The sequence below is a fragment of the Nocardia sp. CDC159 genome (genome assembly GCF_023740735.1).
Classification (GTDB): domain Bacteria; phylum Actinomycetota; class Actinomycetes; order Mycobacteriales; family Mycobacteriaceae; genus Nocardia; species Nocardia pulmonis.
This window is the reverse complement of record NZ_JAMRXH010000005.1, coordinates 344,334-456,594: the sequence shown is the minus strand read 5'-3', so window position 1 is coordinate 456,594 and position 112,261 is coordinate 344,334. Positions and strand designations below refer to the sequence as shown.

Genomic DNA, 112,261 nt, shown 5'->3' with positions numbered 1-112,261 from the left:
CGCCCGCCGTGGGATGTTCAGTTGACGGATTCACTTGTCGAGCGGACTGAAGGAGCTGATTACAGCGCCGGTGCCGACTCCGTGTCGATCACGGCCTCGAGCTCGCGCAGGCGCGCCATGTGCTCATTGGCGTGATGCTGGCAGAAGAGCAACTCGCCACCGCCGGGAAGGGTTGCGCGCACCCGCGCGCCCGCCCCGCAGCGGTCGCAACGGTCGACCGCGGTCAGTGGGGTGCTAGTCAGTGTTCCTGGCATGACTCCTCCGTCCTGGCTCCCGGCGCAGAAAGCCGTTCGCCTGGGTGTGGGGCCCACGGTCCCCCCGTGGGCTCGCTACCGCTACTTCCCAGCAGTGGCAATGACTACTCTGTCAGACGTTCGGGACGGGGGCTTTGTTCCCGGGGATGTTTCTTTGTGTTTTCCCTAACATGACCAGGCGTTTCGCTGTAGGCGAACAGCATGGCCAGCTGGGTGTCAGGTGGTGCCCACCTCCGGGTACAGGCCGATCCAGTTGTCTTGTCGGCAGATTACCCCGGCCCACCGACACTCACACTCCGGTTTCGGCAAACTTCGAGGCCACGGGGCTGTGACCTACGTTATGGTCGGGCCATGATCACACCGGATTCCCGAATTGCCAAGGCGCGCACGCTGGTTCACATGTGCACCCGCGACGAATGGGAAGCCGCACGTCACACGGGTGAACGCCGGGCCCCGTCGATGGAAACCGAGGGTTTCATCCACCTGTCCGCCCCGGGGCAGGTGCACCTGCCCGCAAACCGGTTGTTCGCCGGTAGCGAAGATCTTGTTCTGCTGTGGCTGGACCCCGATCGGCTGGGCGCGCCGGTCGTCTGGGAGCCGGGTGTGCCGACCGATCCGGCGGCCATGCTGTTCCCGCATCTTTACGGCCCGATTCCGCTGGTCGCCGTGGTCGGGGTCACCGACTACCGGCCCGGTCCGGATGGCCGGTTTCCGGAGATTTCGGACGACTGACCTAGGGTGGAGACGTGAACGTCGACGTGACAGCGCTGCCCGGCATAGGGGTACGCAAGGACTTCGAGGCCCGGTCCGGTCGCCGGATCGGCGTCGTCGCCCATCGCGACGGCGGTCTCGAACTGTTCATCTCCAAGCCCGACGACCCGGACGCATGCGCCGCCCAGGTGCCGCTGAGCACCGACGAGGCGGCCGTGCTGGCCAATTTGCTCGGGGCGCCGCAGCTGGTCGAGAAGCTCAATGCCGATCATCGCGATATGCCGGGCATCGTGACCCGGCAGTTGCCGATCGCGGACTCCTCGCCCTATCAGGGCCGGGAGTTGGGCGAGACCCGCATGCGCACCCGGACCAAGGCCTCGATCGTCGCGGTCATGCGGGCGGGGCAGGTCTACCCCTCGCCCGGGCCGGACTTCGTGCTGACGGCGGGTGATCTGCTGGTGGTGGTCGGTACGCCCGACGGGCTCGACGCCGCGCTGGCGATCCTGACCGACGGGTGATGCTGTGCCTGCCACCGCTTTAGCACTTGTCCAACTCGGAGCCATCCTGTTCGCCTTGGGAGTGCTGGGGCGCGTTGCCGGGCGCTTCGGGATGTCTCCGATTCCGCTCTACCTGCTCGGCGGGCTGGCCTTCGGGCGCGGGGGCGTCATCGAACTGGAGACGGCCGTGGAGTTCGGCCACGTCGCCGGGGAGATCGGCGTGGTGCTGCTGCTCCTGCTGCTGGGGCTGGAGTACACCGCGCCCGAGCTCATGACCGGGCTGCGCAGATCGTGGCTGGCGGGCATCGTCGACATCGTCGCCAATGCGACCCCGGGCGTGGCGGTGGCACTGATCCTGGGCTGGGGCCCGACCGGTGCCGTCACCATGGGTGGGGTCACATACATCTCCTCGTCGGGGATCGTGGCGAAGGTGCTCAACGATCTCGGGCGGCTCGGTAACCGGGAGACGCCGGTCATCCTGTCGATCCTGGTGTTCGAGGATCTGGCCATGGCGGTATATCTGCCGATTCTCACCACGATCCTGGCCGGGGTCGGCTATCTGGCCGGGCTGCGCTCGCTGGCGATCGCGCTGCTGGCCATCACCTGCGTGCTGGTGATCGCGCTGCGGTACGGGCGGTACGTGTCGGCGATCGTGGACAGTTCCGATCGCGAGGTGTTCCTGCTCAAGCTGCTGGGCGCGGCATTGCTGGTGGCCGGATTCGCCTCGGCGCTGAACGTGTCGGCGGCGGTGGGCGCCTTCCTGCTCGGCATCGCTATCTCCGGTTCCACCGCCCAGAACGCGGCCAAACTGCTCGAGCCGCTGCGCGATCTGTTCGCGGCCATCTTCTTCGTCGCCTTCGGCCTCAACACCGATCCGCGCTCGATCCCACCGGTACTGGGCTGGGCCCTGCTTCTGGCCGTGGTCACCACCCTCACCAAGGTCGGCACCGGCTGGTGGGCCGCCCACCGCCAGGGCATCCGCCGCCTGGGCTCGGCCCGCGCGGGCGCCGCCCTGGTCGCCCGCGGCGAATTCTCGATCGTCATCGCCGGACTGGCCGTCTCGATAGGCGCCGTCAGCAACGACCTCGCCGCCCTGGCCTCGGCCTACGTCCTCCTCATGGCCGTCCTCGGCCCCATCGCCGCCCGCATGGTCGAGCCCACCGTCCGCCTCCTCCAACGCAAGCCCGCGCCCCCGGCCCCGATGGAATCGAGCCCGGCCGGAATTCGCGCGGAGTCCATCGAGCCGCACGGCCAGGGAGCGGGGGCAGCCGGGCGGGAGGTCTGACGCCGAAACCCCGTGGCGCACCCGGCAACTCGCGCGCCATGGATGTTCGGCTGGTGCTGTGACCGCAGCTTGGGCACCGCGCGCGGGCCGGGTGGCCGCTCGTGTTCGCGCATGGGCCGCTTCCGTTGCCGGTTACGTAGTCGCTTCCCCTCGCGTACGGAGCGGCTTCCTGTGCCCTGGCCCCGGCGCGCAGCGCCGGGGCCAGGGTGGGTCAGCGCTTCTCGGGTGGGTGTGAGTGGTCGCGGAGGTGTTCCAACCAGCGGGCGGAGGTGAGGGCGATGGCGCCTGCGAGCAGGCCGATCAGGGCGGCGGTGAGGTGGCCGTAGTCGGTGAAGGTGCGGCCGTGCCAGGCGGCCAGGGCGTACCAGGTGAGGAGGGTGGTGAGCCAGAGCAGGCGGGTGGGGCCGCGCAGGTGGTAGGTGAGGGCGGCCAGGATGGCCGAGAAGCCGTAGGAGGCGCCGACATCGGCGGCCACGGTGACCTTCAGGGGGATCAGGCCGTGGGCGACGGCGTGGGCGATGCCGGTGACGACGAGCACGGTGGTAGCGACGTGGCCGGCAGCGAAGACCAGGATCCAGCGCAGGGTGCCCAGCCAACGTTCGGCGAAGGCCATGACGGTGACGCAGCCCAGGATGGTGGACCAGGGGAAACCACCCTCGGTCCAGAACGCCGACGCCACCAGCACCTGCACCGGATCGCGGCGCATATTGTGCAGATTCGTCGAGGCCGACAGGATCAGCCGATGCCCGGCGAAATCGCTGATACCGCGTAGCGTCCACCACGTGACGAACAGCGTGAACGCATAGGCGCAGCTGGCCGGTGCGCCCGCGAGATGGTCGTGGGCGGCCCGCAGCGCCCGATACCAGCGCGGCGGCCGATGCCACCAGGCCCGCACCGCGCGCACGCCGTCCCCGAGATCGATCGTGCGCGTCCAGGGGGACCGGTAGTAATGCAGCACGGAAGCACCCACGCCGGTAAGTCTCGCCCGCCGGGCCCGCTCCTGCCCGCCGACCCGCCCTGCCGAGGCGTGTCGCATACCACATCCGCACCCCCGATGTAGCGAAAATCGCTGGTCACAGCCGTATTCGCGGATTCCGCGCGGGCGCATCCTGACAGTGGGAGCGCGCCGCGACATCTTCGCGCAATATTCGCCAACCGGACCGCAACATCGCACCAGCACAATCGGCCTCCGGTAGCCGCGGGTGGAGGAGGACGGGAATGACGGTGTATCGGCAGGTACTCGACGGAGTCACCTACACCTTCCACGGCCTGGTGGAGCTGCTGGCCAAGGCCACCCCGCGACGCAGCGGCGACGAATTGGCCGGGTGCGCGGCCGAATCCGATGCCGAGCGGGCGGCCGCGCAGTGGGCGCTGGCTGATGTGCCGCTGCCGACCTTCCTGAACGAACTCGTGGTGCCCTACGAGTCCGACGAGGTCACCCGGTTGATCATCGATACCCACGACCGCATGGCGTTCGCCGCGATCGCACATCTGACGGTCGGCGGGCTGCGCGACTGGCTGCTGGCGGCCTGCGCCCGCGACGATGCCGCCGAGGCGCTGTCCGCGATCTCGCGCGGGCTCACCCCCGAGATGGTGGCCGCGGTCAGCAAGCTCATGCGCAACCAGGACCTGATCGCCGTCGCCCGGGCCGCCCGCGTCCGATCGGCGTTCCGGACCACGATCGGAGCGCCCGGCACGCTGGCGACCCGGCTGCAGCCCAACCACCCCACCGACGATCCGCGCGGCATTGCCGCGGCCGTCCTGGACGGCCTGCTGCTGGGCTGTGGCGACGCGGTGATCGGCATCAACCCGGCCACCGATTCCCCCCGGGCCACCGCGGATCTGCTGCGGCTGCTGGACGAGGTGCGCACCCGCTTCGACATCCCCACCCAGTCCTGTGTGCTGTCCCACGTCACCACGACCCTGGAACTGATCGAGACCGGGGCGCCGGTGGATCTGGTGTTCCAGTCGATCGCCGGCACCGAGGGCGCCAATTCCGGCTTCGGCGTGAATATTTCGCTGCTGCGCGAGGCCGACGCCGCGGGCCGCGCGCTGCGCCGGGGCACTGTCGGCGACAACGTGATGTATTTCGAGACCGGCCAGGGTTCGGCGCTGAGCGCGGGCGCGCACCTGGGCGTCGACGGCCGACCGGTCGATCAGCAGACCCTGGAGACCCGCGCCTACGCCGTCGCGCGCGAATTCGATCCGCTGCTGGTGAACACCGTGGTCGGCTTCATCGGCCCGGAGTACCTCTACGACGGCAAACAGATCATCCGCGCGGGCCTGGAGGATCACTTCTGCGGCAAACTGCTCGGACTGCCGATGGGCGTGGACGTCTGCTACACCAATCACGCCGAGGCCGACTCCGACGATATGGACACCCTGCTCACCCTGCTGGGCGCGGCGGGCGCGGCCTTCGTCATCGCCGTGCCCGGCGCCGACGATGTGATGCTCGGCTATCAGAGCCTGAGCTTCCACGACGCGCTCTACGCGCGAAAGACCTTGGGGCTGGGGCCCGCACCGGAATTCGCCGCCTGGCTGGATCGGCTGGGCATGCTGGACCCGGCGGGCCGCATCCGAGAGGTCGAGCCGCTGTCCTCGCCGCTGCGCGCGCTGGCGGGTGCGCCATGACCGATTTCTGGGACGAACTGCGCCACACCACCCAGGCGCGCATCGGACTCGGGCGGGCCGGTGACGCGCTGCCCACGCGGCGGGTGCTGGAGTTCCGGGCGGCGCACGCGGCCGCGCGCGATGCGGTGCACAAGCCGCTGGACGTGGACGAATTCGCCGCACGGATCGCGGCCGCCGGACTGGGAGCGCCGGTGTGGGTGCGCAGCCGGGCCGCGGACCGGTCGGAGTATCTGCGGCGGCCGGATCTGGGCCGGTTACCGGAAATCTCTGCGGGAGAGGGGTTTTCGGAGCTGGCCGATACCGGAGCCGACATCGGCTTCGTCCTGGCCGACGGCCTGTCGCCCCGCGCCCTGTTCGATCACGGCGCCCCGATGCTCACGGCCCTGAAAGACGAACTGGGACAGGAGTTCCGCCTCGCGCCGCCGGTGATCGCCACCCAGGCCCGCGTGGCGCTCGGCGACCACATCGGCGAAGCCCTCGGCGTCACAACCGTTCTGGTGCTCATCGGCGAGCGCCCCGGCCTGTCGGTGGCCGACAGCCTCGGCATCTATCTGACCCATCGCCCGCGCCCCGGCCGCGCCGACTCCGAACGCAACTGCGTCTCCAACATCCACCCACCCGAGGGCCTCGGCTACCCGGCGGCCGCCAAGGTCGCGGCGGGCCTGATCGCCGGTGCCCGCCGCCTCGGCCGCTCCGGCGTCGACCTGAAGGACACCTCCGACCGCCTCGAGCTGTCGCAGGCGCGCGTCCTGGAACAGGACGGTTGAACTACTCCTACGGTTGACCACGTCTGGTCCTTGCTGCCGAGGCGGTTTCACCGAAAGCCACCCACACTGGAGCTGAAACCCGCCCGAGTGGAGGAGGACCCGCATGATCCGCCGAATTCTCACCTCGAGCATCGTGATCCTCGCGATGGGTGCGATAGCGCTGCCGATGGCGAACGCTCAGCCCCAATTCCGTCCGTGCAGTCAGGTGTTCCGGGTGCCGACGAGCGTGGAGGGCTGGACCAACCCCGCGCTCGCAGTCGTCTTCAGTCCCTACGGCACCGACCGCATCTACTGCAGCGCGTGGCACGGGTTCGGCTGGGTGTATCAGCTCGATCCGGCGGGCGGGCAGCACGAACTGCGTCCGATCGAAAGCCTTTCGGGGCAGAACAATCCGATCCTCGGCAAGGTCTACTTCTACACCGGCTAGTGCGGGTGGTTCACCTCGCGACTGGGCCAGTAGCGGCTGGCGTACTGGCCCTGGACGCGACGCGGATCCGGTTCGTCGGCGTCGGTGATCCCGACCTGCAGGAGCAGCAGCATGGTGACCAGGGCGACGCCGACGATGAGCGGGGTGAGCAGCTGTTCGGCCGGTGCGCCGGTGGGCATGTGCACGTGCGGGGCCGCGTGCGCCCGCATGGCGAACATGCCGGTGTAGTGCATGCCGCACACCGCGATACCCATGATCATGGCCGACAGGATCGTGGCGAGGATGCCGCGCACGTGCAGTGCGAACCACAGCGCCGCGGTCGCGGCCAGCACCGCGATCACCAGTGACAGCACCACGATCCACGAGTCGTAGCGCACGGCCGCGTCGGTCCGCATGGCGTACATGCCGGAGTAGTGCATCGCGCCCACGCCGAGGCCGGTGACCGCGCCGCCGACCGCCAGCGCGAACACCTCCTCCGGGCGCTGCACCACGATCGACAACCCCACCCACACCACCGCCATCGCGATGAAGGCGCTGAGCAGGGTGATCGGCACGTTGTAGCGGATCGTCGCATCGCGCACCGAAAAGCCGAGCATCGCAATGAAATGCATGACCCAGATGCCGGTGCCGCCCAGTGCGATGGCCGCGGTGGCGATCCACCCGCCGGAGCCGGCCCCGGTGCGGGCGCGCACCATGCAGCGCAGGGCCAGAAACGAACCGGTGACGGACATGAGGTAGGCCAGAGCGGGTGTCAGCCAGCCGTAGGTGAAATGGTCGATCTCCAGCATGCGGACTCCTAGCCCGGAGAGTTCCTGTCGACCCATCGCAGGGGGACAGCGCCGAACATTACTGAGAAATCCACTGGCAGTACATTTCTCGCATGATTCTGCGGTGAATTAGCTGGAGTTTGCTGAGGGCATGAGTCCAGCTCGTGGGCGCGCGCGTCGCGCGCCGGGCGCCGCGATTCGCGGTCGAGCCGGATTGACCGTTTCGGGCCAATCGGGCAAACAATGCGCACCGGTCTTGGTGAAGGCATTGCCGCACAGCGGATTCGCCGCCCGGTCGACGAGAGTGCCCCGGGCGCGCGCGGGAGCGGATCAATCCGCGTCGCCGGGGCCGCGCAGGTCCAGTCGCCGGATGACCCGGTCGACCACCTCGGTCGGCGCATGGGGCTCTCGCCGGGCGGTCAGCGCCTCCCGGCGGCCCACCGCGTGAATATCCGCGGCGATCCGCCGAATTCGTTGCGTGACGCGCAGGGTGCGGCCGGTGCCGATGGCGGCGTGCGGCCCGGTGTCGGCGAAGGTCGGCCGGGCCGTGAAGCCGTCGCGCAGGCCGTCGACAAGGTGCTCGGGCAGCCGCTCCGCGGCTGCCAGCTGTTCGAGGCGGCCCAGCTGTGCCTCGCGAATGCGTTGCCACAGGCGATATTCGAACTCCCGATCGGCCTCCGGATCGGCTCGCACGCCGGTCGCCCGGACCATCGCGGGCAGGGTGGGGCCCTGTAGGAGGAGGGTGAACAGGACCACGGCGAAGGCGATGAACAGGATCTCGCCGCGGCCCGGGAACGGCGCGCCGGAATCGGTGGTGAACGGAATCGCCAGCGCGAGCGCCACCGTCGCGACGCCGCGCTGCCCCGCCCACCAGGTGACGACGGTCTCGCGCCAGGTGTAGGGCTCGTCCGCCGCGCGGCGGCGCCACCGCCCGTGCAGCATCGCCCAGGTCGTCGACAGCCAGCCCAGCCGCAGCGCCACCACCACCGCGATGGTCGCCGCGGCGACACCGAGCATGGTCGGCCATTCGTGACCGACGGCCCGTGCGGCCGAACGCAATTCGAGTCCGATCAGGCCGAAGGCGAGGCCGGTCACCAGCATCTCGGTGATCTCCCAGAACGCGTCGCCCATCGAACGGTATGCGCTGCCGCAGGATCCGAGCGCGGCCTCGCTCAGATACAGCGAGCACAGCAGCGTCGCCAGCACCGCCGAACCGCCCCAAGCGGCGGCCAGGCCGTAGGCGGCGAACGGCAGCAGCAGCCCCAGAGCCACCTGCCAACTCGCCTCCGCCAGTCTCCGGGTGAGCAGGCTCCCGCACCAGCCGAGACCCAATCCGACCGCGACCGCCACCACCGCCGAGACCGCGAAATCCCACAGCGCGCCCCAACCGGAGAAATGCCCGGTCACCACCACCTGTACCGCCACGGTGTACAGCACGGCCGCGGTGACATCGTTGAACAACCCCTCGCCCTCGAGCGCGGACACCAGTCGCCGCGGCAACCCCAGCCGACCCGCCATGGCACTCACCGCGACCGGATCCGGCGGCGCGACCAGCGCACCCAGCACCAGCGCGGCGGCGAACGGCAGCGCCGGATGCCACGCCCAGACCAGCGCCGCCACCGCGACCGCGGTCGCCGCCACCAGTCCCACGGCCGTCGTCGCGAGGGTGCCCCGGTCGGCCGCGAACCGCCGCCACGACGTGCGCCGCGCCGAGGCGTAGAGCAGTGGCGGAAGTACCAGGGGCAGTATGAGATTCGGATCGATGTGGGTGCTCGGAACGAACGGCGCCACCGCCAGCAGGCAGCCGAACAGCGTCATCAGCACCGCGGGGGCGAGTCCGGTGCGCCGGGCCAGCGGTTGGGCGAGGATCGTCGCGAACAGCAGCACGAACACCACGACCAACTTCTCCACGTCCCGACTCTGCGGGCGGCGGCTGAGAGCGCGCCAAGGGGTGGCTGAGGCCGTCGGGTGTAAAAGCGGTCGCGCCCGGGTGAAATCGCTCTCAGAGCAGCGTAGTGGGACGCAGGTCCAGTCGGCGCATGACGCGATCGACCAGATCCGGCGGCATACCCGGCTCGCGGCGGGCGGCCTGGGCCTCGGCGCGGCCCGCCTCGACGACCTCGTCGCTGATGCTGCGGATCTTCTCCCCGACATGCATCCAGCGTTCGAACGCCTTGGCGTCCTCGGCATCCATCTGCTGGGCGGCCTCGGGGTCGGCACGGGCGAGACGGCGTTCGAAGTTGTCACGCAGCCGCTGATAGGTCTCCTCGGGCATCTGCTCGCGAGCGGCGATCCGGTCCAGCTCGTCCAGTTCGGCGCGCAGGATGCGCGTCCACAACCGGCGCTCCAGGACGCGTTCGGCCTCGGTGTCGGCCTGCACATGGGTGGCCCGCACGACGAGCGACAGCGTCGGACCCTGCAGCAGCAGCGTGAACAGCACCACGGCGAAGGCGATGAACAGCACATGGTCGCGCCCCGGGAACGCCGCCCCGGCATCGGTGGTCAGCGGCACGGCCAGGGCCAGCGCCACGGTCACCACGCCGCGCATTCCGGCCCACCAGGTGACCACCGACTCCCGCCAGGTGTGCGGCTCCTCGGTGTCCCGGCGTCGCCACCAGCGTCCGGCCGCGGCCGTGGTGACCAGCAGCCACACCAGGCGCAGCAGCACGACCACCGCGATCACGGCCGCGGTTCCGCCCAGCAGTTGTGGCCATCCCGGCCCGGCGGCGCTCAGCACGGTTGTGAGCTCGAGTCCGATCAGACCGAACGCCACGCCGGTGACGAGCAGATCGATGACCTCCCACACCGAATCGCCGACGAGGCGGTAGGAGCTGTCGCTGAAATCGGTTGCGGCATCGACCAGATACAGCGCGCAGATGAGCACGGCGAGCACCGCGGACCCGTGCCAGAACTCGGCCAGCCCGTAGGCGGCGAACGGCAGCAGCAGCCCCAGCGCCACCTGCCAGGTGGCCTGCCCCAGGCGGCGCATGAGGCGGCTGCCCGCCCAGCCCAGCACGACGCCGACCACAATCGCCACCACCGCCGAGAGGATGAATTCGCCCACGGTCCGCCAGGCCGAGAAGTGCCCGGTCACCACGGCCTGCACGGCTACGTTGTAGAGCACCACGGCGGTCACATCGTTGAACAGCCCCTCACCCTCGAGCATGGCCACCAGGCGCCGCGGCAACCCCAGCCGAGTCGCCATGGCGCTCACCGCAACCGGATCCGGCGGCGCGACCACCGCGCCCAGCGCGAACGCCGCCGCCAGCGGCAGACCCGGGTACCACGCGTGAAACACCGCCGCCACCGCCGCGGCGGTGGCGATCACCAACCCCACCGCCCGCAGCAGAATCGGCCCCGCATTGGCCGCGAACTGCTGCCACGACGTTCGCCGCGCCGAGGCGTACAGCAGCGGCGGCAGCACCAGCGGCAGAATCAGCTCCGGCTCGACAGCAATACTCGGCACCGCCGGAATCACGGCCAGCACCAGCCCGAAGACCGTCATCAACACCGCGGGCGCCAACCCCACCCGCCGCCCCAACGGCTGCGCCAGGATCGACGCGAACGCCAGCAAGAAAATCAATACCAACTGGTCCACAACGCCCCAGTCTGCTGACGGCGCCCCAGGATGTCACCGACCGGCGCGGCGCGGCGCGGTCGTCGATCGTGTCTTCGCCGTCGTCCTGCTGCCGCGGCTCATGATGATGGACAATCCGGACGGCGATCTGCCGCTGGACCGAGCTGCGAACATACCTGGGGTTTTCATGGAATTCAGTGTTCACCTGCCCGTTTTCGATATCGAGGGTGGTGTCGCCGCCATCGCGGGTGAGCTCGCCAGGGTCGGTGCCGCGGCGGAGGCGGCGGGGGCGGCCTGGTTGTCGGTGCAGGATCACTACTTTCAGATCGAGCTGACCGGGTTGCCCGCGGAATCGCCCATGCTCGAGGGGTACACGGTGCTCGGATTTCTGGCGGCGCACACCTCGACGATCGGGCTCGGGATGCTCGTCACCGGGGTGACCTATCGGCATCCGGGACTGCTCGCCAAGATCGTGACGACGCTCGATGTGCTCTCCGGTGGCCGGGCGGTGTTGGGGCTCGGGGCCGCCTGGTTCGAGCGTGAGCATCGCGGGCTCGGCGTGCCCTTTCCCGCGACCGCGGAGCGGTTCGAGCGGTTGGAGGAGACGTTGCGGATCTGTGCGCGGATGTGGGATCCGCAGTGCGACGGGCCCTTTCGGGGCAAGCACTATCAGCTGACCGAGACGCTGTGCTCACCGCAGCCGATCCGCCGCCCCAAGGTGCTCATCGCCGGTGGCGGTGAGCGCAAGACACTGCGGCTGGTCGCGCAATACGGCGATGCCTGCAACTTCGTCGCCGCGTCCCCCGCCGAGGTCGGGCACAAACTCGACGTGCTGCGGCGACACTGCGATCAGGTGGGCCGCGACTACGACGAGATCCGCATCACGATCGTCCCCGTCAGCCCGCGACCGGATACCGGCACCCGCGACGAATTCCTCCGCGCGATGGCCGATTACGCCGAACTCGGCGTGCACGAGGCCGTGGTCATCCCGCGGGGCGGCTCCCCGGCGGCCTGGATCGACACCATGGCCCCGACCATGCGGCGACTCGCCGAACTCGGGTAGGTCCGTCGCGACGAAGAACGGGCCGCCGAGCAGAAGCTCGGCGGCCCGTTCCACGGTGGGGAAACTCAGTCCAGGTAGTCCCGCAAAACCTGCGAGCGGCTCGGATGGCGGAGCTTGCTCATGGTCTTGGACTCGATCTGGCGGATGCGTTCGCGGGTGACGCCGTAGACCTGGCCGATCTCGTCGAGGGTGCGGGGCTGGCCGTCGGTGAGGCCGAAGCGGAGGCGGACGACGCCCGCTTCGCGCTCGGAGAGGGTCTCGAGGACGGACTGGAGCTGGTCCTGCAGCAGGGTGAAGCTCACCGCGTCGACCGCGACGACCGCCTCGGAGTCCTCGATGAAGTCGCCGAGCTGGGAGTCGCCCTCGTCGCCGATGGTCTGGTCCAGGGAGATGGGCTCGCGCGCGTACTGCTGGATCTCCAGCACCTTCTCCGGCGTGATGTCCATTTCCTTGGCGAGCTCCTCGGGCGTGGGTTCGCGGCCCAGGTCCTGCAGGAGTTCGCGCTGGATGCGGCCCAGCTTGTTGATGACCTCGACCATGTGCACCGGAATGCGGATGGTGCGGGCCTGGTCGGCCATCGCGCGGGTGATGGCCTGGCGGATCCACCACGTGGCGTAGGTCGACAACTTGTAACCCTTGGTGTAGTCGAACTTCTCGACCGCGCGGATCAGGCCGAGGTTGCCTTCCTGGATCAGGTCCAGGAACGCCATACCGCGGCCGGTGTACCGCTTGGCCAGCGAGACGACCAGGCGCAGGTTCGCCTCGAGCAGATGGTTCTTGGCGCGATTGCCGTCGCGCATGATCCACTGCAGATCGCGGCGGGTCGCCACGGGCAGCTTCTCGCCCTTCTCGGCGAACTCACGCAGCTTCTCGGTGGCGTAGAGCCCGGCCTCGATGCGCTTGGCGAGCTCGACCTCCTCCTCGGCATTGAGCAGCGCGACCTTACCGATCTGCTTGAGGTAGGCGCGAACCGAGTCGGCGGAGGCGGTGAGCTCGGCATCCTTGCGGGCCTGGCGCAGCGCCTCGGACTCCTCCTCGTCCCAGACGAAGTCGCCGGAGGCCTTGTCCTTCTCGGAAGGTTCGTCGGCCTCCTCGTCCTCGGCCTCCTCGACGGCGACCTCTTCCTCGTCCTCCTCGTCGACCAGATCGGCCTCCTCGGCCAGGTCGTCCTCGGAGACGTCGATATCACCGAGATCGTCGAGATCCAGCGACTCGTCGTCGAGGTTCTCCTCGACCTCGCCCTCGGCACCCGGAGCGGCCTTGGCCGCGGCCTTCTTCGCCGGTGCCTTCTTGGCTGCGGCCTTGGCGCCGGCCTTCTTGGCCGGTGCCTTCTTAGCGGCGGCCTTCTTGGCCGGAGCCTTCTTGGCGGCAGCCTTCTTGACCGGCCGTGCTGCGATGGGGCTTTCTGCGGAGTCGGCGGCTTCGGCCGATTCGGCGGTCTGTCGGGTATTCGTGGCTACCACGTACGCCCTTTCGTGACGGTCTCGTGCGGCGTCACGCCAGAGTGAAACTTCCGGCGGAGCGGTTCTGTCGGGGGGTCATCCGGCTCTCGTGCCGGTGTCGGTTCCGGCCTACCGCCGGTCATGCGTTCCATTGTAACGACCGAAACGGAATGCTCGTGTCTACACCTCGCTGGTGACATGAGCATTCTCGAATGGTAAACGGCATTCAACGGCTCAGGGGGCGACCCCGGCCCGCACCGCCATGGCCGCGCCGACGATCCCGGCGGTGTTCTTCAGATGGGCCGCGACCACCGGAGTCCGGTTGGCCAGCAAGGGGATCCAGTGGTCGGCGTCGCGGCTGATGCCGCCCCCGGCGACGATCACATCGGGCCACAGCAGGTTCTCCAGGGTCACCAGCACCTTGGTGACCTCGGCGGCCCACTGCTTGTAGGACAGGTTCTTTCGCTCCTTCACCGAGGAGGCGGCCCGGTGCTCGGCCTCCTTGCCCTTCACCTCGATATGGCCGAATTCGGTATTGGGCACCAGCGTGCCGTGATACAGCAGCGCCGAGCCGATGCCGGTGCCGAAGGTCAGCAGCATGACCAGGCCCGAGACATCGCGCGCCGCGCCGAAGCGGTCCTCGGCCATCCCGGCCGCGTCGGCGTCGTTGAGCACCACCACATCGCGCCCGCCCAGGGCGAGGGAGAACAACTTGGCCGCGTCGGTGTCGATCCAGCTCTTGTCGATATTGGCGGCGGTGCGGACGATGCCGTTGACCACCACGCTGGGCATGGTGATGCCGACCGGGCCGTCCCAATCGGCCTGGGCGACCAGCTTGGCGACGGTCTCGGCGACGGCATTCGGGGTGGACGGCTGCGGGGTGGCGATCTTGATGCGGTCGTGGGCCAGATTGCCGGTGTCCAGATCCACCACCGCGCCCTTGACGCCGCTGCCCCCGATATCGATTCCGAATGCGTGTCCCCGAGCGGACATTCCAGACTCCTCGTTCCCTGTGCTGCCGAGCGAAACAAGTGCGCGCGGCACGTTACACGGCGTTGTGTGTTGGGCTGCTCGACGAACCGATCTGTGTCGTGCCCGACAAGCCTAATGCGCGCTCGGGGCGATCTGTGCTGCGATGGATGTCGTGCCCGAATCGAACCACTCCGCCCCCGCCGCAGTCCCCGCTTCCGAGTCCGCCGCCGCGCGGCCGTTCGATCCCGCCGAAATCGCCGAATTGCGCCGTGTTGCAATCCATCTCGCACAGACCGCCGCCGCGCACGTGCGCGCCCGCCGCCCCGAGGTGTTCGGCGGCGGGAGCGCGGTGGACGCCGTGCAGGCCAAGAGCACGCCGACCGATCCGGTCACCGTGGTCGACACCGAGACCGAGCAGCTCGTCCGCCGGTTGCTGGCCGACCAACGGCCCGGTGAACAGGTGCTCGGCGAGGAAGGTGGGGGCAGTCTGGACGGCAGCGGCGCGGAGATCGTGTGGGTGGTCGATCCGATCGACGGCACCGTGAACTTCATGTACGGCATCCCGGCCTATTCGGTGTCGGTCGCGGCGATGCGTGCCGGGCGTTCGCTGGCCGGGGCCGTGGTGGATGTCGCGCGCTCGGTCACCTACAGCGCCGGACTGGGTGCGGGGGCCGAGCGCATCGAACCGGACGGTTCGCCGAGTGCGTTGCGCTGCACCGCCGTCGACTCGCTCGGCATGGCCCTGGTCGCCACCGGATTCGGCTACGGTTCGGCCCGGCGCGCCCGGCAGGGGAGCCTCGTCGCCGAGGTGTTGCCACATGTGCGCGACATCCGCCGCATCGGTTCGGCCGCGCTGGATCTGTGCATGGTCGCCTCGGGCCAGGCCGACGCCCACTACGAACACGGGCTCAACACCTGGGACTGGGCCGCGGGCGCGCTGATCGCCGCGGAGGCGGGGGCGCGGCTGGTGCTGCCCCCGCCGGGCTCGGTGAGCAAGACGGGGGAGCTGACGGTGGCGGTCGCGCCCGGCATCGCCGACGAACTGCTCGCGCTGTTCGAGCGCCTCGGGGTGACCGAGGCGATTCCGGAGAACTAGCAGTGCCCCCGGCGGGCGGCGTCGAGGAGGCTGGAGTCGATGCCCGGGCCGTTGGGGGCCGGGTTCTTCAGCGCCTTCAACACCTCCTCGGCGTCGTTGCCGGGGCGCAGGTCGTTGCCGAACAGCGAGCCCAGGGCCAGATCGACCGAATCGTCGGTGCGCTGGTCCTCGATCAACTCCGCGCAGGGCGCGATCAGCTGGACCGAGGCCGCGGCGGGGCGGCCTTTCACCCCGAAGCGGAGCTGACCGGTGCATTCCAGATCGCCGTTGACGTAGACGGGATCGTTGGCGAACACCGGCGGCGGCGGGCTGGCGAACCCGTAGTCGCTGAGCCGGGAGGCGATGTGCTCGGCCAGGCCGCGCTGACCCGACGCGTTGTAGACGCGCACCCGCGACTGGGCCAGCGGCGCGGGCTGGACATCGTGCAGGCGCGAGGAGGACACCCGCTGACCCAGCGGCGCGGGCTGCTGCGGCGCGTTGGGGTCCTGGGCGGGGGCCGGTGAGTTGCAGGCCATCGCCGCCTGGCTCTTACCCTCCGTCGTCAGCGCCTTGATCCACACGATCGCGCAGATCAGAGCCAGAATCGCGACCATGGCGACCCAGGGCTGGTAGCGGCGGCGCAGGAACGGCCGCCCCTTGTCGTCGACTGCGCTGCCTTCGGTGATCAGTGAAACCACACGCACACCTTACGAGTTGATCGGCCTCGATCGCGCATGCGGACGCCTGACGTGCCGATGGTGAGCTGGATATCGCCCTGGTAACGATTCCCCGCGCTGTGGGGCACGGAATGGCGATCACCGGCCGTGCGGGATGACGATTGCCTGTCGGTTTCGGATCGCTTGTGTTTTGATTGCGACTTTTGCCGCCCCGTCCGCTATTGTCTGGCGGCCCGATTCGAATCGACTGGTGTGAATCAGCAGATCGTTTTCGGGAACAACCAGGGCATGCCCTGCGTTGTCCGAGCGCGATCCGGTACGGATCCTCGAGATCTGGCCCGGTCGGCGGCCGGTGTACACGTGACGTACACCACGGCGGGGCGGTACTCGCCGAGCCGATTCCCGCCAGGAATCGGTGCGGAGGGAGCCGGTCCGGGATATACGGAGTAAGGACGAGGGGAAGACGACATGGCAACCGACTATGACGCACCGAGGCGCAGCGAAACCGACGACGTGTCGGAGGACTCGCTGGAGGAGCTGAAGGCTCGTCGCAACGAGGCCGCGTCCGCCGTCGTGGATATCGACGAATCCGATACCGCGGAGTCGTTCGAGCTCCCCGGCGCGGACCTGTCCGAGGAAGTGCTCTCGGTCCGGGTGATCCCGAAGCAGGCCGACGAGTTCACCTGCTCCAGCTGCTTCCTGGTTCACCACCGCAGCCGGCTCGCCAGTGAGGCGGGCGGTCAGTTGATCTGCATGGACTGCGCGGCCTGAGGGGCTCGGAACACCTTTCTACAAACGGGTTATTCGTCAGCCCGCGCTCGGTACGCCGAGCGCGGCCAGGACCCGATCCGGTTTGCGGGTACTGACCAGCCAGTACGGAGCCGGATCATCCGGGTCGTCCAGGACGAGTAGCACCATCGGTCCGATCCAGGGCCGGTGCTGTACATAGGCGGCGGGGTCGAGCTGGCGGCCCAGCGCCGCGCTCTTCGCGCTGGCGGGTACGGCAGTCGCCCGGGCCACATACGTTACCGGCAGATGCGCCCGGTCGGCGCGCAATTCCAGCGTTCCCGTCGCATCGCGGGCGACCTCCACCCGATGGCGGCTCAGCCACAGCAGGGCCCACACCGGAATCGGGAACAGCAGCACATACGGCAGCCAGGCCCGAATGCCCGGCGCGCCCATGTGGATCTCGGCCGCCAGCAGTCCGGTGATGGCCAGGCCGACGGGCCACCACCACAGCGGCACCCACAGGCGCTCGGTGTAGACGGGGGCGGTGGTTTCGGTGGGCTGCATGATCACCTGGGGAGACGGGTCGGACACGACATCAGACTAGGTCAGTACTCGACGACACGAACGCGTAGGCTCGCTGTACGTGACCGGTATTCCACCCATACAACTGCTGCGGCTCGATCCCGGCATCCCCGTGCCCACCCGCGCACACCCGGGCGACGCGGGCGTGGACCTGTGCACCACCGAGGACGTCATCCTGGAGCCGGGCGAGCGGGTGCTCGTGGGCACCGGGATCGCCGTGGCGCTCCCGATCGGCACGGTGGGCCTGATTCATCCGCGCTCGGGCCTGGCGGCCAAGACCGGCCTGTCGATCGTCAACACCCCCGGCACGGTCGATGCCGGATACCGCGGTGAGATCAAGGTGTGCCTGATCAATCACGATCCGCGTACCCCTATCGAGCTGCGGCGGGGCGACCGGATCGCGCAATTGCTGGTACAGCGGGTGGAACTGGTGGATTTCATTGAGGTCGATCGGCTCGACGAAACCTCGCGCGGCGCAGGCGGTTACGGCTCCAGTGGTGGCCACGCCAGTCTGGTCGCGCCGTCGGAGGCGGGTCCGGTCGGCAAGGAGGCATGACGATGTTCGGACGCAAGAAGAAGTCCGGTGACGACGATCGCCGGGGGCGCTACGACGAGTACGCCTATGACGACGAGGCCGACTACGACGAATCCGGCTACGACGAACCCGGATACGTGCGGCGCGGTTATGACGACGCATCCGCCGAGGCGCCGCGCAGCGGACCCTACGACTACGAGGACGTGGCCGATCTGGTCGCCGACGTCGCCGATCAGCGCCTGGATCTGGGTTCGGTGATCCTGCCGGTGCCCCCCGGCGGCCAGCTGCAGGTCGAGATGACCCCCGACGGCACGCCGCAGGCGGTGCACCTGGCCACCCAGCACGGGCGGCTCACCGTGGCCGCCTACGCCGCGCCCAAGTCGCCGGGCCAATGGCGTTCGGTCGCGGCCGATCTCGCCGAATCGCTGCGCGGGGACGGTGCGCAGGTCTCGATCCAGAACGGGCCGTGGGGCCGCGAGCTGCACGCCGTGACCGAGGGCGCGGATCTGCGCTTCATCGGCGTGGACGGCTATCGCTGGATGGTGCGCCTGGTCGCCGCGGGCCCCAGCGGCGCGGCCGACGAGGGCCAGCCGCTGGTGAACGCCGCGCGAGCGATCCTTGCCGAAACCATCGTGCGCCGCGGCGACGAGCCGCTGCCGGTACGCGAGCCGCTGCCGGTGGTCCTCCCCCAGGAACTGGCCGACCAGCTCATCGCGGCCCACCAGCAACAGCTGCAGGCCCAGCAGCAGGCCCTGGCGGCCCAGGCGGCCGCCGCCCAGGCCCACGCCACCGGCCAGTACCCCGCGGTACCCCCGGAGGAGCAGGGCCCGCGCCGAGGCGCCGAGGGCTCGGCAATGCAGCAACTGCGCCGGAACTGAACGGCTGTCCCCGCACCGCCCGCTGGGCGGACGGTGCGGGGAAATCGGAAGCTCGCGGACCGTGCGGGGAAATCGGACGCTTTTCGCCGGGTCAGCGGTGCACGGCGTGGCGGGGGAGGAGGGGGTGGAGGCCGCGGGTGCCGAGGATGGCGGGGTCGGTGCCGAGGTCGTCGAGGGTGATGCGGGTGAGGTCGGCGTGGGGGATGAGGTCGGTCCACTGTTCGGCTATGGGGAGGGGATGGACCGGGTCGTCTATGGCGGCGACGATCGAGGTCGGAACCGTCAGGGCGGCAAGGGTTTCGGGGGTGGGCCAGGGGTAGGCGGCGGCCTCGTCGAGGGCGGTGGGGAGGTGCGGCCACTGGGCGGTCCAGGATTGGGTGAGGGCGTCGCCGAGCCAGCGGGGGCTGCTGGCGCGCATGCGCTCGATCACCGGGGTCAGGCCGTCGGCGCGCAGTTGGGCCGCCGTGGCAGCGGCGCTCAGGGCGGCGGGACAGCGGCCGGTGTCGGTACCGGTCCAGGCGGGCAGTGCCGCGATCACCCCGAACACCGCTTCCGGATGGGCCACCGCCCACTCCACCGCGATGGCCGCGCCCAGCGAGATCCCGGCGGCCAGCACCGCGCCGGTGCGGGCGGCGGTGTCCAGGGCGGCGCGGCAGCTGTCCACCACCGCGCGCGGATCCGGCTCGACCGCCAGGAACGGCAGATCCAGTGCGGCACAGGCGGGTCCGAATGCGCGGCGCGCGAAATCGGCGTCGGACCCGGTGCCGGGCAGCGCGACGACGAGCGCGGGGCGGGGTAGGTCGGGCACGCGCCGAGCCTACGCGGCCGAAGGCGTGGTTCGCGGGAGGCGGGCGTGGGTAATCACAGTTGGTGCTGTTCACCGGACAGCGCGGTCCCGGGCCGCGTGGCGGGTCTCCGGGACCCCATCTACAGTTGGCGGTATACGGCCAATCGGCCGGTCGAGTGGTAACCCGACGACGTGCGACCCACGCCGTCAGCAGTTGCAGGAAGTGTTGGAAAAATGCCTTTCACGGGCAGGAACAAGGCGGGATCCGGCATCGCCGAAAGCAAGGCCGGCCCAGACAGTGGCTATTTCCGTCGACTGGGCCGCAGGCTGACCGCGGATCTGGATCGTCTCGACGCCGAGGAACTGGCCGAGACCTCCGAGGCGTCGGGCGCCTGTCAGGCGTCGGACTGCCGGCGTGGGGAGGAGGTCACCATGCTCGGGCGGCTGCGCAGCGTGGAAACCTGCCCGACCGCGTCCACCGGCGGACTCGAGGCCGAATTCTTCGACGGCACCGACGCGGTCGGCCTGGTCTGGATCGGACGGCGGCGTATACCGGGCATCGAACCCGGACGCCGTATCCTGGTTCGCGGCCGCATCGGGGAACGCGATGGCGCCAAGGTGATGTACAACCCCTACTACGAACTACGCGGGAACCTCTGACACCTATGCCGATACCCAGCAAGGACGACGGCGCCTCGGCCGACGATCAGCCGACGGCCGTGCTACCGGTCGCGGAGTCCGACGAACCCGCCGCCGAGGAGCGCGAGGAGGCGCTGGAACAGACCCTGCTGGAACAGCTGGGCGGCTTCAGCGGCTTGATCTACTCGACCCTGCCCGTGGTGGTGTTCGTCCCCGCCAACGCCCTCTGGGGGCTCACCGTGGCCATCTGGACCGCGCTGGGCGTGGCGGGCGCGATCCTGGTGTGGCGGCTGATCCGCCGCGATCCGATCCAGCCCGCGATCTCCGGCTTCCTGGGCGTGGGCGTCTGCGCCTTCATCGCCTACCGGATGGGCGCGGCCAAGGGCTTCTTCCTGTTCGGTATCTGGGCCAGCCTGGTCTACGGCGGGTTGTTCCTGGCCTCGATCCTGGTGCGCTGGCCGCTGGCCGGGGTGATCTGGGGCGTGCTCAACGGACACGGCAACGACTGGCGCTCCGACCGCCGCGCGCTGCGGCTCTACGATCTGGCCACCGCGGTCTGGGTGGTGGTCTTCGGCGCCCGCTATCTGGTGCAGCACCACTTCTACGACAACGACAGCACGGGCCTGCTGGCCGTGGCCCGGGTGGCCATGGGCTGGCCGTTGACCGCGCTCGCGCTGCTGGTCACGGTGTGGGCGGTCCGCAAGGCCGGACATCTGCCCGCCGCCTCCGCGCGAGCCTGAACCCCTTCGCGCCCTTCGCCGTACAGCTTTGTGTGCCCGCCTCCGCGGCGGCGATCGCTCGTTGGAGTGTGCCGCCGCGGCCGGGAGGTGGGGGTGAACCCACCCCTGGGGTGGCTATTGCGCGGGCCCGGAAAATCGCACGATTTTCGTGAGAACGAGATCGGGCGAAAGGATCCCGCAGTGGGTACCGACAACAACGCGGTGGCGTCGCAGGACCGGACCACGGGCCGCGGCACCCGGCCGGAGCGCCCGGGCGCGGTGAACTCCGAAAGCCGCCGGGCCGCCGCCGAGCTGGACCGGCTGATCGGACCGGCCGCCGCCGGTGACCGCCAGGCCGTCACCGAGATCGTCAAGATCGTGCATCCGCTGGTGCGCCGCTACTGTGCGGCCCGCATCGGCGCCGGTAACCATCTGCACGTCACCGCCGACGACATCGCACAGGAGATCTGCATCGCGACCGTGCAGGCCATCCCGCGCTATCGCGATCAGGGCAAGTCGTTCCTGGCCTTCGTCTACGGCATCTCCGCCAACAAGGTCGCCGACGCCTTCCGTCGCGCCCAGCAGCATCCGGCCTATCCGGTCGCGGAGTTCCCCGAGGAGGCCTCGCCCGCCGCGGGGCCCGAGGAGATGGCGCTGATGTCCGAGCAGCGCCGCGCGGCCCGCGAGCTGATGAAGGTGCTCGCCCCCGCGCATCGCGAGGTGCTGGTCATGCGAATCGTGTTGGGCTGGACCGCCGCTCAGACCGCCGAGGCCATCGGCACCAGCCCGGGCGTGGTGCGGGTCATGCAGCACCGGGCGCTGAACAAGCTGCGCGCCCAGTTGGCCGCCGCATCCTAGGCGACGTTCGAAACGTTGCCGCCCAAAGCCTTTCGCAGCTCGTCCTCGGCCTCGGCCGAAGTCACGAACAGCAGCTCGTCCTCGCCCTCCAGCGGATCGTCGGGCTGCGGGACGATCACCCGGCCGCCGCGCAGGATCGTCACCAGCGCCGCGTCGCGCGGCAGTGCCAGCGAGCGCACCGCCCGCCCGGCCAGCGGGGTGTCGGCGGGCAGCGTGATCTCGACCAGATTCGCCTGACCCTGCCGCAGCGTCATCAGCCGCACCAGATCGCCCACCGACACGGCCTCCTCCACCAGCGAGGCCAGCAGCCGCGGGGTGGACACCGCGACGTCCACGCCCCACGATCCGTCGAACAGCCACTCGTTGCGCGGATCGCTGACCCGCGCCACCACCCGCCGCACCCCGAATTCGGTCTTGGCGAGCAGGCTGAAGACCAGATTCACCTTGTCGTCGCCGGTCGCGGCGATGACCACCTCGTAGTCCTGCAGCCCGGCCTCCTCGAGCAGCTCCAGCTCGCAGGCGTCGCCGTGCACCCAGGTCGCCGCGGGGGCGGCCAGGGGATCGATGTGATCGAGACGACGCTCGAGCAGCATCACCTCGTGTCCGCCGCGCAGCAGTTCCTGGGCGATGGAGCGGCCGACGGCGCCCGCCCCGGCGATCGCTACTTTCACGACTGATCCTCGCTCGAAGGTGCGGTGGCGGCGAGGGCGACGGCCTCGCCGACGGAGCCGGAGGTGGCGGCGACGTAGACGACGTCATCGGCCTGCAGCACCGTCTTGTTGGTGGGCAGCACGCCCTGGCCGAACCGGATGAGGAAGGCCACCCGCGCACCGGTGGCGCCCTCCAGATCTCGCACGGTACGCCCGTACCAGTCCTCGTGCAGGGTGAGTTCGGTGACCGCGACCGTGCCGGTGGGATCGCGCCAGCTGCTGGTGGCCTCGCCGCCGATGATGGTGCGAAGGAACCGGTCGGTCGTCCACGGCACGGTGGCGATGGTCGGAATGCCCAGCCGCTCGTACACCGCGGCCCGCTTGGCGTCGTAGATGCGCGCCACGACCCGTTCCACGCCGAACGTCTCGCGCGCGACCCGGGCGGAGATGATGTTGGAGTTGTCGCCGGAGGAGACCGCCGCGAACGCGCCCGCCCGCTCGATGCCGGCCCGCTGCAGCACATCGCGATCGAAGCCCACCCCGGTCACCCGCTCACCGGCGAATTCCTTGCCCAGGCGCAGGAACGCGCTGGAATCCCGGTCGATCACCGCGACCTCGTGACCGATCCGGACCAGGGCGCGGGCCAGCGACGAGCCGACGCGGCCGCACCCCATGATCACTACGTACACCGTGTCATCCCCAATTTCGAAAACCGTGGTGTGCGGTCTGGTTCGTTATCCGCGCAACCGTACCCGCTGACAATCCTCCCAGCCACGTTCCCCTCCGGCGACCGCTCGAAACACCCTGGCCCCGCCGCTGTGTGGCGGTCGCCACTGAGCTTATGCTGGGCCGAGTGTCCAAGTTGACGACGGCCGTCAAACGCATGGTGGTCGGCCGCCCCTTCCGCAGTGATTCGCTGGGACATACCTTGCTGCCCAAGCGGATCGCACTGCCCGTTTTCGCCTCCGACGCGCTGTCGTCGGTGGCCTACGCGCCCGAGGAGATCTTCCTCGTGCTCTCGGCCGCGGGCCTGTCGGCGTATGTCTATGCCCCGTGGATCGGGCTGGCGGTCGCCGCGGTCATGGCGGTGGTGGTGGCCTCCTATCGGCAGAACGTGCACGCCTATCCGTCCGGCGGCGGCGATTTCGAGGTGGCCACGGTCAACCTCGGGCCCACCGCCGGGCTCACGGTCGGCAGTGCCCTGCTGGTGGACTATGTGCTGACGGTCGCGGTGTCGATCTCCTCGGCGGCGTCCAATATCGGGTCGGCGGTGCCGTTCGTGGCCACCCACAAGGTGTTGTTCGCGGTCGTGGCGATCGCGGTGCTGACCGCGATCAATCTGCGCGGTGTCCGCGAGTCCGGCAAGGCCTTCGCGATTCCCACCTACGCGTTCATGGTCGGCGTATTCGTCATGCTGATCTGGGGGCTGTTCCGGGTCGAGGTGCTGGGCGACCAGGTGCACGCGGAGTCCTACGGCTTCCAGCTCGACGGTGAGGAGTCGCATCTGGTCGGGCTGGCCTTCGTCTTCCTCATCGCCCGTGCGTTCTCCTCCGGCTGTGCCGCGCTGACCGGTGTCGAGGCGATCAGCAACGGTGTGCCCGCGTTCCGCAAGCCCAAGTCCCGCAATGCCGCCACCACGCTGCTCATGCTCGGCGTCATCGCCATCGCGCTGCTGCTGGGCATCATCGCCCTGGCCCGGCGGGTCGGGGTGGTCTACGCCCACAATGTGTCCGATCTGGTGGGCGCCCCGCCCGGATACGAGCAGAAGACGCTGATCGCCCAGCTGGCCAAGGCGGTGTTCGACGGCTTCCCGGCCGGGTTCTACTTCATCACCGTCGTGACCGCGCTGATCCTGGTGCTGGCGGCCAATACCGCGTTCAACGGCTTTCCGGTGCTGGGTTCGATCCTGGCGCAGAACCGGTATCTGCCGCGCCAGTTACACACCCGCGGCGACCGGCTGGCCTTCTCCAACGGCATCCTGTTCCTGTCGGGTGCGGCCATCGCGTTCGTGGTGCTGTTCGGCGCCGAGGTGACCCGGTTGATCCAGCTCTACATCGTCGGCGTGTTCGTCTCGTTCGTGCTGAGCCAGACCGGCATGCTGCGGCACTGGACGCGGCTGCTGCGTACCGAGACCGATCCGGTGGTGCGGCGGCGGATGGTGCGCTCGCGGGTGATCAACGCCATCGGCCTGACCATGACCGGCGCGGTGCTGATCATCGTGCTGATCACGAAGTTCCTGGCCGGTGCCTGGATCGCGATCGTCACCATGGCCGCGATCTTCGTGCTGATGAAGATGATTCGCAAGCACTACGACACGGTGGCCCGCGAACTGGACGAGCAGGAGTGGGACGGCGTCCTGCCCAGCCGCACGCATTCGATCGTGCTGGTGTCCAAGCTGCACCTGCCGACCCGGCGCGCCGTGGCGTACGCCCGCGCGACCCGGCCGGACGTGCTCGAGGCGGTGACGGTCAACGTGGACGAACCCGATACCCGGCAGCTGGTGCGCGATTGGGAGAAGAGCGGAATTCCGGTGCCGCTCAAGGTGATCGAATCGCCGTATCGTGAGATCACCAAGCCGGTGGTGGATTACGTCAAGCGGGTGCGGCGCAGCTCGCCGCGCGATGTGGTGACCGTGTTCATTCCCGAGTACGTGGTCGGGCACTGGTGGGAACAGTTGCTGCACAACCAGAGCGCGCTGCGGCTGAAGGGCAGGCTGCTGTTCGAGCCCGGCGTCATGGTGACCAGCGTGCCGTGGCAGCTCAGCTCCTCGGCCAAGGCGCGCCAGCCGCGCGATGTGAACGCCCCCGGCGCGGTGCGGCGCGGCTACGAGGAGCGCGTCTGATGTCCGAGAACGGCTGGGAGGGAAGACCTCTCGAACTGCGCCTGGGTCCACCCGGGCACGGCGGATTCTGCGTGGCGCGCCACGACGGGCGGGTGGTGTTCGTGCGGCACGGCCTGCCGGGCGAACTGGTGCTGGCCCGGGTGACCGAGGACCGCGGCGGCTCGTTCTGCCGCGCCGAGGCCGTGGAGATCCTGGAGGCCTCGCCCGATCGCGTGGAGCCGACCTGCCCGGTCTCGGGTCCGGGCGGCGCGGGCTGCTGTGATTTCGCCTTCGCCGCACCGGAGGCGCAGCGGGCGCTGAAGGCGGCGGTGGTGACCGAGCAGCTGCGGCGGCTGGCCGACTGGGAGACCGAGGTGGTCGTGGAGCCGATTCCGCCGGAGGGTTGCGGCGACGGGTGGCGGACCCGGGTGCGCCTGGTGGTCGACGCCGACGGTCGCGCCGGGGTGCATCGCTATCGCAGCACCGAGGTCATCACCGATCTGCGCTGCCCGCAACCGGTTTCGGGGGCGCTGGTCGGGATCGCGGAGCGCCGGTGGACGCCGGGCGCGGAGCTGGTGGTGGCCGTCGACGGGGACGGGCTGCGCCATATCGTCGAGCTGGAGCCGCCGCGATCGGGGCGGCGATCCGGCGGTGATCGGCGCACCACCGCCGCGCGCCGGGCCGCGGCGCACGGGCCGCGGCGCGAACGCGTGCTCGAGGGCAGCGGCCGGGCCGTACAGTACGTGGCCGGACGCCGCTGGGAGATCGCGGCGACCGGGTTCTGGCAGCCGCATCGTGGTGCGGCGCAGTGCTATTCGGATATCGTCGCCGACTGGGCCGACGCCGGTCCGGGCGCGCTGGCGTGGGATCTCTACAGCGGCGCGGGGGTTTTCGCCGCCCGGCTGGCCGAGCAGGTCGGGGCGGACGGCCGAGTGCTGGGCGTCGAATCGTCGAAACCCGCGGTGGCCGACGGCATCGCCGCGCTGCGCGACCTGCCCCAGGTCGACCTGCATGCCCAGCGCGTGGAGCGCTGGCTGGACGGCCGGATCGGTGGCGACACACCGCAGGTGATCGTCCTGGATCCGCCGCGTGCCGGTGCGGGCCGAGAGGTCGTCGCGGCCATGACCGCCTGCCTACCCGCCCGCATCATCCACATCGGCTGCGATCCAGCCGCCTTCGCCCGCGACATCGGCCTCTACCGCACCGCGGGCTACCGGGTCACCCGCCTACGCGCCTTCGACGCCTTCCCCGCCACCCACCACGTCGAATGCCTGGCCCTCCTGGAGCCCGCCTGACCGTCGCACCCCTTCCCGCCCTTCGCACCGGCTCTAGGTGCCCGTAAGGGGTGCGAAGCGCGAGAAGGAGTGCGGCGGCGTGGCCTCGCATACGGGTTCCGCTGGTTCGCGGCGCCGTGGCCCCGCCTTCGGTTCGGCGGGTTCGGGGTGGGGCGGTCGCTTCGGTCGCACCCTTTCTCGTGCTTCGCACTCCTTGTGGCTGCCCGCAACGGGTGCGAAGTGCGGGAAAGGGTGCGGCTTGGTTCGTTCGCGGCGGGGGGCGGTCAGGAGAGCTGCCAGGTGGCGCGGACGGTGGCGGAGACCTCGCTCTCGCCGTACTCGATCGGGACGGGGGCGGCGGCCTCGGCCTTGGCGGCCAGGAATCCGGCGTGATGCGGGATGGGGGAGGGGGCGGAGGTGTGCTCGGTGATCTCGAGGACCGGGCCCAACTTGCGGTCGGCGCGCAGGGCGTACTGCTCGGCCTTGGCCCGGGCGTTGTCCCAGGCGGCATCGCGGGCGCGGACCAGCAGCGCCTCCTGATCGGCGAAGGTGAGGTTCAGCCCGCCCAGGCGGACGTCGTCGCCGCCCGCGTCGACGGCGTGGCCGATGATCGCGGCGGGATCCGAATCGTCCTGGTCGGTGCGCAGCGACACCGTCAGCGAGGTGCTCGCCACATAGCCGGTGATGCGCGAGCCGCCGCCCTCGATCCAGGTGGTCTCGGTGTGCACCGACAGGCCGCTGGTGGCGATGTCGGCCGGGCGCACGCCGTCGGCGCGCAGCGCGGCGGTGACCGCGGCGGTGCGCTCACCGGCCCGGTTGTACGCCGAAGCGACTGTGCTGGCGCGGGTTTCGACGGATACGGTGACCTGCATGCGGTCGGGCGTGGCGGAGGCGGTGCCATGCCCGAGGGTGGTCACCGTGGCGGTGGTGGGGTGCTGGTCGGCGGTCACGGAAGTCCCTCCGGAGGCGAGAGTGGCTGCGGCACAGTGCAGCGCCCACCTTAGCGATCGGAGGCTATGTCGAGCCTCACATACCGGACCGATGCCGCAGGTGGGTTCCCATTCCCGTCATCGGCACCCTGTCAGGCTCCGTAGACTGTTCCAAACGACGAGCCATCCAGAGGGAGCGATAGCGGTGGGAGTTCTTTCCCGGGTCGATACGCCCGAGGACCTGCGCCGGCTGGCGGTACCGGAATTGCACGAGCTGGCGGAGGAGATCCGCGAGTTCCTGGTCCGCAAGGTGGCGGTGACGGGCGGTCATCTGGGTCCGAACCTGGGCGTGGTGGAGCTGACCATCGCGCTGCACCGGATCTTCGATTCCCCGGCCGACCCGATCATCTTCGACACCGGCCACCAGGCCTACGTCCACAAGATCCTCACCGGCCGCAAGGACAACTTCGACCGGCTGCGCAAACAGGGCGGTATGTCCGGCTATCCCAGCCGCGCCGAGAGCGCCCACGACTGGGTGGAGTCCTCGCACGCCTCGGCCGCACTGTCCTACGCCGACGGCCTGGCCAAGGCCTTCGCGCTGACCAAGCAGCGCCGCCATGTGGTGGCCGTGGTCGGCGACGGCGCGCTCACCGGCGGCATGTGCTGGGAGGCGCTGAACAATATCGCCGCCGGTCCGGATCGTTCGCTCATCGTGGTGGTCAACGACAACGGCCGCTCGTATTCGCCGACCATCGGCGGCCTGGCCGATCGCCTCACCGCGCTGCGCATGCAACCCGCCTACGAGCAGGCCCTCGACGCCACCAAACGCTTCGTGCAGAGCATTCCGCACGTGGGCGGTTCGGCGTATTCGATGCTGCACGCGCTCAAGACCGGGATAAAGGACGCGGTGGCCCCGCAGGAGCTGTTCAGCGACCTCGGGCTCAAATACGTCGGCCCGGTCGACGGGCACGACATCGTGGCCCTCGAGGCCGCGCTGCGCCGCGCCAAGGACTTCGGCGGGCCGGTCATCGTGCACACGGTCACCCAGAAGGGGCGCGGCTACCAACCGGCCGAGAATCACGAGGCCGACCAGATGCACGCGATCGGCGTGATCGATCCCGAGACGGGCGAGCCGATCGGCGGCAACACGGTTGGCTGGACCTCGGTGTTCTCCGACGAGCTGATCCGCCAGGGCGAGCTGCGCGACGATATCGTCGCCATCACCGCCGCGATGTCCGGGCCGACCGGACTTGCGCCGTTCGGGGAACGCTTCCCGGAGCGGATGTTCGATGTCGGCATCGCCGAACAGCACGCGATGACCTCGGCGGCCGGGCTGGCCCTGGGCGGGCTGCATCCGGTGGTCGCGATCTACTCCACCTTCCTCAACCGCGCCTTCGACCAGCTGCTGATGGATGTCTCGCTGCTGCGCCTGCCGGTGACCCTGGTGCTGGATCGGGCCGGTATCACCGGCGACGACGGCGCCAGCCACAACGGCATGTGGGATCTGTCGGTGCTGGGCATCGTGCCCGGCATCCGGGTCGCGGCCCCGCGCGACGCCGCCACCCTGCGCGAGGAACTGGCCGAGGCGCTGGCCGTGCACGACGGGCCGACGGCGCTGCGGTTTCCGAAAGGCGCGGTGGCCGAGGACATCACGGCCGTCGAGCGGCTGGACGGCGTCGACGTGCTGCGCATGCCCGAGGGCGCGTCGGTGCAGTCGGTGCGCGGCGATGTGCTGCTGGTCGCGGTCGGGCCGTTCGCGCAGACCGCGGTGCGGGCCGCCGAACAGCTCGCGGCCGAGGGGCTTTCGGTGACCGTGGTGGATCCGCGCTGGGTGCTTCCGGTGTCGGACACGATCGTCAAGCTGGCCGAGAACTACCGTCTGGTGGTCACTCTCGAGGACGGCGGGCTGCACGGCGGTGTCGGATCCACGGTCTCGGCGAAGCTGCGCGCGGCCGGTCTGGATGTGCCCGCCCGCGATCTCGGTGTGCCGCAACAGTTCCTGGATCACGCCTCGCGTGCGCAGATCCATCAGGAACTGGGTCTGACCCCGGTCGACATCGCCCGGCGCATCACCGGCTGGCTGGCGGGCAGCGCCTGATTTTTCTATCGATCCCCTAACCGTTCCCGAACGGTCTCCCAGCACTGGGCTCATACCGTCGACGGCGTTCGATCCACGGACGAGAGATCGTCCCCGAGCGCAGGAGTTGTGCCCATGTCGTTGTTCACTGTTCGCCGCGTGGTCGCCGCCGGTCTCGTCGGCGGTGCCGCCACCGCGGTGCTGGCGCTGCCCGCCGTGGCGAGTGCGCAGGCGCCGCTGTCGTCGGGCTCCGGATCGTCGGGACCGGCGATCTCCGGTCCGGTGATCGTGGCGCCGGTCGCCCCGGGTTCCCCGGCTCCCGACGGTTCGGGCACCGTGATCGTGACCCCGGACGGGCAGCGCGTGATCGGTGTCCCGGCCCAGCCACTCGCCCCGGGCGCCACCGTGGGCGCGCCGGGCCAGTGCCACACGGTCACCGGCCAGGACGCCCGGTTCTATCTCGAGCGCGACGGTGACCCTCGTCCCGATCGCACGCTCGTGATCTGCTCGCGGCCGTAGCCCGTCGCTATCGTCGAAATCGTGACGAGCAGCCGAGTATTGGTGGTCGACGACGACGCCCGCGTGCTGACCTCGGTCGCCCGCGGGCTGCGGCTGTCGGGCTTCGAGGTCGACACCGCCGCCGACGGTGCGAGCGCCCTGGCGGCGATCGCCGCGGACACCCCGGCGGCGATGGTGCTGGATCTGAACATGCCCCGGCTGGACGGCGTTCAGGTCGTCACCGCCCTGCGGGCGCTGGGCAACGAGATCCCGATCTGCGTGCTCAGCGCCCGCTCGGAGGTGGTCGACCGGATCGGCGCCCTCGAGGCGGGCGCGGACGACTACCTGACCAAGCCGTTCGACCTGGGCGAGCTGGCCGCCCGCCTGCGCGCCCTGCTGCGCCGCGTGCCCGCCCCCGCAGCCGATCCGGGCCGCATGGTCGTCGGCCCCCTGACGGTGCTGCCCGGCGCCCGCCGCGCCTACGTCGACGACCATCCGCTGCATCTCACCAAACGTGAATTCGACCTGCTGATGGCCCTGGCCGAGGCGCCCGGCCAGGTCCTCGGCCGCACCCAGCTGCTGGACCGCGTGTGGGGCTACGACTTCCACACCCAAACCAAGGTGGTGGATGTGTTCGTCGCCTACCTGCGCCGCAAGATCGAGGAGACCGGCTGCCCCCGTCTGATCCACACCGTCCGTGGCGTCGGCTTCGTCCTGCGAGCCGAACCATGACCGGCCGTCTGTCCCTGCGCACCCGCGTCGCCCTGGCCAGCGCCGCCACCGCCGCCCTGGTCGTCACCGCCATGAGCGCGGTCTTCTTCGCCCTGGCCCCCTCGGGCACCGAACAGCAGATGGCCACCGCGGTCCGCTCCCTGCGCCTGTCGGCCCCCGCCCCGAACCCCACCGCCCCCGAGCCCGCCCCGGCTCCCCTCGCCCCGGGCTCGGGTTCCCCCGGGACGGACCCGGCTGCCCCCGGGTCCGTCCCCGCTCCTCCCGCGCCCGGCGCCGCTTCCTCGGCACCGCCCCCGCCCGCCCCCGGCGCCATCGCCGCCCTTCCCGCCCCCGGCGCCATCGCCGCCCTTCCCGCCCCGGGTGTGGCTTCCCCTGACACGGCCCCAGCCGCCCCGGTATCCGTCGCCGCCCTTCCCACGCCTGGTGCGACGACCTCGGGGCCTCGCTCGGGTGCGTCCGGTTCGGTTGTCACCACGCCGAATTCGGTGGCCGCCTCGCCCGATGGAATTACCTCTGTTCCTGGTCCGACCGATCTCGAAGCCGGGCTCGGTGTGGCTGGGCAGCCGGTTCCGAATGGCGGTGCGCCGCGGTTCTTTCTCACCGGGGCGGGAGCCGGGGAGTCCGTTCCGGCGTGGACGTGGGATCTGCCCGCGGCGGTGGGGCATGGGAATACCGTTGTGGTCGCGGCGGCGATACCGCGGCAGGCGCTGGTGGATACCGTCGCGGCGCAGCGGCTTCGGATCGTGGCCGTGGGTGGTGGGGCGATCGCGGCGGCGGCCGCGCTGGGGTGGTTCTTCGCGCATCGGGCGGTGCTGCCGCTGCGGCGATTGACGGCCGCGACGAAGGGGGTGGGGACGCGGTTGTCGCTGGATGTGCCGCCGAGCCAGGGGAGCACGGAGACGGCCGAGCTGGCCGCGGCCATGAACCAGATGCTCGAGCGCATCGCCGCCGAGCGCCGCCACACCGCCGACGCGCTGGCCGCCGCACGGGATTTCGCGGCCACCTCGGCTCACGAACTGCGCACCCCGCTCACCTCCATGCGCACCGATCTGCAGGTGCTGCGCACGATGGATATGCCCGAGCCGGAGCGCCTGGGCATCCTCGACGACGTGCTGAGCACTCAGCAGTCGGTGGAGGACACCCTGGCGGCGCTGGAGCGGCTGGCGTTGGGGGAGCTGACCACCGACGACGACTTCGGCGACGTCGATCTGGACGAGCTGATCGATCAGGTCGTGGAGGACGCTCGCCGGGCCCATCCGGAGCTGACGATCGCCGCCGATGTCCCCGAGCCGCTGCGCATTCGGGGCCTGGCGGCGGGCCTGCGCAGCATCGTCGAGAACGCGGTCACCAATTCCGTCCGGCACGGCCGCGCCACCCGCGTCGACATCGACGCCCGGATCGCCGACGATACGGTCGAACTCGCCGTCGACGACGACGGCTGCGGCGTGCCGCCCGCGGATCGCGAGCGCCTGTTCGAGCGGTTCGCCCGCGGGGCCACGACCGCCGCGGGCAGCGGGCTCGGCCTGGCGTTGGTCGCGCAGCAGGCCCGATTGCACGGCGGCACGGTGTGTTTCGAGGACAGCCCGCACGGCGGCGCGCGCCTGTGCGTGACGCTCCGGGCGGGAGATCTCGTGGGCGGAACACACTGATCGACCTGGGCGGGTGTGACGCCCCACTGTCGGGACCGAACTATCGCCTAGTATCTGCCGCATACGGGACATCGGAAATCGGCCTGGCGAACAGATGTTTCGGAGGGTGATGGCACTGTGAACCGCCTACGCGTGCGGCGACGGATTTCCGGTTCCGTGGTGTTGTCGTTGGTCATCACCACCGGGCTGATATCGACCGCGCCCGGTGGCGCGGATCCCCTGTGGCCGCCGGAGGTCCCGACGCCCCCGGCGGCGGTGGCCGATTATCCGTTCACGGTGAACGTGAATGTGCCGGATGGGAACGAGGGTTATATCTTCTACAGCCAGGCCGTCTTCTCGCCACAGGTCCCCGGGTTACCGCAATCGCGGCACGCCAACATCATCGCGACCAAATCCGGGAAGGTGGTGTGGAGTCGGCTCGCGCCGCCGGGGCAGTTCATGGCCAACTTCCGGGTGTCCGAACTGAACGGGAAACCGGTGCTGACCTGGTTCCAGGGCGTGAACGAGGACCAGCACGGATCCGGCGTCAATTACATCGCCGATCAGAACTACAACGTCATTCGCACCTTCACCCCGGCCAATATGAAGTCGGATATGCACGAGTTTCGGATCCTGCCGGACGGCCGGGCGTTGGTGACCGCGTACGTGCGAGTTCGGGCCGATCTCACCTCCATCGGCGGACCCGTCGACGGCGAAATGTACGACTGCGTCGCGAACATCATCGATCCGATGACCGGCAGGACCCTGTTCCAATGGAGCGCCCTGCGACATATTTCGGTCAGCGACACCTACGTACGCGCGGGATGGATGGCGGGTAGCAAGATTCCCGATCCCTACCACATGAATTCCATCGACCTGGACCCCCAGGGCAACCTGCTCATCTCCATGCGGCACACCTCGGCGGTCTACAACGTCGACCCCAGGACCGGCAATATCAATTGGCAGCTCGGCGGTAAACGCTCCTCGTTCACCCTCGGCCCCGGCGTGGAGTTCGCCTTCCAGCACGACGCCGAACCGACCGGCCCGAACTCGATCCGTTTGTTCAACAACAACTCCCAGGCCATTTACAACAAGGGCTACACCAGCTGGCAATGGATCGACCTCGACCACGCCACCCGCACCGCCACCCTGGCACGCAATCTCATCCATCCCGACGGCCTGGTGAGCTTCGCGATGGGCAATGTGCAGGGCCTGCCCAACGGCTACAGCTTCGGTAGCTACGGCACCGCGACGCACATCTCCGAATTCTCACCGACCGGCGAAATGGTGTTCGACGCGACTCTGACCGCCCCGAGCTACCGGGCCTACTTTCAGCGGTGGCCGGGTGCGGTGGCCCCGGCCGGTTCCCGATAGCGGCCGCGCTAGGACGCCGGAGGGAACAGAGCCTCCGCCAGGCGCGGCACCGCCAGCTCGCGTTGCCACGGCCGGGCTCCGCCGGACTTCAGGAAGTCGTCGATCGCCTGCTCCGGATCGTCGGGTCTACCGCCGGAACGGAATTCGGGCAGCCCGTCCCAGCACAGGCGGCGCACCAGATCCGGGGTGAGCAGATTCTCCACCGGGATCGTGTAGCGACCGGACAGGTCGGCCATGGCGGCGCGGGCGGCGGTCAGGCGCCCGGCGGCCTCGGGATCACGGCGCTCCCAGCGGTTCACCGGCGGCGGGCCGTCGTAGGGCTGGGTCAGGGTCGGCAGCTGGGATTCCGCCAGGGCGCGGGCGCGTTCCACGGCACCCAACCACTCCCGCGAGTAGCGGCGCTGGCGCGGGCCGCCGAACACCGGCAGAGCGCGCAGCTGCGCCACGGATTTCGGATCCGCCTCGGCGGCCGCGATGATCGCCGAATCCGGCAGGATCCGCGCCGGGGCCACATCGCGGCCGCGGGCCAATTGATCGCGGGTGTTCCACAATTCGCGCACGATCGCCAGCTGGCGGGTGCGGCGCAGGGTGTGGATGCCGGAGGTGCGCCGCCAGCGCTCGGCCTTGGGCGGGCCCGGTTCGCTGGTGCGGACGTGCTCGAATTCCTGTGCCGCCCAGTCCGTCTTGCCCTGCTCCGCCAGCACCTCGGCGACCGCGTCGCGCAGTTCCGGCAGCAATTCGACGTCCAGGGCGGCGTAGTTGAGCCAGTCCGCGGGCAGCGGCCGGGTCGACCAGTCCGCCGCGCCGTGACCCTTGCGCAATTCGCGGCCCAGCAGCTTTTCGACCATCGCGGCCAGGCCCACCCGCTCGAAACCGGCCAGCCGACCGCCCAATTCGGTGTCGAACAGCCGCGCGGGCCGCAGCCCCAGCTCGGCCAGGCCGGGCAGATCCTGATCCGCGGAGTGCAGCACCCACTCCAGCTCGTTGATCACCTCGGCCAGCGGCGTCAGCGCCCCGTCCACCGGGATGGGGTCGATGAGCACGGTGCCCGAACCCTTGCGCCGCAACTGGATCAGATAGGCGCGATTGGAATACCGGAAACCCGAGGCGCGCTCGGCGTCCACGGCGAGCGGACCGCTGCCGGCGGCCAGCCGCTCGGCGGCGTCGGCGATCTCCGCCGCGGTGTCCAGTACCGGTGGCACGCCGTCGGCAGGTGTCAGTAGGGGGACGGCCGTGGCATTCCCCCCGACCCCACCCGGGAAATTCTCGGACTCGTCGGGCATAGCCCAGAACTTTACGTTGCGGTCAGAACCGGTCGTCGGCAATCTGCGGACGCGGCCTCAAATGAGTAATGCCCGCGGGTGGCAAACCCGCCGCATAGGCCAGAACTTCGCAGAATGCCTCCACATGCGGTCCGAGTCGTGTCGATCCCACCGTCCACGAGGCCCGCAGCTCCAGTTGATAGGCGCGCGGCGGTCCGGCGATGTCGCCGTAGCGGACCGAACTGGTCGAGGTGACCGTCCCACCCAACGCGGTGAACGATTCCCCCCGCGATTCCAGCGCGTCCACCAGCCAGCTCCACGCGACCTCCGGTAGCAGCGGATCACCCGCCAGGGCGGCATCGATATCGGCCTGGATGTACGCGACGAGCCGGAATACGCCGTGCCAGGCCTCGTGCCCGTTCGGGTCGTGCAGCAGGATCAGCCGTCCGAACGCGTCCCCCTCCGAATCCACCGGAATCACATTCGTGTCCGGATGTTTCACCTCGGCCCCGATAGCGTATGAATAGGGGGCGAGGCGTTGCGGCGGCCGGATCGGTGCGAGCTCGATCCGAGGATGCACGGATGCGGTGCCCATCGCATCGACCGCGGCGCGAAACTGGGCGGGTTCGCTGTCGGGGCCCGGGGTCGGTGCGGCGCCGTCGCGGAAGTCGAGCGGTGTCACGTCTGTGAACCTAAACCCGAACGCCATCCCGCGTGCGGAGGCGCGCGGTGTCGAGCTCGATGTTTTCGCCTTATTGCGTCGGGCCCGACCTCCGGGCGATCCGATGATCTTGGCGAGCGCATACGATGGCCGTGATGAGCACTCCTACCCGCCGCCGGTTGTCCGATGCGCCGTTTCTCGCTGCCGCCACCGGCGGCACGCCCAGGCGGCGTCCCGTTTGGTTCATGCGGCAGGCCGGGCGGTCGTTGCCCGAGTATCGGGAGGTGCGGGCCGGGGTGGGGATGTTGGAGTCCTGCTTCAACCCGGAGCTGGTGTGTGAGATCACCATGCAGCCGATTCGGCGGCACGGGGTGGATGCGGCGATCCTGTTCTCCGACATCGTGGTTCCGCTGAAGGCGGCGGGTATCGATCTGGATATCGTGGCGGGGGTCGGGCCGGTGGTGGCTCAGCCGGTGCGTACCACCGACGACGTGCGTGCCTTGCCGCGGTTGCGGCACGAGGAGGTGGGTGCGGTCGCCGAGGGGGTGCGGCTGCTGGTCGGTGAGCTGGGGGATACGCCGCTCATCGGATTCGCCGGGGCCCCTTTCACACTCGCCTCCTATCTTGTCGAGGGCGGGCCGAGCCGCCACCACGAGCGCACCAAGGCGATGATGCTCGGCGCTCCCGACACCTGGCACGCTCTGCTCGGCGCGCTCACCGACATCACCATCGAATTCCTGCGCGCCCAGCTGGCCGCGGGGGTGGACGCGCTGCAGCTGTTCGACTCCTGGGCCGGTGCGTTGTCGCTGGCTCAGTACCGCGACTACGTGCTGCCGCATTCGGAGCGGGTGTTCGCCGAGCTGGCCGCGGCGGGGGTGCCGCGCATCCATTTCGGCGTCGGCACCGGGGAGCTGCTGGGCGCGATGGGCGAGGCGGGCGCGGATGTGGTCGGCGTCGACTGGCGGGTGCCGCTGACCGAGGCCGTGCGCCGGGTCGGTCCCGGGAAGGCGTTGCAGGGCAACCTCGATCCGGCCACCCTGTTCGCGGGGACCGACGTCGTCGAGCGCGAGGTCCGCCGCATCGCCCACGAGGCCGACGAGGCCCTGGCCCTCGGCGCGACCGGCCACATCTTCAACCTCGGCCACGGCGTGCTGCCCGATACCGATCCGGGTGTGATCACCGCCACGGTCGAGTTGATCCACAGCCTGCCCGCCCCGCTGTGACCAGCGGCCGCCGGTCATCGGGCCGGGGGTAGGTTGCGGACAGGTGGCGATGGCGCGGGACGAGGAGCGGGTGATGCGGGTCGCGGTGGTCGGTGGCGGGATCAGCGGACTGGTGGCGGCGTATCGGTTGCGGGCGGCGCTGGGAACCGAGCTCGAGCTGACCCTGGTGGAACGGGCCGAGCGGATCGGCGGAATTCTGTACACCGGTGAGATCGGCGGGGATCCGGTGGATCTGGGCGCCGAGGCCTTCGTGGGCCGACGGCCCGAGATCCCGGCGCTGCTGCGGGAATTGGGTCTCGAGGACCAGCTGGTGTCTCCGGCCGGGCTGCGCCCGCTGATCTGGTCGCACGGTGCGGCGCATCCGCTTCCCGAGCGTACCCTCATGGGCATCCCCGCGGGTCCCGAGCCGGTCGCCGAACTGGTCGACGAGGCGACGCTGGCCCGGATCGCCGACGAACCGAACCGGCCGCTGCGCTGGCGACGCGGCGGCGACGTCTCGGTCGGGGAACTGGTGGCCGACCGGTTCGGCGAACAGGTCGTGCGCCGCAGCGTCGATCCGCTGCTCGGCGGCGTATACGCCGGGCTCGCCGACACGATCGGCGTGCGCGCCGCCCTGCCCACCCTGGCCGCCGCGCTCGACGACGGCGCTGCGAGCCTGACCCGGGCCGTCGCCGACGCCCTCCCGCCGCCCTCGACCGCACCGGTGTTCGGTGGCATCCGCGATGGATACCGCGTCCTGCTCGACGCGCTGCTCGACGCCGCCGCGCCGAAGCTGTGCACCGCAACGGCCACAACGACTCTGGCGCGCACCACCCACGGCTGGCGGGTGGACCCGGTCGGCGAGGTCGACGCCGTGATCCTGGCGACACCCGCCCCGGTGACCGCGCGACTGCTGGCGACGGCCGCACCGGAGGCGTCTCGCGCGGCCGCGCACATCCAGCTCGCCTCCTCCGCCGTGGTCGCCCTGGCCCTGCCCGCCGACACTCCGCTGCCGCACAATTCCGGCATCCTCGTCGCCACCCGGGAACCCCTGCGCGCCAAGGCGTTCACCCTGTCCAGCCGCAAATGGACCCATCTGGCCCAGCGCGAAATCGCCCTGGTGCGCGCCTCGTTCGGCCGTTTCGGCGACGACGCCCCGCTGTCGTGGTCCGACGACGAACTGATCAGCGCCGCCACCGCCGATCTCGCCACCGTCACCGGCCTGCGCATCGAGCCCATGACCGCGGTGGTCCAGCGCTGGCGCGGCGGGCTGCCGCAGTACGCACCCGGCCACGTCGACCGCGTCGCGGCGATCGAGGCCGCCGTTGCCGAACTGCCCGGTCTCGCCGTCGCGGGCGCATATCTGCACGGCGTCGGCGTCCCCGCCTGCGCCGCCACCGGAACCGCTGCGGCACAACGGATTCTCGGCTCCCGGCCCTGACTCGCTCCCCCACTCGATGTCATGGGGCCAGCGTGACAGAGGGCACCGACAAGTAGGGGCTCCGCGCCAGCCCTCGCACCCGTTCCGGCCGAAATCGCGGCGCGTCATCGGCGTGTCCGTCCGGACCGGGTGCGGCTGTGCGGCCGGTACGCCGCGGATGGCACGATAGGAGCCATGGCGCGACTCGACTATCAGGCTCTCAACTCGACCATTCGCTACCTGATGTTCTCGGTGTTCCAGGTGCAACCGGGCGTGCTGGGCGAGGACCGCGAGGCCGCGATCAAGGAGGCACGAGCGTTCTTCGACTCCCTGGCCGACCGGGGCGTCGTGGTGCGCGGGCTCTACGATGTCGCCGGGATGCGGGCTGACGCGGACTTCATGATCTGGACCCACGCCGAGCGCATCGAGGACCTGCAGTCCGCCTACGCCGACTTCCGCCGCACCACCGAACTGGGCCGGGCCAGCGCCCCGGTCTGGAGCAACGCGGCGCTGCACCGCCCGGCCGAATTCAACAAGAGCCACATCCCGGCGTTCCTGGCCGGTGAGGATCCGGGCGCCTACATCTGTGTCTACCCGTTCGTGCGGTCCTACGAGTGGTACCTGCTGCCCGACGAGGAGCGCCGCAAGATGCTGGCCGACCACGGCAAGGCCGCGCGTGGCTATCCGGACGTGCGGGCCAATACCGTCTCCTCGTTCGCCCTCGGCGACTACGAGTGGATCCTCGCCTTCGAGGCCCCCGAACTGCACCGCATTGTCGACCTCATGCGCGATCTGCGCGCCACCGAGGCCCGGCTGCACGTGCGCGAGGAGGTCCCGTTCTTCACCGGTCCGCGGGTCGAGGTCGAGCAGCTGATCACGGCGCTGCCCTGACCGCGGCCCCGGTAATTCGGGTCGTGCACCCCGAGGACCCGCACCGTAGGGTTCTCAGCGCGATGCGTCGTCCGAGGGGTGCAGACGCAACGCGATGGAGTTGATGCAGTACCGCTTGTCGGTGGGGGTGGGATAGCCCTCGCCCTCGAAGACGTGGCCGAGATGGCTGTGGCAGTTGGCGCACAGGACCTCCACCCGTCGCATGCCCAGCGAATTGTCCTCGCGCAGCAGGACCGCCTCGGACTTCGCCGGATCGAAGAACGACGGCCAGCCGCAGTGCGAATGGAACTTCTCGGTGCTGCGGAACAGCTCCGCGCCGCACGCCCGGCACGCGTACACACCCTCGGTTTCGGTATCGGTGTACTCGCCGGTGAACGCGCGCTCGGTGCCCGCCTGGCGCAGCACCGCGTACTCCTCGGGACTCAGCCGCGCCTTCCACTCCTGCGGTGTGAGCTGGATCTTCGGCGCGGGCAGGGACGTGTCGGAGTCGGAACTCATGAGCCGAGTCTAATGCGCGGCTAACCGAGCACGCCCGCTTGGCTTTTCGCGGCCTCGGCGGCGGGCTGGGTGCCGTTGCGGGCGGGCGGCGCGTCGGCATTCCAGGCATGGCGATCGGTGGTGCCGAGCAGGAACGCGGGTTCGATGCCCTGATCGAGGCGTCCCTCGCGCCGCGCGGCCAGATAGCGGTCGCCCAGCACGCAGAACACCACGATCAGCAGCAGACCCCAGCCGAAGGTGACCCGCAGATACTCCAGCGCGCGCCCGGTGCTCTGCCAGTGATCCAGCAGCCACTTGTCGTAGGTCATGAAGCCGAAGATCGCCAGCCAGGCGGGCCAGTTGCGCAGCACCGAATTGCGCAGTGCCACGGTCATCAGAAACGGGAACAGCATCATCGAGTAGTACTGCTGCCCCAGGCCCGACAGCAGGAACAGCGCGGTCAGAACGACCCCCGACACGGTGCACACGAAGAACAGTTCGTCGTCGCGGTAGTACCGGTACAGCAGCCACAGCGAGATCAGCACCAGCACGCCCATGACGATCCGAATGCCCCAGATCAGCCATACCGGCAGACCGTAATAGCTGGCGTTGCCCACGATCGCGCTGTTGAAGTAGTCGCGGTTCTTCATGAGGTAGGGCAGCGTCCGGCGCACGAAGTCCATCGGATCCTTGATGAGCGGCCAGGCGATGGCATTGAGGACGACGGGTACGGCCAGCGAGGTGATCAGCACGGTCCACTGCTTGCGCATGATCGGAATCAGCAGCATCGGCGACAGCGTCGGCTTGACCGCGATCGTCAGCCCCATCACCAGACCGGCGAGCACATCGCGCCGCCGCAGCAGCAGATGGATGAACACCACCTCGGCCAGCAGCAGGCAGCCGTTCACATTGCCGAAAGCCAGTGTGTTGATGACGGTTTCGGAGGCGAACATCAGCAGCAACAGCAGCGGCGCGACCGGCGAGGAGATCCGGAACTTGAACAGCCGCAGCAGCAGATACCAGGCCAGGACGATGGCCAGCGCGTTGAGCCCCATGAAGCACCACTTGGACTTCTCGGGGTCGATGATCGCCAGCGGCGCGATCAGCAGCGTCCCGCTGGGCGGGTAGAGGTAGTGCGGATCGACGTAGTCGAAGTTCTCGTTGTAGACGGCGCGGTTGTTCAGGAACGCCAGCGAGGCGCGGTAGACCGGCGCGAAGTCGTCGGTGATGGTGAAGTTGGTGGCCTTCACGAACACCTGGTGCAGCACGGTCATGATCGCGAACGGCCACAGGGCGAAGTTCAAGACCTCGGCGGTCGTGCGAGCGGTGCGTGGCTCGAGCTGACGAAACAACACTGGGGCACGGTACACCGGAAAGCCCGCCGGTGGTTGCGCGGACCCGCCGTCGGGGCGTGCCGCAGGACACTTTTCGCCGTCGACCCGTATCACCGCTCAGGCGGGGCAGGCGGTGCCGTCGGCGGGCAGCTTCGCATCCTTCAGGTATGCGTCGACGGCCTGCTGCGCGCAGCCGGAATGGGTGAGCACCGGATGGCCCCAGCCCTGCCAGCGCACGGTGGCCGTGGTCGCGCCCACGCGGCCCAGCGCACCGGTCACGGTCGGCAGCGCCTCGCCGCCGGTGACCGGATCGGCCGTGGTGCCCAGCAGCAGCACCGGCAGCGGCAACTTGTCCGGCAGTTGGGTCGGATTGGGCGTCGGCCAGGCGGCGCAGGTCATCAGCCGCACCGCGGCGTCCCGGCCGAATACCGGATACTGGGCGGCCCAGCCCCTTTCGAGCTCCCTGACCCGGTCGGGAGTGGCGGGCTGCTGATTGTCGCTGCACCGGGTGACGAACTGCCCGTCGGAGCCGATCGCCGCCGAAGCCCGCTGGACGAGTTGACCGATCGGGTGCCGATCGCCGCGTCCGGCGGCCGCGAGCGCGTCGGCGAGCTCGCCGACTCGGTCGGGCTGATCGGCGCGCGGATCGCCGAGGAAGGCGGAGACTGCGGTCAGCAGCGCGCCCGCGGACAGCTCGCCCAGACCGCCGCCGCGCGCCCGGTTCACCAGCTCGGTGATCGCACCGCGCGGATCGGCGCCGAGGGCGCAACCCATCGCGGCGCAGCGCTGCGCGAATCCGTCCAGCGCCGCCTCCGCTCCCCGGACCCGCTGTTCGGCGCGGGTGACCGCATCGGCGTCGACCGCCTGCGGGGCGTCCATGATCAGCCGGGCCAGATGGTCGCCGTACTTGGCGGCGTAACTGAGCGCGACCCGGGCACCGCTGCCGGTCCCGACGAGCGCGATCCGATCGACCTGCCACTGCTTGCGCAGCTGTTCGATGTCGTCGGCGGCGTGCGGCGCGTCGAAGGTGCGCTGATACGGCTGCAGGAAGTCCTGGCAGGCGACCGTGGCGTCCTGGCTGAACTTCATCATCGCCTCGATCGGATCGCCCGCGGCGAACTGACCGGCGTCGGTCATGCCGCGGCGGGACTCGAAGGGCATGCACTCGATCGCCTGCGACCCGCCCAGCCCGCGCCGATCCACCGCCACCACCGGATGTGCCGCCAGCACCGCCGAATTCGGCCCGGCGGCCAGTCCGGCGAGGGTCGCGGTGGAGGAGCGATCACCACCGGAGGTCAGCACCACAGGTGGCGCGTCGGCGGGGGTGTTCGCCAGTTTGGCGCGGGTGGCCGCGGTGCGGAAGGTGCCGAGCACCGAACCACCCGCATCGATGGGCGTGGAGTATTCGGCGCATTCGAAGACCACCCCGGCGGGCGGCGCGCCCAGCCCCAGCTTGTCGAACGTCGTCGCCGCGCAGTCGCGCCAGCGCAGATCGGTCTTGGGCAGCTCCAGCGCGGGCGGGGCGGGGGCGGTCGAGGTGGTCGCGGGCGCTGCGGCCTCGTGCGGCCGCTCCACGGCCACGCCGGGCCGGTTCGACGGGCCCGCACCGCAGGCGGCGGTGAGGACAACCGTCAGCGATGACGACACCAGCAGGGCGGCCCGACTCCAGCGCATGCGCTACAGCCTGCCAGGTTCGCCGGGCCGATTCAGCTCTGGGTGTGCCCGCGTTTCCAGCGGGTCAGCACCGTGCCGTCGTCGTCGAGCAGGGCGTGCCACAACCGCATCGGGGTCGGCAAGGCATTGGGCGACACCGCGATTCGACCCGCGGTACCGCCGACCAGCAGCGGCGACACGGTCAGGCACAGCTCGTCAACGGCCTCGGCGACGATCAGCTCGCCGAACAGCGAGGGCCCGCCCTCGCACAGCACCCGCAGCAGCCCGCGCTCGGCGAGGGCGGCGCGGATGCCCGCGGCGGGCACCGTCGTCTCGCCCACCTCGAGTACCTCGGCGCCCGCGGCGGCCAGCGCGTGCTTGCGCTCGGCGGGCGCGGCGGCGGTGGTGAGCACGATCGGCGGGCGGCTGGTGTCGGTGAACAGCCGCGCGGCCGGGTCCAGTGCCGCGCTCGCGGTGACGACCGCGATCGGCGGCGCCGCCCCGTCCTGCGCCCCGCCCAGGCCGTGGTGGAACAGCCGGATGCGCCGGAAGCTGTCGGTGCGGGCGCCGCCGTAGTTCTCCGTGCGCACGGTGCCCGCGCCGACCAGCACCACGTCGGCGAGATCGCGCAGAATTCCGAAGACGGTCTTGTCGGCCGGTCCGCCCAGGGCCCCGGACCGCCCGTCCAGCGTCATCGCACCGTCGATACTCGACACGAAGTTCACTCGGATCCACGGAGATTCGAGCCGCGTCGGATAGGCGTACAACCGCACCAGGTCGTCGGCGGCCAGCGTTGTGAACTGGATCGCATTGGGGACACGCTGCATAACGACCGATCACACCACGTCAGTAGGCTGTGCGGGTGCAGCAACACCTCGTCGATCGCAACCCGGAGGTTCCGGCCGATCAGCTCATCGCCCAGATGGTGCCCCCGCCCACCTTCGACGAGGTGAGCTTCGCCTCCTACCTTCCCGATCCCAAAGAGCCCAGCCAGGCCGAGGCCGTACGCAAGGCCGAGCAGTTCGCCGGGCAGGTCGCCAAGATCCACGCCGCGCAGGGCCGCAAGAGCCTGTTCGGCAAGAAGAAGCAGGTCGAGGGCGCGGGCCTGTATCTGGACGGTGGCTTCGGTGTCGGCAAGACCCACCTGTTGGCCTCGATCTTCCACGCCTCGCCCGCGCCGAAGTCGTTCGGCACCTTCGGTGAGGTGACCAACCTGGTGGGCGCGCTGGGCTTCACCAATGCCCTGGAACGGCTGTCGGGCAACAGCCTGCTGTGCATCGACGAGTTCGAACTCGACGATCCGGGCGACACCATGCTGGTGTCACGGTTGCTGACCGAGCTGACCGCGCGCGGGGTGTCTGTGGCCGCGACCTCCAATACGCTGCCGGATCAGCTGGGGGAGGGCCGGTTCGCCGCCCAGGACTTCCTGCGCGAGATCCGCAAGCTCGGCGCGCTGTTCGAGACCGTGCGCGTGGACGGCCCGGACTACCGCCACCGCGATCTGCCGCCCGCGCCGGAGCCGACCGCGCCCGCGGCGCTGGCCGAAAAGGCCGCCGCGACACCGAATTCCACCCTCGACGACTTCGACGCGCTGCTGCGGCATCTGAGCACCCTGCACCCGTCGCGCTACGGCGCGCTGATCTCCGGGGTGTCGGCGGTCTTCGTCTCCGATGTGCATACGGTGACCGATCAGGCCGTGGCGTTGCGCGTGGTGGTCCTGGCCGACCGGCTCTACGACGCCGGTATCCCGGTCACGGTGTCCGGGGTGAAGCTGGACAAGATCTTCTCCGAGGAGATGCTGGGCGGCGGCTACCGCAAGAAGTATCTGCGCGCGATCTCGCGACTGCTGGCGCTGTCGCGCTTCGAGGTACCGGCCGCCTGACCGAGCGACCGCTCGGTGTACGGTGGCGGCGATCCGAATGTACGACCGTCCAGTTCGGGCGCGTCGATTCGAATATGGGAGTTGCCATGGCCCACCGTCCCGTTCGCGTCACCGCGGCGCTGGCCGCGAGCCTCGCCCTCGCCCTGGGACCCGCGGTCGGTACCGCACTGGCCGCCGACCCGCCCGCCGCGACGAGTTCGGTGCTCAGCGGACTCGACGATCGCTCGCTGCATCTGCAGGGCGTGCTCAACGCCCGCGATCTGGGCGGCTACCGCGCGAGCGACGGCCGCGTCGTCCGCTCCGGCCTGGTCCTGCGCAGCGGCGAACTGAGCCGGGCCACCGACGCCGACCTGGCCGCCCTCACCGACCGCGAGGTGCGATACGTCGACGATCTGCGCATGGGCATCGAGCGGGCCATCGCCCCCGACCGCATTCCCGCGGGCGCCCAGTCGAATTGGGACGACATCATCGGCCGAGCCGCCCCGCAGACCATGGCCACGGCCTTCGCCGCCGGCCCGGATCTGTACCGCGCGTTCATCACCGCCCCCGGCGCGAACGAGGGCTTCGCCGCCGTGTTGCACGACATCCTTGCCACCGACGGCGCGGTCCTCTATCACTGCACCGCGGGCAAGGACCGCACCGGCTGGATGTCCGCGATCCTGCTGACCATCCTGGGCGTGGACCGCCAGACGGTCACCTACGACTACCTGCTGTCGAACTACTACCGCGACGCCGCCCCCGGCGACGGCCTCAACGGCGTCGTCCCCGCCGCCCTCGACGCCGCCTTCACCCAGGTCGACCAGACCTACGGCTCCTTCGCCGACTACGTCCGCGACGGCCTGAAGCTCACCGACGCCGACGTCGCCGCCTTGCGGGCCAAACTGCTGGCCTGATTCCGCGTACGGCGGATTCGCTTCCAGCTGGACGAAATTTAGTTAACAGACGTAAGATCTTTGTGGCCATGGTCACGAAGATCGATCGCTGCTCGTTGCGTCACAGCTGGTTCTACTTGCCGGAGGAATGCCGTGCGTACTGATGGGGATACCTGGGACATCGTGAGCAGCGTCGGGGCGACCGCGCTCGGCGTCGCCGCGGCCCGCGCGATGGAGACCGCGCAGCCGGACGCGCTGGTGCGCGACGAGTATGCCGCCTGGTTCGTCGCGGCCTCGGGCCACGAGGGGATGAATCGGTGGCTCGCCGATCCCGCGCGCAGGGAGTCGCCGCTGATGTCGGGGATGATCGGCCTGCGCACCAGGTTCTACGACGACCACTTCCTGACCGCGGGCGCGGCGGGCGTGCGGCAGGCGGTGATCGTGGCCGCGGGCCTGGACGCGCGCGCCTACCGGCTGCCCTGGCCCGCGGGCACGGTCGTGTTCGAACTCGATCAGCCCAAGGTGCTCGAGTTCAAGCGGCGGGTGCTCGACGACCATGGCGCGACCCCGGCCGCGGACCGGCGCGAGGTCGCGGTGGATCTGCGCGACGACTGGCCCGCCGCCCTGCTCGACGCGGGCTTCGATCCGACCGTGCCCACCGCCTGGACCGCCGAGGGCCTGCTGCCGTATTTGCCCGGCGCGGCGCAGGATTCGCTGTTCGCACGCATCGAAGGGCTGTCGGCGCCCGGCAGCGGCCTGGCCCTCGACGCGCTGAACAACTACCACGATCTCGACCGAGTGGCCGAGTTCCAGGAGCACCTGCGCGATACGCCGCTGGCCGAGATCGATGTGCGCGCTCTGTTCTACACCGACGACCGCACCGAACCGGAGGATTGGTTCGCCGCGCGCGGCTGGACGGCGAATTCGCTGACCGTGCCCGAACTCTCGGTCCGCTACGAGCGCGAGCTGCCGCCGATCCCGGACCCGTTCCGGCAGATGACGATCGGCTCCCGCTACGTCACGCTCGCCAAGCCGCTCACAGCACCCGCTGCATGACGAAGTCCTGACAGAGCCGGGTCCCGAGGGTGAAGGTCTTCACCCCGACCCGATCGAACCCGTGCTTGCCGTAGAACCGCTGGGCGCGCTCGTTCTCCTGATTGACGCCCAGCCACACGACCGCGTACCCGCCGCGCCGCGCGGTGTCGACGGCCGCCGCCATCAGCGCCGTCGACACCCCGCTGCCGTGCTGGCCCGGCAGCACGTACATCTTGTTGATCTCGATGGCCGGGCGCGACCGAACCACCCGAGCCACATCGGGATCGGCGGGCTCGCCCGCGATAAGCATCGCGTAACCCACGATCTCCCCATTCGCGACCGCTTTCAGCACCGTCCGATCCGGATCGCTCAGGTAGTCCCCGAACCGCTCCGCCGACAACACTCCCACGACGAAGGCCTCGACATCCTCGGCCAGCATCCCCGGCGGGCACGCCAGCGGAAACGTCGCCGCCGCCACGGCGCTGAGCGCCTCGGCATCCCACAGCCCGGCCCGGTCCACGATGACAGGAGTGTCGATCACGCTCTCATCGCACCACATCCACACGCCGCGGCGATGGCCGCGGTGTCCCAGTAGAACGGCCGCACCTCGCTGATCCGCCCGTCGACGACGGTGATCGTCTGCAGAATCGGAAACTCCAGTTCGCGGCCGGTGGCTCGGGCCCGGGCCCGCACCCGGGTGAGCATGACGAGCGGCCCGCTCTCGCTCAGATAGCGCTGCTCGGCCAGCTCGAACTTCTCCCAGGTATCACTCATGGCGAGAAAGAACTTCTCCATCCCCGCGTGCCCGCGCCAGATTCCGCCGTAGGGCAGCGAATCGGCCTGATGCAGCACCACATCGGCGGCGAAATAGGGGGCCAGCAGGTCGAACGACGCCATCCCCGGCCCGCCCGCGGCCAGATACCGCTCCTCCGCCTGGTACATGCCCGCGAGTACGGCCCTGTCCGAAATCATCATGACGCTTACGATGCCGCCGCTCGATCGCGAGTGCTGGCGGGTATCCGTCGCCGCGCTCGGAGGGGCGGTGGCGATTCCGGTTCGAAGATCGGCCCGATGCGTAGGCTGGATGGATGACAGCGATGCGTCTGTTGGCCGGATTCAATCGTCGCGTGACCAATCCGGGCTTCCGGGTGCTGGCCAGGCGGGTCGCGGGATACGCGAACGTGGTGCACACCGGTCGGCGCTCGGGGCGGACCTATCGCACGCCGGTCGGGATCACCTGGGACGGCGATCAGCTGCTGGTGGCCGTGAACTACGGGCGGCGCAGCGACTGGGTGTGCAATGTGCTTGCGGCCGAACGCTTCCGGCTCGAGCACCGGGGCCGCGAGATCCCGATGGACCGCCCGCAGCTGGAACTGATCGGCGGGCGCTACTTCCTGATCGCGGACAAGGCACAGGCGTGAACGAAGAACAGATCACCGTGTACTGGCGCTGGTGGTGCACCTACTGCCTGCGTCTCGGATTCGCCCTGCGCCGCGCGGGAATCCGCTTTCACAAAATCGATATCACCAGGGACGAGGCCGCCGCCGCGGATCTGCGCACGCTCACCGGCGGCGACGAGATCACCCCCACGGTCCTGGTGCGCGGCCGGGTGCTGATCAATCCGAGCGTCGCCGAGATCCGAAAGGCACTGTCCGGCTGAGCCGTCGGCACGCTCAGCGGGTGTGAAAGAGGCGTGCGGAGAATTGAACACCGCCCGCATATTCGTGCTCGCGTCGACCACGCCGATCGTGACCCCGTAGCCGCCGAGTGCCACAAACCACACCGCCACGGTCGGCGCAGCCGCGATGCCCACGCCGGTGGCCGTGATGAGCCCCAACCCGATCCGCAGCGCCACCCGGCTCGACCAGTGCACCGCAAGTCGTTCCGCGAGCAGGCTGCCCCACGCCGCCAGCAGTGCGACCGACACCACCGAGAGCGCAACCGTGCCGCCGCTGAGCCCGAACCGATCTCGCTGCTGCGGCAGTCGGTCATGACGACGGCGAGGAAGAAGCCCTGCAGTCCGAACGCCACCGAATTCGCCACCCGGGCCACCCGCGGCGGTGCCGAGACCCGCGCCGGGGCGGTCGAAGTCATTCGCGAAGCCTACCGACCGCCGGGTGTCGAATCCGAGACCAACCGGCGGAGATTGATTACGCTGCGCTCCCGTTTGGGTAACGAATCCGGTCAGGTCGACGTGAAGGGCCGTGATCTTTACGGCACTCTGGAGGGAGCGGGTCGCATCGGCTCGCGGGTGCACGGTGTAGGGGAAGTGGTCGCGTGAGCACGAAGGAACGGGCCGAGATCGGCGGGCATGCGGTGGTACTGGCCCCGGATCCGATCGATCTGCCGGTGGTGAAACCGAATCCGCGTGGTCACGAGCCGGGGGAGCGGTGCCGGGAAGCCGATTGCGGTAACTGCCACTGGGATGTGCAGCGACTCAAATACTGGCTACGCGGCTGGTTGCTGGCCTGCGGCGCCGACGATGCCGAGGTCGATCGCCCGCTCGGTGCGCAGACGCCGAGTGTGCTGTGGCGCAACGGTTCTCGGCTGTACGCGATCGAGGTGCGCAGCGCGCCGGTCTCGCTGACCGAGGCGCAGGAGCGCACCGCCCGGCTGCGCGCGGTGGGGTGTGACGAGGTGCTGTGGCTGTGCCCGCCCGGATTCTGGGTGCCCCGGCTACCGGCCCTCGGCGTCGACGATTTCGCCCCGTCGGTCTGCCGGTATCAGGCCGTGTCCGGAATGCTCGCGACCGTACCGGCGGGCGTGGTGGAACCGCACGAAAGGCCCTGGCCGGTCCGGGATTTCATCGAGGGCTGGGTGGCCGGTGAGCTGGCCTGGGGATATCGCGACGAAACCACGGGAGGGTGGGCAACGGTGGCCGACTGGGAGCAGCACACGCGCGCGCAGGCGCTCGTCATCGCGCAGCAGCGCCAGGAACTCATGCATCAGCGCACGGCATTGGCGCTGGCGCGCAAGGCGACCCGGGACAAGGCCAAGCAGGTACACAAGCTGCTGGGCCGACTCGAGCGCGCCGAACAGGTCGTCGAGCAACTCGACTCCGCGCGCCGTCGCCTCGCCGATCACGACCGCGTCGACGCCACCCTGCGCGTGACCATCGCCAAACAGCGTGAGGCCCTGGTGCACTGGCAGCTGATCACGTGCTTCGCGATGCTGGTGATCGTCGCCTTCATCGCCGCGGGCATCCTGCTGCACTGAGCGCGGCCGCGGTCACTGCAGGGCGCGCCCCGCCAGGACCGAGGTCGCGGTCCCGCCGACCGCGCAGCCGACCACGATCGCCCAGGCCAACGGTCCCAACGGAACACAGCCGAAGAAGCTGTTCACCCCGGGCGTCATGATGATAGCCGCCAGCAGCGCGGTGCTGCCCGCGACCGTCGCCCAGACCAGTCGGCTGTGTCTGCCGATGACCAGGGTCTGGCCGAGCTGGGTGCCGATCAGCGCGGCCAGCGCCATGGTCTCGGCGCGGCGGCGCCTGCCGGTGTAGCGGCCCAGCAGCCAGGCGGCCCCGGCCCCGGTGGTGGTGCACGCGCCGCGCACGGCCACCGCACGCAGGAAGTCGCCACCGATCTCCGGCGGCGGCCCGAGGCTGGGTTGTTCCGAATCGGCCGGGCGGGGTGGGCTGTCGGACAGGGCGACCGCCATCGCCGGGCCCAGATCGGTCAGCAGGTTGACCACCAGGAACTGCCGGGTCCCGATCGGCGCCCGACCCGACAGCAGCGTGCCGAGCACGGTGAACGCCACCTCGCCCGCATTGCCGCCGACGAGCACCCCGATCGCGTCGCGCACCCGCTGCCACATGCCCCGGCCCTCGGCGAGCGCATCGCGCAGCAGGCTCAGATTCGAGCTCCCACCCGACTCCGGCTGGGTGAGAATGAGGTCCGCGGCCTCGCGGGCGGCCACCGAACCCCGCGCGGCCAGCCCGATGCCGACGTCGGCGGTGCGGATCGCGGCCGCGTCGTTGCTGCCGTCGCCGGTCATCGCCACCACGTGCCCGCGCCGCTGCAGGGCGGCCACGATGCGCACCTTGTGCTCCGGCGACACCCGCGCGAAAACCGTTGCCCGTTCGATCAGTGCGGCCTGTTCGTCCTCGTCGAGGGCATCGATATCGGCGCCGGTGACGGCCACCTCGGCCGGAATGCCGAGCTGTTCGGCGATGGCGCGAGCGGTCACCGGATGGTCCCCGGTGATCATCCGCACCGCGATGTCGTTGTGCGCCAGCTCATCCACCAGCGGCCGGGCCTGCGGGCGCGGGCTGTCGGCGATGCCGATGAAGCCGAGCAGGGTGAGCTGTTCGATCTCCTCGGTGACATCGTCGGGGGCGGTGGCGAAGTCGCGTCGGGCGACCACCAACACCCGAAGCCCGCGTTCGGCCAGCCGCCGCACCGTCCGCTCCGCATCGGCTCGGTCCGCCGCGCCGAACGAGGCGACCTTGCGCCGGGGACCGTCGGCGCGCAACACCTGCGCGCAGCGTGGCAGCAGCACCTCGGGCGCGCCCTTGACCGCCAGCCGCAGGTGATGGGCGGTGTGCCCGATGGTGGCGGCATAGCCGCGGAAGCTCTCGAACGGGATCTCCTCGATGGGATCCCACTTGTGGGCGGCCTTCTCGCCGAGGAAGGCGTCGGCGGCCTCCACCACCGCGCGATCGGTGGCGTGCACGATCGGCCCGTCGTCGGGATTGGGGCAGGCCCGGGCCGCCGCGCGCAGCAGCCGCCGGGTCTCCGGCGAATCCCCGGCCTGTTCGGTGTCCCAGTCCTCGTCGAGATCGGCGAGCGCGACCAGGCGCAACCGGCCCTCGGTGAGCGTGCCGGTCTTGTCGAAACAGACGGTGTCGACCCGACCCAGCGCCTCGATGGTGCGGCTGGAGCGCACCAGCACCCCGTGCCGGGACAACCGCCGCGTCGCAGACAGCTGCGCGACCGTGGCGACCAGCGGCAGCCCCTCCGGCACGGCGGCCACGGCCACGGCCAGGCCGTCGGCGAGCGCCGGGCGCAGCGGCAGCCCGCGCAGGAAACTCGTCACGGTGACGGCGGTTCCGCCGCCGAGGGTGAACGGCAGCACCCGTTCGGTGAGGATGCGCAGCTGGGCCTGCACACCACCGGCCGGTGGCGGCCCGGCGACCGCCAGCGCCCGCCCGGCCTCGGTGCCGGATCCGACCGCGACCACCACCGCCCGCGCCGCGCCGTTGACGACCACACTGCCCTCGAACACCATGCAGGCTCGATCCGCCAGCGCCGCACCGGGTGTCGCGGCGACCTGCTTCTCGACGGTCACCGATTCGCCGGTCAGCCCGGACTCGTCGACCTCCAGCCCGGCGCTCTCCAGCAGCCGGGCATCGGCCGGCACCACCTCGCCGGAGCGCAGCGCGATGACGTCGCCGGGGCGCAATTCCGTTGCCGGAAGCTGCTTTTCGACATCGTCGATGATCACCCGCGCCTGTAGCCGCTCCCCGACCAGCAGCCGGTGCAGCGACAGCCGGGCGCGGCGGCGCTGCATGGCCGAGACGACGGCATTGAGACCCAGCACCGAGCCCACCAGCAGCGCGTCGGTCGGCGAACCCAGCAGCGCGGAGGCGACCGCGCCCACCGCCAGCAGCGGTGTCATCGGATCGGCCAGTTCGCGGCGGACATGGCGGGCCAGATCGACCATCGTGGCCGCGGGCGCGGCGAGGCGGCCAGCGAACAGCTCGCCCGCGGCCGACAGGCGCGACGGGGGTTCGGGAGTCTCGCGGCGCGGCGCGGGCAATCGGGCCAGCACCTCGTCGGATTCCAAGGCGTGCCAGGGCACCAGCGGCACCTCGGACGGTACCGCGGCCCGCGCGGCCCGGCGGCCGCCGAACAGTGCGGTGACCGAGCCGATCATCGTCGCCGCCCACACCGGGGTGGTGGCCCGCGCGGCCCGGCTCTGCCGCGGACCCGACGCCAGCAGCAGCCCCGCCAGGGTGGCCGCCGACAGGGTGAGCACTCGCCCGCGCTCGCTGACCTCCCGCGCCGGTCCGGCGGCGGCAATGATCCGGTGCGCACAGCCCAGATCCGGGCATACGACATCGGCCTGCCATGGAATGCGAACCATTCCGTCGGAGCCGCGCACGGCGATGCCGATGCCCAGATCGGCCGCCCCGAGCCCGCGGTGGGCCTGGCCGCTCAGGACCGCGACCACATGTCCCTGCCGCTGCAACCGCCGCACCAGCCCCGACACCGACTCGCCGGCCCGCACGAATTCGTCCGCGCTGCGCCGCAATTCACCGGTGCCCGCATCGCCGATGAGCACCACCCGCAGCCCCGCCTTCCGCGCCGCGGCAAGCAGTCCCACCGCCTCCGGATGCGGCTCGCGTCCGATCAGCGCCCGGCCCACGGCCCGTCCGCGCTCGCGCAGCACGAACCACCGCGGATCCTCGCCGCTCGGGGGCGCGGCGTTGTCTCGAGCTGCGCCGGACCCGTCGGTCGAGTCCGGCTGCCCCGGTTGCGAATTCGCGCCCTCGGTCGCTTCGGCCCCGTCCGGTGCGGGATGTTCCGCAATCAACTCCAGACCGTCGCGATGCCGCCCGCGTGGGGGAGGGATGGGCAGATCGCCACCTTCGCGCCAGAGCAGGCGTTGGGCCACGCTCCATACCTGTTCGGTCGGCCAGTCGTCGTTCTCGGACTCCGCGGCCAGCACCACCGACCGCTCGCCGCGCACGGCATGGCGGTCGACGACGATCGCCGAGACCCGGTCCAGGCGTCGCCAGGCCTGTGGGTCGAGGGTCAGCACACCGCGGCCGGCGAGGATGGTGGCCAGGGTTCCGGCGAAGATCTCCCGCCCGGCCCGCGCCGCCTTCGGCACCCCGGCCGCGACCGCGTCGGCGGCGTCGGAACTGCCCCGGCCCCCGGTGAGCGCGGCCATGGAGGCCAGTGCCGAGACGCTGGAAACCTGGTCGGCGCAGCGCTCGACCGGTCCGCGGGGCAGCGGCACCGGCCGTGGTTCGGGGTTCCGGCATTGCGGCACACCAGGGTGGTTCGGCTCGGTCACCAGATCGTCCCAGCGTCGCCACTGCGCGTAGCGGGCGCCCGCCTCGATCAATCGCACGGTGCGCTGCACCGCATCGGCCAGCAGCCCGGCGACCTCGGCGTCCATGGCCTTGCCCAGCGCATTGCCGACCGTGATCACGGTATCGGCGCGATGGCGGCCCAGTTGCGTCTCGAGCAGCCCGCGCAACCGGGGCTGCCCGTCGACCAGGGCGACCGCGGCCCGCAGCGCCTGCGCGGGCGGCCGCATCGGCAGGGCCCGCCCCGCCAGGGCCGCGCTCAGCCCGAGCACGTCCGCCGCGAGTTGCAGTGCGGAGGTCAGGACGGGTTCGGCGTCGGCGGGATGTTCGACGGTGCGGACCCACGGCCGGTCCGCGGTCCCGGCGGACTCCTCGGCGCGTTCGAGGATCGTCGCGAGCCGATCCGTCGACAGCCGATCCGAATCCGCCGCGACCGTCACCCGTCCGGTCGCGGCATTGACCTGGAACCAGTGCACTCCCGGCGCCCGATCGAGATGCCGGTGCAGCGCAGCGCCGATCCGCCCACCGTCGTCTCCGCGCAGACCACGCACCTCGGCGTGGATCCGGTTGTCGCGGACGGTGATCCGGCGCTGGTGGCGCTGCCGCCGTGGATCCAGCAGGGTCGGCATTTCGCGGCCGAATCCGTCGGTGAGCTCGGTGATCAGCTCGGCGACGCCCGGATCGAGGGCGCGGGTCGCCGCGGCGACCGGCTTGCGGACCAGGCCCAGCGTCGCACCGGTCACGGCCAGCGGCAGGCGAATCGGTGCGGTGGCGATCGTGCGTAGTGATGCCATCATTTGGTGCCGTGTGCGGGTCGGGAGCGGCCGGAGGTCTTGCGCGGCTGTGCCGAGGCGGGCCGCCTCGTCCGCGCGGGCGCGGCGCTCTTGGTTTCCGTCCGCGGTTTCGGTGCCGAATCCTGTTGGGCGGGTTGGTCTTTACCCCGCCGCGCCAGATAGGCGATTCCGGCAATACCGCTCGCCGCGGCCACCACCGGCCATTCGACCAGCCCGACCACCCCGGCGGCGGCGACGCCGAGCGCGGTGGCGGTCGGCGCGTCCATGCCCCGGCGGGCGCCGGAGACCGCGCCGGAGACCATGCCGCGCGCGGCCCCCGTGGTCGCCCCCACCGCCGCGCCCCCGACCGTGCCGACCGCCTTACCGGCCGCGGATGCCGTGGCGCCCAACGCCTTCGCAGTGCCCGATGCAATGCTCATGATCATTTCCAGTCCTCGGAATTATCGCGATGTGCTGGACGTAACCGCAGATGAGCAAGGCAAACATGGCGGCGGCCGCCGGACGCGTTCCGGGTCAGGCGGTGGCGGTGGAGTCGCGGGCGAGGCGGAACGGCCCGCGCTCCCAACGCCAGCCGTGGCGCAGCGTCATGGCCGCCAGGTCGACGACGTCGATGCCGGTGTCGTCGACATAGCGGCGGAATTCCGCCCAGGTCATCGGCCCGGCGGCCAGCCGGTTGCGCAGCAGGTTCTCGTGGCGGGGGTCGACGCCGTGGTGTGCCAGCTCCGGTTCGCCGAGTCGGCTCCCGGTGAAAACCAGCCAGCCCCAGCCGCGTTCGTGCGCCCACGCGCGGGCGGCAGCGAGCTTGACGCGATTGCCGTGCACGCCCACCCGGGCCAGCGGCACCACGTCGATCAGCACCACCCGCCCGTCGGCCAGTCGCGCCGCGACCGTCGGGTAATGGGTGCGGCGCGCGCCGTCGAGTCGATATTCGATCGCCGCGGGGCGTTCGACGAAGGTGGCGACCTGCTCGCTCTGATCGAGCATCCGCAGCAGCCGCGCCTCCAGCGCGGTGTCGAATCCGGCCTCCCGGCCCAGCTTCTCGGTGAACATCGACCCGCGCGCATCGTCGTCGGCGTCGAGCGTGGCGATCGGCGCGGAGGGCAGCGCAGCGGGGGAGCCGGTCGGCCAGTCCACCCGGCGCAGCAGTGGCACCAATTGTCCCCCAACCGATTCCAGCTGCCGCGGCTCGGCCGGATGCCAGCGGCCCCGCTGCTGCCAGCCCGCGATGCGCTGGAAGACGAATCCGGCGATCCGCTTGGCGTCCAGCAGCGCATGCCCGGCCAGCCGTAGTTTGAGATAGGCCAGATCCTGCGCCGCGATATCGGCGTCGGTCGCATAGGTCTCGGCGAGCAGTGTCCGCACCAGCCGCTCGTCGCCCCATCCGACCGGATAGCGCTCGGCGAATACGGCGGTGTCGGGCACCCCGGTGGCCCGCACGCGCCGGATGATCTGCCCGATCGCCCGGGTGTACACCTGTCGCACCCGATCGCGGGACAGCTCGTACCGCACGCCCAGCAGCATCAGCGTCTCCGGCCGTTCCCCGTCCAGCCCGAGCCGCAGCGTGATCAACTCCCCGTCTCGCGGCCGCTCCTCGGCCTGCACGGCAACCATCTCGGCGATCGTCTCGTCGATCTCCTCCAGCCCGAAGGAGATCCCGTCGCCCAGATCGTCGACCACCCCGTCGCCGACCGCATCCATCCGGCTCGTCGTCACCGCATCCCCTCACACCAGCCTTCGCACGTCCATTCGAAAGGGTATGCGCTCACCCGGCATCCGGCGGTGAACCGGGCGCGTGTCCGGATTTCGTGGGCCCTGTCGCATCCACCTTTCGGTCACGGCCGAAGCGTGCGCGCGGCAGACTGGCCGCATGATCGACAATCGCCCGCTGCACGGATACGCCGATATCGCCGCGGTCGGCGCCCTGCTGGCCGATGCCACCCGGGCCCGGGTGCTGGCCGCGCTCGCCGACGGCCGCGCACTACCCGCCTCGGTGCTCGCGGCGGAGGCGGGAGTGGCGGCCTCGACCGCCAGCGAACATCTCGCGCGGCTGGTGGACGGCGGTCTGCTCACCGTCGAACGCTCCGGTCGGCATCGCTATTTCCGGCTGGCCAATCCCCAGGTCGGCGCGGCGATCGAGGCATTGGCGGTACTCGCGCCGACCCGACCGGTGCGTTCGCTGCAAGAATCGACGCGCGCGGCGGCCATGCGCCGCGCCCGCAGCTGCTACGACCATCTGGCCGGACAGCTCGGTGTCGCGGTGACCGAGGCTCTGCTCGAACATCGGGCGCTGGTGCGCACCGACGGCGTCGCGGGAAACCAACGCGCACAGGTCGATCGACTGTCCGCACCGGTCGCCGAGCATCCGTACGAACTCGGCCCCGACGCCGAGCGGACCTTCGCCCGCCTCGGTGTGGACCTGGAAACCGTGCGCCGTCAACGCCGTCCGCTGCTGCGTTTCTGTGTCGACTGGAGCGAACAACGCCATCACCTCAGCGGCGCACTGGGCGCGGCGCTGTTGACGAGAATGGAATCGGCGGGGTGGCTGCGGCGGCACGGCGGGCGGCGCTCGCTGCGGCTGACCGACACCGGGGCGCGGGCGCTGGATCGCGTGCTCGGTCTGGACACGGCCGCATGGCTCGGCCCCGGTGGTGACCGGGGCCGAGTCGATTATCGCCGTTGATCAGCACTTCTTCCAGGAGAAGTGGTAGACGGTGTTGATGGCGCCGTCGGTGGAATCCATGGTGATGAAGCTGGTGGTCTTCTTCGGATCGGACGTGCCGGCGTCCACCCGCAACTGGGTGTTGATATTGAAGTTGCGGTTTTCGCCGCACGGCTTGTAGACGATCGACGCCACATCGGTCTTGTCGGTCGCCTGCCAGTCGTCCTCGAAGGGGCCCTTGAAGGTGTGGTCGACGAAATCGGTCGGCGAATTGCCCTGGAAGTAGTAGCGGGCCCGTTCCAGCGCGGTCGCCCCCTTCTCGAGATGTGCGAATCCCCGATAGTCAGCCGAGGCGATGCCGTAGGTGAACCCCTGTGGCACATGGACTTTCAGGTTGAGCTGGCAGTTCTTCCGGAAGTCCGTCGGGGAGGACCCCACGCCCACCTGTGCCGTGTACTGGCTGTAGGTGACGGTGAAGGCCGTGTTGTCCGGCGCCACCGCCACGGCCGCGGTCCCCGGGGGGCACCCCGAGCCGTTGACGGTCACAACGTCGATAATGATCTTGCCCGGCGGCGTCGTCGGCCACTCGGGCGCCCCGAAGGCTGGTGACGCCGAGGCGGGGACGGCTAACGCGAACAGGGCGGCACCGATGGCGGCGAACTTCTTGTACATGGGATTCCTCGCAAATGCTCCGGTCGATTCTCCGGTCGCAGACGTACTTACTGTAGGCTCGGTTATGAGTACTCGAAACCCCTAGTGGTAGAGGGGGTTTCGCAAAAATGGGCATATGATGGTATGTGTCGCAATGCTTTTCGATTCGGAAATATACGAATAGCATTGATAATCAGTGTATTTCGCGCAAACAGGTACCGAAAAGAGCTCGAGACGGAAAGTCCCACAATCGCGCCGAGCGCGGACGCTAGACGGCGACGGCCACGTTGTCGCAGCTGCCGCGGCCCAGCACGCTCACCACGCCCGCGGAGCCGTCGCCGAAGAATCGGGTGAAGATCCCCGCCGGTCGGCCGCCGAACAGCAGCGGCCCGAAAACCGGTGCGATCTCGACCTCGTGGGGTTCGTCCGTATCGTCGGCGATCATGGGCAGCCGGCAGGTGTGCGGTTCGACGAAGTCCTGCACCACGCTGGTGCCGGACGCACCGGCTATCGCGGCCTCCCATTCCGCCTGGGTCGTGTCCTGGCCGATGACGACCTGCTTACCGCTCATTCCGAGATTGTCCTTGAGTACCAACAGTTCCCGGTTGCCGATGACGAAGGGGATCAAGTCCACCTTCGCGTCGCCGCGGGTGGTCCGCCGGTCGGACAGCAGTCGCGTCCACGGCAGGTACCGGTCGACCAGGGCGCGCTCCGACGCGCTCATCCACGGCCGTCCCTCCGACAGCAGACCCATGGTGAGCTTGCTGGACATGAACGTCGATGTCTGCGTGCCGACCAGCAGGCAGTCGTGCTCGAGCGCGGCCTGGACCGGGGCGGTGTCGATGCCCAGTTCGTTCCAGTCCGGAATGGTGAAGTTGCGCAGCCCCACCGGATAGCGCAGTCCCGGCGGACAATCCCAGGCCTCGTGCAGATCCTCCGGCTCGAAGAATCGAGCGGTCATCCCGTGATTGTTGAAGTAGTCCACCTCGAGGTCGAAGAACCGCGTCGACTCCACGCCCTGATCCCGCGCGCTACCCACGATGGCCACCCGCGGCGCCACCCCCAGTTCCGTGCACAGCGCCCGGAACATGTCCATCCGCACGGCGAGCGGGCTCCGGCATTCGAACGGCATCCGTCCCGACTCGTCCGCGTAGAGCCGCCGCCACACCTCCAACCGGCAATGCCCCTCCACCGCCCCGCCGAGCGCCCCGGATACGTTGAACTCCAAGAACTTCGGCCCCTCGGCCCCGATCACGACATCCGGCCGCGCCACCCAATCCGCATACCGCTCCTCGACGAACCGATCCGCCACGAACAACTGATTCTCACTGTCCGGCATCCGATAGGCGGCCAGCCGCCCGGCCGTACTCTCCGCACTCTCCAACGCCGTCCGCCGCACCAGATCCAACAGCGCCAAGCTCACCCGATACAACTCCGCACAGGCCCGCCGCGGCAACGCGATCGGCGTCCCCGGCGCCACTGCCAACTCCGGATAACCGATATCCCGAATCTCGTGCCGCAGCATTCGGCGAATGGTCTCCACCGGCGCGACAACCTCCAGCCGCCGCTGTCCGAACCACGGATGTCCCATACGGCCGCCACCTACCCCGATGTCGCACAAGAGATTTCGATCATACTGCCACGGGCGCCCGGAAGCCGCCCATCCGCTGCTCGAGCAGTTCGGCCAGCCGCAGCGGGGTGCGGTCTTCGAACATCGGTCCGATGAGCTGCACACCCACCGGTAGGCCCGCGGAGGACCTGCCCGCCGGTATCGCGGTGGCGGGCAGGCCGGGCATGGTGGCCAGCCCGGCCCAGACGAGCTGGTCGCCGAACGGGTATCCGACGCCATCGATGTCGATCGTCCGGTCCCGCAGATCGGTGTCGTGGTCGTGCGGAAACGCGGGGGTCGGCGTGATCGGACAGAGCACGGCATCGAATTCGCCGAACAGCTGCCGCCAGCCGTGGCGGTGCAGCTCACGGCGGTTGTTCGCCGCGAACCAGTCGCGGTGACTGAACACCGCGCCACGCAACCATGTCGCGTCCGAACCCTGATCGTCGGCGGCCAGTCCGGCGGCGGCGGTCCGCATCTGCTCGTACTGGTCGGCATCGAGACTCGCTGCCGCACCCGAGACCAGCAACTGCGTGTAGAGCGTCGCGGCCTCGGTGAGATCCGGCAGGAGCGGACTGTGCCGCTCGACGCGAGCGCCCTCCGCGGCGAGTGCGTCGGCGACGCGGTCCAGTGCGGCCCGCACGGCGGAGCCGGTCGGAATGAGCGGGTGCTCGTCGAGGACCAGGACGCGGAAGTCCGAGAGCCGCTCGTGACGGGCGGGCGGCAGCGCGAGGCGGTACGCCACACCGTGCGTCAGCGGGTCCGGCCCCGCCATCACGTCCAGCAGCAGCCCGAGGTCGCGGGCGGTGCGCGCCATCGGCCCGACGACGACGAGGTCGCGTTCGGCGGGCAGGGCCGGTCCGGGCGGTGGGACCATTCCGCGGCTCGGCGCCAGCCCATGCGACGGCTTGTGCGCGTAGACGCCACAGAAGTGCGCCGGGGTGCGCAGCGATCCGGCGAGATCGGAACCGATGGACAGCGCACCGAATCCGGCCGCCAGGGCCGCCGCCGACCCGCCGGACGATCCACCCGCCGTGCGACCGCGATCCCATGGATTATTGGTGGCCCCGTAGATCTCGTTGCAGCTCTGCAGATCTCGCAACATGAACGGCACGTTGGTCTTTCCGAGCACCACCGCCCCCGCGGCCTTCAACCGCGCGACCTGCACCGCGTCCTCGACCGGCACATACTCCCTGAACCGCGGCATACCCCAGGTCGTAGGCAGCCCCGCCACGTCATAGGACTCCTTGACCGTCACCGGAATTCCGAGCAGCGCCCGATCCTCCCCGCGAGCTCGCGCCCGATCGGCACAGCGCGCGGCCTCCCGCGCCCGCTCGAAGTCCCGCACACACATCGCATTGAGCACCGCATCGTCCCGCTCGATCCGACCAATCGCCTCCTCGGTCAATTCCACCGAACTGACATCACCATTTCGCAAAGCGGCCAAAAGTTCCTCCGCCGCAAGAAAACCCCGCTCCATGCACCCGACCGTACCGCCTCATCACGTCCCACCGTTCCCACCCATTTTTCCGCTCCACCACCCTCGTGCTCCCATCGAAATCGGCTTACTCCCAGGTCACGACGCCGCCCCCGCCCAACTCCGCCGGCGCGGCCACGAAATGCCGCGTCATACAACGGGATAGATGTCTCAATATCTCCCATCTCCCCAGCACCCGACCATCGGCCACGGCGATGGGTGCGGATCGGCATCGTTCGGCGGCAGTACCTCCGCTGCGTGGTATGGCAGAATGCCTTGAGTGGCAGGGCATTTCACCGATGACGTACGGGTGGCAGCGCACCGGCTGGCTGGTGTCGCCCACCGAACCCCGGTGCTGACTTCCCGAATATTGAACATGCGTGTCGGCGCCGAGGTGTTTCTCGAGTGCGAGAATTTCCAGAGGATCGGCGCGTTCAAGTTCCGCGCCTACAACGCGATTTCGAGACTGTCCGCCGAACAACTCGCGCGCGGCGTCGTGGCCTGGTCCTCCGGTAACCATGCTCAGGCAGTCGCGCTGTCCGCGCGGCTGCTGGGCACCTCCGCGGTCATCGTGATGCCCGAGGACGCCCCCGCCTCGAAGACGGCCGCCGCCAAAGAGTACGGGGCCGAGATCATCGCCTACGACCGCTATACCGAGGACCGAACCGCGATTGGTCGAGCCCTCGCCACTGAACGCGGCCTGACCGCCATTCCGCCATTCGATCATCCGCAAGTGATGGCCGGACAAGGCACGACGGCGCTCGAGCTCATCGAGAGGACCGGACCGCGGAACGCCTTCCTCGCTCCCATCGGCGGGGGCGGGTTGATGGCCGGCTGCGCTACGGTGGCGACCGCGCTGGCCCCTGGTATCCGCATCATCGGCGTCGAACCCGTCGACGGCGACGACACCAAACGATCACTCGAAGCCGGCCACCGGGTTCCGATTCCGGTTCCACACACCATCGCAGACGCACAAGCCGCCGAAATCCCCGGCGAACTCACCTTTGCCGTCAACCGTCGGTTGGTGGACGAGATCGCCCTGGTCACAGACGACCAACTGGTGACGGCCATGTCTTTTCTGTTCGAGACGATGAAGATTGTCGCCGAGCCGACCGGCGCCGCCGGAGTAGCCGCACTGCTGGCAGGACAAGTCGAGCTTCCCGGCCCGCGCGTCGGGGTCGTCGTCTCGGGCGGCAATATCAGCGCGTCGCGGTTCTCCGACCTGCTGGGCAACCGTGGTACGCAAGGGCTTTCCGAATAGAGCAACCGGCATCGATCGCGCTAAACCGACGCCGACACCCGGTCGGCGTCGTGCAGCGCCCGCCGCACCAGAGCCCGGGTCGGCACCGCCGCGGCAAGCATCAGGCCACCGAGGATCAGCCAGCCCGCTCCGTGCAGTCCCGCGACCAGCAGCGTCACCAAAGCCGGCCCCACGGCAACGGCCACCGCCTCGGTGCTCGCGGTGACACCCTGGTACTGGCCCTGCGCGTCGCCCACCATCAGCCCCAGCGACAGCCCCCAGCGTGCGGCAACGTAGTAGATTTCGCCGACCACGTGCACGCAGACACCCAGCATGACGACCACAGTGGCCAGCACGGGCGTTGCCGACATGGCCGCCGCCGCGAAGACCGCGCAGCACAGCGCCAGCGCGGCTGCCGAGATCCGGGTGGATCGCACCGCGCCATCCGTGTCCGCGGCGTCGCGCCCCTTCGTCACCCGCACCTGGAACAAGGCGATCGCCGCTGAGCTGACCACCACCGCGAGTGCGGCCGTCCACAGCGGAGCGGCGGTGTCGTCCGCGATCCACAGCGGCAGTCCGGTGGCGAGCATCGACCAGCAGATGGCAAGGACCGCGGTGCTGGCCATGATGGCCACATAGGGCATATCGCGGATCGCCTGCGTACTGCGACGTCTGCGGTCGATCGGCACCGCGGGCACGCTCGGCACCGTCATCGTGACCGCCGCGGCTACCACGAAGGTGGCCCCGCTGAGCAGGACCGCGCCCGCAAAGATCTCCTTGGTGCCGACGGAGAGCACGATCGCGGCCGCACCGGCACCCAGCGAATAGGCAATGTGCTGCACAACTCTGGACTGCGCGAGCACGCGCAGCTGGGTGTCGCGCGGCATCAGGCCGTAGACCAACGTGACCCGCACTCCCGAACCGGAACTCTGCACTGCCGAGAAGAGCGCGGTGAGCAGCAGCAGCGACCAGAAATCCGCGACAAGGATGTAGCCGGCCATGATCAGCCCGCGTAGCAGGGTGATGACGCCGAGAACCTCGCGCGGGCCGCGATGGTCTGCCTGCACCCCGGCCGGTACCGCGGCGACAAGTCCGACGGCACCACCGATCCCAACCGCCAGACCCATGGCCGTCGGTGAGATCCCCTGGATCTTCGTGAAATAGATGGCCCATATGCTGAACCACAGGCCGTCGCCGAACCCGTTGACGCCATGACCGGCCAGCAGCCGTCGGACAATCGCCCGCTGGTCCACCGCAACCCCCCTTTCCGATCGATGCTCGCTCGTTGGCTACCCCGTGCGGCGCAAGGCAATCAGGCCGCGACCTGTATGCGGCGCAGGCGGCGGTTGCGGTCGCTGAACGCGTTGCGGGCGTGCAGCAGCCGCTAGTTGTTCCACCGCGGAGTCGATGCACGATGTGCTGGAGCACCGAGAATGGAAACGTTGCGGCCTGTTGCAATGCGGTGATGTAGACGGACCCAGACCGGGCGAGGTGTTACGAGACGGGCACAAATCTGGGGGCGGTGGCGGTGCGGGCTGACGTATCTTGGGGCGATCGGGATCTCGATGAGGCCAGGATCCCGGAGACCGGAGGAGGGGCGGCGGCCGTGAGCCTCAGCGACAAGGGTTGGTCGGGCGCGATCGGCCGTTACCGCGTGATCGGGCCGACCAGCCGGGAGGATCGGCCGGACATTCTTCTCGTCGACACCAACGTGGCCATCGACATTGAGCGGTTCTACTTCGGCACTCTCCGCAACCAGGACCACCGCACCGATCTGCGTGCTTTGCTGTTGGCGTTCCCGTGGCGGGACACCACCACTGCGACAGTGGATGTCGAGTACGGGACCGCGATCTGTGAGTCGGCATGGCGGCGCGACGGCACTTTCAACGCGCCAGCGACACGACGAATGCGTCACGCCCTGGACCGCGTACTGCGTGACTGGGGCATCGAGGAGACGAGATACGCGTTCGCGCAACGGTATCCGCCAGAGCGGCGGGACAAACTGTGGCGCCGTGGGCTACCGCTGCCGGACCCAGCGACCGAGGCGACCTACCCGCTGGGGGCGCTGCTGGGGCCGTACGCCACATTGCTGTACACCTGCTATCTGGACCGCACTCGCAGACGGTGGCGCTCCCGCGGCCGAATGTGGCCCATGCGGCAGCTCATCGCTTGGGCCCGAGACGAGTTCGGTGCGCTGTGCACGTACGAGATCGCACTGGCCAGAGACATCTTCCTGGCCGTGGGAGGCCGCACCAACGCGGCCCGAAAGACGTTGAAGCTCCGCTCTGCGCACGAAGTAAAAGTCCCACGCCGCATTCCATGCCTTGTCGGCGATCTCGTCGGGAGATTCGTTTCCGTGGATCACCACGGCGATGGCCGCCGGTGCGCACGACCGGTGGTCGAGATCGCCGAATCGGTGTGCAACGCCGACCCTGCCGGCCGCCGCGACCCGGACAAGGTCGCCACCATCCTGCGCTTGAAATACGAACACAACTGGACACACTCTCGTATCGCTGAGCATGTCGAACCCCTAAATGCTGAACAAGAGAACTTGTCGGGGCACCAGGGTATGATCACCGGCCGTGAATAAAATGGATGAAATCCTGGTGAAGATCGCCAACGCCGATGATCCGGAAGTTCGTTTCGAACTCGGACGCCAAGCATTGGGATGGAATATGGATCCGATAGTGGTGCAGAAGGCTGGTCAATTCACGGATGAAGAAATGACGGCCTTGATCGAAGCAGCAGAGTCGGAACGTCGTGAACGCGAATACGGTAAAGCTCTGCGTGAGTGGGCGGAAAAGGCGCGGCGTGAGGGTGGATATTATCCCAAGGAGCGAGGTTAGGTTGTCATATCCGGGTCTATATCCTTAAGCATTGACGCCAACTGTTGGAATTCGAGGGCATTGCCGCTAGCCCTGCTTGTGTTTCCCTTACGGCTTCGGTCCTCCGGCCCAACAGGGAGAGCACTATGCCTCTTTCCGCATGAAGCTCAGCGCTCCTGGGACGGCGAGCGACGGCCTAGTCTGCTGTCGACGACCACCGCAGCGGTGATCCCTACGTTCAGGACGTGAAGGGAATCGAGGAAGGCGAACCCTGCAAGTGCCAGTAAGAAGATCAACATGACGTCACCGACCATACGGTAGGCATCAGCCGGGGCCGCATTCTGACGGTCTGGAAGTATCCGCCACCTACGCACCGATCGCACAGTTCGGTTGCTGCACAGGTCAGCCACCCAGACGAACTCAGATGCCGCATGCCAGGCGTTCGGATGCGGCCGACGCCAGTTCTTCCACCACACATGTGGTGATCTGCTACCGTCTTCACGAAAGCCGCTGAGCTGCAACAATGTTCTCAGATTCGGGCCTCAACTCTCCGGGATCCCCAGAGAACCTGCGTCTGATTGGTCATGGAGGACTCCGTCGACCGCGAGGCGTTGCTGGCTGCTGATCTGGATCCCGATGACCGAGGCGAATGGCCGGGGCAGCGGTGGGTGCAACTTCTGCTGACGTGGCGCGCTGTCGCACTGGGAATGCGAGCGATTGATTCCGATCACCCGAGCTTGAGGGAATGATGTCCTGCGCGGGGGCTGGAGTCGACATCGCTGTCAGCGCAGTCTCCGGCGACGATAGTCCCTCAACTTCCTGTGCCGTGGGCAGGCGGATCGCGTCGTAGGGCACCCATTGCCGGAATGTCATGACCTGCTGCCGGTTCCGACTCTGGAGGTCGAGGGCGATCTCGGCGTACCGGCTGATGCCGTTGACCTGCATGAGTGCCGCTGAGTATTGCCAGCCCGGCCACCACTGGATCTGAGGGCAGGCGACGAAGGCTCGTGCCCGCATCCCGATCGCCGGCCGCTGCTGGCCGGTGTTGCGTGCCATCACCCACACCTTAGTCGGATCGACCATGATCCGCCGCGGTTGCGGCAGTCGCCGGATCGCGGGGCCGTCGGTGTTGGGCATGGTTCAGACCGCCCGGATCATGGGCTGTGCACCCGCGGTAGCGGTGGCGAGGTGGGACCATGCCGTGCCGGTGTCGCCGGTGGCCGCGAGCCGGATTCGGCCCGTGTGTGGGTGGAGATGACGGCCGGACACGTGGACCTCAAGTTCGATCTCACGGACTCGCCCGCGGCCGCGTCCGATCCCGGTGTATCCGGTCGGTCGGGAATTGAGGACGAGGTCGGCGCGGATCCCGCGGACCCGGTCGGTGAACATCAGGATTGCCTTCTGCGCAAGAACTTTCGCCAGCAGCGTCCGAGCTCGGGCCGGTGCTACCGTGACCGGGTCGTCGAGGACTACGAGCGTGATCCCGTCGGCCAGTACGGAGGCGATCTCGAGGCTGTCGCCGCCAGATGGGTCGATCAGCGCCAATCGCGATAGATCTCCACCCATCTCGTGCACGGCGAGCAAGCCGAGCAGGCACGCCCGATGACTGCGGTGTGGCGTCCGGCACCGGTGACTGCGGCGGCGAGCCTGCACAACAACCCTGCGCCCCGGCACGCCACCGCACTGCCTCGGGTGAGCCCATGGTGGGGGAGCAGTTCGCCGATCCCACCGGGTACTGCGAGCACGTCGGCCGCAGCGCGGGTGGGTGTACGGTCTGCGGCACCGACCTTGCCGGTGATGGTGGCCATACGGGTGCGCAACTCGGCTAGCTGCTGCTCACGCGGGAGATCGACAACCTTGCGACACTCCGTCGACTCGCACATCAGTTCGAATAATAGGCGATAGACTGCGCAGTATGTTCGAGGTCGATCAGCTTGTCCGGATCCGTCCCGCGGGCGTGTCCGTGTTCCGCGTCGTGGCGATCGAAGACGACGAGCACGTCCTCATAGAAGCTGTTGCTGACATTCCCGGTCGATATCCGTTTTCCCTGCGCGTCATCGATCTGATTGCGGCCGACTCCGCCCCGCTGTGAGAGATGTTGACGCCAACGGGATCCGCAATCCGTCCTGATGTAGGCCCTGTGCGACCTGTACAGATCGGTAATCGACCGATCGCATGGTACTGAGAACGTTTGGGTCACACGCGAACGAACGACCGTGTCGGGGCGTACAGGGCTCGGTGCCACTTGACGACTGAACACTCCGCCACGGCAATCGAATTCAGGCGATGTACGCCGTACCGCTCGACCCCACTCGCTAGGTCATCGACGATGGGGTAACTGGCGTCGCAGTGCATGCAGCCGCCCTCAAACACCTCGCCACGGTCGACGGGGCCCGGCCTGGGATGAATGGATTTGGTGATCTGTCGAGCGACCTGTGAGCGAGCCAGCAGCTCCTTGAGGAGCTTCCACGCGTGCTCAGTGGACGCCAGGATCAGCAAGCGGAACTCCGGCGCCGGGTAGACAGGACGTACCCCGGCAACTCGGACCGACTCCGCGCCACACGACTGACACGGGTAGGGGATTCCGTAGGCGCGCAGCCAGATCGGGCCCTTGACCGTGTTGCTCGGTGGTTTGTCGATCCGAAGCTCCGGCAACCGAAGATCAGTATGGGCACGCATCCCGCTCCGACGCACGATGTCTTCGCACCGGCCGCACGTCACGGTCCAGGCACCAGCTTCACCGCCGAGCTGCCCACGCTCATCGACAACGGGCACCGAGCACATTTCTTTCCCCAACGAGCTCGATCGGTGCTTGCCATCTCCTCACCCTCGATTAGTGATGTGCTATCGCACCATCAGTGTCCGGCACGGCATCAGACGACATCATCAGATTCCGTTCCTGCTCGTCGTTGGCGCGCCAGTTGTGCCGCGAAGAGGGGCGGGGGCGGAGACCGACACTGGTCGCATCGACTGGGCCCGCACGGAACGGGGGTGCTGAAAGTGGAACATCGCCACGACCAGAGCGGGCGGCCGTGTCGCTCGCGTGCAGTCGATTGCCTGGCGAGACCTCGCACTCATTAGCCGAGGCTTCCAGAGATCAACCCCACGAATACCCCACGAAACAAGAAAGCCCCGGTGGAAACCGGGGCTGACCTGCTCTTACTCTGGTGCGCGATACTGGGATTGAACCAGTGACCTCTTCCGTGTCAGGGAAGCGCTCTCCCGCTGAGCTAATCGCGCGTGGGGTGCCTCTAAGAGGCGGCGACGGGAATCGAACCCGTGTGCACGGCTTTGCAGGCCGTTGCCTCACCACTCGGCCACACCGCCAACCAAGGCCGGGTTGGCCTTCGAGCGGATGACGGGATTCGAACCCGCGACCCTCACCTTGGCAAGGTGATGCGCTACCAACTGCGCTACATCCGCATTTCGCTTCCGGGGCTCTTCGTGCCGTCCGGCTGCGAGAAAGAACATTAGCCCACGATCCGCGTGAGCAACAAATCGCCTGGTAGATGGGGGTGGAAGTGAATGACAGAGGTGTAGTTCGGCCGCTCGGCCGCGGGATCGGTCGCCGGCGGTACACACTCCTATAAGTACCGATCGGTCTGTTAAATCCCTCGGTTACCCTCCCGTGGCAAACTCGCAGGTAGAACCCCGATTTGGTGTGACATGGGTGATGCGTGTTAAGGTTCCATCTCGTTCGGAACGGAGCGCACAGCCCGCCCGAATCCCACAGATCTGGTCTCATAGCTCAGTGGGAGAGCGCTCGCCTCACACGCGAGAGGTCGCTGGTTCGAACCCAGCTGGGACCACAAAGAAGTGGCAGGTCAAACGCGGTGTACGTAGTGACCTGCCGCTTTCGTGCAATATACGTGCAATATCTGCCCTAGGAACCGTGGTCAGCTAGTCATCGCACTCGCCGCATGGCCTTGTCGACGTCTTCGAGTGCGATGCGGATTTGACCGCGGAATCTGTAGGCGGGCAGGTTCCCGTCCGCGATCATGCGCCGGATCGTGTCCTTGCTGACGCCCGCACGTGCCGCTGCCGAGTTGATCGACACGTAGCGGCTGGGCGTGGGAGTCGGTTCAGACTTAGACATCGGGAGACCTCGGCTTCCGGTCGGCGACGATCAAGGATCCGCTGCCTGCGTCGGGAGCGGTGACGGTGTCAGCAGCGGACCGGCACTGCTGGTGTGGTTCCGCTCTTGGAGATGTGCACCCAAAACTTTCCTGAGGGTCTGCTGTCATGTGTCCATGCTCGGCATAGTGCTGCGCGATCTCTATCCCGCTTAGTGTTGGAAAAGTGGAAGGAAACAAATCCAACACCAGAAGCCCGCTGGAAGCGGTTCACCCGACAGCCAGGCGCGGTGAAATCGCCTACGCGGAGCGGCGACCGCAAGCAATGGTCGGTCTCTGTCGTACCCATCCAGGGTGGCAGATCCATGACGTCTCGGGCTCGGGCAAGACTGGTCATTGCGCGATCGTGCAGCTCGCGGGGTGGCCTTTTCGGATCGAGGTTCGGGTGATCGAAGACGATGGTGAGCCGCCTCGCGTCGTGGATCTCCGAATTTACTCACCGCCAGGGTTCGGCGACATCGCGATCACCAATGCCGACCTCAAGGCCATCCCGTTGGCCCGGCTTGCAGCCGCGGCAGGGTCAGGTTTTCTTACAGCCCTCCGCGAGGTGGAGAACATTCCCTGCCGGCTGGCGGCGCCCGAACAACACACGGTGGTGCCGATGTCGCCGCAGAAGACACCTCGGCGCTACGGCCGTCCGCGCAAGCTCACTGACGAATTCCTCCGCCAGGTGGCGGAGTACGGTCGGGAAGCTCGTCGGCTCGGCCGACCGGTCCTGCAGCACATCGCCTTCTCGATCGAACCTGACCCGAAACGGCAGGCGCAGCCGGAGACGGTGCGAAGCTGGCTTGTGCAGGCACGCAAGAAGGGGATCCTCGATCCCGGTGAATTAGCCAGCAACCGCAGGAGGCCGAGTGCGAAGCCTCAAGCCTGCCGAGAAGACCGGAGCCTCGCCGTCTAGTACAGGACGGCGGCTCCCGAGTGTCTGGAGGGGCGCACCTCGATAGCGAACCGGTCAGGATCGCTCGGTACGCACCGGGTCCGGTACGGGCACTGCGAGGTAGAGCAGAACGTCTTTGACTTCTACGTTCATTGACGATATATAGGCGGCGACGTGTTCGCCGGTGGCTTGGTCGCGCCAGCGTAGGTAGTCGGTGGTGTCTCGGCCGTAGGCGATGCGGGTGCGGGTTGTCCAGTATCTGTTGAACTCGGCGCATGGCCGTAAGCGGCGGAGAAGGTGCGCGGTCTGGGGGGTCTCGCGATAGACGCCCATGGCGGCTTTCAGTAGCGCGACGACTTGGTCCTTCTCGTTGTCGCGATCGGTCAGTACGCCCTCGGAGTAGTGGTCGAAGATCCAGGGGGCAACGTTGCCTACCTCGCGGAGCCGGGGAAATGCGCGCTCCATGCGGTCGTTTACGGCTAGGAGGTTGATCAGGGGATCGGTGTAGGCGGCGAGGATCCCTCGCTCGTTGTCCAGGTAGTCCAGGTAGTCGAGCATGCGCGGGTGTTGCTGGATCTGGGCGCGGAGAGTTTCGGTGGGGGTGAGATCCAGTGGGGGCGCGAGCAGTTCGCGGGCGTGGCGGGCTTGGTTGTCGCTGAGTTGGTATCCAGCGATGAGTGTCTGGAGCAGTTCCGGGCTGGGTGCGCGATCGCCCTTCTCGATGTCGCGGATGTGGGTCTCGCTGATCGTCGTTCTCAGGCGCGCCTGTCTGCGTGACAGGCCTCTGGCTTCCCGGACCTGAAACAGGAAGCGTCCCAATGACGGTACGCGGGCTTGCGCACCGCGGACGGGTGTGCCGGGTCTCTCCACTGGGTTCGCGGGCATGCGAGTTCCCCCCTCCCTTCGGGGCTTTCGAGCATGGTGGATCGGCAGATACGATTGGCTGTTCCCCCTGGTGCCCATCGGTTTATTTCCTACCAGAATGGATACGCTGTTGGGAGCCGTTTCCACTATCTGCTGATTGCGGATTGGTAGCCGTCCAAGGGTGGGCCTGCTACGCAGGCCCAGCTCGTGGCCATGGCCATCCTGCCGACCTGATGCTGGAAGTCAAGAATCGCACTTTGGCGCTCGGAGCGTCAAAATCACACCAAACGCGCTGGTAAACAGCGTGTTCGAAGTTTGGCGCAATTTGCCTCTAACGAAATTTGCGCCTAATCAATCTATAGCTTTCCGAGGTTTTCGGGGGTTTGGTGGATGCAGCAAGTGCACATCGCCCTCGAAGGGAAGAGTGAAGTGGATCCGTTCGTGATTGTTTCATGGATCAATGCGGGATTGGCCCTGCTGTCCAATGGGCTCGCTGTGGCAGGGCAGGCATTGTCGTTGATCTTGCCTTTCATCTGACAGCGCGGCCTGCCCAGGGTCTCCTGGCTGCATCGATGCTGCTGGGAGGCCCGCGAGAGACCGCGCCCACCGTTCCTGTGCTCCGCCGCCGCGTTTCACGCAGAGAGGCTGAATTCGCATGTCCACGTTGATAACTCACGCCAAGACGTCGACCACTGATTGGCATTCGTCCTTTCGGTCAGAGGCCTGCCCGAAAACCATTGTCAGCCCTTCATATGTGCGAAAGCGACCGGTAGTTACATGGTTTCGGCGCAGTGAAGTCGCCGTTGCGGCACCGTTGGCGATCATGCTGAGCTGCTACGGGATTGCTGGGGCAAGTGCGTCGCGTGTGATCGCTGATCAGCCCGGCGTCACGGGTCCCGCCCAGCCCGGGACTACGACCCCGCCACCACCACCATCTCCGGCTCCTCCTCCGCAGGCTGGGCCCGCACCAACAGCGCCGGCATATGCACAGCAGCCGCCGGAAGTTCGCAATGGCCCGAGCCCGAGGCCGGAACCGCCATCTGCCCCGGCGCCACCAGTGGTGTTGGCGGATCTGCATCTACCCGAACCCGTTCCGCCGGTCGCGCCGATCGCGCCACCCGACAACACCATCCGAATCGGTGAGTGGGAGACGCCTTCGCCGGACTGGCTGCCCCCGGAGGTACGTGACTGCATCAACAACACCGCCGCGGGCGCGGAGGCTCAGATCGCTACGGCGTTGGACTCCATCGGTATTCCGGCTGGACGGTCCGATCGGGTCAGTGGCGCAACGATGGCCGGAGCAGGTGTCGGCGGAGCAGTGGGTGCGGTGGTCGCCGGGACTCCGGCCGCGGCGGTGGGAGCGGTGGTCGGAGGGCTCATCGGCGGCACAGTTGGCGGGATTGCCGGTGCCGCAGTGGGAACGGTCATCGCGGTTCCGTTAATCGGAACCGTCACCTCCGGTGTCGCCGGAACCGCACTGGGGGCAGCAGCTGGGGCCGCTGCCGGAGCGGCGATCGCCGGAATACCCGCGGCCGTAGTCGGTGCAGCCGTCGGGGGAACCATCGGCGCCGGGTTCGGCGCTGGGGTAGGGGTGGGGCAGCAGTGACGAACCGAATCGTTGTCGCGCGCGCGATGTTCGGCGCCTCCGCGTTGGCCAGTTGCGTTCTGTACGGCCTGGTAGAGCCGACGACGTCCAAGGCGGTGCCGATCGGTCCCGATTGCCCCGCGCTGTACATTCTGGCAGTCCAGGGCACCGGTCAATCCTCCCCCACTGCCGACCCCACCGCCGACACGGGACTGGTCGGAGCGGTGCTGGGGCCAGTGGTGGCGGCAGCGCCGAATCTGGTGCAGCGCAGCTATATCGGATACAGCGCGGCGTTCGGGGGAGCAGTGCCTGGCGGCGGGCCCGAACCGTATGTCGAGTCCGTTGCGGAGGCCCGCGCCCGCCTGACCGCCGCAGCGACCGAGGTCGCCGCCGCATGCCCGAACACCATGCTGGCCGCGGTCGGCTACTCCCAAGGCGCCCAAGCTGTTTCCGGTTTTGCCCAACAGGTCGGAGCAGGTCAGGGCCCGATCCCACCGGATCGCGTCGCTGCCATCGCGTTGTATTCGGATCCCGATCGTCCGATGGGTGCGCCTGTGATCCCTGGCCGGCCCGGCCAGACCGCCCCCGATCCGGCACCGGGGACCAGCGGCGACGCGGTCGCTGCAGTGCGACTCGGACCGGCCATGGTCGGTGGAGGTGGCATCGCCGCCGATGGCGCGGAGTTCGGGGCGCTGACCGGGCGAGTAGCCGAGATCTGCGCGGTCGGAGATCTGGCTTGCTCGGCACCCGACCGTGCCGCGCTGCTGCGCCTGGGTGCCCAGATCGCCGCCCAAGCCGATCTGCGCAACCCGCTCGCCGCACTCGGCTCACTGAACGCGATCCTCGCCGACACTCTCGGGTCGGCGTGGACGACGATGCTGGCGGAAGATTTCCAGACCACCGGCGGCACGGTCGATTATCTGCCGCGAAAGACGCTGGCCCAGCGGCTTATCGACGCGGCTGATCCTCGTGTCGCACCACTGTCTGCGGCACAGGCCGCCACCGCGCAGACGCAGTGGACACACATCACGGCAGCGGTGACCGCCAATCCGATCGCAGTGCTGCCGACTCTGACTGGTCAGCTCGCCGCGGCCTGGAACCAGCTGGTTGCCGACAACGCCGACTTGAGCAACCCGGCGGTATGGGCCGCGTACGCGGGAACGGCTAGCGCGCACACCGGTTACGCCTCCGCTGGAGCACTGGCCTCGGGCATCGCTTGGCTGATCGCCCTCGCCCACGACACCGCCGGGAGTCACCATGACCGACAACTCGCAGATCACTGACCACGGCGAGTTCTACCGGGAGGTCCTCATCGGGCCTGGTCGTCGCCCGGGGGATCTGCTGCGGCTGCGTAAATCGCCAGCGCCGCAACTGCGCGGCACCGAGGCGTGGCAGATCGTGTACGTGTCCAGTGACTCCTACGACGAACTCATCGCCGTCTCCGGAACAATCCTGGTCCCAGACACCAACGCCGAAATCGGGCCGGGACCAATCCTGGTGTATTGCCCGGGATTTCACGGTCTCACCGGTTCCTGCGCACCATCGCGTCTGCTGGCCGCGGGCGAAGAACTCGAGGCTGACCGTATCGGGGCGGCTCTGGATCGGGGATGGACGGTGGCGGTCCCCGACGGACAGGGCTACCTCGACGACGGGCCCCATACGTTTTTGGCCAGCCGAGCCGCCGCACACTGCGCGCTCGACATTGCTCGTGCCACCCACCGGCTGCCCGACGTCGACACCGATGATGGGCCGATTCTGGTGTGGGGTTACGGCGATGGCGGCCGGACAGCGGCATCGGCCGGAGAACTGTGCGACATCTACGCCCCGGAACTCGACGTGCGCGGGGTCGCCGCTGGTGCAGTCGTCGCCGACCCCGGTGAACTGGTGACTCACCTCGCCAGTGGACGGTGGGCGGGACTGGGGCTGGCGGGTCTGGGCGGCCTGTCGCACGCTTACCGGCACCTGCCGCTGCGGCACCTGCTCACCGACGAGGGGCACGACGCACTCGCCGATGCCGAAACCATCGACGTTGCAACGCTGCTCGCTCGCTACCCCATGCCGTTGAGCCACTGGTGCGAACGCCCGGACCCGTGGAACGACCCGATGTGGCGCTACGTCCTCGAGCGCGAACGACTCGGCTGGATCGGGCCGAGAACGCGAATTCACCTGCTGCACGGCACCAACGACGCCGTCGTGCCGATCGCACAGGGCCTTCGCCTCTGCCGCGACTACGAGGCCCTCGGAACTCCGGTCACCTGGCGCGAATACGGCGCTGGCCACCTGGGCGCCGCCTCCGCAGCCCTCGCCGAAGCGCTCGCCCGTCTCGCCGATGACCTTCAACACAACACCGCGTCCCCAACCATTGTTGACAGGCATTCCAATGCATCAGACCAATGAACCGGTACCAGAACTGGGCATAAGCTCAGACGGATTGCGGCGCAGCGCGAGTAGGGATAACCGCCCGCGGGCGAGACGCGGCCGTTCCGGCTCACCATTTGCGAGTTGCGTTGCGGGCGTGCTTCTCACGCTGCTCCAAGTCGCACCGGCAGCCGCTCAGCGCGATGACAACCCGGCACCGATAGGCCCAACGTGTCCGGCGCTGTACGTCCTCGCGGTCCAGGGGCCGGATGAAACATCCCCGGATGCGGACCCGAGTTCCGACACCGGAGCGCTCGGGCATCTGTTCACGACGCTGCTCTCGGAAACGGGGGATCTCGTGCAACGGGTCTACGTCCGGTACACCGAGTACGAACCGTACGAGCAAGCCTCCGCCGCCGCGGCGACTCGGCTCGAGTCGATCGCACACGACATCATCGACCGCTGTCCCACAACGAAGATCGCCGCAACGGGGTACGGGCAAGGCGCCGTGCCGGTGGCGACCTTCGCCCGCCGCATCGGCACGGGCGCGAGCCCGATCTCCGCGGATACCATCGCCGCCGTCGCGCTGTTCGCACACCCCCAACGCCCCGCAGGCGCACCCGTCCTGGTCGGCGCACCTACACAAGACACGCCCGGCCCCGTCCCCGGCACCTCCGGAACCGCCATCGCCAGCGTCCGACTGACCAACCAGGCCCCACAGGGTGAGGGCATCGACCAAAATGCCACAGCCGGAGGCGGTTACGGGACGCTCACCGGCCGAGTCGCCGACTTCTGCTCACCCGGAGACATGACCTGTGACACCCCACCAGGATCGCCGCTGGCACAGACGGTGCGCAACATCGCCGCCCAATCCGACATCCGTGACCCGGTCGCAGCGATCGCCACGGTGGCCCAAGCGCTGGCGGCGACCGCGTGGAAGACCGCGGCCGGTGTCGTCACCGAGGACTTGTCCGGCACCAGCCTCGACCAGCTGTCGTATCAGCCCAGCAAGTCGCTCGGACAACGGTTGGCCGAAGCTTCCGACCCGTCCACCCCGATGCCCGGACCGGACCAAGCCCTGGCAGTGCTGTTCCGGCTGGGAACGATCGGCCTGAACACCGTCGTGACGGTCGCGCAGAAAGTGCTGACACCCGCCACGATCGCCGAGCTCGCCACGATCGGGCTGGCCAACCCGGCCGCGGCGATCGCCAATCTCGGCGCCAAGGTCGCCGGCGCGATCGCCGAGCTCATCCCGCCGCAGACCGCACTCGGCTGGGTCAACCAGGCATTCGACGCGATCACGACCACGGTCACCGACCAATCCCAGCTGTACAGCCTGGCCATGCAAACCCAATACAGCGACACCGCAGGCCGTCACAGCGCCTACACCTCCACACCCGCCGACCCGAGCGGGAAATCGCCACTCACCGTCGCGGCCAACTGGTTCGCCGCAGCCGCGCACGACCTCGCCGCCGCCAGCACTGCACGCCCAACTCCGAAACCACGGGCCGCCCAGAGCCTCCCACCCACTGCCACAAGCCACTCGTATCCGACGTCTGTCACCGCGCCCGGCGCAACGACTACCCCATCGACCGCTCCGGCACCGACCGAGCCCGGTGCGCCATGACACCGACCGGGCCATTCAGACCCCTTCGGGGAGACCGCCGTCGCTGCCATCTCTGCGCCAGAGAGACATGTGCGGTCTGTCCCTCGCGGGCCGTCTCCCCGGAGGGCCCATCCACCGACACCCCCGCACCAGCAAGGAGGTGAGGAAATTATGCCCACTCCGGCAAGCAACTCGACCGACACCACCCAAGGATGGGGCTGGCTGACACCCACCGACGCAGTGCCTCTTCAGCAAGCACCACCGGCGCAAACAGTACCGAGCGACAGTGATGAATGGCAGTGGCTCACACCACCCACCGCGGAACCAGCTTCTGAGTTCACCCCGGGCCGCGTGGATGAAACCCGTTCTCGCCTGCCCCGCAGTGGCTGGATCGCGCTCGGTGTCACGCTGACCCTCTGCATCGCCCTCGTCGCCGTGGGCATCACCGCGACACAGCACCACGACGCCCCAGTGGCAATCCCCACCCTCACCGCAGCGCCACCGCCCACGACGAAGACCGCTGCCACCGCGTGTGACGGGCTGACCGGAGCGACGGTGACCGACGGATCCGGCAACACCCAGACCTTGCCGAATGTCATCGCTGCCTTCGAGCACGCCTATTACCGGGAGCGATCGACAGAGGCGGCGATGCGGCTGCTGGCCCCGGAAGCAGGAATCGCAGCCGAACCGCTCGCCGCGGGCATCGCGTCGATCCCAGCGGGCAGCTCGCACTGCGTGGCCATCACCCCCCTCTCGGACAACACCGCGGACGTGCACGTGGTCGAACTGCACCCGGACCGGTCCCGAATGGACTACCTCCAGGTAATCAACACCCGCCGCACCGACACCGGCCACCTCCTGATCACCAACATCCAAAAGGCCGGATGACATGAGCGCCACCGCATTCCACCTACGTACCGTTCACGCCACAGATCGCGAACCACCGACCGGTCACCTCGACCCGGACACCATCACCGCACCGGCCCCCGATCGTCTCGCCCCAGTACGGCACGCACCGCTCCCGGTGACCGGGCCGCACCCGCCGCTGTTCGCCGTGCTGGGCGCGCACGGCGGAGCAGGAGCCTCCACCCTCGCGCGCTGGTGGGTGCATTCGGCCGACACCGGGCTGGCCTGGCCCGCCTCGGCCGCCACGACCCAGCGAGTGATCGTCGCCGCCCGCGAGTGCATCCCCGGACTTACCGCTGCTGCCGAACGGCTGCGGGAATGGCACGCCGGTCTCGCCCCCGCGGGGGTCAGCATCGTCGGGCTCGTGCTGGTCGCCACCCGCCCCGGTCGGGTACCAGCCGCCGTGGGTCGTTACCGGCGCACAGTCGCCGAGTTGGTCGATGGGGCCGTGTGGTCAATCGGCTGGCACGACGAACTGATCGTGCGCGAACTCGACGACCTCGCCCAATACACGCCCTACGACCCGCCGCCGCGCCGCCGCGCGCGGCTCACCGAGGCCGTCCCGGTCGACGTCCACACCGCAGGACTCGCCATCACGAACCGAATCGCGGTCGGGCGAGGCGACGCCCCAACCTCGAGGAGCATCTCATGACCCCGCTGCTCACCGAGTCGGTCGTCGTCCTGGCCGAAATCAAGGTCACACCGGTGGCGCCGCCTGGATCGGACGGATTGATCAAAATCGTCAACTGGCTGGGCTGGCTGGTGATGCTGGCGGGGGTCGCCGCGCTGATGTACGCGGGCGGGAAGTTCGGATGGGAGCGTTGGCACGGCGGCGCGGTCGAGTCACCCAAGATCGTCCTGGGCGCCCTCGCTGGCGGCATCGTCGCCACCAGCGCCGGCCAAATCATGCAACAGATCGCGGGCTCATGATGAGCGCGGATCTCGAAATCGTTGTCTCCCAACTAATCCGACCAAACACGCGCTACCGACGCGGTCGCCACGCCATCGAATCCACACAATCGCCTCGAGGGTAGGAACGGCATGTATCAAGACCACACACTGTTCACCATCCCCGTCGACGGCACCGAACTGTCGGCCTACCGATGGGGGCGAACCGAAGCCCCCGCCACGGTCATATATGTCCACGGAGGGCTCGGTGACTCCACAGTGTGGACGCCGCTGATCCGAACTCTGCACGAACATTTCGACGGCGGAATCGCGCAGATCGCCTTCGACCAACGCGGCTACGGCTCATCACCGCCAGCGAGTCCGTTCCGAGAAACCGACATGGCAGTGTTGGCCGACGATCTGGATACCGTTCTCACTGCGGCACACGGCGCAACCATCCTGGCTGCGCACTCGACAGGTTCGCTACTGGTGCAGGCGTGGGCCGAACGGTTCCCGCGTCACGCGACAGCGGTCGCAGGCTTGGTGCTGTTCGGTGGTGCCGCAGAGTTCCCTGAAATGCCCTGCCTCCCAGCCAACTACCGCCGCTTCTTCCGGCGACTGTGCTCGGGGGACATGGGCGCGCTCGCCCTGGAACCGGCGGTGGGAGCCATGCTGTTGCGCAGCTACCTGCGGCGACCGGGCTGCGTTCACCCGACGGACAGTGCGCTCCTTTCCGGAGTGCGTTGCGTTGGCCAGCGGGTGATGACCGAGCAGGTGCGGATCTTCAGCAGATACCGGATCACCGACAGCGTGGTCGAAATGCTACGCGGCGTGCCGACCTTCGTCGCGACCGGCGAGCACGACCGCATCGTGCCCCCCGCTCAGGCATTGCGATTCGCGGAAACGATTTGGGCCGAGATCGATCTGATCCCCGAAGCCGGGCACTGGCTGCCCCACACCGCACCGCAGCGCGCAGCCGAAGTCCTCACCCGCGCTCTGGAACTCGCCTACCGCGCCGATATTGGCAGGTCGCTGTTCACGGCCGAAGAGCCGTACCAGGCGCTCGACAACCTCGGAGAACCGCTGTGACCGCCCGACCGCTGGACCCCAGGGTGAGCGAGCCCCTGACACATCTGCTCGGCTGGCTGGCCTGGATCGTGCTGCTGCTGTGCATCGCCCGCGCCACCTGGGTGGGCGGGCAGCTCGCAATCCGAATGTACCGAGAAGAAGCCGTCGAAGGACTCGCCGGGTCGCTCCTCGGCGCAGTCCTGGTCGGCGCCGCGAGCGCATTCGCGGCCGCGCTGTTTCCGACGCACTAAAAGCTGGAGAGACACCATGGAGAACAAGGCGCACACTCCGAAAACCGTTAGGTTCGTCGCGATCTGTTGTCTGCTGGTGGCCGTATTGTCCGGATGTAGTGCCGACCGGCCGGGTAGTTCGGCAGAGGCGGCCGATACCCGAGCGGTGCCGAGAAATCTCAAATCGGTCGCTTTCCAAGGAATCAAGCTCCCGGCTGCCGAGGAAGGGCCGCAGCGCGACGACGGAATCGTCGCGGGGGGCTACGACCATTCCCCGGCGGGCGCCGCGCTCGCGGCGATCCAGGCGACGGTCCGGTTCTCCGTAGCCGACGACCGTCAATATCCACGGGTCGGGCAGCAGATGCTCGCGCCCGGGCCAGGGCGAGACAGCTGGGCGGTGGCACGCGCGCAAATCTCCATCAGCGGCCCGGCGAGTGATCCGCCGACGATCCTCGGCTATCGAATCGCCAGTTACACACCCGAGCGCTGCGAGGTCGACATCTTTGCGCGGCAACCGGATTCGTCACAGACCCGCACTTCCGGTGTGGTCGTCTGGACGAACGAGGACTGGAAGCTTCGGCTACCCGACCCACCCCAGTCCGCGACCGTCGTCGCGGTGACCGAGATGCCGACCGACACGGTCACGCTCGTGATGCGCTGACAAGGACACCTCATGAGCACGCGCAGACTCCTGACCATCGCGAGCATCAGCTTGGCCCTCATCGCCACAGCGGTAATCGGACTCGTCGCCACCGACAACCACGACACGACCTCACCCGCGCCCCCATCGACTGCCGAGGCCATCCCGACTGCCAGTGCGTCCGGGGCGAGCCCTAGCCACGCTCCCACTACCGATCTGTTCGGCAATCGACTCGAGGTCACCGGCGACGACGCGGGGCAGGCGCAAGCCCAGGACCCGAGCCAGCAGGTGAACCCTGCTGCGCCGGAGTACCTTTCAGCGCCTCCGGCAGGGTTACGCTGGCAGCGGGGATGGGGTGGCGCGGCACTGCCGGTGTCGGTCAGTGATGGACCCGCGCGTATCGAGGCGGGGGTCGCCTCCGGCTTCGCCGACACCCCCCAAGGGGCGGCGCTGGCGGCGCTCGACGCGGTCGCGCGAGCCCTCGCAGCGCCGGACGGTGTGTGGCAACAGGTTGTGCGATCACGATTCCACGGTGGCGGCCCAGCGCTGATAGATCGTTTCGCTCGCAGCCGCAGCACCCCAAACCCAGCCCGCTACATCGCAGTCCCGGACGGGGTGCGCGTCTTATCGAACTATCAGCCGGACTTCGCTGTCGTGCAGATCGCGGTCCGGGCTTCTGACGGATGGACCTACGGCACCTGGCCCATGGCGTGGGTCGACGGGGATTGGCGGGTCCGGGTACCGGACGACATCGACACGTTCTGGGGTGAACCCACGTTCGTCGACACCCTCACCGGTTTCGGCCAATGGAGCGCACCCCGATGAATACCGCCCCGAGCCAAATCCCGGACATCCTCTGCAACCTCCCCTACGGCGCCCAACAAGTCTGCGAACTGGGCGGCACAGCCGTGAAAAAAGCAGCAGACTCCGCCATCGACAACCTCGTCGACACCCTTCTGGACGGCCTCGGCACGCTCCTGCGGTTTGTGCTCACCTGGTGGATCGATCTGCCCTCACCTCAACTCGAAGCACAGACGGGCGAGCCGGGTCCGGTACTGGTGACCATCCGCGACTACACCAGCGGTCTGCAAATGCTGTTGATGACGGCCGGGATCCTCGTTGCCGCAACACGACTGGCCTTGGCGAAGCGGGGCGGCTTGGCTGGGGAAGCCCAAGAGTCGTTTCTGATGTTCGGTCGGGCGGTGCTCGCAAGCATGATGTTCGCCGCCGTCGTGACTGTGGGTACGCGCGCTGGTGACGCATTTTCGGACTGGGTGATCTTCGATGCCTCCCGCGGCGACACCAACACCGCGGCAGGCCGGATCGCCGAATTCGATCTCCGTGTTCTTCCAGGACTTGGCACCGGAGTGCTGCTGATCATCGGGCTGCTCGGGATCGTGAGCATGCTCGTCCAGTTGGTGATGCTGGTCGTGCGCCAAGCGCTACTGGTTGTAGTGGTCGCGGCGCTGCCGATCGCGGCGGCGGCCTCGGGCACCGGGCCAGGCTCGCAGGCGTACAAGAAGATGCTGTCGTGGGCGCTGGCGTTCGTGCTGTGGAAACCGGTGGGCGCGTTGATCTACGCGATCGCGTTCGCGGCGGTGGGAGCGAAACAGGATGCACAGCAGCAGGACCCGCAACTGGTACTACTCGGCCTGATCTTGCTGATCATGGTGGCCGCAGTGTTACCCGCACTGATGCGGCTGGTAGCTCCCGCCGTGGCCACACTCGGCGGGGGCAGCGGCGCGGCCGCCGCGCTGGCGGGCGGCGCGCTCGGGCTGGCCTTGGGCTCGGCCGGCTCAGGAGCAGACCGCTCCGAAGCTCGGAAGATGAGCGAGGGGGAGGGCTCGGCCGGCGGAGGCGGCCCACAGTCCGGCCCGCCGCCCGGTCCCCGGTCCGGAGGTGGTGGGCCAGGCCGTCCCGTGGACAGCGGCGGAGGCGCGAACGGTGCCGCGCCCACCACCGGCGGCAAGTCGGCGACAGGGTCTGGCAGCCGCGGGAGCGCTATAGGACCCGGCGGCGCCACCGCGGCCGGAACGGCGTCGACCAGGGGCGGCGCGGCCGCGGCGGCGGGCCCGGCGGGGGCGGCGGTAGCCGGAGCGCAACTAGCCAGTAGCGCTGCGCAGCGGCTCGGCAACGCCATCGGCGGGGAAACCAACGATGCCGCAAGCGGCACAGGCTGGGATCCGAATGCGCCTGGACCGCGGGAGGTCCGGCGATGACCACACGAATGTATGGGCGCTGGGAGCGACCTCGCTCCGCCGGGTTCTTCGGATTGACCTGGGGGGTGTCGATGTTCGGGCTGGCGCTGATCGTGACGGTCATGCTCACCTTCATGATCACGCGCTCCTTGCAGGTCTCCGGCATCGTCATCGGTTGCGGCGCAGCGGTTTTCATTCCGATGGCGATCACCATCGGCGGCCGTACGGGATGGGAAATCGCGATGCTGCGCGCGCAGTTCGTGCTGGCGCGCTCGCGCGGGGAGCTGATGTATCGATCGGGACGATTCTCCCGGATTCCCGGTGTGGCGAAACTGCCCGGCCTGCTGGCGAATTCACGATTGATGGAGTACGAGACGCCGGGCGGGAAACGGTTCGCACTGATCCATATCCGGCGTACTGATCACTACACCGTGGTGTTACGGGTCCTGCCGCGCGGCAAGGAGTTGGTCGATCAGGCCCAGATCGACGCGTGGGTCGAAGGCTATGGGCAGGTGCTGGCGGCACAGTCGCGCGACGGCGAGGTGGTCGCGGTGACCGCGGTGTTGGAGACCGTCGTGGAAACCCAACTGAGACAGCGCCGTGAGGTCGCCCGGCTGGTACGCGAGGACGCGCCTGGATACGCGCGCGCCGTGATGCACGAAGCGGCCGAGATCGGCGGGGTCGGGGTGCGAATCGAGGCCCGGATCGCGGTCACCTACCGGGCGATCGGGAAAGGCCGCACGCGCCGCGACCCCGCCGAACAGGCACGCGAAATCGGTCAGCGCCTGCAGGGAGTGCTGTCCCAGTTGGGCCGGGCCGGATTACCGGCGACTCCGCTGGAGGCGTGGGAAGTGCTGGGACTGGTGCGCACGCGCTACGACCTGGCCGCCCAGCGCGACGTGGAGGTCGCCGGCCGCGACATTCTGCGAACCCAATCCTGGGACACCATCGGCCCGATCGCGCACGAAGATCGGTGGGACCACTTCGTCCACGACGGTGGCCGCTCGGTCACCTGGGAAATGGCGCTACCGCCGCGCGGCGCGGTGCTGGAGACCGGGCTGGAGGACCTGCTGCGCCCGCGAGTCGATGTACCGCGCAAGCGGATCGCGATCGTGTACCGGCTGCATTCGGCGGCCGAAGCGACCGACATCGTCGACGCCGACTACCGCGATGCTCTCGCCGCCGAGCAAACCGAACGCGGCATCGCGTCCGCGGCGGCCTCCATTCGTGTCGAGAACACCGCTGCCGCCCGCAAGGAGCAAGCGCGCGGGGCGGGCCTGACGCGGTTCGGGTTGTTGATCACCATCACCGACGGTCTCGACGGCGATATGCCGGGTGTTGAACCCGTGGTCAAAGCCATGTCAGCGGCATCCCGGCTCACCGTGCGACGCTGCTACGCCGCCCAGGCCAGCAGCTTCGCTGCCAGCCTCGGGATCGGCGTGATCCTGCCCGACCACACCTCGGTGTCGAGGCGGGTGTCCGGATGACCAGACAACCCCCGGTTCGCACCACCATCGCAGGCATCCGCGTGCTCACCGACAGCGCGCGAGCGCAGGCCGAGCACGCGGCGAAAGGGCGGGGCCTGCGGGGCTGGCGTGCTCGATTGGCGCTGTCCAGCGACGACCATCGCCGCGCGAACGCCGAGCAGCGGCTTGACGACCGGCGGCGCGACGGATTCCTGCGCCCGCTGGCCAAATTGACCGACCGCGGGTACGCCGGGGTAGGCGGCGGCCGCGCCGCCGTCGTCCCAGCGATGCCGGAGTGGCGAGGCACCACAGTCCAGGTCGCCGGGCTCTGGCCGTTCTGTGTCGGTGCCGCGGCACCGGTGGTCGGGACCCCGGTCGGCACGCACTACATCACCGGTGCGCCTGTGCATTTCGATCCGATGTCGTGGTTTGTGCGCGGATACATCACCGCACCGTCGAGTTTCGTGTTGGCGCTCAACGGTTTTGGGAAGTCGTCGCTGATCCGTAGGTTGGTGACCGGCGCTGTGGCCGCGGGCCGAACCAGTTTGTGTCTGGGCGACACCAAACCGGATTACCGGGATCTGATCGCGCGGTTGGGCGGGCAGGTCATCGAACTCGGTTACGGCCGCGGTCTCAATCCCCTCGCGGTCGGTGCGCTGGGGTCCATCCTGGACCGGCTCACCGACCCTGATCACCGCCGCCAAGTCGCGGTGCAGGTCGAGGCCGGACAGGTCAACATCGTCGCGGGCCTGATCGAACTGGCCCGAGGCTCACAGATCGCCGACTACGAAGAAACCCTCATCGCGGCCGGGCTGCGCGAACTCTACAGCCCCGCAGGTGGATTCACCCCAGACCACCCTCCGTTGTTATCGGATCTGCTGGCGGTCATAGACGATGGGCACACGCGGCTGCGGCGGTTCGCCGAAGAGGATGACACCCCGTCCTATCGGGCCAGCACCAAACCCTTGCGGCGCTCGCTGCGCGCATTGATCGAGGGACCATGGGGAGAGATTTTCGACCGCCACACCAGCGTTCCGCTCGATCTGGACGCCCCAGCGGTATGCCTGGACGTATCCCGGGTACCGATCGGGGACCGCAAACTGCTCGCCGCGGTCCTGATGACTTGCTGGAGCACGGGTTTCGGCGCGGTGGCCGCCGCGCACGCCTTGACCGAGGCAGGGCTGGCGCCCCCGCGGACCTTCCAAGTGGTCATGGACGAGATCTGGCGGGTGCTCGGCGTCGGGGCCTTCATGGTTGACCGCGTCGATGCCCTGACCCGGTTGCAGCGGGAGCTGGCGGCCGAGCTAATCATGTGCAGCCACTCCCTCAAAGACCTGGAGAAGTACAACGCGCTCGGGTTCTTCGAACGCGCCCGAGCCAAGATCATCGGCCCGGTCGGACCCGAAGAGATCCAACGCATCCGCTCAGCGGTGTCGATCACCGCCACCGAAGAACTCCTCGTCACGTCCTGGGCAGCGCCACATCCACCCGACGACGACCGTATCGATGTCACCGATACGCGTGAAACACCGCCCGGCACAGGTTGTTTCCTGCTCAAGACCGGCGAGGCCGCCGACCCCGGAATCGCCTTCCGCATGACCTTCACCCCGACCGAGCGAAGCGCCGATGTCCACAACACCAACCGCCGCTTCGACCATCTCCGCCAACCGGGCCGGGACGGACAAGGCCAAAAGGAGGCGAGTGGTGAGCGATGAACGGCTTCAAGACCAGCCTCGCGGTGTTGGTGAGCATCCCCCTGCTGGTGATGGTCCTGCTGATCGTCGTGCTCGGCTCGGACCAGTCCCCGTCGTGCACGCTGTCGGCGGCGGCCGGGGCCGACTACTCGACTGGCGTGTCAGTGGCCGGGTTGACCGAGCGACAGCTGCAGCTCTCCCGCAACGGAGTCGTGATCGGCAAACAGCGGCGACAGCCGGAATCGGTGATCATCAGCGAGTTGGCCGCCCAGGCAACCGAATCCACGTTCCGGAACTTGGCCAATCCGGCCGTGCCGGAGTCGCTGGGCTATGCCAACGACGGGCTGGGCTACGACCACGACTCGGTGGGTCCGCATCAGATGCGCGCCAGCGTCTGGGGCACGGTGGGTATCGGCGCGCTGATGACGCCGACCTATCAGATCAACTGGTTCTACGACCAGGCCTCCGGGGTGGCCGGGCGCGATCGAATGTCGCCGGCGGAGCTGGCGCAAGCGGTCGAAAAGTCAGCGCCCAATGCCTATGCAGCGCAACTGGACCTGGCCCGCAAGTTGTACGCGATGTTCGCCGACATCGACACCACATCCGGACCGCCGGGACTGCCGGCGCCGGGCTGCGGCTCGCAGGGCAGCGGAGCCCCGCTCGTCGGTCAGGGCGGGTCGTTCGGCGCCGCAGTCGTGCGGGCGGCACAGCAGTGGATCGGCACCGACTACGTGTGGGGTGGCGGCGACCAGCACGGCCCGACGAACGGGGGGTTCGATTGCAGCGGGCTGACCTTGTACGCGATCTATCAGGCATCCGGCGGGACGGTGCGGCTGCCGCACTACACCCAGGATCAGCAGGACTATCCCGGTGCCGAGGTGGTGCCCTACGCGCAACGCCAGCCCGGCGACCTGGTGTTCTTCACCCGCCCTGGCGACAGCGATTCCCACCACGTCGGGATCTACCTCGGCCGCAGCGACGACGGCGAGGACCGGATCTTGCACGCCCCGCAAACCGGCCAGCAGGTCACCACGAGCCCGCTGTCGGCCTGGCGAGGGGAACGCATCGACATCCGCCGCTACCACCCACCAGCCCACACCACCCGACCTCACTCACCAGAACGGACACACAGTGACACAGAACGCGACGAAAACCTCTGAGGGCCAACCTAACCGGCACGCCGGAGACTGGACGAACCGGCGATTCGCCGCCCAGCACGCCAGCGGTTCGATGGATGACTTGTCGAGGCATCGGTCGGACAGCTCGAGCAGTAGCACTTGCCTGCTCGAAGGCGGTGGCGTTTGTGCCCTCCTCGGAAGGGGCGGGCATGACAGAGAGCTATGAGGAGCCGATCACCTCGCTTCCCCTGTGGCAGAGACGACTTCTGCGAGCACTGCACGAATTCGCCCTGCGGGAGCGGGAACTGGCGGAACGAGTGAGCTATTGGCCCCGCGACGTGGAGGGCGAGCTCGAGAGAGTCGCCGAGGTGACGTTGATTGCAGTGCCGGAGACTCCCACCGTGAATGCGGCCATCGAGGCCGTCCTGCTGGCTGGAGGCGAAATAGATTGGACTGACAGGCGTGACGAGCATGGCCCGATGGCTCAGGCCCCGGATGCCGGAGTGGGCCCGTGAAACGCCCGATTTCATTGGTCACCGTGTTCGGTGCGGCGAGTGTAGTCGCGTTGCTGGGCTCCTGCAGTCCTAGCCAGGCCCCAGCGTCGAAGCCTGAACCGCAGTGCGATTCCACGGTGTTCGTGATGTTCGACCGAGTCGATCATTGCTCCGCCGAAGCTGTCATGACCACCGCGACGGCGACGGTGTTCAGTTACCGGCCAAGCAGTGAACCCGATGCGCGCTCCGCGTTTCGGCGGGCCGCGCCGCTGATGGACCCGCAGTACGCGCAGCGGGCCGAACCCGCTGCGACGGTCCTGGCCCCGATCACCGGCGCGATGTGGGCGCGGTGGGCGAGCGCGGGCACGACCGTCACCGCGGTCGCACGGGTGACCGCTGACGACCACCCGCCCGACACTGGCACACGCACCGCCCGGGTCCTCGGGGTCACCCAAACGCCCAGCGATCACACACCCGCGAACCGATTCGCCGTCTATGTCGAGGCCGAACGAGCGAACAACGTGGCGGGATGGCGCGTTTCAGCACTGGAGGTGAAACAGTGAGCAGCGGTGGAGACCCTGCCGACGAAGGCGGGCAGGCGATCCGCACCGGATTCATCCAGGCCATGCAGTCGTCGGCGATGATGATGAATCTGCTGCAACGGCGCGGCGCGGAATCCCGGTCGATCGCCGAATACCAACAGCGACAGACTGATCGGGCGACCGAGCAAGGCCGCAAGGACCAGATCCACGGACTACAAACCCGGGGCTACCGGGATCGCGCGGAGAAAGCGCAGCAGCTTCATGATCTCGAGATCGCGATCAAGCAGGCGCGATTGACCTACGACGAGCGCGCCGACGGCCGAAGGGAGGCCGAACATACCGCGACCGAGCGGCGGCGCGACAAGATCCACGGCTACCAGGTGCAGGGCTATCGGGCCGAGCGAAACCGCAAGGACGCCATACACAGCCAGCAGGTGGACGGTTACACGACGCGGAAAGCGCACGCGGCGCACCTGCACGCCCTGGACGTGGAGTACAAGAAACTGCTGATCGACGGCCGCCGCAGGGCCATGGGATTTACCGAGACATTGGTCGACACCCCCAGTCCGGAAAGCGCCACCGCGGCGGCAGCCTGGGCCGCCGCGCGCAACACCGCCGATTTGTCCGACGACCACCAGCAGTACTGCGATGCCTACACCGAGCGCTACTCCGAGGACACCGGTGAGAACCCGGCAGACCTGATCGAGGCGGCCCCCGAGGACTACCAATGGGTCGATGACAGCGAAGCCGGCACCGACAGCGACGGGTCGGCAACGACGTTGCAGGCGATGGCCGGTGTCGCTGAGGAACTGACATTCAGCACCTACGCCGAACACCTGCACACCGAAGACCTCTTCGACGCAGGCGACAACGAGTCAGCGGCCCGAGACGGCGCCGAGCTGCACACGGCCGTCGAGGCCGCCGGGCTAGACGGTGCCGTCGCAGACACATTCGACACCTCACCTGCTCCCGAAGCGCAGATTCCGGGAACAGATCTCGACACGGAGATCGAGCCGTGAATACCGACCATCCGGCGATGCCCACGCCCACCGCACGGCAAATCAAGGTACTCAAGGCAATTCACGCGGCGCACGCAACCGCCAGAGAAGCGGAAAACAGCGCCACGGCTGGCAGCGCCCGGGGACTGGCCTGGGACGAGCGACGGGTGGAGGCGGTCCGGCTGGGACGCGAGGTGGAGAATCTCGCCGCAGCCGCGGGTGTACCGCCGGAATGGATCGAGCAGGTGCGGACACGAGGCGCGTCCGGATTGCCGTGGAACCCGCGGCTGAACTGGCGCATCCCGGAGCCGGTCGATCGGACCGATGTGCTCACACGGCTGTCGGCCGATGTTCGGCAGGTCCAGGACATCGCCGCCCTGGTCGCTTCCCACGGGGAGGAGGGGCGTCGGCGGGAAGTCGGCACCGCGCAACTCATCGAGCGCAAGCTGCGCATTCTCGGCCAGCGCGTCGCCGCTGTGGCATGGATCCTCGATATCACCGCAGACGAGGCCGAGCAGCTGTGGGGCGCGCACAGCCATTGGATCGCAGCAGCTGCCAGCGTTCGCACCGCCAGCACCGAGGCGGTGGTCGGGCGGTGGAGAGCCCACGCGCGGTCGGACACGTCCGGTCTGGACCAGCAAGCCCAGGCGCTGACGAAGGCCGGTCTGACCGGACGTCGTACCGAGCACGGGCCACCCACCCCCGCAGAGGTGGTGCAGGTTGTCCGGAATCTGCTGACACACCCGCCGACCCCGCTGACCGCACCGCATTCATCCGCTCGCGACGTGGCCGCGGAACGAGAGTCTGGCCCCGCGATCGCGGCTGCGATCGCGGTGGTGGAGTTCAGCGCTGTCACCGACGCGGAATCCGCTAGCACCCCTCCCCCGGCGGCGCCTCCGCGAGACCCGTTTGTGCTGCCAGAGCTGGAGCCATGAGACCCCGAGCGAGCACAAGAGTTCACCTCCCGGGCGCCGCCGGCGATCGGTCCCCAGCCGGGCCCGGCCGGCATCCCGGCTGGACCTCGAAATGCGCCCAGGAGTCGGCGAAGCATCGACCGACCTTTTGTCCTTCGATGAGGAGGTTGTGATGAATGGGCAGGTCCCCTGGCGGCATGAGCCGCCCTGGCGCGTGCGGCTGCTGCAACAGATCCAGGATCTGGCAGCAGACCGGGCAGTCATGCTCCGTCGCGGCTACCACGTCCACGGCCGTGACGAGCTGGCACGTGAAAGATGGGACGCCACAGTGGTATTGGTCGAGGGAATTCGTCGCGATCTGGAACAGCGGGCCCTAGCGTCAGGTACTCCGCGACCGTGGATCGACGACGTCCTCGTGCTCGGGCACCGCGGCATCCGATACACCGACTACTACCCGGACCCGAGGGCACGCACCAATCGGGCCCGGGAAGCGTCGATCGAGCGTCTCGGCGGGGACGTGTGGCATCTGCAGCACATGGCGGCACTCTCCGCGAGCCGCCGCGACCGGCTCTACGGACACGGTGTCCTGACCGAACCCGAACCCGTTGCCGCAGAGCAGTTCGAACGCAACATGATTACCTACTGGATGCGAGCCCACACGGCCGCCGATTCGCTCGATCTGTCACCCCTGGAGCGGAAAGACCTGTGGGCCACCACCGTCGAACAATGGCGGCGGGTCGTGGCCGCGACGACCGCCACCTACGACGACCACGAATTGGGACAGCGGTGGTGGGCTCACGCACACGCCGGGATCGAACGGATGCTGGGCGCGAGCCTGGCTCCCCGCACCATCACCCCGATCACCGCGAAAGCAAGCGCCGTGTGCTGCCGTCTCCGGCGGACATGATTGCCGCCGCCGAAGAAGCCTTGGTTCCACCGCGAACACCGCGACCGCGCGGCGCGGCTGGGGGAACGTCCGAGGCCATCGAGACCATGTTGCCCGAGGCGGGCACGTGGTCGTTGCCGCCGGGTGGTACGGCCCCGCCGGATAGCACGCAAGGTCCCGAGACTGGGATTCAACCATGACGTGCCCGCCCAGGCCTCAGGTCGAGGACCATCCGGGATTTCCGCGGGAACGACGTCGGTCATGAATATCGGCGACGACCGGCCGCGGCGATGCGGTGAGCTGCCCACGCAGCTGGCCCAGCAGCTGCGTGCGGTGCAACTGCTGGCCAAGCAGGAGTCCGAGATGGTCCGGGAAGCTCAAGGTCCCGAACAGGATCTGACTGTGTTGAGGTCGATGAGCAACCGCCTGCACGAAGTCCGACGAGTACGAGAGCTGGCCGAAGTGGCTGCCCGTACGGCCGGGGCTGCGAGTGCATGGGTTGACCGGGTCCGTCGGCTGGGTGAGATGGGGCGGGAATGGGACGAGGACCAAATGCTCCCACCGCCACCGGTGGTGCAACGGCGCCGCTCAGCAGTCCAGGTCGCCGACGATATCAAGCAAGTTATCGATATGGCAGTGCTCGACGTCCTGCGCAACCACCACCTGACCTGCGACGTCATCGAGCCCCGAGACGCATCGGTGATCACCCAGTACCGCACCAATATGAACGTCCTGCTGGCCCGAGCCCGATACACCGCCCGGCTGGGTGGGATGACCGAGCACGAAGCCAACCGCACGTGGGAGCCGAGCCCGCGCAATTGGCGCCAGGAAGTCCGCCATTACCTACACAACCACAGCGCCGATGACATCGACGCACTGTGGGGTAGCTACGCCAGCTCCGAGATCGAACGAACCGTTCGCAGATCCCTCGGCCGCCTACACCGCCAGCTCCACGCGGCAGACCACCCGGGCCAACACCTCGCCCCGCCACCGCCGACGTATCTGCTTCAGCAAGCTCGCGACGCCTTGACCGCCGAACTCGACCAATCCGACGGCACCCATACAACCACCGCCATCACCACAGCCTTCCCCGAAAAATCCACCCACTGCTGGAACAACACCACCGAGTGCACCGAACCGGCCGATACGAGCTACCAGCAGGCCACAGAGGCCGGACCGGACCCCTGAACGAGGAAACCGATCAGACCGCACCCCACCGACTACACGAAACCCGAAAGCCGAGGTGTCATCATGACCCAACCGGAGCCGACATCGGAAACGGTGTCGGTGCAGCAGCGACAACAGCAGCTGCTGCAACAGATCCACGACCTGGCCGCCGAAGAAGCCCGGATCATCCGTCAAGAATTCGGCACGGCAGATTCTCAGGCCGAGACCCATCGGCGCCACCGCCTCGACGATTTGATTGCCCAGCGAGAGGCCACCGAACAGACGGCGCTGTCGAATGGACTTCGGCCGGTCGCCATCACCATGGCCCGCACTCTCGGCGCCAATTATCGCGCACCCGAATTTTCCCCGTCGGAACCCATCGCACCCCATCAGTCCACACCCGGGGCGCTACCGGAAGCCGGGCGGGGCTTCATCGTCGACATGATCGGGCTGGAGTGGGAGGAGCTGCGCCGCATGGTGGTGTTGGACGCGGCGCGCCGACTCCGACTACCCCACGGACTGTGGCAGTTCGGCGACGATCCCGTGGCGATGGCCGCCGTCCAACGAAGTCTGCACGCGAAGCGGACCCGGATCGCCGTCCTGGCGGGTGCGGCAGGTCTCACCGATCAGGAGGCGCGGCTGTCTGGGCCAACGGCAGCGTGGAGGACCTGCGGCGACTGGCCATGGCCACCGCCGCGACACTCGACGATCTCGCCGTCGAGCACGCATGGAGAGGGATTGCTCGCCAGCGTGAGGCGGAGGTCCCGCCATACCTCTCGGTGAACGCGCGCATCGGGCAACCGGCCGCAGACATCCGCGCACTGCCCCCGACGATCCAGGAATTGACAGCGAACGCCACGGCCGCGCTGACGACCACCGCCGCTGATGAAACCCGAAACCTGGGACCACAGATCGATCCGCATCTCGAAACCGCCGTGGACACAATACTTCCGGCGGTCCACATCGAATGGGCACCCACCCACGACGGCAACCTCGAGTCACCAGAAACACCGCCTGGCATGGGTGCCGAGCCGGGCTGAACCACCAAGTCTGCAGCTTCGAAAACCTGATATGGCCTCAGCCCTACCGGACACACAGCCGCGCAGACAAATTTCGCCGCGGCGGCGCTGGCGCCGTCCGCCGCAGGCACCGATCACCACTCGCGAGGGACATCAACCGCACCGCAACCGATCTCGACATCGGCTGCGGCCCCCGAACTAGCCGAACAAGGGCGGAACATGATGTCCGAGAACACCCCCAACACAGACAACCCTGGCCGACGCGACACAGGAGGCGAAGCCGACCCATCGGCCCGGCTGCCGACAGACCCCGACGCGGGGCGAGTCGACTGGAGTGAGCCAGCCGTGCGCGCAATCCAGATGATGCTTCTGAAAGACGTGCAGGACTACGCACACCGACAGCAGTTCCTGCTGGCCCTTACCGCTCAAGTCGACAACGGCACCGTCGAGTTTCGCCAGCAGTGGGCATCGACCCTGCGCGACATGGGGAGCTTGGTGACGAACGCGGTCGTCCTCGCCCAACAGGCCCGAATCGCCTCCTCCGATATCGCGCGCGCCCTCGAGCTCGGCGCAAAAGGATTCCCCTGGCATCTCCGGCCCGCCAGCCCTTCGCTGGCACTGCTGGAACAGATACTCGACCAGCGCGCCGAAACCGCCCTGGGGTCCTGGTACGCCAACAGCAACGACGACGGGCAACACAAGCACACCAGCGTCCCGCACGCCGATGCAGCCGAGCCCGGCCACCCGATCGGCGAAGCAATCGATACCGCACTGCCATCACCGGACGACACCCACTGGCGCAACCGTGAAGCGCCCACACCGCCGCCCGAGCACGGCTCCGGGCCCGAGCCGGGGAGCGAGCCGTGAGCCGGTGGGACCTCGTCAACCACGTGCGGGAGAAGACGCGGTGTCCAGCAGTGCACCGCCAACATGCCAGATCTGACAGGCCCGGCCGACATCGCCTGTGCCCCAACCTCTTTTCAGCGAAGACGAAGGCTTCGCTATGAGCAGGCCGAAACCGGTGTGGGAGACATTGTCGGTGCAGCAGTGGCGAGAGCGGTTGCTGCAGCGGATCCACGATCTGGCCGCCGAGCACACCCGCGTCACCCGCACGGGGTACGACGAATCCGACCCGGACGCCGAACTCAACTGGCGTAGTCACCTCGATGTCCTTGCCGCGCAACGAGAACTCACCGAACAGACTGCCCTGTCGGCGGGGACCCCGCCCTATCTCATCGAGTGGGCCCGCCTGCGCGGCAGTAGCCGCCAACAGCTACCAGGCTCCGCCGAAGCCGACCTGCCTGCCTCCTCGGGGGCAGCCGACACCAGGCGCGATTTCCTCGTCGAGCGGATCCGCATCGAGTGGCTGGAACTGCGGACCATGGCCTTGCTGAACGCCGCTCGCAACCTGCGGATCACTGACGGACGGTACGCGTTTGGTGCCGATCCTGTCGCCATGGGTGCCGTGGAGCGGAATTTGAGTGTGCGGTGGAGAAGGCTCGCCGTTCTGGCGGGAGCTGTGGGGCTCAGTGAGCAGGAAGGGCACGTGATCTGGACTGAGGGCGGCGTCGAGGACATGCGCCGCTTGGCCGTGGCCACCGTCGAGGTCCTCGGTCATGATCTTGCGCTGGAAGCCGCCTGGAAAGGCATCGTCAGAAACGCAGTGCCGGAGATCCCGATCGAGGTGCCCGTCGATCTGCGGACCGGTAAGCCCGTCGGTGTCATCCGTGCGCTACCACCGACGGTCGAGGAACTGGAAGCGCACGCCACGGCCGCACTGATTATCGCCGAGCCCGCCCACAAGGCACAGGATCTGGGCAATGACCGCGACCGCCTCACCGAGATCGCGGTGGAGGTAGCACTTCCGCCCGGCACCGACCGCAGATGGACCCACGACCCAGACGCCGACCCACCGGCACCACCCGTGACGCCCGAGATCGGCGCGGAGCCCGACTGATCATCACACTCCCACAACCACAACCGGCGCGCCTGAGCGGCCACCGAACGACGTTGCAGTCATCGCTGGCGCCGACACCGCAACGAGCCACCACCGCCCGGTCAACCAACGCGAGGGACATCGCAATCGCCGCACCCGATTTCGACGATCGGAGGCGGCGCACACCGACCCAAAAAGGCTCGAAACACGATGTCCGACAAAGCAAATTCAACCAATCCGCCCCAGCCACCACCCGATCTGGGACCTCACTCGGCTTCAGGGCCCGGCGCCGCGGGCATCGAGACCGACGGCCCGCCCTGGACGCAGGCACGGGCCGACCTGCTGCGGGAGGTGCAGGACAAGGCTTGGATTCATCACGAAATGACCGCTGAAGCCGGTCGATCCCGCTCAGGCCCGGTAATGAGTCAGCATTGGGCCAAGGTCGTGGCCGACTGCGATGCCGCGGTCCAGCGCGCGGTCCGCGCGGCTGAAGAAGCCGGAGTCGCCGCCGCCGACATCACGCGAGCTCGCGAACTCGGCGGGGAGGGAGTGCGATCCAGCGGTGAGGCCGCCACACGCTCCTCCGGTCTGCGAGAACTCATCAATGAGGAATCGGCACCGTCGAATTCGGAGGTCAATTCGCCGCCTGACCGCGCCGACCAACCGAGGGAGCCGCCGCCGGATCCGACCGAGTCGAGCCACGGTATCGACGAAGCCATCAGTACCGTGCTCGACTACCAGCCCGAAAGAGGGTGGCGCGGCGGCGTCTCGACGCCACCACCATCCGACCCGGCGCCGGGGACCGATGTCGAGGCAACGCCATGAGATGGCTGCGAGAACGGCGCGGCCTGACCGATCCGGCGTACTACCAGGACGCGGGATCACCGGACGAGCGGAAACTCCTGGCGGACTTCGCGTTGCACTACCAGCTGAACCTCGTCGCTCCATTCGCCGAAACACCCGTGCAGGCCGTGGAATTCGGCGCCCAAGCCAACGACCTCGCACGCCGGTGGATCCACCACCCGGACCCCGAATGGCGCCGGATGTGGGCGCAACTGAGCACGGCCGCCGCCGACTGGACGGCACGGCCGGAGCAGGCCCGCCGGGAATTCGATCACCTCGCCATAGCCCGCCACGAGAGTCGCGTCGCCATCGACGAACGAACATGGCGGGTGCTGCGGCTAGCCCGCGAAGTCACAGGCCACGGCGAAGGCCAGATCAGCGGCTCCGAGCAAGACGCCCACCGCCGCCACACCGATCACGACCTCACCGTCACAGCCAACCCCGCACCGGATGTCGATCGCAGAACTGCGGTGGAGAAAACCCTTGGCGCCCCACGGACCGGCGGACCGGATGCTCCGCTGTCGCTCGAGCGGGTCGGTCAGGTCATCGTCGCCACCGAACAGGCGCTCGCCGATGAAGAACACGCCAGCGAGGTCGACCGACGGGATCAGTTGCTGTCCGAGTCGGTGCGCCATGCCCCGATCGTTCACGACTACAGCCGAAGCGACGACGCCAGATGGGAACAGCGGCAGGCGAAGTTGCTGCGGCAGGTGCAAGATCTGACCGCCGAACACGCGAGCGTCGCCGACGGATTCGAGGGGCGGCTGGAGGCGGATCAGCAGCGGATCATGCGGCTCGAGCAACTGCGCGCTGCCGCGGCCGACGCTCGGGCGGACGCATTGCGGGCCGGGGTATCGCCCGAAGCCGTCGACCACGCCTACCTGCTCGGTCGCGACGGCATCTACTGGAGTATCCAGCCGGCGGATCCGCGGCTGGGCCGGATCGCGCAGCTGACCGAGCAGCGTGACCAGGCACGAACCGAAGTCGATCACCTACAGGCCCGCATCGCGGAGCTGCAGGCAGCACTCGACACCCGGATATCACCCGGCCTCGACGACCCACCATTGCCGGCCGCCGCACACACCACCGCCGCCCCCGGCCCGACCGCCACGGGAGCGGGAATCGAAGCCGCGATCGACATAGCCCTCACCGACACCACCGATACGGCCTGGAATGCCGAGCGGGGCGATCTCGATCCACCCCCGCCGAGCCCGGCGCGAGCGGTCGACTCCCTGGAGCTGAATCAATGAAAAGCACTGTCACACTGCGAGGTTCGAAGAAGCCGCCTAGCCGCTGCCGGTTCGGTGAGGTGAGTCGGTGATGGCGGGGCGAGAAACACGCCGCCGCACCACCGGCGGGCTCGGGGAAGAGGCATGGTTGCTGCTCATTTTCCTAGGCGTGGTCGGCGTGCTGCTGGTGGTGTGGCTGGCGCTGAGCCTGGGTAGCTGGTGGGCCGGGCTGCCGGTGACCACACATCCCGCCGGGGCGTTGCTGCAGCTGGTGCTCGGGCGACACCGCTGGCCGTGGCAGTCCACGGTCGCTCTGGCGCTGCTGGCCGCTCCGGTAGTCGTCGGTATCGCCACGGCCAGGAGAAAACGCCCACACCGCGACCAGATCGATACCGCGGCCCGCACCATGGCCTCCCCGCGGTCCATCACTCTGGCCCGGCGGCAGGACAATTCGGCCGAGGCGCAGCGACTGCTCAAAGACGCGCCGCCGAGGATCCGCGCGCTGCCGGGACCGTTGCTGGGCACCACCGTGCTTGGTGGCGTGAACCTTTACGTACCCCCAGAACAAGGGGTGTTCATCGCGGCCGGGCAGCGCACCGGCAAAACGATGGCCTGGGCGATTCCCGCCGTGCTGGGCGCATGGGGGCCGGTGCTGGCGACGTCGAACAAACCCGACCTGTACCGGCACACGGTCGCCGGGCGCGAAGGCGCCCACCGGCGGGCGTGGCTGTGCGATCCGCAAGCAGTTGACGGTCGCGCCGAATGCAGCTTCTGGGTGAACCTGCTCGACCAGGTGACGAGCCTGCCCGCAGCGCGGAAACTGGCCGCGTTCTTCGTCTCCGGCTCCTCCGGCTCGGCCAGCCAACAAGCCAATGCGCGCGTGGACTCCTACTTCGACGGCGGCGCACAGGAGTTGCTGGCCCTGTACCTGTTCGCGGCAGCCTGCGCGCACGGTGACCTCCTGCACGCAGCCGAGTGGTTGTCGCACGACCAGGACCAGACCCCCGCGCTTATCCTGCGCAGCCACGGCCGCCACCGCGCCAGCGCCCGGATCCTGGAAGCCCAGAACCTGTACGCGCGGCAGCGAGACGGCTTGTACGACATGGCGCGGCGTTTTCTGAATGTGCTGTCCGACGAGGGCTATTCGCGGATGGTCACCCCACCGGCGCGCACACGGCTCACCGTGTACGAAAGCGGTGACGAGCAGATCGTGATCGAGGCGGTCGCTGGCCCGACCGAGCACAACCTGCCGGAGTTCAAACCGGCCGAGTTCGTGACCTCGCGCGACACCTTGTACGCGCTGTCGATGACCGGCCCCGATTCCGCCGCACCACTGACCGCGGCCCTGGTGGGGCAGATCCTCGAGGCCGCTCTTGCCATCGCGCGCGCCCGCCCGGACGGCCGGCTCGCGGTCCCGCTGTTGGCGGTGTTGGACGAGGCCGCCAACTGCGCTCGCATCGGCGAACTGCCCAGCTACTACACCTACTGCGCGGGCTGTGGAATCATCCTGATGACGATCATCCAGGTCCTCGAGCAAGGCGAGGATCTGTGGGGCGCCAACGGACTGCGGATCATGCGCGCCCAATCCATCGAGATCTACGGCGGCAACATCGCCGCGGTCGGCTATCTCGAGGAATGGGCGAAACTGATCGACGACCACGAGGTCGCCGACCGCTCCCGCTCCATCGGCCCTGGCGGCAGCCAGAAAACCGTCACCTGGCGGGCCGAACCGATTCTGACCATCGCCAAGCTCGGCGCGCTGCCGAAAGATCGCGCCCTGATCCGGCTGCCGGGCCACCAACCCCTGCTCATCCGGAAAATCCACTGGTGGGACAACCCCGACCTGGCGCCGATCGTCACCGAATCATTGCGTCGCTTCGCCACGCCCGCACCGGCCCGCGGTCCTGGCAGCCCACCCGATAACCCACGCCCGGCCGGGGGTGTCGAACTATGACGACACCAGCTGGTGGGGGAGCGAGCACGAAGACACCCAAGCCTCCGGCCTACCGCGACTTCGTCGACTTCGCCGAACAGTGGCTACTGCCTTTTGTGGCGGTGCGGTTGGCCGAGGCCAACCGAGAGCAAACCTATACCTGGTGCACCCAATGGTGGCGACACCGCTCGGTGGCGGTCCGCATCGCGCACCTGCACAGCGCGTTCGAGGCCACCCGGCGCAGCAGCGCCGGCCCCGCGGTGTCGACCTTTCTGCTCAGCCACGTCGACGCCCACTTCCGCTGGATCCTCGACGCCGCCAACGGGCCCTTGCACCGCTGCACCAGATCGAAACATGTTGCGCTCCAAGCACTATCAGGAGACCCAATCCCGAGTGAATGGTTCGGCGCCCGACCAGCTTCACCAGTGGGCGCGCAGCCCGGCGAACAGAAGGCGATGAAGCCTCGGTTCGCGCATTGGACCGCCTTCGTCACCAACTGGCTGCTGCCGGTGACCGCGGTCCGCATCGCCGGGCACCAGCGCGAGGGCCAATACACCTGGTGTCGGCACTGGTGGGCCCACCGCGCCGTCTGCATCCGATTCGCCGCCCTGCACGCCGTGTTCGAGGCCGCCCGCCGCGCCGACGACCCGACCGCGATGAGCAGCCTGTTCGTCTCCCACATCGACCCGCACCTGCGCGCGGTGCTCGACGCCGCGCACGGGCCACTGCACAAATGCACTCCCGAGCGCCACGTCCCGCTGCCCGGGCTCCCGACCAGCACCGTCGCCCCCGCCTGGTTCGGCGTACCCGGCGCCACCACCCCGGTCGAGCACCTCGGATTCGGTCCCGACTTCCGGGCCTTCCACGGCCACACCCCCACCTGACGCTAACCGCATTGTTCCGGCGCGCCTGGCGCCCCATGTTCCGCGACCACGGTCGGGCGCAGCAAAACAAGAAAGGGAAATCCATTATGAAACGACGTGTCCATTTCGTGGGCAGCCTGCCCGCAGAGCTGATGAGCAGCCCCCGCAGCGCGATGGAATGGATCCTCGACCACAGCGGGGGACAACCACTGACCACCCTGCCGTGTGACCTCGACCCCGGCTGGATGATGGCCTATCTGCGCGACCTCGCCACCCGCAAGGGCGTCCTCGAATTCAGCAGCGGTAGCCACGATTACGTCGACTACAACCATGTACCGTCCGCGCGAGTACGGCCTGGCGTCACGCTCCACGCCGATGACCTTCGCATGGACCGCATCGACCGGATCGCCGATGTCGTCCCCGCGTTCCGCCAACTACGCCGAGAGCGACCAGAACTCAGCCTCAACCATGTGAAGTTGCAACTGAGCCAACCCAACCCGCTCGACATGGCCTTGTTCACCTTCGCCGGGGCCGCACTCGCCGACCGGCTCCCCACAGCGCGAGCGCTACGCCATATCGACAGCATCACCACAGCATTGCGGTATCTGCCGTTGTTCACCCAAGCGGTGCTCGAGGAAATCGCCGCCGTCACCGCAACCCACGGGTCGACCATCACCTGGCAGGTCGAGTCACCCGTCGCTCTGCTGGCGATGCTCAAAGCCACCCAGCTGAAAACCAAGGCCGCGTTGGCGAAGTTGCTCGCCCGCCAGCTCGCCGGGTTCCTCACCGAGCTCCATCACCTCGGCGCCCACGCCAGCCTGCACCTGTGTTACGGCGACCACAAGCACACCGCCCTGCTGCAACCGACCAGCCTCGATCCCGCGGTCACACTGCTCAACCAGCTCGCCCACCGCCTCCGCCGCCACGGCACCCCGCTGCCCGTCGTGCACCTGCCCTGCGCGTTCGGCGCCGAACCGGCGCCTCTCGACCAGGACTTCTACACCCCCCTGCAGCGCCTGGACCCCGACTGGACCGCGATCGCCGGCGTCGTATCGCCCGGCAACGTCATCGACAGCCTGCTCGCGGCAAGGCTGTTCGAACACGCCGCCCACCGGCCAGTGCACGCGGTCTCCACGGCGTGCGGTCTCGGACGCTGCACCGTCGCAGTCGCCGAACAAGCCGCCGCCACCACCGCGGCGACCGCCGCGTTCTCTCAGCACTGGCTCCCCACCGACCCGCCCGCTGAACTGGCGCCTACGGCGGCAGATCGACAGTGAATCGATCTTAACCACAAACCATTTCGCGCTCCGCTGCGCGGCAGCGACATCTCCGGACGGGCCCCACGCCCGGCCTGCGACTCTCACCACTGCCTGCCGGGACGCATCTCGACAAGGAGAAAATTCGATGACCCTACACGTCGCGTCACAAGATCAAAGGCCTTCTCTCGCTGCGGAGCTCGATACGGCGATAGTGATTATCGGCGCCGGCTTCGGTGGAATCGGAATGGGCGTGGCTCTGCGGAACGCAGGGACCACGAACTTCATCATCACCGAGGAAGCCGACCAGCTCGGCGGGGTCTGGCGTGACAACACCTACCCCGGCTGCGCCTGCGACGTCCCGAGCCACCTCTACTCGTTCTCCTTCGCGCCGTATCGCGATACGCGACAACGGTATCCGGGCCAGCGTCAGATCCTGGAATATCTCGACTGTGTGGCGCACGACCACAAGCTGGAGCGACATCTCCACTGCCGTACCGCGATCACGGAAGCGACCTACCGCGACGATCTGTGCCGCTGGGATCTCACCACAGGATCCGGCGGCCGTATTCGGGCCGACATTCTCATCTTCGCCGCCGGACAACTGCACCGCCCCCACGTCCCCGCCATCGCCGGCATGGCCGGATTCACCGGCACGATCACCCACACCGCCGACTGGGACCACACCCAGGACCTACGCGGGTGTGACGTAGCGGTCATCGGCACCGGATCCAGCGCGGCGCAACTGCTTCCACACCTCGCTGCGGTGGCGCGGAAGGTGTCGGTCTACCAACGCACCCCGCACTGGGTCCTGCCCAAACCGGCGGCCGAGTTCGGGCCTGCCACCAGGGCACTGCTCCATCTCCCCGGCGGCCATCACCTGTACCGGCAGGCCGTGCGCTGGGGGTCGGATCTGGTCCTGGCGCCCATCATGCACCGAGGATGGTCCGCACGACCCGCGGAATGGCTCGCCCGCACGCACCTGCGTCGCAGTATCACCGATCCGGCGCTGCGCGCCGCCCTCACTCCCCATTACCCGATCGGAGCCAAACGGATCATCTTCGACAGCCACTTCTACTCAGCCCTGTCTCGCGACAACGTCGAACTCGTCACCTCCCGGATCGAACGCGTGACGGAGTCGGGCATCAAAACCGTTGACAACGTGCACCGAAACAGCGACGCGATCATTCTCGCGACCGGATTCCGAGCCACCGAGTTCCTGGCCCCCACGACCGTCCGGGGCCGCGACGGGATGCTGCTGCAGCAACTGTGGGCCGACGGAGCGTACGCGTTCCTCGGCGTCGCGGTCCGCGGCTTCCCCAACATGTACCTGCTCGCCGGCCCGAACAGCTTCAACCCTGCCGGCAGCAACCCCACCATGAAGGAAGCCCAAAGTGACTACATCCTGAAATGCCTTCGCTGGCAAAAAGAATCGAACGCCGATGCCCTCGAAGTCAGCGCCCTCGCCGACGCGCGATACCGGCAATGGCTAGACCAATCACTCGCGAAAACCGTGTGGCCCCGTGTCACGTCGAGCTGGTACCGCCACCCCAACGGGCGAATCACCAACCCCTGGCCCGCAACAGCACACCGCTATGAGCGAACACTTCGCAGCGCCACCCCGGAACACAATTTCATCACTCTCTACCGGGGACGATCCGGTGCCAGTGAGGACCGGCGATGATCACCGTCGAGCATCTCTCGAACCGCGGCAGACCGCCCTCTTATGGAACGTCGCGTGCCGCCATAACGGTGATGCTCCTTGTGATGGCGGCGGTGGGATCGAGCGTAGGAGCCACCCGCGCCGACCCAGGTGCCGCGGTGTGCTCACCAATGATGGTCGCGGTGACCGGCGGACACGTCAGCGCAACGCTGTGCGCTCCGACAGCGCCGACCGACACCGTGGTTCTGCTGCAACCGGGCGCCTCCGGGAGCCAGTGGTATTGGAACGCGACCGGACCCGATGTCGCCGAATACTATTCGTTCACGCGAGCGATGAACGCGGCGGGCTTCGCCACGATGGTGATCGACCGGCTCGGCACCGGCAACAGCACACGCCCACCGAGCTGGACCCTGACCGCATCGACCGCCGCACAAAACATCTTGGAAGTCGCCGACGACCTCCGGCAAGGCCACCTCGGTGCCTCGCCCTACCGCAAGGTCGTCGTCGGCGGGGTGTCACTGAGCGCAGGCACCGCGCTCATGGCGGCGGCAACCGATACCGCCAAACGCATCGACGGGCTGCTGCTCACTGGCTTCTCCCACTCGCCCAGCTATCCCGATGCGATCGCCATCGCCGCAGACTCGTTCCGCCCTGCGGCCCTCGTGGATTCGGCCCGGTTCGCCGGATACGACTTGGGTTATCTGACCACCACCCCCGGCAGCCGCGCCAAGGCGTTCTTCGCAGCTGATACCGATCCGGCGGTCCTGGCTGGCGACGAGGAGAACAAGGACGTATTCTCGCCGACCGAGTTCGTCACGGCGATGACAAGCACGGTTCTACCTATGGCCGAGCGCGTCCACGTGCCTGTGCTCGTCGCCAACGGCGCCCAAGACCGCCTGTGCGCCGCCGTATGCGCCAGCAGCGACATTCTCCATGCCGCAGAAGCCCCTTGGTACCAGCCTGAGTCCCAGCTGCAGACGTTCGTGCTGCCCGACTCCGGTCACGCGATCAATCTGGCCCGGACGACCGCGGCCTACCAAGCAGCGGTCCGAGACTGGATCACATCCGTCGTCCGGAGTTGAGGAAACCCCCAAGAATCCTACGTGCGGCGGGTCAATCAGCACGGTGCGGCCAGCCGAGAGGCGTGTGTAGCTATCGTTGCCGGCACCGAAGCCGGTTTCGCGTTGTCAGGAGGTTGGCGTGGTGGAGGTGTCAGGGTGGCGAAGGGGGGCACCAGCAGTGCCGGTGCGCCGCGCCTAGGGAGAGCAGAATCCCGGTGGCCAGCCATGGCAACTCCAGCACCGCCGGGGCGAGGCGGGTGTGCTCGCCGAGGAGGCCGCCGCAGACGATGACGAGAGAACCCGTCGCGGTCGCGCACCAGGCCACCGTCGCCACGGTGACCGCACGGTGCAGTCACGCACCGTGGGCCACGGCGTGGTCGGTCCAGCCTTCGGGTGGTCGTCGGCCATGGCAGGACGAGCACCGAGGTAGTCGGCTGAGGTGGACAACCGCGACGAGGAAAGCGGCGATCGCGGCTAGCCCGAGACCGATATCGGTGGTGACGAGGACTTCGACGATCGCCAGTGCGTGCAGCTCGGCGGCCACCGCGCTGAGGATGAGCACGGTGGGCATGTGCCGGGTGATCCGGCAGGCCGGAGTCACCGCGCTTTCCCGTGCGAGGCCGGGTGCGGGTGGACGGCGCGAGGGATCCAGCCGGGTTCCAGGTGTCCGTGGCCGCAGCCCTTGCACCACATCAGCTCGATGGAGCCGAGCCACGTCGGGGCCGGCCCGTCGGCGAGCCGGTGGCCGGTGACACCGTACGGGCGCAGGCACACCCGGCACGGACGGTCGACCTCGGTCACCACCGCGAGCAACGTCGCGCGCTGCCCGATGTCCGTGCCCCGCAGTTCAAACGACCGGTCTCCGAAACTCGCGTACCCGCTGCGCTGGGTCGCGGTCCGTGCCGGGGCGGTGATCAGGGCGGGCGTGCGGTGTACGACGAGTTCGGCGTGGCCGCCGGCGCAGGCATGGATGTGCGCGGTCAGCCACCACGGGATCTCGCGACTGCGCACCCGGTAGCAGGTGACGGTCTGAGAGTCGTCGGGATTGCGGCCGGGGCAGCGTCGGCGCGGCTGATAGGTGTCGGCCCTGGTCCCGGTCACCATCACCGGCGGCGATGTCCCGGTCAGGGGTTCGACGGTGAAGGTGCGGGTCTCGGCCGGGCGCGGCCGGGACCGGAACAGCGATGTGAATGTCATTGGTGCAGATGCTCTTTCGATACTCGAATAGGGGAAGCGGGATTACGGCCTGCGGCCCACGCCGCCGTAGGCGGGGACCGGAGCGGCCAGCTCGCCCGCAGCCTCGGCGGACACGGGACCAGCTGGCGGGTCGGGTCGCCAGTGGTTGACCGGCACCACGCCGGGCTCGACCAGGGCCAAGCCGTCGAAGCAGGCGGCGATCGTCTCGGGTGGGCGTGGGGTGTAGACGGCGCCCCCGGACGTGGCGTAGTGCTCCCACATCAGCCGCTGGCGGGTGTCGTCGACGCTGTCGTGCACCATCAGGTAGCTGCCCGGCGCGGTGGCCGCGATGACCTCGGCGACCACCCGGTGCATGTGCTCGACGCCGTCGATGTGGCCGAGGACGTGTCCGCACAGCACCGCGACCGGCTGGCGCAGGTCGAGCACATCGCGGGCGGCGGCGAGAACGGTGTCGGGGTCGCGGATGTCGGTGTCGGCGTAGCCGACTACGCCTTCGTCGGTGGCGCAGGTCAGCAGGGCGCGGGCGTGGGTGAGGACCATCGGGTCGTTGTCGGCGTACACCACCCGCGCCCGCGCCTGGATGGCCTGGGCGATTTGGTGGGTGTTGGGATCGGTGGGCAGCCCGGCCCCCAGATCAAGGAACTGTGTCACCCCGGCCTCGGCCAACCAGCGCACGACGCGGTTCTGGAACCGGCGCGACTCGACCGCGGTCTCACCGATGCCGGGGAAGATGTCGAGGCATTGGTCGCCGATCTCGCGGTCGATGTCGTAGTTGTCCTTGCCGTGCATCCAGTAGTTCCATATCCGCGCCGAATGCGGGATGTCGGTGCGGATCTCCGGTGTGTCCGGGCCGCTCATCGCCCGGGAGGGGCGGTCTCGGGCTGTGGCGTCGTCGCGGTCACCTCCTCTAGCCAGCCGACGAACCCCGCGTAGTCCACCTCGGTGCTGACCTGCGCTGCGTGGCCGTTGGGATCGCAGGAGAGGCGGCCGTCCTCGCCGAGGAGGATCCGTTCGTCGCGGAAGGTGACGAATCCGAGGTCGAGGGCGGCGGTGAGGGTGAGCGGGTCGTGCATCCAGCTGCCCGACCGGCTCCGGCACCAGATCGCGAAATTCGCGGCCGGGATCCGCGCCCACTGCGGGGCGTCCGGCGCGGTCAGGCGCTGGTAGAGCAGCCAGTCCGGTGTCACCCGGATCGCGGGGACGCCGGTGTGTTCGGACAGGACCAGGCGGGGGTGTCGGCACATCCGTAGCACCACCCCCGCCGCCCGGGGATCGATCCGCAGATTGTGCGACGCGCGGGAGGGGTCGCGGTACCGGGCCGGGTCCAGCCAGCCGCCCATCTGCACCAGCTCGACGCGTTCGGCGACATGGGGTGCGCTGGTGAGGATTTCGGCGAGGTTGGTCAATGGCCCGCAGCCGATCCATCGCAGCGGCTCGCTGTCCTGCTCGCACAGGTCCACGATGGTGTCGACCAGGCCGATCATCGGCGGATACGGCAACCGCATCAGGGTCTCGTAATCCATCGCCAGCCGGTGACCATCCGACCCGAATCCGGTGATCACCGGGACATCGGGGCGGCCGAGGGCATCGAGCATCGCCCGCGCGCCCCTCGCCCGCAACCCGCCCTCCGCGGGGACGAGCACTTCGTCGGCGGTCACCACGACCAGCCGCCGGATCGTGCGCGCCGCCACCACCAGCGTGATGGCGTCGTCCGGGTCGTGCAGCACGTCGGTATCCAGAACCACCAGCCGGTCATCGGCGACCGGACTCGAAGCCACCGACCCCCGATAGGTAGGGGTAAGCGAACCGATATTCATTCACATCTCCTGCGTGAGAACGGATATGGGGTGCGCAGCGTGCCCACCCGCACACGGCAGGGGCGGGCGGGCGTAGCCGCGAGTGGGTCAGGTAGGTCAGCTATCGGGGTCGCTGTCGAGCCCGAAACTGCGGTCCGCCAAGCGGGTCCGGTGGTGGACAAGCTCACGGGCCAGGCGAGCGATCCCGACGATCACATCGGCGATGATCACACCGGCCACGAGGTAGGCCAGCAGGGCGGCCAAACGGCGTACTCTGGTCAACAAGAGGTACTCCTCATCTCGGATCTCTGAAAAAGCAAGGACATCAAGGGCTTTCGATGATTGGCCGGTGATCACCTCCTGCATCGGAATCGCGCTGTTCCGGGTAGCTGCGGGACGAGCTGGTCATGGCGAGGAGGTCATCAATCAGCCGGTCGAGCGCTGTCAGGACCGCTTGCGCGGCGGGCCCGAACTCCACCGGCACCTCGGCGGTCGCGGTGGGCGGTGCGGTCGGCCTGTGGTGCAGCGACATGCGCTACCGGGGGCCGGGGGTTGTTCCGTGCGCTAAGGCCCCAGGAACAGGCGCTCGCAAGGCAGGCGGCGTAGGTTCTGCAGGGCTTCGGGGGTGTCGTCGATGACTTCTGCTGGCTCGCAATGGGTTCGGCTCCAATCCTGGAGGAAGTGCCACGCCGCGATCGCGCGTGCGCGGTAGTCGAAGGCCACCTCACCCAGCCGCACCCGAAGATGAACATCCTCATCGTCGGGGCCCTCGGCTGCGGCGTCGGCCATGACCAGCTCACCGCCTCCGCACGGGCCCGCTGCGCGCTCGAGTGGTGGTGGTCCGGCGCGGCGGCGCAATCGTGGTTACGGGTTGGAAATGCTGCCGCAGCGCGGCGACCTCGCCCGAGCGTGCCTGGTCGGGAATCGGGAGCGGTTCGGTCGGATACCTGCCTCGGCGCTGGGTTATCGCGCGCCCGACGACCGGGCGAGTGATGGTCCCGTCGGGGTTCTTGCGGGGCCAGTCCGCAACCGGGGCACTGTGGCGAGGTGGCTGCCCCAACCCGGTGACCCACCCCGCCAGCGTGGTCATCGCGGCGAACCCCACCCCGGCCAGCCCGTACACCAGGGCCTTGGGCGTCACGGGGTACCCCCTTCCCCCTGTAGCGTCGCCGCGACCTGCTGACCCTGCTCGTCCAGCTTGTAGGTGTTGACCCGTTTGAGATAGCCGTGATGGGTCAGCCACGTCGCGGTCGCCTGCAGCGCCGGTACCGGCCTTTTGAGCTGCTTCGCCAACTGCACCAACGTGTGCGGCTGACCATCGGCCAGCGCCGCGATCACCTTCACCTGCAGCTCGGTCAGCTCCCCCTCGATCATCGACCCGCCTCCTCGGACGCCACCCGGATCGTCGCGGCGACGACCTCGGCGAACGGTGGGAACTCACCCGGCTCGGTGATCCAGTTCCGCCGATCGGAACCCGGTGTGGGAAGCGGAATTTCATCGCCCGGCAGCAGCAAGACCGTGCCCCCGCAGCCGTACAGGCTGGAGATCATCGCCGCGATATCGTCAGTGGCAAGCGGTCTCGCGGTGAGGAACATCCACACCTGCGGTCGCGTCGCCACGACCGGCACCACCTTCGGGTGCAAGGCGTCGACGATCTGCACCCCGCGCCGCTTCGAGGTCAGCACGGCCGCGTACTGGTCGGAGATCAACGTCAGCGCGCCGGTCGCTGGGCTCAGGAACGTGGCACAACCGAAGGCGGTCAGGTAACGCTGACGATAGGCCGCCAGCTCATGGACGCGCGGGTGGTCGTCCGGAATCACTATGGCACTCATGGAAACTCCGTGATGCTGTTGAGCAGCACCCAACTCGACCGCCCCAGTGGTTCTCAGGGCCGTCGTGAGGCACTGGCTTGTTGATGGGCTAGGTCCGCTGCGCTGGCGAATGCTCCCGCCAGGGGCGTGACCGGAGAGCGCTCGCGAAACGGAACTCCCACCGGGAAGTAGCGCGTTCGGGCAACCCCCACGGCGGCTCGATGACAGCGAGCCCCACCGCTTCGATCGCGGTAAGGCCTACGCGCTGGGCGAGTTCTTCTGTGGCCGCGGCCATTTCCGCGATCTGGATGGCAGTGATGGCCTGCTCCTTCGTCAGCGTCCGGCCGGGCAGGAAGGACACCACCCACCCGCCCTCGCCCACCGACTTGGCTCGATGCTCACTGCGGTCGCTGACGATCCACCCCTGATCAACCTGCACGGACATCGTTCCTCGATCCACCGGCGACGCCGGATCCGAACCCACCCACTCCTGTGGCGGCTGTCACATATGAAGACTAAACATGTAAACACGACAAGACAACCGGACTATCGAGTTTTTATGTTTTGTGATGCGCTAATGTTGCTGATCGAGCGAAGGAGGTTCATGCCATGCCACCGATGTCTCCGACTGTTGCCCGATGGGAGCTCGTCCTACGGATCCGCCGTCGGCGCGAGCAGCTCGGTGTGGACATCGCCTCGATACTCAAGGCCCTCGGCATCACGAAGGCGTACTGGTCGTTGTTCGAGAACGACCGGCGGCTGATCCCAGAGGAGAAGCTCAAGGCCCTGTTCAGCGTGCTTGAGTTCGACGATGAGGAGCGGGTCGAGCTTCTTGCTCTCCGCTCCGCGAGCAAGGAACGAGGCTGGTGGACTCGATACGGCGCGCTGTTCTCGGACGAGGCGATGCGCCTGTGGGGCATGGAGTACGGCGCACTCAGCATCCGATGCCGAGAAAGCCTCATGATCACCGGCTTGCTGCAAACCGCCGACTACGCTCGCGCGGTGATGTCGACCGACACCACATTCATCCGGCAAGCGGAGGTGGAACAACGCGTCGAAGTCCGCATGAAGCGCCAGGAACGGCTGACGGGAGACGATCCTGTTGAGCTGAGCTGCGTGATGAGCGAAGCCGCGCTGCTACAGCAGGTCGGTGGCCCAGAGGTCTTAAGGGGCCAACTGAATCACCTGATTTCACTGCTCGAGGAGCATGAGAACATTGATATCCGCATCCTGCCCTTCACCGCACGCGGCGGCTTGCCGCAAGGTGGCGCGACCTTCTACCTTTTCGACTTCGACGGTCCGGTCCTGCCCACGCTGGCCTGGCACGAGTTCCCGGTTCTAGCCGGGTTCATCGACGATGCCGAGAAGGTGCAGGCACTGAACGTCAGCTACTCGCTGGTGGAGTCGGCGGCACTCAGTCGGGACGAGTCACTGGCTCTGATCAAGCAAACAGCACGTGAGATAGGCTAAACGGCATGAGCGTGACATCTCGCCCGACTCGAACCGGCTGGTTCAAATCGTCGTTCTCCAACCAGGGAACGAGCTGCGTTGAGGTCAGATTCGATGGTGATGTCGTGCTCATACGTGACAGCAAATATCTGCGCAATGCCGCCAACGATCCTCGTCAGCAGCCGATCATCGCCATCCCTGTGGCCCGATGGGCGGCTTTCCTCGACCTCGCTACCGGTGAGGCGTCTTTAGGGTCTGTCGAGCTGCCGACTGTCGATGTCCGACGAGATGGCAGTGCCCAGCTGACCGCCACCGATGGCACGACCTTGTCATTTACGCCCGATGAATGGTGTGCCTTCACCGCGGGGATCGGAATCGGGGAGTTCGCGGCGGCCTGAGCTCGGTACTCCACCGCCGCCCTACCTTTGTAGCGGCGGAGACGATCGCTCTGCCAGTCGGTCCGGCGGTAATGGTCTCTACGGGGTAGAACCCGACTATTATTGCGCAGTCGGGGATCGGGTAGTTCGGTATGGGAGGTGTTCCTCCATGGCGACGAACAGTCAACTAACCGTTGAAGATTCGTCGGCACACGTACGACTGCGCCGGGAGATCAAACGTCTGCGAGACGAGAGTGGACTCAGTCAGCCGGGCCTTGCTGCCCTGATCGGCTACAGCCGCCAGTACGTGTCGCAGGCCGAGCGTGCTCACAATCTGCCGTCGTACGACCTTGTGCGGGTGATCGATGGGGCGTTGGGCAGTGACGGGGGGCTCATCGCCCTATGGCGCGAAGCCAAAGCCGAACGGGATTCACGTCGTTTCGGTCAGTCAACCTTGCCCTCGATCGTCACCGCGTTGAGTGGCGATTCGGCGGGGTCGTCGCTGACCGAGCGGGTTTTGCGGACGCCCGCAGGACGGTACTTCGCTGGCTCGGCGACGCCTGCACTGCCGGTCTCGGCCGCCTATGAAGAGGGGCGAGTTGTAGCTGCGCTCGAAAGTGATACAGCCCCCACATGGTTGGCCCGCCCGCAACGAAGCCTAGTTGTTGCCACCGTGAACACCGTTGAAGGGCAGCGACTCTACGGTATGGATCGACGACGTGCGCATTCACGCCTCACTGCTTCCAATGAGGGGGCGCCGCTGTTGATCCCGCGTGCCTACGAGCTCGATGACTTCACATTTGCTGTCATCTGGGCGGTCACCAACTTCGATGACGCTCTGCTAGACGACGACAACGAGCTGGAGTCCGCAGCGCAGCGCCTGGACGCTTTGCAAGATGAGCGTCGGTCGAGCGTGGCGCCCGATTTTGCGGTGGATTTGTCGCCGGTCTCACGGATGTGGCTGGGTTCTGACTTCTGTGCCCGTCACATCTTGCGCCACGCGGTTCAGCTAACCGGTACGCCGGAATTTTGGTCTCGCGAGCAACGCGGTGAAGAAGCCAGCACATGGTTGTTCTTCACGCACAAGTACGACTACCTTCGACGCACCGCGGTGGGCAGGGCCGCTGCTACTCCGACGTCGACGCGGGCGTTCTGCATCCCGCCCGACCGTGTCTGCGAGTCATCCCCGTCCGAGCGAATTCTGTCCCTGCTGACTGCCGCGCTCAATGAGTCGGTCGGCATTCGGGTGGTGGTGTGCATCGAACCCGAATACACGGCCGTACACGGGTTCGTTCTCGACCGCAACCAGTGTGCAATCCTCGCCAACTGGGTCAACACCGACCGGCTCTGGCAGGTCGACGTCACCGACCATCGTCCCACGGTGCGGGAGTTTCGCGACGCCATCGGATGGGCTCGCGACCATTCCATTCTCGTCGGGGACGAGCCGGGGTATCGGCTGCGTGCGCTGGCGGACTACCTTCAGCTGGATTGGCATTGGCTCACACGGCGCTGCGCTGAGCTGGCCGACTACGGTGTCGGCGGGCTGATTCAGCCGAGGAGCCGCCGGTTGTCACTGGCAGGCATTGAGCGTGCGTGCGGATTTCTCGGAGCTATCGGCAGCGTGGATCGCTAGGCTGCCGGAGTGTCGCAAGAACGAATCACCCGCCGTGTCATCGTTTTCGGCCTCGGCGGCACTATTGCCATGTCGACCACCGCTACCGGTGGTGTCGCCCCCGCCCTGTCGGCCGAGCAACTGCTCGCCGCTGTCCCCGGGCTCGCCTCCACCGGGATCATCGTGGAGGTCGCCGACTTCCGCCAGCTGCCGGGCGCCTCGCTCACCTTCGCCGACATCACCGCTCTCGTCGACGCGATCACCGAACACCTGCCGGACATCGACGGTGTCGTCGTCACTCAGGGCACCGACACCATCGAAGAAACCGCCTATCTGATCGACCTGCTGCACACCGCACCGCACCCGGTTGTCGTCACCGGCGCCATGCGCAACCCCACCCTCGCCGGGGCCGACGGCCCGGCCAACCTGCTCGCCGCCATCAGCACGGCAGCCGACCGCAGCGCCCGTGGTCAAGGTTGCCTGGTTGTGTTGAACGACGAGATCCACGCCGCCCGCCGAGTCTGCAAAACCCACACCAGCAGCACCGGCACCTTCGAATCACCCGACGGGGGACCACTGGGCTACCTCGTCGAAGGACAACCCCGCTTCCTCAACCGGATCGCCCACCGCACCACCCTACCCACCAGGGTTGATGACGACCTGTACATCCCGATCCACACAGTCACTCTCGGCGACCACGAGATCCTGCTGAACGCGGCCACCGACCATATCGACGGACTCGT

General features: G+C 68.4%; 117 protein-coding genes and 4 tRNA genes (1 of these 121 running past the window's edge). 75 read left to right on the top strand and 46 right to left on the bottom strand.

Annotated elements, in window-relative coordinates:
• Positions 1-59 precede the first annotated feature (59 nt).
• A complete protein-coding gene (locus NDR87_RS14635) occupies positions 60-254 on the bottom strand; it encodes a hypothetical protein (protein WP_062504947.1) in 195 nt (64 codons plus the stop codon).
• 351 nt (positions 255-605) lie between these two features.
• Here NDR87_RS14635 and NDR87_RS14630 point away from each other — a divergent pair, with 351 nt between their 5' ends.
• From NDR87_RS14630 to NDR87_RS14620, 3 genes are read left to right on the top strand one after another with little or no spacing between them, the layout of a single operon-like run.
• Complete coding sequence (locus NDR87_RS14630) at positions 606-986, top strand: DUF952 domain-containing protein (protein WP_251911904.1); 381 nt, start codon at positions 606-608, stop codon at positions 984-986.
• A 14-nt stretch (positions 987-1,000) separates the two neighbouring features.
• Positions 1,001-1,483 carry a cation:proton antiporter regulatory subunit gene (locus NDR87_RS14625; protein ID WP_251911905.1) on the top strand — a complete coding sequence of 161 codons (483 nt, stop codon included), beginning with the start codon at positions 1,001-1,003 and terminating at the stop codon, positions 1,481-1,483.
• Positions 1,484-1,487: 4 nt separating this feature from the next.
• Complete coding sequence (locus NDR87_RS14620; RefSeq protein WP_251911906.1) at positions 1,488-2,747, top strand: cation:proton antiporter; 1,260 nt, start codon at positions 1,488-1,490, stop codon at positions 2,745-2,747.
• 211 nt (positions 2,748-2,958) lie between these two features.
• On the opposite strand, the gene NDR87_RS14615 is transcribed toward NDR87_RS14620, so the two are convergent.
• Positions 2,959-3,717: a rhomboid-like protein gene (locus NDR87_RS14615; RefSeq protein WP_251911907.1), complete on the bottom strand. Its 759-nt coding sequence runs from the start codon at positions 3,715-3,717 to the stop codon at positions 2,959-2,961.
• A gap of 248 nt (positions 3,718-3,965) precedes the next feature.
• On the opposite strand from NDR87_RS14615, the gene NDR87_RS14610 reads away from it, so the two are divergent.
• The 3 genes from NDR87_RS14610 (at position 3,966) to NDR87_RS14600 (ending at position 6,572) form a co-directional block, all read left to right on the top strand.
• On the top strand, positions 3,966-5,378 hold the full coding sequence (locus NDR87_RS14610; protein ID WP_251911908.1) for an ethanolamine ammonia-lyase subunit EutB: 1,413 nt from the start codon (positions 3,966-3,968) through the stop codon (positions 5,376-5,378).
• On the top strand, positions 5,375-6,145 hold the full coding sequence (gene eutC, locus NDR87_RS14605; RefSeq protein WP_251911909.1) for an ethanolamine ammonia-lyase subunit EutC: 771 nt from the start codon (positions 5,375-5,377) through the stop codon (positions 6,143-6,145). The genes NDR87_RS14610 and eutC overlap by 4 nt, the downstream gene beginning before the upstream one ends.
• A gap of 103 nt (positions 6,146-6,248) precedes the next feature.
• Positions 6,249-6,572 carry a hypothetical protein gene (locus NDR87_RS14600; protein ID WP_251911910.1) on the top strand — a complete coding sequence of 108 codons (324 nt, stop codon included), beginning with the start codon at positions 6,249-6,251 and terminating at the stop codon, positions 6,570-6,572.
• Here NDR87_RS14600 and NDR87_RS14595 read toward each other — a convergent pair.
• From NDR87_RS14595 to NDR87_RS14585, 3 genes are all read right to left on the bottom strand, one after another.
• Positions 6,569-7,360: an MHYT domain-containing protein gene (locus NDR87_RS14595; protein WP_251911911.1), complete on the bottom strand. Its 792-nt coding sequence runs from the start codon at positions 7,358-7,360 to the stop codon at positions 6,569-6,571. The genes NDR87_RS14600 and NDR87_RS14595 overlap by 4 nt on opposite strands.
• Positions 7,361-7,669: 309 nt before the next feature.
• Complete coding sequence (locus NDR87_RS14590) at positions 7,670-9,250, bottom strand: sodium:proton antiporter (protein WP_251911912.1); 1,581 nt, start codon at positions 9,248-9,250, stop codon at positions 7,670-7,672.
• Between the two features lie 91 nt (positions 9,251-9,341).
• Positions 9,342-10,937, bottom strand: coding sequence for a Na+/H+ antiporter (locus NDR87_RS14585; RefSeq protein ID WP_251911913.1), 1,596 nt, complete (start codon positions 10,935-10,937; stop codon positions 9,342-9,344).
• A 166-nt stretch (positions 10,938-11,103) separates the two neighbouring features.
• On the opposite strand from NDR87_RS14585, the gene NDR87_RS14580 reads away from it, so the two are divergent.
• A complete protein-coding gene (locus NDR87_RS14580; protein ID WP_251911914.1) occupies positions 11,104-11,979 on the top strand; it encodes an LLM class F420-dependent oxidoreductase in 876 nt (291 codons plus the stop codon).
• Positions 11,980-12,044: 65 nt separating this feature from the next.
• On the opposite strand, the gene NDR87_RS14575 is transcribed toward NDR87_RS14580, so the two are convergent.
• Positions 12,045-13,442: an RNA polymerase sigma factor gene (locus NDR87_RS14575; protein ID WP_251911915.1), complete on the bottom strand. Its 1,398-nt coding sequence runs from the start codon at positions 13,440-13,442 to the stop codon at positions 12,045-12,047.
• A gap of 213 nt (positions 13,443-13,655) precedes the next feature.
• Complete coding sequence (gene ppgK / locus NDR87_RS14570) at positions 13,656-14,414, bottom strand: polyphosphate--glucose phosphotransferase (RefSeq protein ID WP_251911916.1); 759 nt, start codon at positions 14,412-14,414, stop codon at positions 13,656-13,658.
• A gap of 142 nt (positions 14,415-14,556) precedes the next feature.
• On the opposite strand from ppgK, the gene NDR87_RS14565 reads away from it, so the two are divergent.
• Positions 14,557-15,489, top strand: coding sequence for an inositol monophosphatase family protein (locus tag NDR87_RS14565; protein WP_251911917.1), 933 nt, complete (start codon positions 14,557-14,559; stop codon positions 15,487-15,489).
• Here the strand turns inward: NDR87_RS14565 and cei are convergent.
• Positions 15,486-16,166 carry an envelope integrity protein Cei gene (cei, locus tag NDR87_RS14560; protein ID WP_251911918.1) on the bottom strand — a complete coding sequence of 227 codons (681 nt, stop codon included), beginning with the start codon at positions 16,164-16,166 and terminating at the stop codon, positions 15,486-15,488. The two genes, NDR87_RS14565 and cei, sit on opposite strands and share 4 nt — an antisense overlap.
• A 447-nt stretch (positions 16,167-16,613) precedes the next feature.
• Between cei and NDR87_RS14555 the strand changes: the two genes are divergently transcribed.
• Positions 16,614-16,916, top strand: a complete 303-nt coding sequence (locus NDR87_RS14555; protein ID WP_251911919.1) for a DUF4193 domain-containing protein — start codon at positions 16,614-16,616, stop codon at positions 16,914-16,916.
• Between the two features lie 36 nt (positions 16,917-16,952).
• On the opposite strand, the gene NDR87_RS14550 is transcribed toward NDR87_RS14555, so the two are convergent.
• Entirely contained in the window at positions 16,953-17,438 is a 486-nt protein-coding gene (locus NDR87_RS14550) for a DUF3093 domain-containing protein (RefSeq protein ID WP_251912627.1), read from the bottom strand.
• 79 nt (positions 17,439-17,517) lie between these two features.
• Here NDR87_RS14550 and dut point away from each other — a divergent pair, with 79 nt between their 5' ends.
• Together dut and NDR87_RS14540 are read left to right on the top strand one after the other, a co-directional pair.
• Positions 17,518-18,012 carry a dUTP diphosphatase gene (gene dut / locus NDR87_RS14545; protein WP_251911920.1) on the top strand — a complete coding sequence of 165 codons (495 nt, stop codon included), beginning with the start codon at positions 17,518-17,520 and terminating at the stop codon, positions 18,010-18,012.
• Between the two features lie 2 nt (positions 18,013-18,014).
• The gene (locus NDR87_RS14540; protein WP_251912628.1) at positions 18,015-18,869 is read left to right on the top strand and encodes a DUF3710 domain-containing protein; all 855 of its coding nucleotides are present in this window, start codon (positions 18,015-18,017) and stop codon (positions 18,867-18,869) included.
• A 91-nt stretch (positions 18,870-18,960) separates the two neighbouring features.
• Here NDR87_RS14540 and NDR87_RS14535 read toward each other — a convergent pair whose 3' ends face one another.
• Positions 18,961-19,677, bottom strand: a complete 717-nt coding sequence (locus tag NDR87_RS14535) for an alpha/beta fold hydrolase (protein WP_251911921.1) — start codon at positions 19,675-19,677, stop codon at positions 18,961-18,963.
• A gap of 213 nt (positions 19,678-19,890) precedes the next feature.
• On the opposite strand from NDR87_RS14535, the gene NDR87_RS14530 reads away from it, so the two are divergent.
• The 3 genes from NDR87_RS14530 to NDR87_RS14520 all read left to right on the top strand — a co-directional run bounded on the left by NDR87_RS14530 (position 19,891) and on the right by NDR87_RS14520 (position 21,872).
• The gene (locus NDR87_RS14530) at positions 19,891-20,316 is read left to right on the top strand and encodes an OB-fold nucleic acid binding domain-containing protein (RefSeq protein WP_251911922.1); all 426 of its coding nucleotides are present in this window, start codon (positions 19,891-19,893) and stop codon (positions 20,314-20,316) included.
• A 5-nt stretch (positions 20,317-20,321) separates the two neighbouring features.
• Positions 20,322-21,035 (top strand): DUF3159 domain-containing protein, encoded by a 714-nt coding sequence (locus tag NDR87_RS14525; RefSeq protein ID WP_251911923.1) that lies wholly within the window; start codon positions 20,322-20,324, stop codon positions 21,033-21,035.
• Positions 21,036-21,293: 258 nt separating this feature from the next.
• On the top strand, positions 21,294-21,872 hold the full coding sequence (locus NDR87_RS14520) for a sigma-70 family RNA polymerase sigma factor (protein ID WP_251912631.1): 579 nt from the start codon (positions 21,294-21,296) through the stop codon (positions 21,870-21,872).
• Here the strand turns inward: NDR87_RS14520 and NDR87_RS14515 are convergent.
• Together NDR87_RS14515 and NDR87_RS14510 are read right to left on the bottom strand one after the other, a co-directional pair.
• Positions 21,869-22,543, bottom strand: a complete 675-nt coding sequence (locus NDR87_RS14515; RefSeq protein WP_251911924.1) for a TrkA family potassium uptake protein — start codon at positions 22,541-22,543, stop codon at positions 21,869-21,871. The two genes, NDR87_RS14520 and NDR87_RS14515, sit on opposite strands and share 4 nt — an antisense overlap.
• The gene (locus NDR87_RS14510; RefSeq protein ID WP_251911925.1) at positions 22,540-23,211 is read right to left on the bottom strand and encodes a TrkA family potassium uptake protein; all 672 of its coding nucleotides are present in this window, start codon (positions 23,209-23,211) and stop codon (positions 22,540-22,542) included. The genes NDR87_RS14515 and NDR87_RS14510 overlap by 4 nt, the downstream gene beginning before the upstream one ends.
• A gap of 164 nt (positions 23,212-23,375) precedes the next feature.
• On the opposite strand from NDR87_RS14510, the gene NDR87_RS14505 reads away from it, so the two are divergent.
• Together NDR87_RS14505 and NDR87_RS14500 are read left to right on the top strand one after the other, a co-directional pair.
• Positions 23,376-25,364 carry an APC family permease gene (locus NDR87_RS14505; protein WP_251911926.1) on the top strand — a complete coding sequence of 663 codons (1,989 nt, stop codon included), beginning with the start codon at positions 23,376-23,378 and terminating at the stop codon, positions 25,362-25,364.
• Entirely contained in the window at positions 25,364-26,638 is a 1,275-nt protein-coding gene (locus NDR87_RS14500) for a class I SAM-dependent RNA methyltransferase (RefSeq protein ID WP_251911927.1), read from the top strand. Before NDR87_RS14505 ends, NDR87_RS14500 begins: the two co-directional genes overlap by 1 nt.
• 263 nt (positions 26,639-26,901) lie before the next feature.
• Here the strand turns inward: NDR87_RS14500 and NDR87_RS14495 are convergent, their stop codons facing one another.
• The gene (locus tag NDR87_RS14495) at positions 26,902-27,567 is read right to left on the bottom strand and encodes an SIMPL domain-containing protein (RefSeq protein ID WP_251911928.1); all 666 of its coding nucleotides are present in this window, start codon (positions 27,565-27,567) and stop codon (positions 26,902-26,904) included.
• Positions 27,568-27,751: 184 nt separating this feature from the next.
• On the opposite strand from NDR87_RS14495, the gene dxs reads away from it, so the two are divergent.
• The 5 genes from dxs to NDR87_RS14470 all read left to right on the top strand — a co-directional run bounded on the left by dxs (position 27,752) and on the right by NDR87_RS14470 (position 33,855).
• Complete coding sequence (dxs, locus tag NDR87_RS14490; protein WP_251911929.1) at positions 27,752-29,644, top strand: 1-deoxy-D-xylulose-5-phosphate synthase; 1,893 nt, start codon at positions 27,752-27,754, stop codon at positions 29,642-29,644.
• Positions 29,645-29,758: 114 nt separating this feature from the next.
• On the top strand, positions 29,759-30,142 hold the full coding sequence (locus tag NDR87_RS14485) for a hypothetical protein (RefSeq protein ID WP_251911930.1): 384 nt from the start codon (positions 29,759-29,761) through the stop codon (positions 30,140-30,142).
• Between the two features lie 21 nt (positions 30,143-30,163).
• On the top strand, positions 30,164-30,853 hold the full coding sequence (locus tag NDR87_RS14480) for a response regulator transcription factor (RefSeq protein WP_308212091.1): 690 nt from the start codon (positions 30,164-30,166) through the stop codon (positions 30,851-30,853).
• Positions 30,850-32,502 (top strand): HAMP domain-containing sensor histidine kinase, encoded by a 1,653-nt coding sequence (locus NDR87_RS14475; protein ID WP_251911931.1) that lies wholly within the window; start codon positions 30,850-30,852, stop codon positions 32,500-32,502. The genes NDR87_RS14480 and NDR87_RS14475 overlap by 4 nt, the downstream gene beginning before the upstream one ends.
• 156 nt (positions 32,503-32,658) lie before the next feature.
• Positions 32,659-33,855, top strand: coding sequence for an arylsulfotransferase family protein (locus NDR87_RS14470; RefSeq protein ID WP_251911932.1), 1,197 nt, complete (start codon positions 32,659-32,661; stop codon positions 33,853-33,855).
• Positions 33,856-33,863: 8 nt separating this feature from the next.
• On the opposite strand, the gene NDR87_RS14465 is transcribed toward NDR87_RS14470, so the two are convergent.
• Entirely contained in the window at positions 33,864-35,138 is a 1,275-nt protein-coding gene (locus tag NDR87_RS14465; RefSeq protein ID WP_251911933.1) for a ribonuclease D, read from the bottom strand.
• 22 nt (positions 35,139-35,160) lie between these two features.
• Entirely contained in the window at positions 35,161-35,799 is a 639-nt protein-coding gene (locus NDR87_RS14460) for a DUF3000 domain-containing protein (RefSeq protein WP_308212090.1), read from the bottom strand.
• Positions 35,800-35,924: 125 nt separating this feature from the next.
• Here NDR87_RS14460 and hemE point away from each other — a divergent pair, with 125 nt between their 5' ends.
• From hemE to hemQ, 3 genes are all read left to right on the top strand, one after another.
• Positions 35,925-37,001, top strand: coding sequence for a uroporphyrinogen decarboxylase (hemE, locus tag NDR87_RS14455; RefSeq protein WP_251911934.1), 1,077 nt, complete (start codon positions 35,925-35,927; stop codon positions 36,999-37,001).
• Positions 37,002-37,074: 73 nt separating this feature from the next.
• Positions 37,075-38,421 (top strand): protoporphyrinogen oxidase, encoded by a 1,347-nt coding sequence (locus tag NDR87_RS14450; protein WP_251912635.1) that lies wholly within the window; start codon positions 37,075-37,077, stop codon positions 38,419-38,421.
• Between the two features lie 174 nt (positions 38,422-38,595).
• The gene (gene hemQ / locus NDR87_RS14445; RefSeq protein WP_251911935.1) at positions 38,596-39,291 is read left to right on the top strand and encodes a hydrogen peroxide-dependent heme synthase; all 696 of its coding nucleotides are present in this window, start codon (positions 38,596-38,598) and stop codon (positions 39,289-39,291) included.
• Positions 39,292-39,345: 54 nt separating this feature from the next.
• Here hemQ and msrB read toward each other — a convergent pair whose 3' ends face one another.
• The 4 genes from msrB to NDR87_RS14425 all read right to left on the bottom strand — a co-directional run bounded on the left by msrB (position 39,346) and on the right by NDR87_RS14425 (position 43,582).
• Positions 39,346-39,789: a peptide-methionine (R)-S-oxide reductase MsrB gene (msrB, locus tag NDR87_RS14440; RefSeq protein WP_251911936.1), complete on the bottom strand. Its 444-nt coding sequence runs from the start codon at positions 39,787-39,789 to the stop codon at positions 39,346-39,348.
• A gap of 20 nt (positions 39,790-39,809) precedes the next feature.
• Entirely contained in the window at positions 39,810-41,123 is a 1,314-nt protein-coding gene (locus NDR87_RS14435; RefSeq protein ID WP_251911937.1) for a glycosyltransferase family 87 protein, read from the bottom strand.
• Between the two features lie 96 nt (positions 41,124-41,219).
• Complete coding sequence (locus NDR87_RS14430) at positions 41,220-42,776, bottom strand: alpha/beta hydrolase (RefSeq protein ID WP_251911938.1); 1,557 nt, start codon at positions 42,774-42,776, stop codon at positions 41,220-41,222.
• Between the two features lie 32 nt (positions 42,777-42,808).
• Positions 42,809-43,582 carry a pyrimidine reductase family protein gene (locus NDR87_RS14425; protein WP_251911939.1) on the bottom strand — a complete coding sequence of 258 codons (774 nt, stop codon included), beginning with the start codon at positions 43,580-43,582 and terminating at the stop codon, positions 42,809-42,811.
• Positions 43,583-43,617: 35 nt separating this feature from the next.
• On the opposite strand from NDR87_RS14425, the gene zapE reads away from it, so the two are divergent.
• The 3 genes from zapE (at position 43,618) to NDR87_RS14410 (ending at position 46,565) form a co-directional block, all read left to right on the top strand.
• On the top strand, positions 43,618-44,637 hold the full coding sequence (gene zapE, locus NDR87_RS14420; RefSeq protein WP_251911940.1) for a cell division protein ZapE: 1,020 nt from the start codon (positions 43,618-43,620) through the stop codon (positions 44,635-44,637).
• Positions 44,638-44,723: 86 nt separating this feature from the next.
• Positions 44,724-45,530 carry a tyrosine-protein phosphatase gene (locus tag NDR87_RS14415; RefSeq protein ID WP_251911941.1) on the top strand — a complete coding sequence of 269 codons (807 nt, stop codon included), beginning with the start codon at positions 44,724-44,726 and terminating at the stop codon, positions 45,528-45,530.
• A 132-nt stretch (positions 45,531-45,662) separates the two neighbouring features.
• Positions 45,663-46,565, top strand: a complete 903-nt coding sequence (locus NDR87_RS14410; RefSeq protein WP_251911942.1) for a class I SAM-dependent methyltransferase — start codon at positions 45,663-45,665, stop codon at positions 46,563-46,565.
• Here the strand turns inward: NDR87_RS14410 and NDR87_RS14405 are convergent.
• Entirely contained in the window at positions 46,546-47,103 is a 558-nt protein-coding gene (locus tag NDR87_RS14405; protein ID WP_251911943.1) for a GNAT family N-acetyltransferase, read from the bottom strand. The two genes, NDR87_RS14410 and NDR87_RS14405, sit on opposite strands and share 20 nt — an antisense overlap.
• Positions 47,082-47,519, bottom strand: a complete 438-nt coding sequence (locus NDR87_RS14400; protein WP_251911944.1) for a nuclear transport factor 2 family protein — start codon at positions 47,517-47,519, stop codon at positions 47,082-47,084. The genes NDR87_RS14405 and NDR87_RS14400 overlap by 22 nt, the downstream gene beginning before the upstream one ends.
• A 113-nt stretch (positions 47,520-47,632) precedes the next feature.
• Between NDR87_RS14400 and NDR87_RS14395 the strand changes: the two genes are divergently transcribed.
• The 4 genes from NDR87_RS14395 to NDR87_RS14380 all read left to right on the top strand — a co-directional run bounded on the left by NDR87_RS14395 (position 47,633) and on the right by NDR87_RS14380 (position 49,760).
• The gene (locus NDR87_RS14395; RefSeq protein ID WP_251911945.1) at positions 47,633-47,965 is read left to right on the top strand and encodes a nitroreductase/quinone reductase family protein; all 333 of its coding nucleotides are present in this window, start codon (positions 47,633-47,635) and stop codon (positions 47,963-47,965) included.
• Positions 47,962-48,204 (top strand): glutaredoxin domain-containing protein, encoded by a 243-nt coding sequence (locus NDR87_RS14390; RefSeq protein WP_251911946.1) that lies wholly within the window; start codon positions 47,962-47,964, stop codon positions 48,202-48,204. The genes NDR87_RS14395 and NDR87_RS14390 overlap by 4 nt, the downstream gene beginning before the upstream one ends.
• Before the next feature lie 330 nt (positions 48,205-48,534).
• Positions 48,535-48,825 (top strand): hypothetical protein, encoded by a 291-nt coding sequence (locus NDR87_RS14385; RefSeq protein ID WP_251911947.1) that lies wholly within the window; start codon positions 48,535-48,537, stop codon positions 48,823-48,825.
• On the top strand, positions 48,822-49,760 hold the full coding sequence (locus NDR87_RS14380; protein WP_251911948.1) for a hypothetical protein: 939 nt from the start codon (positions 48,822-48,824) through the stop codon (positions 49,758-49,760). Before NDR87_RS14385 ends, NDR87_RS14380 begins: the two co-directional genes overlap by 4 nt.
• Before the next feature lie 12 nt (positions 49,761-49,772).
• Here NDR87_RS14380 and NDR87_RS14375 read toward each other — a convergent pair whose 3' ends face one another.
• From NDR87_RS14375 to NDR87_RS14365, 3 genes are all read right to left on the bottom strand, one after another.
• Complete coding sequence (locus NDR87_RS14375; protein WP_251911949.1) at positions 49,773-54,380, bottom strand: cation-translocating P-type ATPase; 4,608 nt, start codon at positions 54,378-54,380, stop codon at positions 49,773-49,775.
• On the bottom strand, positions 54,377-54,796 hold the full coding sequence (locus NDR87_RS14370) for a hypothetical protein (protein WP_251911950.1): 420 nt from the start codon (positions 54,794-54,796) through the stop codon (positions 54,377-54,379). Before NDR87_RS14370 ends, NDR87_RS14375 begins: the two co-directional genes overlap by 4 nt.
• A gap of 94 nt (positions 54,797-54,890) precedes the next feature.
• Entirely contained in the window at positions 54,891-56,090 is a 1,200-nt protein-coding gene (locus NDR87_RS14365) for a hypothetical protein (RefSeq protein ID WP_251911951.1), read from the bottom strand.
• Between the two features lie 154 nt (positions 56,091-56,244).
• On the opposite strand from NDR87_RS14365, the gene NDR87_RS14360 reads away from it, so the two are divergent.
• Complete coding sequence (locus tag NDR87_RS14360; RefSeq protein ID WP_251911952.1) at positions 56,245-57,057, top strand: helix-turn-helix transcriptional regulator; 813 nt, start codon at positions 56,245-56,247, stop codon at positions 57,055-57,057.
• On the opposite strand, the gene NDR87_RS14355 is transcribed toward NDR87_RS14360, so the two are convergent.
• The 3 genes from NDR87_RS14355 to NDR87_RS14345 form a co-directional block, all read right to left on the bottom strand.
• Entirely contained in the window at positions 57,058-57,708 is a 651-nt protein-coding gene (locus NDR87_RS14355) for a DUF4360 domain-containing protein (RefSeq protein WP_251911953.1), read from the bottom strand.
• A gap of 247 nt (positions 57,709-57,955) precedes the next feature.
• The gene (locus NDR87_RS14350) at positions 57,956-59,278 is read right to left on the bottom strand and encodes a hypothetical protein (RefSeq protein ID WP_251911954.1); all 1,323 of its coding nucleotides are present in this window, start codon (positions 59,276-59,278) and stop codon (positions 57,956-57,958) included.
• 40 nt (positions 59,279-59,318) lie between these two features.
• Positions 59,319-60,776, bottom strand: a complete 1,458-nt coding sequence (locus NDR87_RS14345; RefSeq protein WP_251911955.1) for an amidase — start codon at positions 60,774-60,776, stop codon at positions 59,319-59,321.
• 277 nt (positions 60,777-61,053) lie between these two features.
• Between NDR87_RS14345 and NDR87_RS14340 the strand changes: the two genes are divergently transcribed.
• Positions 61,054-62,034 carry a pyridoxal-phosphate dependent enzyme gene (locus tag NDR87_RS14340; protein WP_251911956.1) on the top strand — a complete coding sequence of 327 codons (981 nt, stop codon included), beginning with the start codon at positions 61,054-61,056 and terminating at the stop codon, positions 62,032-62,034.
• Positions 62,035-62,054: 20 nt separating this feature from the next.
• Here NDR87_RS14340 and NDR87_RS14335 read toward each other — a convergent pair whose 3' ends face one another.
• A complete protein-coding gene (locus NDR87_RS14335; RefSeq protein ID WP_251911957.1) occupies positions 62,055-63,266 on the bottom strand; it encodes an MFS transporter in 1,212 nt (403 codons plus the stop codon).
• Between the two features lie 353 nt (positions 63,267-63,619).
• On the opposite strand from NDR87_RS14335, the gene NDR87_RS14330 reads away from it, so the two are divergent.
• Together NDR87_RS14330 and NDR87_RS14325 are read left to right on the top strand one after the other, a co-directional pair.
• On the top strand, positions 63,620-64,603 hold the full coding sequence (locus NDR87_RS14330; RefSeq protein WP_251911958.1) for a hypothetical protein: 984 nt from the start codon (positions 63,620-63,622) through the stop codon (positions 64,601-64,603).
• Positions 64,596-64,859 carry a hypothetical protein gene (locus NDR87_RS14325; protein ID WP_251911959.1) on the top strand — a complete coding sequence of 88 codons (264 nt, stop codon included), beginning with the start codon at positions 64,596-64,598 and terminating at the stop codon, positions 64,857-64,859. The genes NDR87_RS14330 and NDR87_RS14325 overlap by 8 nt, the downstream gene beginning before the upstream one ends.
• A gap of 561 nt (positions 64,860-65,420) precedes the next feature.
• Here the strand turns inward: NDR87_RS14325 and NDR87_RS14320 are convergent.
• A complete protein-coding gene (locus NDR87_RS14320; RefSeq protein ID WP_251911960.1) occupies positions 65,421-65,894 on the bottom strand; it encodes a hypothetical protein in 474 nt (157 codons plus the stop codon).
• Positions 65,895-65,978: 84 nt separating this feature from the next.
• A complete protein-coding gene (locus tag NDR87_RS14315) occupies positions 65,979-66,383 on the bottom strand; it encodes a hypothetical protein (RefSeq protein ID WP_251911961.1) in 405 nt (134 codons plus the stop codon).
• A 155-nt stretch (positions 66,384-66,538) separates the two neighbouring features.
• Here NDR87_RS14315 and NDR87_RS37330 point away from each other — a divergent pair, with 155 nt between their 5' ends.
• Together NDR87_RS37330 and NDR87_RS14310 are read left to right on the top strand one after the other, a co-directional pair.
• Positions 66,539-66,667, top strand: a complete 129-nt coding sequence (locus NDR87_RS37330; RefSeq protein ID WP_286013486.1) for a hypothetical protein — start codon at positions 66,539-66,541, stop codon at positions 66,665-66,667.
• Between the two features lie 86 nt (positions 66,668-66,753).
• On the top strand, positions 66,754-66,930 hold the full coding sequence (locus NDR87_RS14310) for a hypothetical protein (protein ID WP_251911962.1): 177 nt from the start codon (positions 66,754-66,756) through the stop codon (positions 66,928-66,930).
• Between the two features lie 1,073 nt (positions 66,931-68,003).
• Here NDR87_RS14310 and NDR87_RS14305 read toward each other — a convergent pair.
• From NDR87_RS14305 to NDR87_RS14295, 3 genes are all read right to left on the bottom strand, one after another.
• Positions 68,004-68,078 (bottom strand) — tRNA-Val (locus NDR87_RS14305).
• 16 nt (positions 68,079-68,094) lie between these two features.
• Positions 68,095-68,165, bottom strand: a tRNA-Cys gene (locus NDR87_RS14300).
• A gap of 23 nt (positions 68,166-68,188) precedes the next feature.
• Positions 68,189-68,261, bottom strand: a tRNA-Gly gene (locus NDR87_RS14295).
• Between the two features lie 314 nt (positions 68,262-68,575).
• Between NDR87_RS14295 and NDR87_RS14290 the strand changes: the two genes are divergently transcribed.
• Positions 68,576-68,647: transfer RNA gene (locus NDR87_RS14290), tRNA-Val, on the top strand.
• Positions 68,648-68,742: 95 nt separating this feature from the next.
• Here the strand turns inward: NDR87_RS14290 and NDR87_RS14285 are convergent.
• A complete protein-coding gene (locus tag NDR87_RS14285; RefSeq protein WP_251911963.1) occupies positions 68,743-68,934 on the bottom strand; it encodes an excisionase family DNA-binding protein in 192 nt (63 codons plus the stop codon).
• A gap of 203 nt (positions 68,935-69,137) precedes the next feature.
• On the opposite strand from NDR87_RS14285, the gene NDR87_RS14280 reads away from it, so the two are divergent.
• Complete coding sequence (locus NDR87_RS14280) at positions 69,138-69,872, top strand: hypothetical protein (protein ID WP_251911964.1); 735 nt, start codon at positions 69,138-69,140, stop codon at positions 69,870-69,872.
• Between the two features lie 54 nt (positions 69,873-69,926).
• Here the strand turns inward: NDR87_RS14280 and NDR87_RS14275 are convergent, their stop codons facing one another.
• Complete coding sequence (locus NDR87_RS14275) at positions 69,927-70,736, bottom strand: helix-turn-helix domain-containing protein (protein ID WP_251911965.1); 810 nt, start codon at positions 70,734-70,736, stop codon at positions 69,927-69,929.
• A gap of 369 nt (positions 70,737-71,105) precedes the next feature.
• Here NDR87_RS14275 and NDR87_RS14270 point away from each other — a divergent pair, with 369 nt between their 5' ends.
• The 32 genes from NDR87_RS14270 (at position 71,106) to NDR87_RS14115 (ending at position 103,297) form a co-directional block, all read left to right on the top strand.
• On the top strand, positions 71,106-71,252 hold the full coding sequence (locus NDR87_RS14270) for a hypothetical protein (protein WP_251911966.1): 147 nt from the start codon (positions 71,106-71,108) through the stop codon (positions 71,250-71,252).
• Positions 71,253-72,317: 1,065 nt separating this feature from the next.
• Complete coding sequence (locus NDR87_RS14265; RefSeq protein ID WP_251911967.1) at positions 72,318-73,583, top strand: cutinase family protein; 1,266 nt, start codon at positions 72,318-72,320, stop codon at positions 73,581-73,583.
• Entirely contained in the window at positions 73,558-74,697 is a 1,140-nt protein-coding gene (locus NDR87_RS14260) for a lipase family protein (RefSeq protein ID WP_251911968.1), read from the top strand. The genes NDR87_RS14265 and NDR87_RS14260 overlap by 26 nt, the downstream gene beginning before the upstream one ends.
• Positions 74,630-76,285 (top strand): cutinase family protein, encoded by a 1,656-nt coding sequence (locus NDR87_RS14255; protein ID WP_251911969.1) that lies wholly within the window; start codon positions 74,630-74,632, stop codon positions 76,283-76,285. Before NDR87_RS14260 ends, NDR87_RS14255 begins: the two co-directional genes overlap by 68 nt.
• A gap of 150 nt (positions 76,286-76,435) precedes the next feature.
• Positions 76,436-77,152, top strand: a complete 717-nt coding sequence (locus NDR87_RS14250) for a hypothetical protein (protein ID WP_251911970.1) — start codon at positions 76,436-76,438, stop codon at positions 77,150-77,152.
• Between the two features lies 1 nt (position 77,153).
• Positions 77,154-77,822: a hypothetical protein gene (locus NDR87_RS14245; protein WP_251911971.1), complete on the top strand. Its 669-nt coding sequence runs from the start codon at positions 77,154-77,156 to the stop codon at positions 77,820-77,822.
• A complete protein-coding gene (locus tag NDR87_RS14240) occupies positions 77,819-78,100 on the top strand; it encodes a hypothetical protein (RefSeq protein ID WP_251911972.1) in 282 nt (93 codons plus the stop codon). Before NDR87_RS14245 ends, NDR87_RS14240 begins: the two co-directional genes overlap by 4 nt.
• Positions 78,101-78,211: 111 nt before the next feature.
• Entirely contained in the window at positions 78,212-79,147 is a 936-nt protein-coding gene (locus tag NDR87_RS14235; protein ID WP_251911973.1) for an alpha/beta fold hydrolase, read from the top strand.
• Positions 79,144-79,377, top strand: a complete 234-nt coding sequence (locus NDR87_RS14230; RefSeq protein ID WP_251911974.1) for a hypothetical protein — start codon at positions 79,144-79,146, stop codon at positions 79,375-79,377. Before NDR87_RS14235 ends, NDR87_RS14230 begins: the two co-directional genes overlap by 4 nt.
• 16 nt (positions 79,378-79,393) lie before the next feature.
• Positions 79,394-80,017 (top strand): hypothetical protein, encoded by a 624-nt coding sequence (locus NDR87_RS14225; protein WP_251911975.1) that lies wholly within the window; start codon positions 79,394-79,396, stop codon positions 80,015-80,017.
• Between the two features lie 12 nt (positions 80,018-80,029).
• Positions 80,030-80,821: a hypothetical protein gene (locus tag NDR87_RS14220; protein ID WP_251911976.1), complete on the top strand. Its 792-nt coding sequence runs from the start codon at positions 80,030-80,032 to the stop codon at positions 80,819-80,821.
• A complete protein-coding gene (locus NDR87_RS14215; RefSeq protein ID WP_251911977.1) occupies positions 80,818-82,215 on the top strand; it encodes a hypothetical protein in 1,398 nt (465 codons plus the stop codon). Before NDR87_RS14220 ends, NDR87_RS14215 begins: the two co-directional genes overlap by 4 nt.
• Complete coding sequence (locus tag NDR87_RS14210) at positions 82,212-83,681, top strand: SCO6880 family protein (protein ID WP_251911978.1); 1,470 nt, start codon at positions 82,212-82,214, stop codon at positions 83,679-83,681. Before NDR87_RS14215 ends, NDR87_RS14210 begins: the two co-directional genes overlap by 4 nt.
• Positions 83,678-85,375, top strand: coding sequence for a hypothetical protein (locus tag NDR87_RS14205; protein WP_251911979.1), 1,698 nt, complete (start codon positions 83,678-83,680; stop codon positions 85,373-85,375). The genes NDR87_RS14210 and NDR87_RS14205 overlap by 4 nt, the downstream gene beginning before the upstream one ends.
• Positions 85,376-85,425: 50 nt before the next feature.
• The gene (locus NDR87_RS14200; protein WP_251911980.1) at positions 85,426-86,514 is read left to right on the top strand and encodes a C40 family peptidase; all 1,089 of its coding nucleotides are present in this window, start codon (positions 85,426-85,428) and stop codon (positions 86,512-86,514) included.
• Positions 86,515-86,681: 167 nt separating this feature from the next.
• Positions 86,682-86,987, top strand: a complete 306-nt coding sequence (locus NDR87_RS14195; protein ID WP_251911981.1) for a hypothetical protein — start codon at positions 86,682-86,684, stop codon at positions 86,985-86,987.
• Positions 86,988-87,151: 164 nt separating this feature from the next.
• The gene (locus NDR87_RS14190) at positions 87,152-87,529 is read left to right on the top strand and encodes a hypothetical protein (protein ID WP_251911982.1); all 378 of its coding nucleotides are present in this window, start codon (positions 87,152-87,154) and stop codon (positions 87,527-87,529) included.
• Positions 87,526-88,527: a hypothetical protein gene (locus NDR87_RS14185; protein WP_251911983.1), complete on the top strand. Its 1,002-nt coding sequence runs from the start codon at positions 87,526-87,528 to the stop codon at positions 88,525-88,527. The genes NDR87_RS14190 and NDR87_RS14185 overlap by 4 nt, the downstream gene beginning before the upstream one ends.
• Positions 88,524-89,441, top strand: a complete 918-nt coding sequence (locus tag NDR87_RS14180; protein ID WP_251911984.1) for a hypothetical protein — start codon at positions 88,524-88,526, stop codon at positions 89,439-89,441. The genes NDR87_RS14185 and NDR87_RS14180 overlap by 4 nt, the downstream gene beginning before the upstream one ends.
• Positions 89,442-89,592: 151 nt before the next feature.
• Positions 89,593-90,327: a hypothetical protein gene (locus tag NDR87_RS14175; RefSeq protein WP_251911987.1), complete on the top strand. Its 735-nt coding sequence runs from the start codon at positions 89,593-89,595 to the stop codon at positions 90,325-90,327.
• Positions 90,328-90,507: 180 nt separating this feature from the next.
• Entirely contained in the window at positions 90,508-91,494 is a 987-nt protein-coding gene (locus NDR87_RS14170) for a hypothetical protein (protein WP_251911989.1), read from the top strand.
• A gap of 63 nt (positions 91,495-91,557) precedes the next feature.
• Entirely contained in the window at positions 91,558-92,256 is a 699-nt protein-coding gene (locus NDR87_RS14165) for a hypothetical protein (RefSeq protein ID WP_251911991.1), read from the top strand.
• Complete coding sequence (locus NDR87_RS14160) at positions 92,253-92,513, top strand: hypothetical protein (protein WP_251911993.1); 261 nt, start codon at positions 92,253-92,255, stop codon at positions 92,511-92,513. Before NDR87_RS14165 ends, NDR87_RS14160 begins: the two co-directional genes overlap by 4 nt.
• A gap of 324 nt (positions 92,514-92,837) precedes the next feature.
• On the top strand, positions 92,838-93,359 hold the full coding sequence (locus tag NDR87_RS14155) for a hypothetical protein (protein WP_251911994.1): 522 nt from the start codon (positions 92,838-92,840) through the stop codon (positions 93,357-93,359).
• 136 nt (positions 93,360-93,495) lie between these two features.
• Positions 93,496-94,449 carry a hypothetical protein gene (locus tag NDR87_RS14150; protein WP_251911996.1) on the top strand — a complete coding sequence of 318 codons (954 nt, stop codon included), beginning with the start codon at positions 93,496-93,498 and terminating at the stop codon, positions 94,447-94,449.
• Positions 94,450-94,638: 189 nt separating this feature from the next.
• The gene (locus NDR87_RS14145) at positions 94,639-95,253 is read left to right on the top strand and encodes a hypothetical protein (RefSeq protein ID WP_251911997.1); all 615 of its coding nucleotides are present in this window, start codon (positions 94,639-94,641) and stop codon (positions 95,251-95,253) included.
• Entirely contained in the window at positions 95,250-96,521 is a 1,272-nt protein-coding gene (locus NDR87_RS14140) for a hypothetical protein (protein WP_251911999.1), read from the top strand. The genes NDR87_RS14145 and NDR87_RS14140 overlap by 4 nt, the downstream gene beginning before the upstream one ends.
• A gap of 70 nt (positions 96,522-96,591) precedes the next feature.
• A complete protein-coding gene (locus tag NDR87_RS14135) occupies positions 96,592-98,454 on the top strand; it encodes a type IV secretory system conjugative DNA transfer family protein (RefSeq protein WP_251912637.1) in 1,863 nt (620 codons plus the stop codon).
• Entirely contained in the window at positions 98,451-99,317 is an 867-nt protein-coding gene (locus NDR87_RS14130) for a DUF4913 domain-containing protein (RefSeq protein ID WP_251912001.1), read from the top strand. Before NDR87_RS14135 ends, NDR87_RS14130 begins: the two co-directional genes overlap by 4 nt.
• A gap of 35 nt (positions 99,318-99,352) precedes the next feature.
• Entirely contained in the window at positions 99,353-100,573 is a 1,221-nt protein-coding gene (locus NDR87_RS14125; protein ID WP_251912003.1) for a hypothetical protein, read from the top strand.
• Between the two features lie 127 nt (positions 100,574-100,700).
• Complete coding sequence (locus NDR87_RS14120; protein WP_251912005.1) at positions 100,701-102,236, top strand: NAD(P)/FAD-dependent oxidoreductase; 1,536 nt, start codon at positions 100,701-100,703, stop codon at positions 102,234-102,236.
• The gene (locus tag NDR87_RS14115) at positions 102,233-103,297 is read left to right on the top strand and encodes an alpha/beta hydrolase (RefSeq protein ID WP_251912007.1); all 1,065 of its coding nucleotides are present in this window, start codon (positions 102,233-102,235) and stop codon (positions 103,295-103,297) included. Before NDR87_RS14120 ends, NDR87_RS14115 begins: the two co-directional genes overlap by 4 nt.
• Positions 103,298-103,628: 331 nt before the next feature.
• Here NDR87_RS14115 and NDR87_RS14110 read toward each other — a convergent pair whose 3' ends face one another.
• The 11 genes from NDR87_RS14110 to NDR87_RS14060 all read right to left on the bottom strand — a co-directional run bounded on the left by NDR87_RS14110 (position 103,629) and on the right by NDR87_RS14060 (position 108,525).
• Complete coding sequence (locus NDR87_RS14110; RefSeq protein WP_251912009.1) at positions 103,629-103,877, bottom strand: hypothetical protein; 249 nt, start codon at positions 103,875-103,877, stop codon at positions 103,629-103,631.
• Positions 103,874-104,473 carry a hypothetical protein gene (locus NDR87_RS14105; RefSeq protein WP_251912011.1) on the bottom strand — a complete coding sequence of 200 codons (600 nt, stop codon included), beginning with the start codon at positions 104,471-104,473 and terminating at the stop codon, positions 103,874-103,876. The genes NDR87_RS14110 and NDR87_RS14105 overlap by 4 nt, the downstream gene beginning before the upstream one ends.
• Before the next feature lie 42 nt (positions 104,474-104,515).
• On the bottom strand, positions 104,516-105,331 hold the full coding sequence (locus tag NDR87_RS14100) for an SAM-dependent methyltransferase (RefSeq protein WP_251912012.1): 816 nt from the start codon (positions 105,329-105,331) through the stop codon (positions 104,516-104,518).
• Positions 105,328-106,251, bottom strand: a complete 924-nt coding sequence (locus NDR87_RS14095; protein ID WP_251912014.1) for a nucleoside hydrolase — start codon at positions 106,249-106,251, stop codon at positions 105,328-105,330. Before NDR87_RS14095 ends, NDR87_RS14100 begins: the two co-directional genes overlap by 4 nt.
• 135 nt (positions 106,252-106,386) lie before the next feature.
• Positions 106,387-106,635 carry a hypothetical protein gene (locus tag NDR87_RS14090; RefSeq protein ID WP_251912017.1) on the bottom strand — a complete coding sequence of 83 codons (249 nt, stop codon included), beginning with the start codon at positions 106,633-106,635 and terminating at the stop codon, positions 106,387-106,389.
• Positions 106,595-106,801, bottom strand: coding sequence for a hypothetical protein (locus NDR87_RS14085; RefSeq protein ID WP_251912019.1), 207 nt, complete (start codon positions 106,799-106,801; stop codon positions 106,595-106,597). Before NDR87_RS14085 ends, NDR87_RS14090 begins: the two co-directional genes overlap by 41 nt.
• 32 nt (positions 106,802-106,833) lie before the next feature.
• On the bottom strand, positions 106,834-107,058 hold the full coding sequence (locus NDR87_RS14080; RefSeq protein WP_251912022.1) for a hypothetical protein: 225 nt from the start codon (positions 107,056-107,058) through the stop codon (positions 106,834-106,836).
• Positions 107,059-107,065: 7 nt separating this feature from the next.
• Complete coding sequence (locus tag NDR87_RS14075; protein ID WP_251912024.1) at positions 107,066-107,410, bottom strand: hypothetical protein; 345 nt, start codon at positions 107,408-107,410, stop codon at positions 107,066-107,068.
• A complete protein-coding gene (locus NDR87_RS14070) occupies positions 107,407-107,643 on the bottom strand; it encodes a hypothetical protein (protein WP_251912027.1) in 237 nt (78 codons plus the stop codon). Before NDR87_RS14070 ends, NDR87_RS14075 begins: the two co-directional genes overlap by 4 nt.
• Positions 107,640-108,101, bottom strand: coding sequence for a hypothetical protein (locus NDR87_RS14065; protein WP_251912030.1), 462 nt, complete (start codon positions 108,099-108,101; stop codon positions 107,640-107,642). Before NDR87_RS14065 ends, NDR87_RS14070 begins: the two co-directional genes overlap by 4 nt.
• A gap of 88 nt (positions 108,102-108,189) precedes the next feature.
• Positions 108,190-108,525: a hypothetical protein gene (locus NDR87_RS14060; RefSeq protein ID WP_251912033.1), complete on the bottom strand. Its 336-nt coding sequence runs from the start codon at positions 108,523-108,525 to the stop codon at positions 108,190-108,192.
• Positions 108,526-108,689: 164 nt separating this feature from the next.
• Between NDR87_RS14060 and NDR87_RS14055 the strand changes: the two genes are divergently transcribed.
• The 4 genes from NDR87_RS14055 to NDR87_RS37730 all read left to right on the top strand — a co-directional run.
• A complete protein-coding gene (locus NDR87_RS14055; RefSeq protein ID WP_286013484.1) occupies positions 108,690-109,550 on the top strand; it encodes a helix-turn-helix transcriptional regulator in 861 nt (286 codons plus the stop codon).
• A 5-nt stretch (positions 109,551-109,555) separates the two neighbouring features.
• Positions 109,556-109,927 (top strand): DUF397 domain-containing protein, encoded by a 372-nt coding sequence (locus tag NDR87_RS14050; protein ID WP_251912039.1) that lies wholly within the window; start codon positions 109,556-109,558, stop codon positions 109,925-109,927.
• A 148-nt stretch (positions 109,928-110,075) separates the two neighbouring features.
• Positions 110,076-111,539, top strand: coding sequence for a helix-turn-helix transcriptional regulator (locus NDR87_RS14045; protein ID WP_251912041.1), 1,464 nt, complete (start codon positions 110,076-110,078; stop codon positions 111,537-111,539).
• A 9-nt stretch (positions 111,540-111,548) separates the two neighbouring features.
• A protein-coding gene (locus NDR87_RS37730) for an asparaginase (RefSeq protein WP_251912043.1) crosses the window boundary here: on the top strand, positions 111,549-112,261 show its 5' portion. It continues 334 nt past the right edge of the window; only the first 713 of its 1,047 coding nucleotides appear in the window; its start codon is at positions 111,549-111,551; the stop codon falls past the right edge of the window.

Excerpts from the sequence above, each read along its gene's own strand:
- NDR87_RS14635 (WP_062504947.1), bottom strand. The coding sequence starts at position 254 with ATGCCAGGAACACTGACTAGCACCCCACTGACCGCGGTCGACCGTTGC.
- NDR87_RS14630 (WP_251911904.1), top strand. The coding sequence starts at position 606 with ATGATCACACCGGATTCCCGAATTGCCAAGGCGCGCACGCTGGTTCAC.
- NDR87_RS14610 (WP_251911908.1), top strand. The coding sequence starts at position 3,966 with ATGACGGTGTATCGGCAGGTACTCGACGGAGTCACCTACACCTTCCAC.
- eutC (WP_251911909.1), top strand. The coding sequence starts at position 5,375 with ATGACCGATTTCTGGGACGAACTGCGCCACACCACCCAGGCGCGCATC.
- NDR87_RS14600 (WP_251911910.1), top strand. The coding sequence starts at position 6,249 with ATGATCCGCCGAATTCTCACCTCGAGCATCGTGATCCTCGCGATGGGT.
- NDR87_RS14595 (WP_251911911.1), bottom strand. The coding sequence starts at position 7,360 with ATGCTGGAGATCGACCATTTCACCTACGGCTGGCTGACACCCGCTCTG.
- NDR87_RS14580 (WP_251911914.1), top strand. The coding sequence starts at position 11,104 with ATGGAATTCAGTGTTCACCTGCCCGTTTTCGATATCGAGGGTGGTGTC.
- ppgK (WP_251911916.1), bottom strand. The coding sequence starts at position 14,414 with ATGTCCGCTCGGGGACACGCATTCGGAATCGATATCGGGGGCAGCGGC.
- NDR87_RS14565 (WP_251911917.1), top strand. The coding sequence starts at position 14,557 with ATGGATGTCGTGCCCGAATCGAACCACTCCGCCCCCGCCGCAGTCCCC.
- NDR87_RS14555 (WP_251911919.1), top strand. The coding sequence starts at position 16,614 with ATGGCAACCGACTATGACGCACCGAGGCGCAGCGAAACCGACGACGTG.
- NDR87_RS14550 (WP_251912627.1), bottom strand. The coding sequence starts at position 17,438 with ATGCAGCCCACCGAAACCACCGCCCCCGTCTACACCGAGCGCCTGTGG.
- NDR87_RS14540 (WP_251912628.1), top strand. The coding sequence starts at position 18,015 with ATGTTCGGACGCAAGAAGAAGTCCGGTGACGACGATCGCCGGGGGCGC.
- NDR87_RS14530 (WP_251911922.1), top strand. The coding sequence starts at position 19,891 with ATGCCTTTCACGGGCAGGAACAAGGCGGGATCCGGCATCGCCGAAAGC.
- NDR87_RS14525 (WP_251911923.1), top strand. The coding sequence starts at position 20,322 with ATGCCGATACCCAGCAAGGACGACGGCGCCTCGGCCGACGATCAGCCG.
- NDR87_RS14500 (WP_251911927.1), top strand. The coding sequence starts at position 25,364 with ATGTCCGAGAACGGCTGGGAGGGAAGACCTCTCGAACTGCGCCTGGGT.
- NDR87_RS14485 (WP_251911930.1), top strand. The coding sequence starts at position 29,759 with ATGTCGTTGTTCACTGTTCGCCGCGTGGTCGCCGCCGGTCTCGTCGGC.
- NDR87_RS14475 (WP_251911931.1), top strand. The coding sequence starts at position 30,850 with ATGACCGGCCGTCTGTCCCTGCGCACCCGCGTCGCCCTGGCCAGCGCC.
- NDR87_RS14465 (WP_251911933.1), bottom strand. The coding sequence starts at position 35,138 with ATGCCCGACGAGTCCGAGAATTTCCCGGGTGGGGTCGGGGGGAATGCC.
- hemE (WP_251911934.1), top strand. The coding sequence starts at position 35,925 with ATGGCCGTGATGAGCACTCCTACCCGCCGCCGGTTGTCCGATGCGCCG.
- NDR87_RS14450 (WP_251912635.1), top strand. The coding sequence starts at position 37,075 with ATGCGGGTCGCGGTGGTCGGTGGCGGGATCAGCGGACTGGTGGCGGCG.
- hemQ (WP_251911935.1), top strand. The coding sequence starts at position 38,596 with ATGGCGCGACTCGACTATCAGGCTCTCAACTCGACCATTCGCTACCTG.
- msrB (WP_251911936.1), bottom strand. The coding sequence starts at position 39,789 with ATGAGTTCCGACTCCGACACGTCCCTGCCCGCGCCGAAGATCCAGCTC.
- NDR87_RS14430 (WP_251911938.1), bottom strand. The coding sequence starts at position 42,776 with ATGCGCTGGAGTCGGGCCGCCCTGCTGGTGTCGTCATCGCTGACGGTT.
- NDR87_RS14425 (WP_251911939.1), bottom strand. The coding sequence starts at position 43,582 with ATGCAGCGTGTCCCCAATGCGATCCAGTTCACAACGCTGGCCGCCGAC.
- NDR87_RS14415 (WP_251911941.1), top strand. The coding sequence starts at position 44,724 with ATGGCCCACCGTCCCGTTCGCGTCACCGCGGCGCTGGCCGCGAGCCTC.
- NDR87_RS14405 (WP_251911943.1), bottom strand. The coding sequence starts at position 47,103 with ATGTGGTGCGATGAGAGCGTGATCGACACTCCTGTCATCGTGGACCGG.
- NDR87_RS14400 (WP_251911944.1), bottom strand. The coding sequence starts at position 47,519 with ATGATGATTTCGGACAGGGCCGTACTCGCGGGCATGTACCAGGCGGAG.
- NDR87_RS14395 (WP_251911945.1), top strand. The coding sequence starts at position 47,633 with ATGACAGCGATGCGTCTGTTGGCCGGATTCAATCGTCGCGTGACCAAT.
- NDR87_RS14385 (WP_251911947.1), top strand. The coding sequence starts at position 48,535 with ATGACGACGGCGAGGAAGAAGCCCTGCAGTCCGAACGCCACCGAATTC.
- NDR87_RS14375 (WP_251911949.1), bottom strand. The coding sequence starts at position 54,380 with ATGATGGCATCACTACGCACGATCGCCACCGCACCGATTCGCCTGCCG.
- NDR87_RS14370 (WP_251911950.1), bottom strand. The coding sequence starts at position 54,796 with ATGAGCATTGCATCGGGCACTGCGAAGGCGTTGGGCGCCACGGCATCC.
- NDR87_RS14360 (WP_251911952.1), top strand. The coding sequence starts at position 56,245 with ATGATCGACAATCGCCCGCTGCACGGATACGCCGATATCGCCGCGGTC.
- NDR87_RS14355 (WP_251911953.1), bottom strand. The coding sequence starts at position 57,708 with ATGTACAAGAAGTTCGCCGCCATCGGTGCCGCCCTGTTCGCGTTAGCC.
- NDR87_RS14350 (WP_251911954.1), bottom strand. The coding sequence starts at position 59,278 with ATGGGACATCCGTGGTTCGGACAGCGGCGGCTGGAGGTTGTCGCGCCG.
- NDR87_RS14345 (WP_251911955.1), bottom strand. The coding sequence starts at position 60,776 with ATGGAGCGGGGTTTTCTTGCGGCGGAGGAACTTTTGGCCGCTTTGCGA.
- NDR87_RS14320 (WP_251911960.1), bottom strand. The coding sequence starts at position 65,894 with ATGGCACGCAACACCGGCCAGCAGCGGCCGGCGATCGGGATGCGGGCA.
- NDR87_RS37330 (WP_286013486.1), top strand. The coding sequence starts at position 66,539 with ATGGTGGGGGAGCAGTTCGCCGATCCCACCGGGTACTGCGAGCACGTC.
- NDR87_RS14310 (WP_251911962.1), top strand. The coding sequence starts at position 66,754 with ATGTTCGAGGTCGATCAGCTTGTCCGGATCCGTCCCGCGGGCGTGTCC.
- NDR87_RS14285 (WP_251911963.1), bottom strand. The coding sequence starts at position 68,934 with ATGTCTAAGTCTGAACCGACTCCCACGCCCAGCCGCTACGTGTCGATC.
- NDR87_RS14275 (WP_251911965.1), bottom strand. The coding sequence starts at position 70,736 with ATGCCCGCGAACCCAGTGGAGAGACCCGGCACACCCGTCCGCGGTGCG.
- NDR87_RS14270 (WP_251911966.1), top strand. The coding sequence starts at position 71,106 with ATGCAGCAAGTGCACATCGCCCTCGAAGGGAAGAGTGAAGTGGATCCG.
- NDR87_RS14260 (WP_251911968.1), top strand. The coding sequence starts at position 73,558 with ATGACCGACAACTCGCAGATCACTGACCACGGCGAGTTCTACCGGGAG.
- NDR87_RS14255 (WP_251911969.1), top strand. The coding sequence starts at position 74,630 with ATGACCTTCAACACAACACCGCGTCCCCAACCATTGTTGACAGGCATT.
- NDR87_RS14250 (WP_251911970.1), top strand. The coding sequence starts at position 76,436 with ATGCCCACTCCGGCAAGCAACTCGACCGACACCACCCAAGGATGGGGC.
- NDR87_RS14245 (WP_251911971.1), top strand. The coding sequence starts at position 77,154 with ATGAGCGCCACCGCATTCCACCTACGTACCGTTCACGCCACAGATCGC.
- NDR87_RS14240 (WP_251911972.1), top strand. The coding sequence starts at position 77,819 with ATGACCCCGCTGCTCACCGAGTCGGTCGTCGTCCTGGCCGAAATCAAG.
- NDR87_RS14235 (WP_251911973.1), top strand. The coding sequence starts at position 78,212 with ATGTATCAAGACCACACACTGTTCACCATCCCCGTCGACGGCACCGAA.
- NDR87_RS14225 (WP_251911975.1), top strand. The coding sequence starts at position 79,394 with ATGGAGAACAAGGCGCACACTCCGAAAACCGTTAGGTTCGTCGCGATC.
- NDR87_RS14220 (WP_251911976.1), top strand. The coding sequence starts at position 80,030 with ATGAGCACGCGCAGACTCCTGACCATCGCGAGCATCAGCTTGGCCCTC.
- NDR87_RS14215 (WP_251911977.1), top strand. The coding sequence starts at position 80,818 with ATGAATACCGCCCCGAGCCAAATCCCGGACATCCTCTGCAACCTCCCC.
- NDR87_RS14210 (WP_251911978.1), top strand. The coding sequence starts at position 82,212 with ATGACCACACGAATGTATGGGCGCTGGGAGCGACCTCGCTCCGCCGGG.
- NDR87_RS14205 (WP_251911979.1), top strand. The coding sequence starts at position 83,678 with ATGACCAGACAACCCCCGGTTCGCACCACCATCGCAGGCATCCGCGTG.
- NDR87_RS14200 (WP_251911980.1), top strand. The coding sequence starts at position 85,426 with ATGGTCCTGCTGATCGTCGTGCTCGGCTCGGACCAGTCCCCGTCGTGC.
- NDR87_RS14195 (WP_251911981.1), top strand. The coding sequence starts at position 86,682 with ATGACAGAGAGCTATGAGGAGCCGATCACCTCGCTTCCCCTGTGGCAG.
- NDR87_RS14190 (WP_251911982.1), top strand. The coding sequence starts at position 87,152 with ATGACCACCGCGACGGCGACGGTGTTCAGTTACCGGCCAAGCAGTGAA.
- NDR87_RS14175 (WP_251911987.1), top strand. The coding sequence starts at position 89,593 with ATGAATGGGCAGGTCCCCTGGCGGCATGAGCCGCCCTGGCGCGTGCGG.
- NDR87_RS14165 (WP_251911991.1), top strand. The coding sequence starts at position 91,558 with ATGACCCAACCGGAGCCGACATCGGAAACGGTGTCGGTGCAGCAGCGA.
- NDR87_RS14150 (WP_251911996.1), top strand. The coding sequence starts at position 93,496 with ATGAGCAGGCCGAAACCGGTGTGGGAGACATTGTCGGTGCAGCAGTGG.
- NDR87_RS14145 (WP_251911997.1), top strand. The coding sequence starts at position 94,639 with ATGTCCGACAAAGCAAATTCAACCAATCCGCCCCAGCCACCACCCGAT.
- NDR87_RS14140 (WP_251911999.1), top strand. The coding sequence starts at position 95,250 with ATGAGATGGCTGCGAGAACGGCGCGGCCTGACCGATCCGGCGTACTAC.
- NDR87_RS14135 (WP_251912637.1), top strand. The coding sequence starts at position 96,592 with ATGGCGGGGCGAGAAACACGCCGCCGCACCACCGGCGGGCTCGGGGAA.
- NDR87_RS14130 (WP_251912001.1), top strand. The coding sequence starts at position 98,451 with ATGACGACACCAGCTGGTGGGGGAGCGAGCACGAAGACACCCAAGCCT.
- NDR87_RS14125 (WP_251912003.1), top strand. The coding sequence starts at position 99,353 with ATGTTCCGCGACCACGGTCGGGCGCAGCAAAACAAGAAAGGGAAATCC.
- NDR87_RS14120 (WP_251912005.1), top strand. The coding sequence starts at position 100,701 with ATGACCCTACACGTCGCGTCACAAGATCAAAGGCCTTCTCTCGCTGCG.
- NDR87_RS14115 (WP_251912007.1), top strand. The coding sequence starts at position 102,233 with ATGATCACCGTCGAGCATCTCTCGAACCGCGGCAGACCGCCCTCTTAT.
- NDR87_RS14105 (WP_251912011.1), bottom strand. The coding sequence starts at position 104,473 with ATGACATTCACATCGCTGTTCCGGTCCCGGCCGCGCCCGGCCGAGACC.
- NDR87_RS14100 (WP_251912012.1), bottom strand. The coding sequence starts at position 105,331 with ATGAGCGGCCCGGACACACCGGAGATCCGCACCGACATCCCGCATTCG.
- NDR87_RS14090 (WP_251912017.1), bottom strand. The coding sequence starts at position 106,635 with ATGCAGGAGGTGATCACCGGCCAATCATCGAAAGCCCTTGATGTCCTT.
- NDR87_RS14085 (WP_251912019.1), bottom strand. The coding sequence starts at position 106,801 with ATGTCGCTGCACCACAGGCCGACCGCACCGCCCACCGCGACCGCCGAG.
- NDR87_RS14080 (WP_251912022.1), bottom strand. The coding sequence starts at position 107,058 with ATGGCCGACGCCGCAGCCGAGGGCCCCGACGATGAGGATGTTCATCTT.
- NDR87_RS14070 (WP_251912027.1), bottom strand. The coding sequence starts at position 107,643 with ATGATCGAGGGGGAGCTGACCGAGCTGCAGGTGAAGGTGATCGCGGCG.
- NDR87_RS14065 (WP_251912030.1), bottom strand. The coding sequence starts at position 108,101 with ATGAGTGCCATAGTGATTCCGGACGACCACCCGCGCGTCCATGAGCTG.
- NDR87_RS14060 (WP_251912033.1), bottom strand. The coding sequence starts at position 108,525 with ATGTCCGTGCAGGTTGATCAGGGGTGGATCGTCAGCGACCGCAGTGAG.
- NDR87_RS14055 (WP_286013484.1), top strand. The coding sequence starts at position 108,690 with ATGCCACCGATGTCTCCGACTGTTGCCCGATGGGAGCTCGTCCTACGG.
- NDR87_RS14050 (WP_251912039.1), top strand. The coding sequence starts at position 109,556 with ATGAGCGTGACATCTCGCCCGACTCGAACCGGCTGGTTCAAATCGTCG.
- NDR87_RS14045 (WP_251912041.1), top strand. The coding sequence starts at position 110,076 with ATGGCGACGAACAGTCAACTAACCGTTGAAGATTCGTCGGCACACGTA.